The following is a 113,095-nucleotide window of genomic DNA, read 5'->3' as shown; positions in this document are numbered from 1 at the left end:
CCGCGCCTCTGAGGGTGTTTCCGCCACCCCTGGTCTCAGGCCGACGCCAGGTCCGCCTCCGTCAGTGCCTGTGTCCGGTCGTAGCGGTGCAGGACCAGGCGGGCCATCGCCTCGTGGGCGCCCAGGGGCTCCGAGGCGATCCAGAGTGCCTGGCGGGCGCACTGTGTCGCGAAGCGGCCGGGGGCCGTGAAGCAGGAGGCGATCGCCACCCGGTGGCGGCCGCGTGCGGCGAGTGCCCGCACCGCGGTGTCGACCGTCGGGGTGGCCGCCGAGGCGTAGGCCGGGATCACGGGGACGCCGAGACGGTCGGCGAGCAGGCGGGCCGTGCGGCGGGTGTCGGTGGCCGAGTCGGGGTCGCGGGAACCTGCCGCCGCGAGGACGACCGCGCCCGTGCGGCGCGTGGCGGCGTCCTGAGCCGGGGGCCAGCCTGCCTCCAGCAGGCGGGCGTGCAAGGTGTCCACCAGGAGCGGGTGCGGGCCCAGCGGGGCGGCCACGCGCGTGCGTGCGGGCGAGGCGGCGGCCATCTCGGGGATGTCCCGCTTGACGTGGTAGCCCCGGCCGAGGAGCAGCGGTACGAGGATCGCGGGGGACGCTCCGAGTGCGGCCAGGGTGTCCGGGAGCAGGGGCTCGTTCAGCTCGATGTGGCCCAGGTGGACGGGGAGGCCGGGGCGCTGCTCGCGCACCCGGTCCCGCAGGGCCCGTACGGTCCGCAGCGCGCGCGGGTCGCGGCTGCCGTGGGCGACCAGGACAAGGGCCGGCGGGGCAGGGGCAAGGCGGCGGCGTCCGCTCGGCGACACGAGCCCGAGCCGGTCGGCGAGCCGGCTGCTGATGCTGTTCATGAGGTGCGCCGCGCTGTCGAGGTGGAGGGTGGGCTCGTCGCTGGGAGGGTTCGACGCCGTCATGGAACGATCCTGACGTCGGTTCGTTGCGCCGCCGTTGCCGGACGGTCACGGGTATTTTCCGCGACTTCACCTCGTACGGATGCACGATGTGAGGGCGAATCGGAGCGTCGAGGCGAACCGGATCTCCGTGAGCCGCGTCCTCCTGGTCGGAACCGATCACGGGGGGACCGCATGAAGACGCGCCGACCGCGGCTGCCGCGCACCCGCAGGGGGTGGCGGCGGCTGGTGCAGGCCGTGATGTCCGGGTGCGTGCTGGCGCTGCTGCCGGCGACCTGGCTGTACGTGTCGACGGCGGACCGGCTGCGGACCGCGGCGGACGTGCCGCGCACCGAGGTCGCGGTGGTGTTCGGGGCCGGGCTGTGGGACGGGGAGCCGTCGCCGTACCTCGCGCACCGCCTGGACGCGGCGGCCGGGCTCTACCGGCAGGGGCGGATCGAGGCGGTCCTCGTCACCGGGGACAACAGCCGCAAGGACTACGACGAGCCCGACGCCATGCGCGCCTACCTGACCCGGCACGGGGTGCCGGACGCGCGCATCGTCAGCGACTACGCGGGCTTCGACACCTGGGACTCCTGTGTGCGGGCCAGGAAGATCTTCGGGGTGGACCGGGCGGTGCTGATCAGCCAGGGCTTCCACATCCGGCGGGCGGTGGCGCTGTGCGAGGCGGCGGGGGTGGACTCGTACGGCGTCGGGGTCGACGCCAAGCACGACGTGACCTGGTATTACGGCGGCACGCGCGAGGTGTTCGCGGCGGGCAAGGCGGTGCTGGACGCGGTGTTCCAGCCGGATCCGCGGTTCCTCGGGCCGAAGGAGCCCGGCGTCACGCGGGCGCTCGCGTCCGGCCGGTGACCGGGGCCTCACGGCGGGCGGGCGGGCACGGGGAGGTCGGCTTCCCGGCCGTGTAACAAGGAGCCGCCGCGGGCCGTAACACTCCGGAAGCACGCTGGTCGGCATGGAGACCACCTCGACGCCCACCCACTGCCCGTACTGCGCCCTGCAGTGCGGGATGAACATCACGCCCCTGCCCCAGGGCGGCGTCGGGGTGACCGAACGGCCGGACTTCCCGGTGAACCGGGGCGCGCTGTGCGGCAAGGGCCGTACGGCCGCCCAGGTGCTGTCGCCGGCGGCCCGGCTGACCTCGCCGCTGGTGCGGTCCGGGGGACGGCTGGTGGAGGCGGGCTGGGACGAGGCGCTGGACCGGATCGCCGGGGCCCTGTCGTCGGTGCGCGCGCACGGCGGGCCCGACGCGGTGGGAGTGTTCGGCGGGGGCGGGCTGACGAACGAGAAGGCGTACGGGCTCGGCAAGTTCGCGCGGGTGGTGCTCGGCACCTCGCAGATCGACTACAACGGCCGGTTCTGCATGTCCTCGGCGGCGGCCGCCGGCACCAGGGCGTTCGGCCTCGACCGGGGGCTGCCGTTCCCGCTGGAGGACATCCCGCGCACCGGCTGCGTCGTCCTGGTCGGCTCCAACCTCGCCGAGACGATGCCGCCGTCGCTGCGCTTCTTCAGCGAACTGCGCGACAACGGCGGCACGCTGATCGTCGTCGACCCGCGCCGCACCAAGACGGCCGAGCAGGCCGACCTGCACCTGGCGCCCCGGCCGGGCACCGATCTCGCCCTCGCGCTGGGCCTGCTGCACCTGGTGGTGGCCGAGGGCCGCACGGACGAGGAGTACATCCAGGAGCGCACGTCCGGCTGGGAGGAGGCCCGGGCGGCGGCGATGGCGCACTGGCCGGAGTACGTGGAGCGGATCACGGGGGTGTCCGTTCCACAACTGCGGCAGGCGGTACGGATGTTCTGCGAGCCGGAGTCCGCGATGGTGCTCACGGCGCGGGGGCCCGAGCAGCAGTCCAAGGGGACGGACACGGTGGGCGCGTGGATCAACCTGTGCCTGGCGACGGGCCGGGCGGGCCGTCCGCTGTCCGGGTACGGCTGTCTGACCGGGCAGGGCAACGGGCAGGGGGGACGCGAACACGGCCAGAAGGCCGACCAGTTGCCCGGCTACCGCAAGCTGGAGGACCCGGCGGCGCGGCGGCACGTGGCCGAGGTGTGGGGCGTGGACCCGGACAGCCTGCCCGGCCCGGGGCGCAGCGCGTACGAGCTGCTGGACGCGCTGGGCACGGACATCCGGGCGCTGCTGCTGATGGGGTCCAACCCGGTGGTGTCGGCGCCGCGGGCGGCTCATGTGGAGGAGCGGCTGCGCTCGCTGGACTTCCTGGCCGTGTGCGATGTCGTCCTCTCGGAGACGGCCGAACTGGCGGACGTCGTCCTGCCGGTCACGCAGTGGGCCGAGGAGACGGGTACGACGACCAGCCTGGAGGGCAGGGTCCTGCTGCGCCGCCGGGCCGTCGCCCCGCCCCCCGGGGTCCGCAGCGACCTGGAGGTACTGCACGGCCTGGCCACCCGCCTCGGCGTGGAGAAGGGCTTCCCGACCGACCCGGAGGAGGTCTTCGGGGAACTCCGCCGCGCCAGCGCGGGCGGCCCCGCCGACTACTCGGGCATCACCTACCGCCGCCTGGCGGACGAGAACGGCGTCTTCTGGCCATGTCCGGAGGTGTCGGCGCAGGGCGCCGCCGGTACGGCCACCAGGACCCCCGCACCGGACGGACCCGCCTCGCCCCCCGCCCACCCCGGCACCCCCCGCCTCTTCCTCGACCGTTTCGCCACCGACGACGGCCGGGCGCGGTTCGTCGCCGTGGCGCACCGGGCCAGTGCGGAGGAGCCGGACGCGGAGTATCCGCTGCTGCTGACCACCGGCCGGGTGGTGTCCCAGTACCAGTCGGGGGCGCAGACCCGCAGGGTGGCGGAGCTGAACGCGGCCGCGCCCGGCCCGTTCATCGAACTCCACCCGCGCCTCGCGGCCCGCCTCGGCGCGGCCGAGGGCGACCCGCTGGCGGTGATCTCCCGGCGCGGCCGCGCCGTGGCCCCCGCCCGCATCACCACGGCGATCCGCCCCGACACGGTCTTCATGCCCTTCCACTGGCCGGGCGAGGGCCGGGCCAACACCCTCACGAACCCGGCCCTGGACCCGACATCGAAGATGCCCGAATTCAAGACATGCGCGGTACGGGTGGAGCCCCTCGGGCCACAGGCCTAGAACGCCAGAAGGCCTCCGAGTCGAGTCCCCCTCAGCCGCGTTCCAGCCAGTCTCCGCCGGCGATCCGCCGCCCCCCGGCCCGCAGGCGGACGGCGATGGCGGGGGCCGCCAGGTAGACCCAGGCCCGGATTGTCGTGCCGTTGGGGCGTTCGATGGGGCGGGGGACCCGTTCGTAGAGGTTGTGGGGGTTGCCCGGGGTGTATTCCTCCAGGCGGTCGAGTTCGGTCAGGAGTCCGGCGTAGGACCGCGGTGACGCGGTGACGAGTTCGCCGCTGACCGTGCCGCCGGGCTCCTCGACGGCGTAGGGGTAGCCGGGGCCGTCGTACAGCGCCGCGCCCGAAAATCGTCCTGGTTCCGCCCGGTCCGTCCGGCCGCGCAGGAAGAGGTCGTGGTTGCGCTCGCCGGGGCGGAGGGTGCCGTAGACGAAGAACGGCAGGGGGTCCAGGGCGTCCGGAGTGGTCACGGAAACGATTCTCCTCCTGCGCTGCCTTCTCACACATCTCCATGAAGGCGCTATGGACATGACATGTCATGGCCCCTTAAATCTCAGTCAACACAGCGCCCCCGCCCCCACGCCTCGAAGGCGCCTCCCCAAGGAGACAGATGAGTCGGATACGTCAGCACGTCCGGGGTTCCCGTCGTCTCGCCACCGCCGGCGTCGCCGCCACCACGGCGACCCTCCTGGCCGCCGCGCTCTCCCCCGCCGCCCACGCCGACGGCCGCCCGACCCGGGCCACCGCCGTCGAGAACGCGGCCTCGGCCATCGTGGCACAGGCGAAGAGCCTCGGCCTGACCTCCGCCCAGGACACCAGCGTCCGGGACGTGATCGTCGACAACAACGGCACCCAGCACGTCCGGTACGACCGTACGTACCATCAGCTTCCGGTGCTCGGCGGTGACTTCGTCGTCCACCTGGCGCCGAGCGGTGACTACCGCAGCGCCGACCGCGCGACCAGAACCAGGATCTCGGTTCCCTCCACCACCCCGAAGCTGTCCGCGCCCAGGGCCGCCGACCTCGCGGTGAACGCCCTGCGGGCCGCCAACCTCGGCGAGAAGCTGCGGCAGGTGAAGGCCAAGCCCGAGCTGGTCGTCGACGCCCTGCACGGCGCCCCGAAGCTCGCCTGGCGCACCAACGCCGTCGGCCAGGACTCGCTCGGCAACCCGGTCGCCCGGACCGTGCTGACCGACGCCCGCACCGGCGCCCAGATCGACGCCTGGGACAGCATCGAGACGGCGACCGGCGACGGCAAGTCGCTGTACAGCGGGACCGTGCCGATGGAGACCACGCAGTCCGGCTCCTCGTACCAGCTGAAGGACCCGACCCGCGGCAACACCTACACCGGTGACGCCGAGGGCAAGACCGACCTGTGCTTCTTCGGGATCTGCTTCAGCCGGGCCCCGGCGACCCTGTTCACGGACGCCGACAACCACTGGGGCACGGGCAGCACCGCCGACCGCGCCTCGGCCGCCGTCGACGCCCAGTACGGCACCAACGAGACCTGGGACTACTACAAGAACGTCCACGGCCGCAACGGCATCGCGGGCGACGGCAAGGGCTCGTACAACCGCGTCCACTACGGCAGCAACTACAACAACGCCTTCTGGGACGACAGTTGCTTCTGCATGACGTACGGCGACGGTGACGGCAGCACCTTCGGGCCGCTGGTGGCGCTGGACGTGGCCGGGCACGAGATGAGCCACGGCGTGACGTCGAAGACGGCCGCGCTGACCTACTCGGGCGAGTCCGGCGGCCTGAACGAGGCCACCTCGGACATCCTCGGCACGATGGTCGAGTGGTACGCGAACAACTCCTCCGACCAGGGTGACTACCTCATCGGCGAGAAGATCGTGAAGCCGGGCTTCGGCAAGGCGGCCCTGCGCTTCATGGACAAGCCGTCCAGGGACGGCAGCTCCGCCGACTACTGGAGCTCGTCGGTCGGCAACCTCGACGTCCACTACTCCTCGGGCGTCGCCAACCACTTCGCCTACCTGCTGAGCGAGGGCAGCGGCGCGAAGACCATCAACGGCGTCGACTACAACTCGCCGACGTCCAACGGCTCGACGGTCACCGGCATCGGCCGGGACAAGGTCGGCAAGATCTGGTACCGGGCGCTGACGGTCTACATGACGTCCTCCACGAACTACGCGGGCGCCCGCACGGCCACTCTGAACGCCGCCAAGGACCTCTACGGCGCGGGCAGCGCGGAGTACAACGCGGTGGCCGCCGCCTGGAGCGCGGTCAACGTCAACTAGGTCCCGCCGATACGCGCGTTGGGCGGCCGTCCCGGTCCAGTGGGTACCGGGGCGGCCGCCCTCTTCGCGCGCCGTACGGCGCGGCCGGTCCGCTCCCACCCGCCGTGGCGGCCGGTGACGAGGCGGTGCCCGCCGCCACGCGGGTACCGGTCACCCGTTCACCCCCGCCCCGCGCTCCATTCGTGTGCTCTTCCCCGAGCCCCTCTCAAACGGCTCTGACCAGCCACGATTCGCCTTCGCTAGCCCGTGTGGGGGTCTTGCGCGCCACCCGTTCGGCACGTTCCTGAATGAACGTCAGGGAGCGCCGCGGCCCGACTGCGATTCTCCTCGGAAGGGCAGGGGCGTGCCCCTGAACGAGTCGGAGGAACGAGACGGACAAGCCCTGGGGAGCACCATGCGACGCACCGCCCGTCTGCTGACCGGTACCGCGCTCGCCGTGGCCACGGCGGGACTCGCCACGGCACCGGCCCACGGCAGCGCGGCTCCGGCGGCGGCTCGCCTGCGGGGCGCTCCGGCCGCGGCCGGGACCGACAGCCTGCAGGTGAACCCGTCCACCGCGGTGCCGGGCGGCCGGGTCACCGTGAACACCGCGGCGTGCGGCGAGAAGGGCACCGCGATCGCCGACCCGGGCGCGGTCGGCACCGGGACCTTCATGCTGGCGCCCGGCACGCACGAGGGTGAGGCGATCGGCGAGTTCCGGGTGCCACCGGGCGCCCAGCCGGGGACGTACGAGATCGTCGCGAAGTGCGCCGAGGGCGACCGGCAGGTCACGGGCGACCTGGTGGTGGCGCTCAGCACGGCACGGATGGGCGCGGAGCACGAGCAGGTGCGGCCGCGGGGAAGCGTGAAGACGGGGGTCGGCGGCGCACTCGGCACCGACCCCGTGCAGACCGCGGCGGGCGTGACGGCTCTGGCCGTCGCCGCCGCGGGCGGTACCTGGCTCCTGCATCGCCGGGCGAGAGGCGACGGGATCTGACGGACACCCTCCGCTGTCCGTCCGCCGGTACCGCACATCCCGCCCCCTCCGGGTCCGACGCCCCTCGCGGCCCGGAGGGGGAGGGGGTCCGCCCCGTGGTGGGCCGATCCGTTTTCGAAGGGCCCGTTCGGGGTGCGCCCCGGGGAGAGGGGATCTCATGCGCAGAGTCGGGGACACGGCCATAGCCGCCGTCACCGTGGTCGCCCTCGGCTCGGGGGCGTGGCTGCTCAGCGGCCCGGGCGTGACGCACGCGCCGCCGCAGCCGCCCGCCGCCGAGGGCCGGCCCGACCCGGGTGAGGAACGGCTCGGGGCCACCGCGCTGGCGCCCTCCCCGCCGACCCGGATACGCATCCCGTCGATCCGGGTGAACGCCCCGCTGACGGGCCTGGGCCTCACCTCCGCGGGCAGCCTGGACGTGCCGCCCGCCGGGAACAAGAACCTCGCCGGCTGGTACGAGGCCGGCACCACCCCAGGCGAGACGGGCACCGCGATCGTCGCCGGCCATGTGGACAACACCGAGGGCCCGGCCGTCTTCTACGACCTGGGCGCCCTGAAGCGTGGAGCCACCATCGAGATCGACCGGCGCAACGGCGGCGTGGCCGTGTTCACCGTGGACGCGGTGGAGGTGTACCCGGCCAGCGCCTTCCCCGACGACAAGGTGTACGGCGCGGCCGAGCGGCCCGAGCTGCGGGTCATCACCTGCGGCGGCGGCTATTCGAAGGCCACCGGCTACCAGGGCAACGTGGTGGTCTTCGCCCACCTGACCGGCAGCCGCTGACGACCGCCCCGGGGCCGGTGAAGCGGGCCCGCCCCGGCATCAGCGCACCTCACAGCCCTCCCCCGGCGCCCGGCGGGACCCTCACACCCCCGCCCCGGCACCGCTGAGGGCAGCGTTCCCCGTGGGAAACAGGGGTGATGCCGACGGGTAACGTCGAAGCCGCACGCTGCGTTGCATGACCTCGAATACGCGTGTGGTGGTGATCGGCGCCGGCCTCGCGGGCGTACGGCTCGCCCGGCGGCTCGGTGAGCTGGGCACGCCCGCGCTGCTCGTCGGCGAGGAGGAGCACCGGCCCTACAACCGGGTGCTGCTCGCCGAGGTGCTGGCCGGGCGGTACGCCCCGGAGGTGATCGCCCTCCCCGCGCCCGGCGGGCTCCGGCGCGCCCGGGTCACCGGCATCGACCGCGCGGCCCGGCGGCTGCGGTGCGCCGACGGCTCGCTGATCGGATACGACACCCTGGTGCTGGCCACCGGCTCCAACCCGGTGCTGCCGCCGCTGCGCGGGCTGTTCATGGACAACTACCTCGCTTCGGCACACCGGGCAGGGGGTCCGGCCCGCTCCTCAGGCGGTGGGTCCGGAGGTTGCCCCCCGGAAGGGCAGAGCACCGCCGACCGCGGGCTTCCCGAGGGCGTCCACGCGTTCCGCACCATGGACGACTGCCTGGGCCTGTCCAAGGCGGTACGGCCGGGCGCGCGGGCGGTCGTCGTCGGCGGCGGGCTGCTCGGGGTGTCCGCGGCCCGTGCGCTGGCCGTGCGCGGCGCGCAGGTGGTGCTCGCCCAGCAGGCCGAGCGGCTCATGGAGCGCCAGCTCGACCCGAACGCCTCCCGGCTGGTGCTGCGGCATCTGACGGACCTGGGCGTCGAGGTGCACACCGAGTGCCGGGTGCGGGACGTGGCCTGCGTCGGCGGCGCGGTCCGCTCGGTGGAGATGGCCGACGGGTACGCCCTCGACGCCGACCTCGTGGTCCTCGCCTGCGGGGTCCACCCGCGCACCGGTCTGGCGGAGCAGGCCGGCCTCGCCGTCCGCAAGGGCGTCCTCGTCGACGACGAGCTGCGCACCTCCGACCCGCACATCCACGCCATCGGCGACTGCGCCGAGCACGACGGCACGGTCTACGGCCTCGCCACCCCGGCCCTGGAACAGGCCGAGGCGCTGGCCGCCCTGCTCGCCGGCGATGCCGGCGCCCACTACTCGGGGACCCGTTCGCTGACCCGGCTCACCCTGACCGGACCCGACTCCCCCTTCGACCTGGCCGCGTTCGGCGAGACCGAGGCCCGCCCCGGCGACGACGTGGTCCAGCTCGCCGACGCCACCCGGGGCACCTACCGCAAGGTCGTCGTCCGCGACGACCGCCTGGTCGGCGGGGTCCTGGTCGGCGAACTCGGCACCGTCGGCGCGCTCGCCCGCGCCTGGGAGGGAGCGGAGCCGCTCCCCGGTGACGGTCCCCTGCTTCACCTGCTCACCAACGATGGAGGCTCCTGATGACCGCCACCCTGGGGGCCACCCCCACGATCGTGCTCGTCGGCCACGGCATGGTCGGCCAGCGCTTCCTCGAAGCGCTCGCCGAGCGCGGCCTGACCGCCACGCACCGCGTGGTCGTGCTGTGCGAGGAGCCGCGTCCGGCGTACGACCGGGTGCAGCTCACCTCGTACTTCTCGGGCCGCACACCCGAGGAACTGTCCATGACCGACATGGAGTTCATCAAAGACCACGGCATCGAGCTGCATGTCGGCGACCCGGCGGAGACGGTCGACCGCGAGGCGCGGAAGGTGACCGCCCGCTCGGGTCTGGTCATCGGCTACGACGTCCTCGTCCTGGCCACCGGCTCCTACCCGTTCGTGCCGCCGGTGCCGAACAAGGACGCCGCCGGCTGTTTCGTCTACCGGACCATCGAGGACCTCCTCGCGATCGAGGAGTACGCGAGGACGAGGGCGACCACCGGCGCGGTGGTCGGCGGGGGTCTGCTCGGTCTGGAGGCGGCGGGCGCGCTCAAGGGCCTCGGACTCACCTCCCACATCGTGGAGTTCGCGCCGCGCCTGATGCCGGTGCAGGTGGACGAGGGCGGTGGCGCGGCGCTGCTGCGCACCATCGAGGGCATGGGCCTGAGTGTGCACACCGGTGTGGGCACGCAGGAGGTCCTCGTCGGCGAGGACGGCGCGGTCACCGGCATGAAGCTGTCGGACGGCTCCGAACTCGCCACCGACATGGTGGTGTTCTCCGCCGGTGTCCGCCCCCGCGACCAACTCGCCCGGGACTGCGGCCTGGCGGTCGGCGAGCGCGGCGGCATCACCGTCGACGATCAGTGCCGTACCGTCTCGGACCCGCTCGTGTTCGCGATCGGGGAGTGCGCGCAGGCGTCGGACGGCCGGGTGTACGGCCTGGTGGCCCCCGGCTACGAGCAGGCCGAGACCGTGGCGGCGACCATCGCCGAGAACGAGGCGTCCTTCACCGGCGCCGACCTGTCCACCAAGCTGAAGCTGCTCGGCGTGGACGTGGCCTCCTTCGGCGACGCGCACGGCACCGCCGAGGACTGCCTGGACGTCGTCTACTCCGACTCCCGCGCCGGCCTGTACAAGAAGCTGGTCATCGGCCGGGACGGCACGCTGCTCGGCGGCGTCCTGGTCGGCGACGCGGAGGCGTACGGCACCCTGCGGGCGCTGACCGGTTCGATTCCCCCCATCTCCCCCGAGTCGCTCGTCCTGCCCGCCGGAGCGGACTCGGGGGCTCAGCTCGGCCCGTCGGCCCTGCCGGACGAGGCGATCATCTGCTCCTGCCACAACGTCAGCAAGGGCACCATCCGCGGCGCGGTCACCGAGCACCGGTGCACCACCGTGCCCGAGGTGAAGAAGTGCACCAAGGCCGGTACCGGCTGCGGCAGTTGTGTGAAGGTGCTCGGGCAGCTCGTGGCCGCCGAGCTGGAGGCGTCCGGCGTCGAGGTCGACAAGGGCCTGTGCGGCTGCTTCGCCCAGACCCGCGAGGAGCTGTACGAGATCGTCCTCGCCCTGCGCCTCACCTCCTACCAGGAGCTGCTGGACCGGTACGGCCGCGAGGGCGCCCGAGGCGGCGACGGCTGCGAGGTGTGCAAGCCGGCGGTGGCCTCGGTCATCGCCTCGCTCGCCCCGGCGATCGGCGCGAGCGGCTATGTGCTGGACGGCGAACAGGCGGCCCTGCAGGACAGCAACGACCACTTCCTCGCCAACCTGCAGAAGAACGGTTCCTATTCGGTCGTGCCGCGCATCCCCGGCGGTGAGATCGCGCCCGAGAAGCTGATCGTGATCGGCGAGGTCGCCCGGGACTTCGGCCTCTACACGAAGATCACCGGCGGTCAGCGGATCGACATGTTCGGCGCCCGGGTGGAGCAGCTCCCGCTGATCTGGGCCCGTCTGGTGGACGCCGGCTTCGAGTCGGGCCACGCGTACGGCAAGTCGCTGCGCACGGTGAAGTCCTGCGTGGGGCAGACCTGGTGCCGCTACGGCGTGCAGGACTCGGTCCGGATGGCGATCGACCTGGAGCTGCGCTACCGGGGCCTGCGGTCCCCGCACAAGCTCAAGTCGGCCGTCTCGGGCTGTGCCCGGGAGTGCGCGGAGGCCCAGTCGAAGGACTTCGGCGTCATCGCCACGTCCAACGGCTGGAATCTGTACGTCGGCGGCAACGGCGGCGCCACCCCGCGCCACGCCGACCTGCTCGCGCAGGACCTGTCCGACGCCGAACTGGTGCGGCTGATCGACCGGTTCCTGATGTTCTACGTCCGTACCGCCGACCGCCTCGAGCGCACCTCCACCTGGCTGGAGCGGATCCCCGGCGGCCTGGACCACGTACGGGACGTGGTGGTGCACGACTCGCTCGGCATCTGCGACGACCTGGAGGCCCTGATGCGGGCCCATGTCGCGCACTACCGGGACGAGTGGGCCGAGACCATCGACGACCCCGAGAAGCTGGCCCGGTTCGTGTCCTTCGTGAACGCCCCGGACACCCCGGACCCGGTGGTCGCCTTCGTGCCCGAACGCGACCAGATGAAGCCCGACCTGCCGCTGCTGTCCATCGGCCTTCGACCGGCCGACGACGTTCTGGAAGGAAGCGCCCAGCGATGACCCTGGCACCCGAGACGACCGATCTGCTGGTACAGCTCCGGCTGGAGGACGGCTGGTTCACCGTCTGCGACCTGCACCGGCTGGTGCCCGGCCGAGGCATCGCCGCCCTGCTGCCGGACGGCCGCCAGGTCGCGGTGTTCCGGGACCGCGCGGACCGGCTGTACGGCATCGACAACCGCGACCCGTTCGGCGGCGCCGCCGTCCTCTCCCGCGGCCTGACCGGCACCCACCAGGGCCGCCCGTTCGTGGCCTCCCCGCTGCTGAAGCAGCGCTTCGACCTGGAGACCGGGCAGTGCCTGGACGACGAGTCGGTCCGGGTGACGGCGTACCGGGTGCGCAGCGCCTGAGGCGGCGGGCGGGAGGGTGGTGCCCGGGCCCTTCGGTGGCCCGGGCATCGCCGTCCCGTCGTCGGCCGGTCAGGTCCGCAGGGCGTCGTACGGCACACCCGTCAGCCGCACCGAGGCGTCCCAGAGCCGTCGCGCCGCCTCGTCGTTCAGGGTCCAGGGCGCGCGGCGGGAGGGTGCCGGGGAGCCGCGCCACATCGCGAAGGACGGCCCCCAGAACGAGTCGGGCCGTACGCCGGGCGCGGTCGCCGCGTACAGCGTGGGCAGCGCGCCCGCCTCCGCCGGCTGGGCGAAGATCCGGTTGCCCAGCTCCATCATCCGCTCGGCGCCCCGGCGCCCCTCGGCGCGCGGCCCGGCCGTCTGGAGGTTGGTGGCCGCGTACCCCGGGTGCGCGGCGGCCGCGACGGCGCCGGAGCCATGGGCGGCCAGCCGGCGGCACAGCTCGTGCGTGAAGAGCAGGTTGGCGGTCTTGGAGCGGGCGTAGGCGGTCCAGCGCCGGTAGTGCCGCTCGCTGTTGAGGTCGCGCGGGTCGATGTTGGCGAGGACGTGCATGAAGCTGGACACGGTGACGATCCGGGCGCCGGGGGTGGCCAGCAGGGCGGGCAGGAGCAGTCCGGTGAGCGCGAAGTGCCCGAGGTGGTTGGTCCCGAACTGCCTCTCGAACCCGTCGGCGGTCGTGCCGTACGGCACCGCCATCACGCCGGCGTTGTTCACGAGCAGGTCGAGCCGGTCGTACGGCAGCCCGGCCGTGAACTCCCGGACGGACGCCAGGTCCCCGAGGTCCAGCCGGCCGAGCTCCACCCGGGCGCCCGGCACCTCGCCCCGCAGCCGCTCGACGGCGTCCCTGCCCCGCGTCTCGTCGCGGCAGGCGAGCACCACCCGGGCCCCCTTGCGGGCCAGCTCGCGCGCGGTGACGTAACCGAGCCCGCTGTTGGCGCCGGTGACCACGGCGGTGCGTCCGCTCTGGTCGGGGATGTCCTGCGCGGTCCAGCCCATGCGGGCCCCTCCTCACGGCACAGGGTGGACGGGCCGACGGCTCGGCCCGGAACCTGGCGGGTCCAGCGTAGGCGCCGGGGACACGGTTCCCGCGGCGACATGGCGGCCGGAACGCGGCGGAGGGGCGGCACCCCCGCACAGGGTGTAAGAACAGCAACCTGAGCTGGGAACCTTCCAACTGCCGCCTCTCCCAGGGCACCTTCAGCGCGGCTTCCCTCATGCCGGCAGTCAGGCCTTCTTGATCAAAAGTGAGGTGTAGAGGGCTCGGCAGCTTTCCCGTCCTCCAAGCGGGTCGATCTCCCAATGGAAGACCTCCGGGCAGATTCAGCCCTCCGCGCTCTGTTTGCGCGACCCCTGGCATTGTCATATGGTGGCAATAAGTGACCTTTTCACGCCTCGTAAAGCCGCCCCGTACTCCGCGGAGGCGCGGTTGAGAGGATCCGTGATCTCCTATGTGTATGCGTGTCAATTAGGGAAGCTCGCGGCGGAATTTCATCCCTTAACCCGCAGGCACAGTTATCACATTTCGGCAATATCTCCTCCCGGTTCGAATTCCGGGCAGTTCCCGGTTCCTCGATCCCACCGTGATGCGCTATGTGGGCATGACTTCTGATCAAAAGTCTGATCAACAAGTTGGAGGGGCGTCGAAAAATGACCATGAGCCTGACCGAGCTGCGCACCCTCGCCAAACAGGCCGGGTTCACCGACAATGACATCGAAATCGCGGCGGCCGTCGCCATGGCAGAGTCCAAAGGAGACCCAGGCATCATCGGAGACCAGGGTCTGGTCGACCACAAGTGGGGGCCGTCCATTGGTCTCTTCCAGATACGCTCCCTCAAGCATCCAGGGCAGTTCTCCCCACCGGACACGCTCAGGATTGAGGGAAAGCTCAAGGACCCGCTCTACAACGCCAAGACGGCAAAGGCCATCAAGGACGCACACAACTGGAACCAATGGTCCACGTTCGTGAGCGGGGCCTACAAGAAGTACATGGATGGCGGGCCCGTCGGCCCCACCAACTTCGAACCGTTCCCTGGGGCGTCGTTCTTCCACACCGGTCGGAAATCGCCGATCATCGCCGCAATGCACCGTCGGCTCGTCGCCGAAGGCTGCGACCGGTACCAGTCGAGCGCCAACACCGACGTCTGGGGCCCGGGCGATGTGAAGTCCTACGCCGCCTTTCAGCGAAAGCTCGGCCTCGCAGGTGACGATGCCAACGGCATCCCCGGCAAGACCAGCTGGGACAAGCTGCAGGTCCCCAACGTCTAGAGGTCGAGGCCATGGCGTCGCAGAAGCGAGTGGAGGAGCGGCGACGCGAGAATTCCTCCCCGGTCGCTCGTCGAACGTGAACCAGCGACGCGAATCTGTGGAACTCAAAGGACAGCGTCATGCCCGAGAAGAACTTCGACGACGAGGACGTGAAGGCGGCCCTCGAGAAGACCGATACCGGCGATGGACCCGGAACCGACAACCTCGACGGCCTTCCGGAGAGCGACTTCGTCGCTTTCGCCGAGGACGACGTCGAGAACGACGCGGAGGACTCCAAGTGACCGCCACCATCGCTTACGACCGTGCCGTCTCGAACCTCATCGACGAGCTCAGCGCGACGGGCCACGTCACCCACAAGTCCTACAGGAAGACGTCGGTCACGCTGCACCACAACGGCGCCCGGCTTTCTCACCTGGGTGTGCTCAACGTCTGGAAGACGCGTCCGGCTTCGGCCCACTTCGACGTGGACGCCGCCGGTGCCGTCGCTCAGTACGTCAAGGTGAACGAGTACGCCTGGGCCGTCGGCGACACGGCCGGCAACCAGAGCACCATCAGCATCGAAATGGCGAACGATACGCTCGCGCCCGGCTGGACGATCACCGAGGCCACCTGGAAGAACGCCGCACGTCTCGCCGGCTGGCACTTCGCCAAGGTGATCGGCGAACGCCCCAGCAGGAACAACCTCTTCTACCACCATCACTGGTCCTCGACCGCCTGCGCCGGCCCGCACATGGACAAGATCTACGACAAGGTCCTCGCGGCGGCTCAGGAGGCGTACGACCACTTCAAGGATTCACACCCCGCCCCCGGGCCGCACACCGAGCCGTTCCCGGGTGCGTCGTTCTTCCACACCGGACGGAAATCGCCGATCATCGCCGCAATGCACCGTCGGCTCGTCGCCGAAGGCTGCAACCGGTACCAGTCGAGCGCCGACACCGACGTCTGGGGCCCGGGCGATGTGAAGTCCTACGCCGCCTGGCAGCGGAAGCTCGGCCTCGCAGGTGACGATGCCAACGGCATCCCCGGCAAGACCAGCTGGGACAAGCTGCAGGTCCCCAACGTCTGACCGTCCTCGCTGATGGATGCATCGAGCAGCAGTCCGGGAGGCACCGGGTCAGAGTTCATACACGGAGAGGCGGCACCCCCCGCACAGGGTGCCGCCCCTCCTTGGTGCGCCGGAGCCGCCGCCGATCGGTCTTGAGGGTCGGGGACCGACGACGGCTCCGGGGCCGGTGGGGGTCAGCGGTGGTCGCTGCCCGCCGACTGGGTGGCCGCCCGGCCCGCCTCCAGGCGGGCGACCGGGATGCGGAACGGGGAGCAGGAGACGTAGTCCAGGCCGACCTCGTGGAAGAAGTGGACCGACTCCGGGTCGCCGCCGTGCTCGCCGCAGACGCCGAGCTTGAGGTCGGGCCGGGTGGCCCGGCCGGCCTGGGCGGCCGCCTTCACCAGGGAGCCGACGCCGTCCCTGTCGATCGTCTCGAACGGGCTGACGCCGAAGATGCCCTTCTCCAGGTAGGCCGTGAAGAAGCTCGCCTCCACGTCGTCCCGGGAGAAGCCCCACACCGTCTGCGTCAGGTCGTTGGTGCCGAAGGAGAAGAACTCGGCGGCCTCGGCGATCTGGCCGGCGGTCAGCGCGGCGCGCGGCAGCTCGATCATCGTGCCGATGGCCAGCTTCAGGCGAACGTCCGTCCTCGCCTCCACCTCCGCGATGACCTGGTCGGCCTCGTCGCGGACGATCTCCAGCTCCTGGACCGTGCCGACCAGCGGGATCATGATCTCGGCGCGCGGGTCGCCCTTGGCCGCCTTGCGCTCGGCCGCGGCCTCGGCGATGGCGCGGACCTGCATGGTGAACAGGCCGGGGATGACCAGGCCGAGACGGACACCGCGCAGACCGAGCATCGGGTTCTGCTCGTGCAGGCGGTGGACCGCCTGGAGCAGGCGCAGCAGGTTCTCGTGCGGCTCCTGACGGGCCTCGGCGAGGGCGACGCGGACGGAGAGTTCCGTGATGTCGGGCAGGAACTCGTGCAGCGGCGGGTCGAGCAGGCGGATGGTGACCGGCAGGCCGTCCATCGCCTCGAACAGCTCGACGAAGTCCTTCTTCTGCAGTGGCAGCAGCTGCTTCAGGGACTCCTCGCGCTCCTCCTCGGTGTCGGCGAGGATCAGGCGCTCCACCAGTTCCCGGCGGTCGCCGAGGAACATGTGCTCGGTGCGGCACAGGCCGATGCCCTGGGCGCCGAAGCGGCGGGCGCGCAGCGCGTCCTCGGCGTTGTCGGCGTTGGCGCGCACCCGCAGCCGGCGCTTGCGGTCGGCGAAGGCCATCATGCGGTGCACGGCCTCGACCAGCTCGTCGGCGTCGTCGGCGCCCGGGTGCATCCGGCCCTCGAAGTACTCCACGACCGGGGAGGGGACCACCGGGACCTCGCCCAGGTAGACCTTGCCGGAGGAGCCGTCGATGGAGATGACGTCGCCCTCCTCGACGACGTGGCCGCCCGGCACCGTCATCCGGCGGCGCTTGGTGTCGACCTCCAGCTCCTCGGCGCCGCAGACACAGGTCTTGCCCATGCCGCGCGCGACCACGGCCGCGTGGGAGGTCTTGCCGCCGCGCGAGGTCAGGATGCCCTCGGCGGCGATCATGCCGTCCAGGTCGTCGGGGTTGGTCTCCCGGCGGACCAGGATGACCTTCTCGCCCGAGCGGGACCACTTGACGGCGGTGTAGGAGTCGAAGACCGCCTTGCCGACCGCGGCGCCCGGCGAGGCCGCGATGCCCCGGCCGACCTTCTCGACCTTGGCGGACTCGTCGAAGCGCGGGAACATGAGCTGGGCGAGCTGGGCGCCGCTGACGCGCTGCAGCGCCTCGGTCTCGTCGATCAGGCCCTGGTCCACGAGCTGGGTCGCGATCCGGAAGGCGGCACCGGCGGTGCGCTTGCCGACGCGGGTCTGCAGCATCCAGAGCTGGCCGCGCTCGATGGTGAACTCGATGTCGCAGAGATCCTTGTAGTGGTTCTCCAGGGTCTCCATGATCTGCATGAGCTGGTCGTACGACTTCTTGTCGATGTTCTCCAGCTCCGCGAGCGGGACCGTGTTGCGGATGCCCGCCACGACGTCCTCGCCCTGGGCGTTCTGCAGGTAGTCGCCGTAGACGCCCTGGTGGCCGGAGGCGGGGTCGCGGGTGAAGGCGACGCCGGTGCCGGAGTCGGGGCCGAGGTTGCCGAAGACCATGGAGCAGATGTTGACGGCGGTGCCCAGGTCGTGCGGGATGCGCTCCTGACGGCGGTACAGCTTGGCGCGGTCGCCGTTCCAGGAGTCGAAGACCGCCTTGATGGCGAGGTCCATCTGCTCGCGCGGGTCCTGCGGGAAGTCCCGCCCGGCCTCGGTCTTAACGATCTTCTTGAACTTGGTGACGAGCTTCTTGAGGTCGGCCGCCTCGAGGTCGGTGTCGACGGTGACCTTCTTGGCCGCCTTGGCGGCGTCGAGCGCCTCCTCGAACAGCTCGCCGTCGACGCCGAGGACGGTCTTGCCGAACATCTGGATGAGACGGCGGTAGGAGTCCCAGGCGAAGCGGTCGTCGCCGGCCTGCTTGGCCAGGCCCTGCACCGACTTGTCGGAGAGACCGATGTTCAGGACGGTGTCCATCATGCCCGGCATGGAGAACTTGGCGCCGGAGCGGACGGAGACCAGCAGGGGGTCGTCGGCCTGGCCGAGCTTCTTGCCCATCTTCTGCTCGAGGGCGTCGAGGTGCGCACTCACCTCGTCACGCAGTGCCACGGGCTCCGAGCCACTGTCGAGGTAGACCTTGCAGGCCTCGGTGGTGATCGTGAACCCGGGAGGGACCGGGAGGCCCAGGTTCGTCATCTCGGCGAGGTTGGCACCCTTGCCGCCGAGGAGATCCTTGAGGTCCTTGTTGCCCTCGGTGAAGTCGTAAACGAACTTCGTTACGTGGGGTTCTTTGTGTTCCGACACGGGTCTCGACTCCTTGAGGCCGCGGTGGCTGCCCTGACGGCGAGGAACATACCCAGATCGAAGGCCCCTGGGTACGTCCACTTGTGCGTCATGCGCCCGTAACCACGCGTCCGCCAGTGGATTGAAAGTCAAGGCTTGGCAAGTGGAGACGCCTCGATGTTTTCACTTCTTGAACGCATCCATGCCCACAGGGGCGGTTATTCGCTCATGTGAGCAGCTCCTGGCACGTTTGATTTCGATCGATGAACGATCAAAGGGTGGCACCCAGTGCCACCCTTTGGAGAAGTGCAGTCGCTCCCGAACCGCTCATCTGAGCGCAGCCCTTATCAAGGGTGGCGAGAATCACGCTGTCACACAGAGCCGGATTTCACCATGCGGACGCCGAAACGCCCGGTTCACACGCCGAGCGCGATGAGCCGTTCCTCCACCCGCTGCGGCGCGTAGAGGTGCTCCACGACCAGCGCACCCGCGCCGACCAGCGCGGCCCGCTCGCCCAGCCGGGACGTCACGACGTCCAGGTGGGCGGTGGAGCGGGGCAGCGCCCGCTGGTAGAGCAGCTCGCGCACGCCGGTGAGGAAGGGGGTTCCGGCCAGATCCCCGGCGATCATCAGCACGCCGGGATTGAGGAGGGTCACGACCGTCGCCAGCACGTCGCCCACCCGTCGCCCCGCCTCCCGGGCCAGCGCGGCCGCCTCCGGGTGCCCGGCGGCCAGCAGGTCCCGTACGTCCGAGCCGGAGGCGGCCGGCACCCCGGCCTCCGTCAGCCGCCGGGCCACGGCGCCGCCGCTGGCGACGGCGGCGAGACAGCCGTACGAACCGCACCGGCACAGCGCCTCCGCGCCCACCCGGATGTGCCCGATGTCGCCCGCGCCGCCGTCCACGCCCCGGTAGATCGAGCCGTCGACCACGACACCGGCGCCGATGCCGGTGGACACCTTGACCAGCACGAAGGCCGCGCAGCTGGGGTGCCCGGTGCGCTGTTCGCCGTACGCCATGAGGTTGGCGTCGTTGTCCACCAGGACCGGGACCGCGGGGGCGCCGGTGTGCTCGGTGAAGGCGCGGGAGAGGCGGCCTCTTATGTCGTAGCCGTCCCAGCCGGACATGATCGGCGGCTGCACCACCCGGCCGCTGTCGCGGTCCACCGGCCCGGGCACCGCGAGCCCGATGCCGCAGACCTCCTCCGCCCGGTGCCCCGCCTTCACCAGCGACTCGGCGAACCAGCGGCCGAGTTCGCCGAGCACCGCCTCGGGGCCGTCCTCGATCACCAGGGTGCCGGAGTGCTCGGCGAGGATCTCGCCGGTCAGGGTGAGGACGGCGGCCCGGGCGTGCCGGGTGTCGAGATCGGCGGCGAGGACCACGGCGTGGGAGTCGTCGAACTCCAGGGTGATGGAGGGGCGTCCGCCGAGCGGCGAGCCGACCGGACCGCCGGCGCCCTCGCGCAGCCAGCCGGCCCGGAACAGCCGGTCGAGGCGCAGGCCGACGGTGGCGCGGGACAGTCCGGTGGCCTGCTGGAGCGCGCCGCGTGTCACGGCCCGCCCACTGCGCACCAGTTCGAGCAGATCGCCGGCGCTCGCCTGACTTCCGCTCTTCCCGGTCCTGCCCGGCCGTCCGGTCATACGCACCCCCTTGTGTTTCCCAAGCCTGCATTACATATTGAGTTTTGCGTGTTAAATAGACGTAACCCTGCGGTAGCCATAGCCAAACCCGGTCGGCCGGACGTCTTCGGGGAGCCCCGAGTGGATCGCACTGCCCAGCTCACTGCCCGTCTCCCGGAGCGGGAGTTCGCATACGATCCGCCGGCGTCGGCGTCGTCCCTGCACGCCGGGGCCGCCCGGGTGCTGGAAGAGAACTGGACGGGCACGTCGACGGTCCCCTCCCGCAGCCTGTATCCGCACCAGTGGTCGTGGGACTCGGCGTTCATCGCGATCGGGCTGCGCCATCTGTCGCCGTTACGGGCGCAGACGGAGCTGGAGACGCTGCTGGCGGCCCAGTGGGGCGACGGGCGCGTCCCGCACATCGTCTTCAACCCCTCCGTACCCCTCGACGCGTACTTCCCGAGCCCCGACTTCTGGCGCTCCTCGACCGCTGGGCGCGCCGCCGGCGCCCCGCGCACCGTACAGACGTCCGGCATCGTGCAGCCACCGGTGCACGCGCTAGCGGCCTGGCTGGTGCACCGCGCCGATCCGGGCCTGTCTCGGGCGCGCGGCTTCCTGGCCCGGGTGTACCCCCGGCTGGCCGCCTGGCACCGGTATCTGCTGCACCGGCGGGACCTGGGCGGGGGCGGGCTGGTCTCCGTCGTGCATCCCTGGGAACAGGGTATGGACAACAGTCCCTGCTGGGACGCCCCGCTCTCCCGGGTCACCCCGGCCCCGGCCCGCTCCTTCCGCCGCGCCGACCTCGACCACGGCGCCCCGGAGGACCGGCCGACGGATCTGGACTACGGGCGGTACGTGCGGCTGGCGGCGGACTACCGCGACGGTGGGTACGCGGACGGCGGCGGGGAGTTCGCGGTCGAGGACCCGGCGTTCAACGCGCTGCTGATCGCCTCCGAGCAGGCGCTGGCGCGGATCGCCGGGGAACTGGGGGCGGCCGGCACCGCCCGGCACGCACGCGCCGAGCGGTTGACGGCGGCCCTGGTGGAGCGGCTGTGGGATCCGGCGAGCGGCCTGTTCCGCTGCCTGGACCTGCGGGGCGGGGGCCACATCCCCGAGCGGAGCGTCTCCGGTCTCGTCCCGCTGCTGCTGCCGGGTCTGCCCCGGGAGACCGCGGGCGCGCTCGTCCGCACCCTGTGCGGACCGCACTTCGGGCTGGGCACGAGCACCGAGCTGGTCCCGAGCTACGACCTCCTCGGCGAGGCCTTCGACGGGCACCGGTACTGGCGCGGCCCGGCGTGGTTCAACACGAGCTGGCTGCTGGAGCGGGGCCTGCGCGCCCACGGCCACCGGGAGCGGGCCGACGCGCTGCGCGCGGCGGTGCTGCGCCTGGCACAGGCCGGCGGCTTCGCCGAGTACGTAGATCCGCACACCGGCGAGGCCTGCGGCACGACCGATTTCGCCTGGACGGCCGCACTCGCGCTGGACCTGCTGCACCGGGGCCCGGGGGGCGACGGCGCGGCCGGGGCCGGGGACACGGCCGACATGAGGGACGACGGAGGGGACCGGGGATGACGGATCGGCAGCATCTGCTTGTGCACGGGGCGACGTTCGCCGCCGTGGGCGACCGGGGTGACATCAGCGGGGTGCGCGGCGGCAGCGCCCCGGACGGCTTGTTCGTACGCGACGCCCGGCACCTCAGCCGATGGCAGCTCACCGTCGACGGCGCGGTGCCCGAGGTGCTCGCCCCGGTCACGGACGGCGACGCGGCCCGCTGTGTGCTGGTGCCGCGCGGCGGCCGGCAGGAGCCGCCCGCCTGCACCCTGTTCCGGGAGCAGGCGGTCGGCGACAGCTCGTTCGTGGAGTTACTGCGGGTGACCGGCAACCGCCCGGTGCCCACCACGGTCCGCCTCGCCATCACCGTCGACGCCGACTTCACCGACCAGTTCGAGCTCCGTTCCGACCACCGCACCTACGCCAAGGCCGGCGCCGTGCGCTCCCGCGTGGTGCTGGACGACGGGATCGAGTTCACCTACCGGCGTGCCGAGTGGCACTCCGTCACGACCATCACGGCCGACCCCGCCCCGGACGCCGTCGAGGAGACCGGCACCGGCGCCCGCCGCCTGGTGTGGAATCTCGACCTGGAGCCCCACGGCACCGCCGAACTGGTGCTGCGCGTGATGGCCCGCCCGCACGGCGACCGGCGTGCTCTGCGCGTGCCCCGCTCCCCCGCCTCGGTGAACGAGCAACTCGTCGCGGCGGAGGGCCGGTTCGTGGAGGGCGTGGCCTTCCCGACCGGCTGGCCGGAGCTGGCGGCGGCCTGTGCCCGGGGCCTCGCCGACCTGGCCGCGCTGCAGGTCCCGGCGACCGGACCGGACGGCGAGGAACTGCGGGTGCCGGCGGCGGGCGCCCCCTGGTTCCTCACCCTGCTCGGCCGCGACGCCCTGCTCACCTCCCTGTTCACGCTGCCGTACCACCCGCGGCCGGCCGCCGCCACGCTGCTCGCGCTGGCCGCGGCCCAGGCGACCGGCGCCGGCGCGTCCTCGGTCGCCCAGCCCGGCAAGATCGTGCACGAGGTACGGCACGGGGAGCTGGCGCACTTCGGGCAGGTGCCGTTCGGCCGGTACTACGGCTCGGTCGACGCCACCCCGCTGTTCCTCGTCCTGCTCGGGGCGTACACCGAGGGGACCGGCGACACCGCCCTGGCCCGGCGCCTGGAGCCGCACGCCCGCGCGGCGATCGGCTGGATGCTGGACCACGGCGGGCTGACCTCGCGCGGCTATCTCGTCTACCGCGCCGACGAGGGCGGCCTCGCCAACCAGAACTGGAAGGACTCCCCCGGCGCGATCTGCTGGGCCGACGGCACCCGGCCCACCGGGGCGGTGATGGCGGCGGGCGCCCAGGGCTACGCGTACGACGCGCTGCGCCGCACCGCATGGGTGGCGCGCACGGTGTGGGGCGACGAGACGTACGCCGCCCTGCTGGAGCAGGCCGCCGCCGATCTGCGGGACCGCTTCCAGCGGGACTTCTGGATGCGCGAGCCCTCCTTCCCGGCGCTGGCACTGGACGGCACCGGCCGCCAGGTAGACGCGCTGGCCTCGGACGCCGGACATCTGCTGTGGTCGGGGCTGCTGGACAAGGAGTACGGGGAGGCCGTCGGACGGCGTCTGCTGGAAGCGGACTTCTTCTCCGGCTGGGGCGTCCGCACGCTCGCCTCGGGCCAGCCGGCGTACCACCCGCTCTCATATCACCGCGGCTCGGTCTGGCCGCACGACAACGCGCTGATCACCCTGGGCCTCGCCCGCTACGGCCTGCACGACGAGGCCCGTACGGTGGCGCACGCGCTGGTCGACGCGGCGACGGCCACCGGGCACCGGCTTCCGGAGGTGCTGGCGGGCTACGGCCGCGACACCCACCCGGAGCCGGTCCCCTACCCGCACGCGTGCGTCCGCGAATCCCGCTCGGCGGCGGCCCCGCTCGCCCTGCTCACGGCGGTCGGCGGGGCGTAGCACTCCGTGCGGACGGAGATCCGCGCCGTGGCGGTTGCCCTGGTCAGTGCACCGCGGACCGTCGGTGGCTGATCGCGCGGTTCCCCGCGCCCCTGCCGGGCGCGGCAGTTTGCCCGGTGTTTGCCCAGTGCCGTGAACAGGGGCGGGCGAGCGCCCGTACGACATGGACGGCGGGCCAGGCGGGCCGGGGTTGCTTCGGCCCTGCCCATCCTCCCAGCGTGGCCCGCCGCCTCCGTCACGGGTCTCGCACGGAAGGACCTCCGGGTTGCCTCAGCACACGAGTACGCGCCAGTCACCGGATACGGCCGGAGGAAACGAGGCCGTCCTCGACGAACAGGAGCAACGGGAGGAGACCGAGCAGGCCGATCGAGCCGAGCAGGCCGAGCAGGCCGAGCAGGCGGATCGACCCGGGCAAGCCGATCAGGCCGAGCAGGACCAGACCGCCGACGAGCCCCCCGCCCCCGAGGTGCCCAACCCCGTCCGCCGGGTCCGGGCCGCCTGGTCCGCCCGTGCCGGGCGCTGGCGGCAGGCGCATCCGGCGGCCGCTCAGGGGCTGTCCGTGACCGTCACCGTGCTGGCCGCCGCCCTGGTCGTCGCCGCGCTGGTGCTGCCGAACACCGTGGTCGGGCTCGGGCCCGCCAAGTTCACGCGGATACCGGGCGAGGCGGTCATCGGGGCCGCCGTGCTGCTCGCGCTGCCGCGCCGCCCGCGTGTGGTGCTGGCCGCCGTGGCCGGCGTCGCGCTGGCCGCCATGACCGTGCTGAACCTGCTCGACATGGGGTTCAACCAGTACCTGGGCCGTCCCTTCAACCCCGTCCTGGACTGGACCCTGCTCGGCGACGCGCAGTCGTACCTGGAGGACTCGCTCGGCCGCACGGCCACCCTGGCCGCCACCACCGGCGTGCTCGTCCTCGTGCTGCTGCTGGCCGTCCTGCTGGCCCTGGCCACCGTCCGGCTGGGCAACCTGCTCGCCCGGCACAGCGCGGCCGCGACCCGCGGCACCATGGTCGCGGGCGTCGTCTGGATCACCTGCTCCGCCCTCGGCCTGCAGATATCCGGTGTGCCGGTCGCCTCCGACCGCACCACCACCGCGCTGAAGGTCGAGTCCCGCCGGGTCTCGGACACCCTCAAGGACGAGGCGCAGTTCCAGAAGGTCGCCGGCGAGGACCGCTTCGGCAACACCCCGGGCAGCCAGCTCGTGCCCGACCTGCGCGGCAAGGACATGGTCTTCACGTTCATCGAGAGCTACGGCCGCAGCGCCATCGAGGACCCGGTCATCGCCCCGGGCGTCGACACCACCCTGGACGCCCGCACCAAGGCCCTCGCCAAGGCCGGGTTCCACGCCAGGAGCGGCTGGCTGACCTCCGCGACCTACGGCGGCAGCAGCTGGCTCGGCCACTCCACCACCATGTCGGGCCTGTGGGTCAGCAACCAGCAGCGCTACCGCACGGTCATGGCGAGCGACCACCTCAGTCTGACCGAGGCCTTCAAGAAGACCGGCGCCTTCGACACCGTCGGCGTCATGCCGGGCGTGCAGAAGGGCTGGCCCGAGCAGAAGTGGTACGGCCTCGACAAGGTCTACAACGCCTTCCAGCTCGGCTACCGGGGCCCGAAGTTCAGCTGGTCGACGATGCCCGACCAGTACGCGCTCCAGCAGTACGAGGAGCGGGTGCACAGCAAGCGCCCGGCCGACGGGAAGTCGCGGATGTCACTGCTCATCCTGACCTCCAGCCACCAGCCCTGGGCACCGGTGCCGAAGATGGTCGACTGGGACGAGCTGGGCGACGGCGCGGGGTTCAAGGACATGGAGGCCGCGGGCAACAGGCCGGCCGACATCATCGCCGACACCACCAAGTCGCGTGAGCAGTACGGCAAGTCGATCCAGTACTCGGTGACGGCGCTGACCGAGTGGCTGGAGCGCCACGGCACCGACGACACCGTGCTCGTCTTCCTCGGCGACCACCAGCCGATCGCCCGGGTCAGCGGCAACCACGCCAGCCGCGACGTGCCCGTCTCGATCGTGGCCAAGGACCCGAAGGTGCTGGACCGGATCGCCGACTGGCACTGGACGGACGGCCTGCGCCCCGCCCACGACGCCCCGGTGTGGCGGATGAGCTCCTTCCGCGACCGCTTCCTGACGGCGTACGGCTCGGTCCCGCACCCGAAGAAGGGCTGATCAGCCGCCGGAGGTGTCCAGCTCCGCGTCCTCGCCGACACCCGCGCAGTCGTACGGGTCCTTCAGCCAGCCGTCCGGCAGCACCACACGGTTGTTGCCGGACGTACGGCCGCGGGGCCCGTCGGCGCCGGTGGGCCAGGGCTGGTCGAGGTCCAGCTCGTCGAGACCGGCCCGCAGTTCCTGGAGCGAGGAGGTGATCGCGAGCCGCTTGCGCATCTCGGAGCCGACCGCGAAGCCCTTCAGGTACCATGCGACGTGCTTGCGGAAGTCGACGACGCCCTTGGACTCGTCGCCGATCCACTCGCCCAGCAGGGTGGCGTGCCGGACCATGACGTCGGCGACCTCGCGCAGGGAAGGCCGCGCGACGGCGTCGGTACGGCCCTCGAAGGCGGCCACCAGGTCGGCGAACAGCCACGGCCGGCCGAGGCAGCCGCGGCCCACGACCACTCCGTCGCAGCCGGTCTCGCGCACCATGCGCAGCGCGTCCCCGGCCGACCAGATGTCGCCGTTGCCGAGCACCGGGATCTCCGGGACGTGCTCCTTCAGGCGGGCGATGGCCTCCCAGTCGGCGGTGCCGCCGTAGTGCTGGGCGGCCGTGCGGCCGTGCAGCGCGATCGCCGTGACGCCCTCCTCGACGGCGATGCGGCCGGCGTCGAGGTAGGTGATGTGGTCGTCGTCGATGCCCTTGCGCATCTTCATCGTGACGGGGAGGTCGCCGGCGCCGGAGACCGCTTCGCGCAGGATGGCCCGCAGCAGGTTCCGCTTGTAGGGCAGTGCGGATCCGCCGCCCTTCCGGGTCACCTTCGGGACCGGGCAGCCGAAGTTCAGGTCGATGTGGTCGGCCAGGTCCTCCTCCGCGATCATGCGGACGGCCTTGCCGACGGTCGCCGGGTCCACGCCGTACAGCTGGATCGAGCGCGGCTTCTCGGTCGCGTCGAAGTGGATCAGCTGCATGGTCTTCTCGTTGCGCTCGACCAGCGCCCGGGTCGTGATCATCTCGCTCACGAACAGGCCCTTGCCACCGCTGAACTCTCTGCAGAGCGTGCGGAAGGGAGCGTTGGTGATACCGGCCATGGGGGCCAGGACCACCGGCGGCCGGACGGGGTGCGGGCCGATCTGGAGGGGGGACTCGGGCGTGGGCATTCCCCCATTGTCACGTATCCAAGGAGATCATGTAACGGTCATTAGTTAACCGCACTATCGAAGTCCCGTACCATGAGCCTCATGCCCGAGCTCAGCCACCGCCGACGTCTGCTCGTGCTCGCGATCTGCTGCATGAGTCTGCTGATCGTGAGCCTCGACAACACCGCTCTGAACGTCGCGCTGCCGTCGATGCAGCGCGAGCTGCACGCCACCACCTCCGGCCTGCAATGGTCGATCGACGCCTACACGCTGGTACTGGCCTCGCTGCTGATGCTCGCGGGCTCCACGGCCGACCGGATCGGCCGCAAGCGGGTCTTCATGACGGGCCTGGTCCTCTTCTCCATCGGCTCCCTGCTCTGCTCCCTCGCGCCGAACCTGGAACTGCTGGTCGTCTTCCGCATGGTCCAGGCGGTCGGCGGCTCCATGCTCAACCCGGTCGCCATGTCGATCATCACCAACACCTTCACCGACTCCCGCGAGCGAGCCCGTGCGATCGGCGTGTGGGGCGCGGTGGTCGGCATATCCATGGCGGCGGGCCCGCTGGTCGGCGGCCTGCTGGTGGAGTCGGTCGGCTGGCGCTCGATCTTCTGGGTCAACCTCCCGGTCGGCCTCGCGGCCCTGCTGCTCACCCTGCGGTTCGTCCCCGAGTCCCGCGCGCCGCGGGCCCGCCGGCCCGACCCGGTCGGCCAGCTCCTGGTGATCACCCTGTTCGGCTCGCTGACGTACGCGATCATCGAGGCGCCGAACTCGGGCCTCGGCACGGTGGCCCCCTTCGGCGCGGTGGCCCTCGTGGCCCTGCTCGGCCTGCTCGGATATGAGCCCCGGCGCGAGGAACCCCTCATCGACCTGCGCTTCTTCCGCTCGGCTCCGTTCAGCGGGGCGACGGTGATAGCGATCAGCGCGTTCGCCGCGCTGGGCGGCTTCCTGTTCCTGTCCACGCTGTACCTGCAGAACGTGCGCGGCCTCGACGCCCTGCACGCGGGCCTGTGGATGCTGCCGATGGCCGCGCCGACGTTCCTGTGCGCGCCGCTGTCCGGCCGGCTGGTGGGCAGCCGGGGACCGCGACTGTCGCTGCTGGTGGCGGGCGCCGCGATGACCGTGAGCGGCGTGCTGTTCGCGGCCTTCGAGGCGGAGACCGCGAACAGCACGCTGTTCGCCGGGTACGTGCTGTTCGGCATCGGCTTCGGCTTCGTGAACGCGCCGATCACCAACACGGCGGTGTCGGGGATGCCCAGGACCCAGGCCGGCGTCGCCGCCGCAGTCGCCTCCACCAGCAGGCAGCTCGGGCAGACACTGGGCGTCGCCGTGGTCGGCGCGGTACTGGCCGCCGGGGTGGGCTCCTCGCCGTACAAGGACACGTTCGTCGCGGCGGCCCGGCCCGGGTGGTGGATCCTCGCGGGGTGCGGTCTGGCCGTCCTGGTCCTCGGCTGGGTGACCAGCGGCCGCTGGGCCCGGCGCACCGCCGAGCGGACCGCCGACGAGCTGGAGTCGGCGGACCTGAAGGACGCGGTGGGGGTCACGGCCGGCTCCTAGGAGCGCTGGGACTCCCAGGGTCCGCGCGGACCGGTCGCCAGTTCGTACAGCCTCTCCAGGCGCTCCCGTGTCTCCTCGTTCTTCGGTGTGTACGTGACCAGCCGAGGCCCCGCCTGCGGGCCCAGCCACAGGTCCGTGTGCTCCAGGGTCAGATGGCCGACGTACGGGTTGAGGAACTCCTTGGTCTTGGAGCGGTTGCCCACGACCTCGTAGCGCTGCCAGTTCTCGCGGAACTCCGGGGACTCGCACTCCAGGCGCTTGAGCAGCATCTTCCAGGCGGGCTCGCCGAGGTGGCCGGCCATGGACGCGCGGAGCCGGGCGGCCATCAGGCGCATGGTCTCCTCCAGGTGCACGATGGCCGCCTGCCAGTCGCCGTTGGTGTACACGAGGAGCATGCAGTTGCGGTCCTCCGGCGGGACCGCGTCCAGGTCGCCCATGAGGCGGGCGTAGGTGCGGTTGTACGCGAGGATGTCGTACCGGCTGTTCTGGACGCAGGCCGGGAACGGCTCCAGCGCGCGCAGCGTCTCGCGCAGGGCCGGGGTGACGCTGGGGCAGCTCGCGGCCGGTGTCGGATCGGCGGCCGCGGCGAGCTGGAAGAGGTGGGCGCGCTCGCTGGCGTCCAGCAGCAGGGTGCGGGCCAGGGCGTCCAGGACCTGGACGGAGACCTGGATGTCCCGGGCCTGTTCGAGCCAGGTGTACCAGGTGATGCCGACCGCGGAGAGCTGGGCGACCTCCTCCCGGCGCAGACCGGGCGTGCGGCGCCGGGTGCCGCGCGGCAGCCCGACCTGCTCGGGTGCGATCCGCTCGCGCCGGCTGCGCAGGAACGCGGCCAGCTCGTGCCGCCGGATCTCCGCGCCGCGCGGGGGCCGAGGGATGGCGGTCACCTGTGCAGTCGTCGTCATGTCTCCAGGGTGCCGCCCCGCGGATCCTGTTGCCAGGTACTTCTTCTACCAGGATCAGGACACTCTGGTACCAGTCTGAGCGCGGGCGCAGGCTCGGTGCCATGACAGAGACCGTCACCACTCCCGCCGTCCGTGCCCGGGCGGCCGCGCCGCCCGCGCTGAGCGGGCCGGGGCTGTTCACCGTTCTGCTGGCCGCGGCGCTGCCGCTGGTCGACTTCTTCATCGTCAATGTCGCGCTGCCGACCATCGGCGCCGATCTCGCCGCGGGCGAGGCCGTGCTGGAGCTGGTCGTGGCCGGGTACGGGGTCGCCTACGCCGTGCTGCTCGTGCTCGGCGGCCGGCTCGGGGACCTGTTCGGGCGGCGCCGGCTGTTCCTCGGCGGGATGGCCGCCTTCGGGCTGACCTCGTTGGCCTGCGGGCTCGCCCCGGGCGCCTGGAGCCTCGTCGCGGCGCGGGTCGCGCAGGGCGCCTCGGCCGCCGCGATGCTGCCGCAGGTGCTCGCCACCATCCAGGCCGCCACCAGCGGCACCCGCCGGGCGAAGGCCATGAGCCTGTACGGCGCCACGGCCGGGCTGTCCATGGTGGCGGGCCAGATCCTGGGCGGCCTGCTGGTCGCGGCGGACATCGCCGGAAGCGGCTGGCGGGCGATCTTCCTCGTCAACGTCCCGGTCGTCCTGCTGGGGCTGGTGCTGGCCGTGCGGTACATGCCGGAGACCCGCTCGCAGCGCCCGGAGCCCGTCGACGTATCCGGCACCGTCCTGCTCGCCGTGTCCCTGCTGACCCTGCTCGCCCCGCTCACCGAGGGCCGCGCGGCGGGGTGGCCGCTGTGGACCTGGCTGTCGCTGGCCGCGTTCCCGTTCGCGGCGGCCGCGTTCTACGCGGTGGAGCGGCGGGCGGACCGGCAGGGGCGGACCCCGCTGGTGCCGCCGAGCCTGTTCGCGCTGGCGTCGCTGCGGCGGGGGCTGGCGCTGATGCTGCCGTTCTCGATCGGCTTCAGCGGGTTCATGTTCGTCATCGCGCTGGCGCTGCAGCGGGGGGCCGGGCTCGGTCCGGTGCCGGCGGGGCTCGCGCTCGCGCCGATGGCCGTGGCGTTCCTGTTCGTCTCGCTGGCCGGGCCGCGCCTGATCGCCCGGTACGGCACCCGGGTGGTCACCGCAGGCTCCGTCCTGCAGGGCGTGGGCGTGCTGCTGATCGCCCTCGCCGCCTGGCGGGACTGGCCGCACCTGGGCTTCGGGGCGCTGCTGCCGGGCGCGGCGGTCGCCGGTGCCGGACAGGCGCTGCAACTGCCCAACGTGCTGCGGATCGTGATGTCCGAGGTGCCGCCGACCCGGGCCGGGGTGGGCAGCGGTGTGATGGTCACCACCCAGCAGTCGGCGTTCGCGCTCGGCGTGGCCACCCTCGGCACCCTGTTCCTGACCCTGGTCCCGCACCAGGGCATGCGGGACGCGCTGGTCATCACGCTGCTGGTGCAGCTCGCGGGCATCGTCCTGACCGGCCTGCTGAGCCTGCGGCTGCCCCGCCGGGTCGGCTGAGCCGGCCACGGCCGGCGCAACCAACCGCCGGGGAGACCCCGTTGATGTTGGACTTGCTGCACACTCCTTGCGGTCGGACGTGCCGGACACGGGGAGGCGTCATGTCGCGGGACAACAGCACTAGCAAGGTCAGCCGGTGGGACCAGCACGGCCGGGAGCACGTGGTCCGGGTGCGGCGCACCGGCGTGCAGCGCACGATCGGATGCGACACCTGCGGCTGGTCCAGGAGCGCCCAGTTCCTGCCCTGGCTGAAGGCCGAGGAGCATCTCGCCGAGGCCCACCAGGCGACGGTGGACCCGGCGGGAACCCGGCAACCGTCACGCTGACGGCCGGTGATGGGCTCCTGACGGCTGCCCGCCCCTCGAGCACGCCCCGCGCACTTCGTCACGGCTCACGTGCGCCTTCCGCGCCTCGTTTCGTCCGGGAACAGTTGCTCTCCTGCGAAGGGGGGCGCATGAGCGGGGACGACCGGGCAACCGAACTGAGTGAGGCCATCGAGGCGGTCCGCGCGGGTCTGCAGACGGCCGCGGAGGCCGGTGCGGGGGAAGGCCTGCGGTTCCAGGTTGAGCAGGTGGAACTTGAGCTCACCGTCGAACTGAGGCGGTCCGCGCGGGGCGGAACCGGGGTGCAGGCCTGGGTGGTGAGGGCCGACGCGGGCCGTGAGCGGTCCGCCGGCAGCACACACCGGCTGAAGATCGTGCTGCAGGTGGCGGAGGGCAACCTCATCCACTCCGCACGGCCGGGCCGTGGCCTGGCGGTTCCGCCGCCCGCCAACTCCGGTGCGGACGGGGGTGGATCGTGACCGACTGGAGGCGCGTCGCCGCCATCGAATCAGCCGGCGGGACTTCGTCCGGGTACCGGATCACCCCGCATCTGGTGCTCACGACGGGACACGGGATCCCGGACCCGGCATCCGGCGGCGAGGTGAGAGTGGCCTTCATGCTCTCGCCACGACAGCGGTGGAAGGCGACGGTCGTGTGGCACAGCCGCTACGGATGCCGGGAGGGCGACTCGTTGAGGCAGATCGGCCGTTGTAAGCACAAGCCCCCCGCTCACGAAGCGGCCGAATCGCTCGATCTCGCCCTCCTCTGCGTCGACGCGGGGACGGACGGCGCCCGGGAACAGACGCCGGTTCGCTGGGGGCGCTTCGCCACCGGTCAACGGCAGGAAACCGAGGCTGTGTGTTTTCCCAACCGCCAGCGGTATCAGGGGTATCTCGACCCGTACGGCGTGCGGGGGACGATCGAACCAGTGACCGGGTACTGGACCAACTTGTACACACTGCATGAGCGTGGTGACTCCGCAGCACATGGCGTTCAGGACTGGCAGGGAATGTCCGGAGCTGCCACTTTCATCTCCGGCTTCTTCGTCGGATGTGCGCAGACCTTCGACCGCACCGGCTTCAAGGTCATGCCCGCCGCCCGCATAATGCTCCACCCCTGTGTACGCGCCTGGATCAAGAAGGACACCGGAGTGCCTCCCGCCGTGGAGCCGGTGGACCTGCGCCATGTGTTCACCGCACCACCCCCCCGACCCCGTACACCGGCCCAGCTCCTCGACCCCGAGGTGGAGGCGACACCATTCCACGGCTCCCGCGATCTGATCCGTGAACTGGCCGATTGGTGCCGCGACGCCGGGGACACGGGAGTGCGGCTCCTGACCGGGCCCATGGGGGTCGGTAAGACCCGCACCGCTGTGGAGTTGATCCGTGAGCTGACGCTCGGCCCTGAAAAATGGGCTGGGGCAGCGGGATTCCTGAGACAGAAGATGCACAGCGAGCAGGAGTGGGAGCGCATCTTCGAGACGGTGCAGACCAGATTGCTGCTCGTCGTGGACCGCGCGGAGGCTCGCGACAAAGCTGATATCGAGGCACTGCTGGACGCGGCGGACCGGCACAGCGACCGGGTCCGCGTCCTGCTGATCGCGCGATCGGCCGATGCTTATGGCAATCGGTTTGTTCCCGATCCCGTGCCCGTTCTTGAAGTAACGCATGATCTGTACGCGGCGTCCCGAGACGCCTTGGACCACCACTTGGGCGCCGTGAAGCCCTGGCGCGCGTCGGCAACCATCTCCGAGCGACTTTCGGCACTCCCGCAGTCAGGGAGTCCGGCAGAGATTCAACTAGCCGCTCTCACCCAGCTACTGGGGGAGCGCGGCCTGGCTCACCTCGCTGAGGACTCCCGCATGGTGCTCCTCGACATGGAACGGCAGTACGTGCGATCCGCCGTCTGTCAGCGGCTGCCCCGGGTCGACGAGGACCTACTGGATCTCGTCCTGACTTCCGTGGCGCTTTCTGAGGGGCGTAGTGAAAGCGAATCGGCGCGGGACGTCCTTGAGGCCCTGCGGTTCCGGTACCGGCACATCACGGGCGCCGAGGGACTGCAGACCGACTACCGGGTGGTCCTCGAGGTCGACGCGATCCTGGAATCGCTGAGCAGCCTTTACCCCCCGCGCGAGGCGGTGCACCACGGCAGCTTTCCCGGGGCCGTGATCGCGGCTCAGATCGTTCGCGCGTGGGGAAGACAACGGAGCCGGGAATTTGTCTCCCAGCTACTGGAAGATGAGACGCGGTTCAGCGCCGACTGCGCCTTGGAGGAGGTGCACTGCCTGTTCCCGGACACGGCCAACGGGCTTCGCTCACCCGAGGCGGAACGGCCAGAGCCCGAGGCCGACGTCTCACTGGCGGATCTCTTCGGCGATTCCGACGACGATCTCCCGGAGCCGGACGAGTACCGTAACGCCCCAGAGCTCGGCTCGAACAAAACCGATGTCGCCATCAAGTACGAGGGCTTTGACTCACACGACAACTATGGAACTTGGTCCTGGCCGGAGGTCGGGAACCATCACGTGACCGGCCTCGAGGAGGAGCGCGAGTTCGAGGGGCGTGACATCGACGGACTCAACGGCCCCTGATAAAGATGATTCGGCGCACCCACCGCCGCGCACCGCAGGCGCTCAGTCCCGTCCGTCGGCCGCTCGCAGCCCCCGCAGCAGCAGGTTCACCACCGCTTCCAGCTCGGCTTCTATGCCGGGCTCCCGCCACTCCCGGGCGTAACACGGGTCGTGGAAGCGGCCGGTGGCCTGGAAGACGGCGCGGGCCGTGGTGGTGGGGTCCGCGGGGGCGAACGCGCCCGAGGTCGTGCCCGCCTCGATGATGCGGGTGAGCTGACCGGTCAGGTCGGCAAGGTGGTCGCCGACCACCGTGCCGTTCTCGTCGGTGAGCACGGTGTAGGTGGCGAACAGTTCCGGGTCGTCGCCGGCCTTGTGCCGCTTGGCCTCGAACAGGGCCGCCAGCCAGTCCCGCAGCCGGTCCTCGGGGGCGCCGGCCCCGGCGGCGATGCCGGCCAGCCGCTCCGAGGTGCGGTCCAGCCACCGCTTGGTCACCGCCTCACGCAGCGCCGCCTTGGTACGGAAGTGCCGGTAGACGCTGCCGTGGCTGACGCCGAGCGCGCGGGCCACGTCGACCACGGTGGCCTTGGCCGGGCCGTGGCGGCGCAGCACCTCCTCGGTCGCCTCGAGGATGCGCTCGGCGGTCAGGGTCTCGCTGGTCGGTGCCATGCCTTAGACCGTACCGGGGAGCGGGATCAGCGCTCGCTGTCGAGGAGTGCCATCTGCGCGCTCGGGTAGCGGTCGCCCGCCGCCGCGTCCGCCGGGACGGCCTCCTCGATCGCGGTGAGGTCGGCCTCGTCCAGGGTCACGTCCAGCGCGCCCAGGGACTCGGTGAGCCGCTCGCGGGTGCGGGCGCCGACGAGCGGCACGATGTCCTCGCCGCGCGAGAGCACCCAGGCGATGGCGATCTGCGCGACCGTGACGCCCTTCTGTTCGGCGATCTTGCGCAGCGCCTCGACCAGGTTCAGGTTGTGCTGGAGGTTCTCGCCCTGGAAGCGGGGCGAGAAGGCGCGGAAGTCGGTCGCGGCCAGTTGCCGGTCGCTGGAGAAGTGCCCGGAGATCAGGCCGCGGGAGAGCACACCGTAGGCGGTGACGCCGATGCCGAGCTCCCGGGTGGCCGGCAGGATGTCCCGCTCGATGCCCCGTGAGATCAGCGAGTACTCGATCTGGAGGTCGGCGACGGGCGCGGTGGCGGCGGCCCGGCGGATGGTCTCGGCGCCGACCTCGCTCAGGCCGATGTGCCGGACGTACCCCTTCTCGATCAGCTCGGCGATCGCGCCGACGGTCTCCTCGATCGGGACGTCCGGGTCGAGGCGGGCGATCCGGTAGACGTCGATGTGGTCCACGCCGAGGCGCTGCAGGGAGTAGGCGGCGAAGTTCCGCACGGCGGCGGGCCGGCCGTCGAAGCCGCTCCAGTTGCCGTCCGGGTCGCGCAGGGCGCCGAACTTCACGCTGAGCAGCGCCTTGTCCCGGGCCGCCGCCGGGGCGGTGCGCAGGGCCTCGCCGACCAGCATCTCGTTGTGGCCCATGGCGTAGAAGTCGCCGGTGTCCAGCAGGGTCACGCCCGCGTCCAGAGCCGCGTGGACGGTCGCGATGGACTCGGCCCGGTCGGTGTCGCCGTACAGCGCGGACATGCCCATGCAGCCGAGGCCGAGGGCGGAGACCTGGGGGCCGGTGTTTCCGAGGTGTCGGGTTCGCATCGTCATGCCCCCACCCTGCCATGACGGATGACAGATTTCAATATCTGTCACTCCATACTTGTCACTCACTTCGGCGACGGCACCCTCGGGCGAATTGGTCCAGACCTATTGACGGAAGGTCTGGACCAGAGCACTGTCATGCCTACGACACCTCACCGCACCCCCACCGGGAGGCTCCGCATGCTCCGCCGCACGCTGCGACTGCTCACCGCCGCGCTCACCACCGCCGTCCTCGCCCCGCTCGCCGTCGCGACCGCCCCCACCGCCTCCGCCGCCGACACCTGCGCGGTGAAGTCACGGCCGGCCGGCAAGGTGCTCCAGGGCTACTGGGAGAACTGGGACGGCTCCGCCAACGGCGTCCACCCGCCGTTCGGCTGGACCCCGATCACCGACTCCCGCATATCCGCGCACGGCTACAACGTCGTCAACGCGGCCTTCCCGGTCATCCGCTCGGACGGCACGGCGCTGTGGGAGGACGGCATGGACAGCGGCGTGAAGGTGGCCACGCCCGCCGAGATGTGCGCCGCCAAGGCATCCGGGCAGACGATCCTGCTCTCCATCGGGGGCGCGGCCGCCGGCATCGACCTGTCCTCCGGCGCGGTCGCCGACCGGTTCGTCGCGACCATCGTGCCGATCCTGCAGAAGTACAACTTCGACGGCATCGACATCGACATCGAGACCGGCCTGGTGGGCAGCGGGGACATCAGCCGGCTCTCCACGTCCCAGGCCAACCTGATCCGCATCATCGACGGGGTGCTGGCGCGCATGCCGTCCGGCTTCGGCCTGACGATGGCCCCGGAGACCGCGTACGTCACCGGCGGCAGCGTCACCTACGGCTCGATCTGGGGCGCGTACCTGCCGGTCGTCAAGAAGTACGCGGACAACGGCCGGCTGTGGTGGCTGAACACGCAGTACTACAACGGAAGCATGTACGGCTGTGCCGGCGACTCCTACCCGGCGGGCACGGTGGCGGGCTTCACCGCGCAGACCGACTGCCTGAACAAGGGGCTGGTGGTGCAGGGCACGACGATCAGGGTGCCCTACGACAAGCAGGTCCCGGGCCTGCCGGCCCAGCCGGGCGCGGGCGGCGGCTACATGTCCCCGTCCCTCGTCTCCCAGGCCTGGCGGCACTACGGCACCTCGCTCAAGGGCCTGATGACCTGGTCGGTCAACTGGGACGGCTCGAAGAACTGGACCTTCGGCGACAACGTCAGGTCCCTGCAGGGGCGTTGAGCCCCCGGCCGCGGCGGACACGGCGACGCCCACTCCCCGGCCGGGCGAACCGGCCGGGGAGTGGGCGCGAAGTGTGAGCCGCGCGGGCCTCAGCAGCCCAGGAGGCGCTGGGCCAGGTAGCCCTCGATCTGGTCCAGGGACACGCGCTCCTGCTTCATGGTGTCGCGCTCGCGCACGGTCACCGCGTTGTCCTCGAGCGTGTCGAAGTCGACCGTCACGCAGAACGGCGTGCCGATCTCGTCCTGACGGCGGTAGCGGCGGCCGATGGCGCCTGCGTCGTCGAACTCGATGTTCCAGTTCTGGCGCAGCGCCTGGGCGAGGCCCTTGGCCTTCGGCGACAGCTCCGGGTTGCGGGACAGCGGGAGCACGGCGACCTTCACCGGCGCGAGGCGGTGGTCCAGGCGGAGCACCGTGCGCTTCTCCATCTTGCCCTTGGCGTTGGGCGCCTCGTCCTCGACGTACGCGTCGAGCAGGAAGGCCAGCATGGTGCGGCCGACACCGGCCGCGGGCTCGATGACGTACGGCGTCCAGCGCTCCTGGGCCTCCTGGTCGAAGTAGGAGAGGTCCTGGCCGGAGGCCTTGGAGTGCGCGCCGAGGTCGTAGTCGGTGCGGTTGGCGACACCCTCGAGCTCGCCCCACTCGCTGCCGCCGAACTGGAAGCGGTACTCGATGTCGGCGGTGCGCTTGGAGTAGTGGGAGAGCTTCTCCTTCGGGTGCTCGTACCACCGCATGTTCTCAGTGCGCAGGCCGAGACCGGTGTACCAGTTCCAGCGCTGCTCCATCCAGTACTCCTGCCACGTCTCGTCCTCGCCCGGCTTGACGAAGAACTCCATCTCCATCTGCTCGAACTCGCGGGTGCGGAAGATGAAGTTGCCGGGCGTGATCTCGTTGCGGAAGGACTTGCCCATCTGCGCGATGCCGAACGGCGGCTTGCGGCGCGAGGTGGTCTGGACCTGGGCGAAGTTGGTGAAGATACCCTGGGCGGTCTCGGGGCGCAGGTAGGCGACGGAGCCGGAGTCCTGGGTCGGGCCGAGGTGCGTCGACAGCAGACCCGAGAACTGCTTGGGCTCGGTGAACTGGCCCTTGTTGCCGCAGTTCGGGCAGTTGATGTCGGCCAGGCCGTTCGCCGGGGCGTGGCCCTTCTTCTCCTCGTACGACTCCTCGAGGTGGTCGGCGCGGAACCGCTTGTGGCACGAGGTGCACTCGGTCAGCGGGTCCGTGAACGTGGCGACGTGACCGGAGGCGACCCAGACCTCGGGGGCCAGGATGACGGACGAGTCGATACCGACCACGTCCTCGCGCGACGTCACCATGTAGCGCCACCACTGACGCTTGATGTTCTCCTTGAGCTCGACACCCAGCGGTCCGTAGTCCCAGGCGGCACGCTGTCCGCCGTAGATCTCACTGCAGGGGAAAACGAAGCCACGGCGCTTGCTCAGGCTGACGATGGTGTCGATCTTGTCGGCGGCCACGGTGCTCTCTTCATTACGACGACGGGCGTTGAAGCGAGATGCTTCCAGCGAATGATTCAGGTTACCGGCGCAGGCTCCCCCACAACCAAATCGGCCCCCCGTCCACGGTCTCACCCGGGGCGTTGTTGACAACGGTTTCCATTTTTGTTGAAAATGACTGTCATGAACGAACGTCGACGCCGCGCGTCCTCCCGAATAGGCACGGCCGGCCCCGCGGTCGCGGTCGCCACCGCGCTGGGCCTGGCGACCCTCACCGGCTGCTCCACGGACAGCGCCGCCGCGGGCGACCCCGGCAGGTTCGACGTCGTCGCGTCGTTCTACCCGATGGCCTTCCTGGCCGAGCGGATCGGCGGCGGCCACGTCGACGTCACCACGCTCACCTCCCCCGGGCAGGAGCCGCACGACCTGGAGATCAGCCCCAGGCAGATCGGCCGGCTCGAGCAGTCCGACGCCGTGCTGTACCTGAAGGGCCTGCAGCCGAGCGTCGACGACGCGGTGGCCCTGTCCCCGGTCCGGACCAAGATCGACGCGGCCTCGCTGACCACCCTGGAACAGCACGGCAACGAGGTCGGCGGCCACGCGGCCGAGCACGACACGCACGAGGGCGAGGAGTCCGGCGGCAAGGACCCGCACATCTGGCTCGACCCGGTGCGCTACGCCCAGGTCGCCGAGGGCGTCGGCAGGGCTTTCGAGAAGGCCGACCCGGACCACGCGGCCGACTACCGGAAGAACACCGCGGCCCTGGTGAAGAAGCTGGACGCCCTGAACACACGGTTCAGGGACGGCCTGGCGAACACGGACACCAGGGTCTTCGTCACCACCCACGCCGCCTTCGGCTACCTCGCCCAGCGCTACGGGCTCACCGAGGAGGCCATCAACGGCCTCGACCCCGAGTCGGAGCCCAGCGCCGCACGGATCAGGGACCTGCAGCGAATGGCCGGGGCCGACGGCGTCACCACCGTCTTCTACGAGACGCTCGTCAGCGACCGGACCGCGAGGACCGTGGCGAACGACGCCGACCTGCGCACCGACGTCCTGGACCCGCTCGAGGGCATCACGTCCAAATCCCGCGGCACGGACTACTTCTCGGTCCAGGAGGCCAACCTCAAGGCGCTCCAGCGGGCCCTGGGCGCCAAGTGACCGGCAGGAAGGACCAGATCATGGACGAACCCGTCATAGCGATGCGCGGGGTGACCGCCGAACTCGGCGCGCGTCCCGTGCTGCGCGGCATCGATCTCACCGTGCGCCGCGGCGAGGTGGTCGCGCTGCTCGGCGCCAACGGCTCCGGCAAGTCCACGGCGATCCGCACGATCATCGGCCGGGTGCCGGCCGTCGGCGGCACGATCGAGTTGTTCGGCACCGCCCGCCGCTCCTTCCGCGACTGGGCGCGCGTTGGCTACGTACCGCAGCGCACCACGGCGGCCGGCGGGGTGCCGGCCACGGTGAGCGAGATCGTCTCCTCGGGCCGGCTGTCCCGCACCCGCTTCGGCCTCTTCCGCAAGGCCGACCGGGAGGCCGTGCGCCGCGCCCTGGAGCTGGTCGGCATGGCGGACCGCGCCGGGGACTCGGTGAACGCCCTCTCGGGCGGCCAGCACCAGCGGGTGCTGATCGCCCGCGCCCTGGTCGCCGAGCCCGAGCTGCTGATCATGGACGAGCCGATGGCGGGCGTCGACCTGGCCAGCCAGGAGGTGCTGGCCGCGACCCTGCGCGAGCAGGTCGCCCAGGGCGCCACGGTCCTGCTCGTACTGCACGAACTGGGCCCGCTGGAGCCCCTGATCGACCGGGCGGTCGTCCTGCGCGACGGCTGCGTGCTGCACGACGGCCCGCCGCCGAAGGCGCTGGGGCAGCATGCCCTCCCCGGCCACGACCATGTACACCCGCACGCGCCCGCGGGCACCGAACCGATCCGCACGGGACTGCTGAGCTGATGGAATTCCTGAACTACGCCTTCATGCAGCGGGCGCTCGTCGCGGCCGTCCTGGTCGGCGTCACCGCGCCCGCGATCGGCATCTACCTGGTCCAGCGCCGCCAGCCCCTGATGGGCGACGGCATCGGGCACGTGGCGATGACCGGCGTCGGCCTCGGCTTCCTGCTGAACGCATCCCCGGTCTGGATGGCCACGGCCGTCTCGGTGCTCGGCTCGGTCCTGATGGAGCTGATCCGCTGGTACGGCAGGACGCGCGGCGACATCGCGCTCGCCATGCTCTTCTACGGCGGCATGGCGGGCGGCGTGATGTTCGTCAACATCGCGCCCGGCGGCTCCAACGCGAACCTGACCTCGTACCTGTTCGGCTCGCTGTCGACGGTTGCCCCGTCCGACGTGACCGCGATCATGGTGCTGGCCGCTTTCGTGGTCCTGGTCACCCTGGGGCTGCGCCGCCAGTTGTTCGCGGTCAGCCAGGACGAGGAGTTCGCGCGGGTCACCGGTCTTCCGGTGCGCGCGCTGAACCTGCTCACCGCGGTCACCGCGGCCGTCACGGTGACGGTCGCCATGCGGGTGGTCGGGCTGATCCTGGTCTCCGCGCTCATGGTCGTGCCGGTCGCCGCCGCCCAGCAGCTCACCCGCAGCTTCGCCGCGACCTTCGCGATCGCCGTCGCCCTCGGCATCACCGTGACGATCAGCGGCACGATCACGTCGTTCTACCAGGACGTGCCGCCCGGCGCGACGATCGTGCTGCTGACCATCGCCGCGTTCGTCGCGCTCACCGCGGCCGCCGCTCCGCTGGCCCGGCGGCGCGCCCGCGCGGCGGCCGCGGCACGGCCGGCCGGGGATCCCGCGGAGTGCTCGATTCCGGCCGGACGCGCGGCCGCGGACGGCATCGGCGTCTGACCGCGGGCGGCCCGGGCTGGCACAATGGCCCGGGCAGACGCTGGACGAGGAGGCAACCGGTGACGACCGCAGGACCGCCCGTGAAGGGCCGCGCCACCCGGCAGCGTGCCGCTGTGGCGGCGGCCCTGGACGAGGTCGACGAGTTCCGCAGCGCGCAGGACCTGCACGACATGCTCAAGCACAAGGGCGACGCGGTCGGGCTCACCACCGTGTACCGCACCCTGCAGTCCCTCGCCGAGGCGGGCGAGGTCGACGTCCTGCGCACCTCCGAGGGCGAGTCCGTCTACCGCCGCTGCTCCAGCGGCGAACACCACCACCACCTGGTCTGCCGCACCTGCGGCAAGGCGGTCGAGGTCGAGGGCCCGGCGGTGGAGAAGTGGGCGGAGGCCATCGCGGCCGAGCACGGCTATGTGAACGTGGCCCACACGGTGGAGATCTTCGGCACGTGCGCGGACTGCGCCGCGGGCTGAGCGGAAGCGCCGCGGCGCCGTCGGGGCCGCGGACCGGCCGCCGGCCGCGGGTCCGCCACGGCCGGTCGCGCCCCGCGGCCACGCCGCGGATTCACGCCGCCACGCGCCCCTGAGGTGCCGCACTGCCGGTTTTCCCGGCGCGCTCGAGATGGCGGTCCAGGAGCGCGCGCAGCCGGTCGGCGTCGCCCGGGTCCCCCAGGCCGTGCTTGGGCAGCATCGTGAACCCGGTGGCGTACTTGTCGGCGCTGAACAGGACGAACCCGCGCGGGGTCTCGACGTAGCGGGGCTGTGCGGCCCAGGTGACGGACGCCGTGGTGGTGTCGGTCGCCACCGTGACACCCGCCTGGGTGACGGTCGTCCGGAACACACCCTGACGCTCGGTCAGCCGGTGGAACTGGCGGGCCTGCAGCCACGGCGACAGCGCCAGCACGACGGCGCCCAGCGCGATCCCGGCCATGGGGGCGGGCGCGACACCGTCGGCACCGGTCGTGATGACGATCACCTCCCCCACGAGGAGGAAGCCCATCACGTAGGGCAGCCAGAGCTGGAACCGCCCGCGTCTGCTCAGCCGCAACCGCGCGCGCAACGCCGATGTGAAGTCCTCGACGGCCGGCCGGTACACCAGCTCCACGGCGTCCTGCGCCGCTTCCCGCCCCATGCTCATGTCCATGACCATGACCATGAGGCGGGATCGTACCGGGCGGAGATCAGTCCTCCTCGGTGCGGCCTTCCATCGCGGCGAGCTCCTCGTTGGGGATCGCGCCGCCGAAACGGCGGTCGCGGGAGGCGAACTCGATGCAGGCCCGCCACAGGTCGCGGCGGTCGAAGTCGGGCCACAGCACGTCCTGGAAGACCATCTCCGCGTAGGCGCTCTGCCAGAGCAGGTAGTTGGAGGTGCGCTGCTCACCGCTGGGGCGCAGGAAGAGGTCGACGTCCGGCATGTCCGGGTAGTACAGGTACTTCTGGACGGTCTTCTCGTTGACCTTGGACGGGTCGAGCCGGCCCGCCTTCACGTCCTCGGCGAGCCGCTGCGCCGCATCGGCGATCTCGGCCCGGCCGCCGTAGTTCATGCAGAAGTACAGGGTGAGCAGGTTGTTGTCCTTGGTCTGCTCCTGGGCGATCTGGAGCTCCTTGGCCACCGACCTCCACAGTTTGGGCATACGGCCCACCCAGCGCACCCGGATGCCCAGCGCGTCGAGCTGGTCGCGGGTCCGGCGGATGAAGTCGCGGTTGAAGTTCATCAGGAAGCGGACCTCGTCGGGCGAGCGCTTCCAGTTCTCGGTGGAGAAGGCGTACAGGGAGATGTTGCGGACGCCGATCTCGATCGAGCCCTGCAGCACGTCCAGCACCCGCTCGGCGCCGACCTTGTGCCCCTCGGTGCGGGGCAGCCCCCGCTCCTTCGCCCAGCGGCCGTTGCCGTCCATGACGATCGCCACGTGGTTCGGTACCAGCTCGGCCGGGAGCTTCGGCGCGCGGGCACCGGACGGGTGCGGCTCGGGCGCCCTGTACTCGCGGCGCCGGCTTCCCAGGATCCCGCGTACCACCATGTGCTCCTCGACTCCCTCTAGCTCTCTGGCTCTTCTCGCGCTTACTTCTCGACATACCGGAGCGAGCGCAGCCCGCGCTCCAGATGCCAGTGCAGATAGGCGGACACCAGCCCGCTGCCCTCCCGGACGTACCGCGCCTCGCACGCGTCCGCCGTCTGCCAGTCTCCCGTAAGCAGCGCGCCCAGCAGCACCAGGGTCTGCGGGGAGGGCACGACACTGCCCGGTACCCGGCAGTCGACGCAGACCGAGCCGCCGGAGGCGACCGAGAAGAACCGGTTCGGGCCGGGCATCCCGCACTTCGCGCAGTCGCCGAAGCTGGGCGCGTAGCCGTTGACGGCGAGCGAGCGCAGCAGGAAGGCGTCGAGGACGAGGTGCGGGGCGTGCTCGCCGCGGGCGAGGGTGCGCAGCCCGCCGACGAGCAGGAGGTACTGCTGGACGGCCGGCTCGCCCTCGTGGTCGGTGAACCGCTCGGCGGTCTCCAGCATGGCGGTGCCCGCGGTGTAACGGGCGTAGTCGGCCACGATCGCGCCGCCGTACGGGGCGATGGTCTCGCTCTGCGTGCACAGCGGCAGCCCGCGTCCGACCAGCTCACTGCCCCGCGCGAAGAACTGCACGTCGACATGGGAGAACGGCTCCAGCCGGGCCCCGAACTTCGACTTCGTCCGACGCACACCCCTGGCCACGGCCCGTACCCGGCCGTGCCCGCGGGTGAGCAGCGTGATGATGCGATCCGCTTCGCCGAGCTTCTGGGTCCGCAGGACGATGCCGTCGTCGCGGAACAGACTCATGGCTCCATTCTGCCCGCCCGCACGGGCCGCCGGGCCCGCGGGCGGTTCTTCAGGCCACCGGTTCCCCGTGTCCGGCCGTGCGGGCGCTGCCGTAGGCCGTCTCGGCGTGGAGCCGTTCGGCGTGGGTGGCCACCCGTACGGCCCGCGGGTCGCAGTCCCACTCCCGGCCGCCGCCGTAGGGCCGCAGCTGTACGTACGGCCCCTCGTGCCCCATGACGACGCCGAGGCGTCCGGTACGGGTGTCGACGGCACACGAGCCGACGGGGAGATTCATCGCGTCCACCTCCGGTGGCTCCCCTGCCTCTGGCAATTTCACGCTTCGCATGCCCCTGGTGGCCCAGCGTGTCTACACTCGGCCGGAGTCTGCCCGCGGCGCCGCCTGCCGAGCCGCGTCAACTCCGCGCCCAGCGCTGCCGTTTGGCCGCCATTGGCGCGACCTGTGGCGGCTGGGCCAACGGCTGGGCCATTCGTGTGCGATCCCTTGACCGCCCCTGTGGGCCCTCCTATGGTCGCGCTGACGAATCGGACGTAGAACGTCCCATCTCCCCCCTCTCCCCGCCTTGCCCCGACCTCCCGACCCTGCTGGAGGAACCGTGCGCGACGACGTGACCCCCGACGTGCCGGCCCCGCGCCGCCGGTCGTTCCTGACGTACACCGGGGCGCTCGGCGCGGCCGCCGCCCTGCCGCCGGCGCTGGTGGGCTGCTCCGCCGGACCGGAGTCGACGAACGACACCGGAGGCGGGGGCGCCGGCAAGGACCGCACCCTGACCGTGGTGATCGGGTACGGCAACGACGGCAGCTGGGATCCGACACAGACGGCGTCCGCGTTCTGCATGGCCGCGAACAACCACATCTACGAGGGGCTGCTCGACACCGACCCGATCTCCCGGGTGCCGTACCCGGCGCTCGCCACCGCGGTGCCGACCGACCCCGGCGCCACGGCCTGGCGGTTCACCCTGCGCACCGGGGCGACCTTCCACGACGGCAGGCCCGTCACCGCCGACGACGTCGTCTTCGTCTACGACCGGATCCTCGACCCGCACACCCAGAGCCTCGCCAAGGGCTTCTTCGCGAGCTGGCTGAAGGAGGTGCGGAAGGTGGACGCCCGGACCGTCGAGCTGGTCCTGAGGTTCCCCTTCCCGGACGGGCTCGCCCGGCTCACCCTCGCCAAGATCATGCCGAAGCACGTGTTCTCCCGGCCCGGCGCCTGGGACGACGCGATCAAGGGGCTCGCGGTGGGCTCCGGACCGTACCGGCAGACCGCGCACCACCCGAAGTCGAACACCACCTTCGAGGCGTACGACGCCTACAACGGCCCCCGCAGGCCGGCGTTCAGGCGGATGAACTGGCTGACGATCGTCGACGCCGCGCCCCGCGTGGCGAAGATCTCCGGGACCGGCGCGGGCGCGCAGATCGCCGACAACATCCCCTACGCCAACATCCCGCGCCTGGAACAGGGCGGCCTGAAGGTCGCGGGCGGGTCCGGGATGAACAACCTGTTCCTGATGTTCAACACCCGGCACAAGCCCTTCGACGACGCGCGCGTCCGGCAGGCGCTGCACTACGCCATCGACACCGAGAAGATGGTGCGGGTCGCGCTGAAGGGGCACGGCAGGCCGTCGACGTCGTTCCTCGACGAGGGCAACCCCGGCTACCGGCGGGCCGGAACCGTCTACGACCACGACCCCGCGAAGGCCAGAGCGCTGCTGAAGGCCGCCGGGGCCGAGGACCTGGAGATCGAGATCCTCGCGGTCAACGTGAGCTGGATCGTGGACTGCCTGCCGACCATCAAGGCGTCCTGGGACGCCGTCGGCGTGCGGACGACCCTCGCCCCGCAGGAGACCACCGCCGTGTTCACCAAGATGGACCAGAAACGGGACTACCAGGTGGTGGCCGCGGCCTCCAACCCCAATCAGTTCGGGCTCGACGCCGACCTGATCATGCACTACAACTACGGCCCCGAGAACCTGTGGATGCGGTACACCCGGTGGGCCGGCCACCCCGTCGCCAGGCAGTTGTTCCGGGACATGGACCGGGCGACCCGGGAGCCGGACCCGGCACGGAAGAAGACGATGATCCAGGACTACATCGACGTCGTCGCCGAACAGGCCGTGCTCTACCCGGTCGTCCACAACGAGCTGATGACCGCCTGGGACCCGCGCCGCCTCACCGGGATAAGGCCGCAGCCCTACCCCGGTGTCAACCTCCTGCGGGCCCGGTGGGTCTGACGGCATGACGGCCGTCGTCCGGATCCTGCTCCGCCGCGTCGCCCTGCTCGTACCGCTGCTGCTCGGGATCGTGCTGTTCGTGTTCCTGGTGATGCGGTTCTCCGACGCCGACCCGGCCTCGGCGTTCTTCCAGGGCGCGAACCCGACCCCGCGGCAACTGCACGACTTCCGTGAACGCAACGGCCTGCTGGACCCGCTCCCGGTGCGGTACGTCCACTTCGTCGGCGACCTGCTCCACGGCGACCTCGGCACCAGCGCCCTGACCCGCGCCCCGGTCGCCGACCAGGTGACCACCGCGCTGCCGCTCACCCTCCAGCTCGCCTTCCTCGGCCTCGGCATCGCGGTGGTGCTGGCGCTGGCGGCCGGCGTCACGGCGGCCGTGTACCGGGACCGGCTGCCGGACCAGGTCATCCGGGTCGTCTCGCTGGTCGGGGTCGCCGCACCCGGCTTCTGGCTGGCGCTGCTGATGATCCAGTACCTGGCCGTGGACCGGGGCTGGTTCCCGACCGGCGGCTACGTCAACCCGGCCGACTCGCTCACCGGCTGGCTGAGGACCATGGCCCTGCCCGCCTTCGCGCTCTCCCTGCCGGTGGCCGCACAGCTCACCCGGATCGTGCGGACCTCGGTGGTGGAGGAGCTGGACAAGGACTACGTGCGCACCGCGATCGGCAGCGGGCTGCCGCCCCGGGTGGTCGTCGGGAGGAACGTGCTGCGCAACGCCCTCGTCAACCCCCTCACCGTGCTGGGGCTGCGCGTCGGCTATCTGCTCGGCGGCGCGGTCGTCATCGAGACGATCTTCTCGCTGCCCGGCATGGGCAAGCTGATGATCGACGCCGTGCGCAACGGCGACCCGGCCGTCGTCCAGGGGGCCGTACTGACCACGGCCACCGGGTTCGTCGTCGTCAACCTCGTCATCGACATCCTCTATCTGCTCGTCAACCCGCGTCTGAGGGCGGCCTGATGGTCACGCGCGCACACCTCGCCGAGCGGCTCTCCCGGCCCGGCCTCCGGCTCCGGGGATGGCGCCGGCTGCCACCGCCGTCGAAGGCGGCCGTCTGCTTCCTGGTCCTGGTCGTCCTGCTCGCCGCGCTCGCCCCGGTGCTCGCCCCGGACGACCCGCTGGACCAGCTCGACCCGGCCGGCGGCACCGGCCACCCGTCCGCCGCGCACTGGATGGGCCAGGACAGCCTCGGCCGGGACGTCCTCAGCCGGCTGATGTACGGCGCCCGCTGGTCCCTCGCGATCGGGCTGGGCGCGACCGCGCTCGCGCTGGTCGCGGGGGCGGTCACCGGCGCGGTGGCGGCCACCTCCCGCAAGGCCGTGGACGAGACGCTGATGCGCTGCCTCGACGTGGTGATGGCGTTCCCCGGGATCGCGCTCGCCGCCGTGCTGGTCGCCGTGTTCGGCGGCGGGATCGGCGTGCTGATCTGCGCGATCGCGTTCCTCTTCACCCCGCCGGTGGCGCGGGTGGTGCGGGCCAATGTGCTCGACCAGTACGGCGAGGACTATGTCACCGCCGAACGCGTGCTCGGCGCCCGCACCCCGCACATCGTGCTGCGCCACGTGGCCGTCAACTGTGCCGCTCCGGTGCTCGTGTTCTGCACGGTCCAGGTCGCCGAGGCCATCGTCTTCGAGGCGTCGCTGTCCTTCATCGGCGCCGGTGTAAGGCCCCCTGACCCGTCCTGGGGCAGTGTCATCGCCGACGGCAAGAACATGGTGCTGACCGGCGGCTGGTGGGCGACCGTCTTCCCCGGTCTGCTGATCCTGCTGACCGTGCTGTCGCTGAACATCCTCTCCGAGGGCGTGTCCGACGCCTGGGCGGCCCCGGCGGCCAGGGAGGTCACGGCGCCCGAGGACCGCCTGGGGGCACCGGAGGACCGTCTGGAGGCACCCGAGAACCGTCTGGAGGCGGCGGAGGACCGTCTGGAGGCGCCGGAGCCCGGCACCGGCGAGGTGCAGCCGCTGCCCGGCCTGGCCGAGGCCGCGCGGCGGCTGCGTTCCCGGGCCCGGCCCCGGCCCGCGCCCGGGCCGCCGGTGCTCGCGGTGGAGAACCTCGCCGTCGGCTTCCCCGGCCGGCACCGGGGCGTGGACATCGTGGATGGGGTCGGCTTCGAGGTGCACGCCGGCGAAGTGCTGGGTCTGGTGGGCGAGTCGGGCTGCGGCAAGTCGCTGACCGCGCTCACCGTGATGGGGCTCCAGCCCCGGGGGGCCCGGGTGCGCGGGCAGATCCGCTTCCGGCAGCGCGACCTGCTCGCCGAGCCAGCCCGGGTACGGCGCCGGCTGCTCGGCCACGAGATGGCGATGGTCTACCAGGACGCCCTGTCCTCGCTGAACCCGGCGATGACCGTCCGCGCCCAGCTCAGGCAGCTCGTCCGGCGCGGCGGCCGCCGCACCCCGCAGGAGCTGCTGTCGCTGGTCGGCCTCGAACCCGGCCGCACCCTGCGCAGCTATCCGCACGAACTCTCCGGCGGCCAGCGCCAGCGCGTCCTGATCGCCATGGCCCTCTCCCGCGACCCCGCCCTGATCGTCGCCGACGAGCCGACGACCGCCCTGGACGTCACCGTGCAGGCCCAGGTGATGGAGCTGCTGCTGCGGCTGCGCGAGGAGCTGGGCTTCGCGCTGGTCCTGGTCTCGCACGACCTGGCGCTGATCGCCGACGTCACCGACCGGGTGGCGGTGATGTACGGCGGGCGGATCGTGGAGACGGGCGTGACCGCCGACCTGGTGGCGGCACCGGCCCACCACTACACGCGCGGCCTGCTCGGCAGCGTGCTCTCGCTGGAGTCGGCCGCGGAACGGCTGACACAGATCAAGGGCGTCGTACCGGCACCGGCCGGCTTCCCGGCGGGCTGCCGCTTCGCCGACCGCTGCCCGCGGGCCACCGGGGTGTGCCACACCACGGTGCCGGTCCTCACCGGCACGGCCACGCACACGGCCGCCTGCCATCACCCGGCCGTGGCGCTGACGTCGGCGGAGAGCGAGGAGGCCCTGCGGTGAGCGCTGTCGTGGAGGTGCGGGACGCACCACAGGGCGTCGTGCCGGCATGGGCGGGCCGCTGCCCGGCCGGTCCCTGCCCACCGGTGACCGAGATCTGCCGCACGCCCACGGAGGAGACCCCCGCTGTGACCGCTGTCGTGGGAGTGCGGGACGCACCACAGGGCGTCGTACCGGCATCGGCGGGCTGCCGCCTCGCCGACCCCTGCCCACTGGCGACCGAGATCTGCCACACGTCGACGCGGGAGGCGCGGCCGTGACCGCTGTCGTGGAGGTGCGGGACGCCCATGTCGTCCACCGGGCCCGCACCGGAGGCTTGTTCACCCGCGACCGGGTGTACGCCCTGACCGGCGCCGATCTCACCGTCGCGCCCGGTGAGACGGTCGGCGTGGTCGGCGAGTCGGGGTGCGGGAAGTCGACGCTGGCGAAGGTGCTGGTGGGCATCGAGCGGCCGGTCTCCGGGTCGGTGTCGTTCCGGGGCCGCGACCTGTGGTCGATGCCGCCCGCCGAACGCCGGGCCACGGCCGGGGCGGGCACCGGCATGATCTTCCAGGACCCCTCGACGGCCCTGAACCGCCGGCTGACGGTGCGCAGGGTGCTGCGCGATCCGCTGGACGTCCACGCGCGCGGCACCAGGGCGGAACGGGAGGAGCGCGTCGCGGAGCTGATGGCCCTGGTGGGCCTCCCCCGGGCCCTCGCCGACGCCCTGCCCGGGCAGCTGTCCGGCGGACAGCGCCAGCGGGTCGCCATCGCCCGGGCGCTCGCCCTCGACCCCGCCCTCGTCGTCGCCGACGAGCCGACCAGCGCGCTGGACGTCTCGGTCCGCGCGCAGATCCTCAACCTGCTGCTGGACCTGCGGGAACGCCTCGGGCTGGCCCTGGTGTTCGTCTCGCACGACATCCAGACGGTGCGGCGGATGAGCGACCGGGTGATCACCATGTACCTCGGCCGGATCGTGGAGGAGACCCCGGCCGGCCGGGGCACCGGCGCCGTCCGCCACCCCTACACCCGCGCCCTGTTCTCCTCCACGCCCGGCCTGCTGGACCCCGTCGACCCGATCCCGCTGACCGGCCCGGTGCCGTCGGCGACCCGGCCGCCGAGCGGCTGCCCCTTCCGCACCCGCTGCTGGAAGGCCGACGAGCTGTGCGCGCGGGAGATGCCGGAGTTCTCGGCCGCGTCGCGGCCCGGACACCGCTACCGCTGCCACCATCCTGTGCAGGAGGACCAGCCGATCCGCGACCCAGTCCGCCAGGAGCCGTGAATGACCTTCCCCGCCCCGCTCACCGGTGTCGTCCCGCCCGTCTGCACCCCCCTGACACCGGAGCGCGAGGTCGACGTGCCTTCGCTGCTGCGGCTGGTCGACCATCTGGTGGCGGGCGGGGTGCACGGGCTGTTCGTGCTCGGGTCGACATCGGAGGCGGCGTTCCTGACGGACCGGCAGCGCCGGCAGGTCGTGGAGGCCGTCGCCGGCCACGCCGGCGGACAGCTGCCCGTGCTCGCCGGGGCCATCGACATGACCACCCCGCGCGTCCTGGAGCACGTTCGGGCGGTCTGCGCGGCGGGGGCGGAGGCCGTCGTCGTCACCGCCCCCTTCTACGCCCGCACCCACCCCGCCGAGATCGTCCACCACTACCGCCGGATCGCCGCCGCCAGCCCGGTCCCGGTGATCGCCTACGACATCCCCGTCGCCGTGCACACCAAGCTCCCCGCCGAGCTGGTGCTGGGCCTGGCCGCCGACGGGGTGCTGGCCGGGCTGAAGGACTCCAGCGGGGACCTGGCCGCGTTCCGGGAAGTCGTCACCGGTGCCCGCGCCACCGCCGGGTTCAGCGTGCTGACCGGCTCCGAGCTCATCGCGGACTCCGCGCTGGCGCTGGGTGCCGACGGGGCGGTGCCGGGGCTGGCCAACGTCGACCCGCACGGGTACGTCCGGCTGTACCGCCTGTGCCGGGCGGGCGACTGGGAGGGCGCACGAGCCGAACAGGAACGGCTGTGCGCGCTGTTCGGCATCGTCGGGGTGGGTGATCCGGCGCGCATGGGCGGCAGCTCCTCGGCCCTGGGCGCCTTCAAGGCGGCCCTGCACCTACGGGGAGTCATCGCCTGCCCGGCGACGGCCGAGCCCCAGGTGCCGCTGTCGGGGGACGAGGTGGCCCGGGTGGGCAAGTTGCTGGCGGCGGCGAGGCTGCTGTAGGGAGGGGTGGACGTGATGGGCTCCAGGGCGAATTCTCATGGAACGTCAGAAGCCAGGTATACGCGGGTACGCGCCAATCGCATCGACGAAGCCACGAAATGAACGCCCGACCCTGTGCCACCCAAGGAAACTTTGATCGCTTCCCCGGGCACAGTCACGAAATCGACCTCCCGGGCTTCTCGCATACCCCATCCGTTGACCTGGAAGTCCGTCACGCCGGAAAACAACAGATAGAACTCGAATCTGTTGTAGGCCACCTCGCTCCATTCCAATCTGGGGCATGAAGGCAGCCTCATTGTATCGAACCCTACGGTCACGGAATTATCGCGCTCATCAGCGTGAACGTAGAAAAGCTCACAGTCATCGAGAGCGGGCGAGTGGCCCTCGTAAAGCCCACCCAGCACCGATGGATCCCCCACGAGCCGCTGCCACTCAGATGCGGCCATAGTAGGTCCTCTCCCAAGTCTCGGGCAGGGAAACGTGCCGACGAGTATCAATTCGACTCACAAACGAATGCGGACCGACGTCAGACCCGTCCACACCGGCCCTGAAAGCGCTTATATGGCCTACGAGAACCGAATCACTGCAGCGGAATTCGAGTTCCAACCCGTCGCCATGAAAGCCAATATGAAGACGCTTCACTTCTTCTCCGTGGACCGCCGTCACACGACAGACCGCAGGCGGATGCCACTCCCGAATCGAGAGATCCTCGACCGCCAAAAATTGCAAGTGACACTGCACCGTATCCAACCCTGCAGCCTGCCATTCCTGCGGGGGCGCTTCAGGAAACTCCGGCAGGTCGGCGCGAATGATCAAGGTGGGGCCACGCCAGTTGATATTGAATGAGCGGACCCTGATGGCCTCTCCGATTCTTGGCACATGACCATAGATCCCTCGGAGCGCATCAGAATTCAGCAGGAATTCATCAACGGTCATAATAGTAGTGCTCCTCACATCCGGGAACCTGTCCATTCCGAGTATCCTCGAACGGTCGCACGTGAACGTGCGACGGTTGGTAACCAGGCTCGCCTGGCTTCTGATGCCCGAACCAGTGGTCCTGGAACACTATAAGGTCCTCTCCATTGGGGTGCTCGTAAACCTCCTCAGTATAAAAGATGGGCTGATGATCCTCCGTCATGAGTTGCGGAGAACCTTGCCATTCTGGCCCCCGCGCCGAGACAAAGTTGTTCACATCTATGGGCTCGGCACCTTCAGGAATTCCCGCTTCGCGCAATGCCTTAGTTTTTGCTTCATCGAGCGTCCGGCCTGCCTTTGCCGGGTAGTCCGGGGCCAGACCCAGTGGATCTGCCCCGACATTGGGGTTGTGGACGTACGCAGTTGGGTTCGGGGCAGGGGCCAGACCAAGCGGATCAGGAGTGAGGTATCGAGCGGTTTCAGAGTCGTAGTGGCGGAAGTAGTTGTAGTGGAGGCCGGTTTCCGGGTCGTAGTACTGGCCTGGGAAGCGTAGAGGTGTGTAGGCGGTGCTGTTGGCTGCCCATGCTGTTGTGCCCCATAGGGTGCTTCGGGTGCGCCAGGCGATGTTGCCGGTTTCGTCGATGAGTTCGCTGGGGGTGCCGACCAGGTCGGTGACTATGGCGAAGAAGCGGGAGTCGATCTCGTCCTGGGTGGCGTCGGCCGCTGTGATGCGTTCGGTCTGGGCGAGGGGGCGCAGGCCGTGGTGGTCCCAGGTGAGGGTGACCGGGTTGGGGAGGTCCTCGGACGTGGTGGTCTGCTCGCACAGCGTGGTGCCGTCCCAGGTGAAGTCCACCCTTTCCAGCACCGTTTCGCCGTCCTGGGCCAGGCGGAGTTTCGCTGTGCGGCGGCCCAGGGGGTCGTAGGTGTAGCGCCAGCGGGTGCCGTCCGGGGTGGTCACCGCTGTGAGGCGGTCCTCGGGGTCCCATTCGTAGCGCCAGGTGTCCGGTTTGCGGGACAGGCGGGTCTTCTGGCGGAGGGTGATGCGGCCCAGCGCGTCGTGTTCGTAGCGGACGTTGCCCGCCCTGGTGATGCGGGTGCCCACGTACGTGCGCGAGCCCGTCGCCTCGCCGCCCGGGTGGCCGGTCGGCCACTCGGCCTGGGTCTGGTTGCCCGCCTCGTCGTAGGCGTACCGTTCCGTCCAGCCGGCCGCGTGCACCGCCGTCACCCGGCCTGCCGCGTCCAGGTCGAAGCGGCGGGAGCCGGACAGGTGGTCGTCGATGCCGATCAGGTTGCCGTCGGCCCGGTAGGAGTACGTCCGGTGCTGCACCGTTCGGTCCCCGACGCCGGTCACCGACTGGGTCGTCAGGCGGCCCAGGGGGTCGAAGGTGTGGTCAAGGGTGATCGTCCCGCCGATGTGGCGGGACAGTTCGCGGCCTGCCTCGTCGTAGGTGAAGTCGATGGCATGGCCCGAGGCGGCCACCATGCCGGTGCGGCGGCCCGCGGCATCGTACGACCAGGTCGTCGTGGCACCGGTCGGGGTCGTGCGGCCGGCACGGCGACCGAGGGCGTCGTACGTGTACGTCAGGATGCGGTCGTTGACCGTCTCGGAGTGCAGGCGGCCGTAGCGATCGCGCAGCAGCGTGAGTGTCGTGCCGTCCGGGCCTGTCGCCTGGGCGAGTCGGTCGGTGAAGTCGTAGGCGTAGGTCGTGACCTGGCCGGCCGCGTCCTTGCGGAGTACCTGGCCGAGGTCATTGCGTTCGAAGGTCAGCGTCTCGCCGAGAGTGTTTCTGCGTGCGGTGAGGCGGCCGGCGGGGTCGTAGGTGTACGCAAGCGTGCGGTCGTCGAAGTCGGTCTCGGTGAGCAGGCGGCCCGCCGGGTCGTACTCGTACGTCCAGGTCAGGCCCTGCGGGTTCGTGACCTTCGTCAGCCGCAGTTCCATGTCGTGGGCGAACTCGTAACGCACCCCGTCCGGGCCGGTGCGCGCCGTCAGCAGGTCGAAGTGGGTGTACTCGAAACGGGAGACGCCGCCCAACGGATCGGTGTGGCTCGTGCAGTTGCCCTCACCGTCGTACGCCCACGTCTCCGTCGTGCCGTCGGGCGCCGTGCGGCGGGTCAGATGGCCCTCGACCGTCCATTCGAGACGCGTTGTGGCACCTGTGGGGTCCGTGACTGCGGTCGGGCGGCCCATCGCGTCACGTGCGTAGCGGGTCGTGGCACCCAGCGCGTCCGTGACCTCGACCGGAAGGCCCGCGCGATCACACACGATCGTCGTCGTGCTGCCCAGGGGATTGGTCACAGAGGTCAGATGGCCGGCCTCGGTGTACGTGAAGTGGGTCGTCCGGCCCGCCGGGTCCGTCACCGCCGTGCGGTTGCCGCGCTCGTCGTAGGTCTGACGGACCACCGAGCCGTCGGGGTTGACCACCTTCACTGGGAGGCAGAGTTCGTTGTACTCAGCTCGTGACTCACGGCCGTCCGGGCGTGTGACCGCTGTGGGGTTGCCGGACTCGTCGTAGTGGAAAGCGGTCCGATGGCCCAGGGGGTCGGTATGGGCGAGGAGACGGCGATAGCGGTCGTGTTCGAACCGGGTCACCGCGCCGAGTGGGTCGATCTCTGCGACCACCTGGCAGTCGTCGCCGATCAAGTAGCGGCGGGTGTGGCCCTCGGCGGTGGTCGCGGTGGTTACGCGCAGACCGGTCTCGGGGTCGATCTCGTCGTAGGACAGACGCAGGGTCATGTGGCCGTGCGTGCCACCCTCGGCTATGCAGCGATCCTGGTCGTCGTACGTGTAGGTGTAGCCGCGATCGTTCGTGTCCGTCCACGAGACCACACGGCCCGCCTCGTCGTACGTGAAACGCAGTGGCAGGCCGGAGGAGTTGATGACCTCCGTCAGGTTGCCGTCCGTGTAGCCATAGCGCTTCAACTCCTGCCCGGTGCTTGCCAGGTGCAGAGCCGTGACCCGGTCCGCCTCCGTCGATATGCGCACGTCGTGGCCTGCGCTGGACACGATCCCGAGGGGGGTGCCCTCGGAGTCGTACTCGAAGGTGAGCCAGTTGCCGTTGCGGTCGTCGACCTGTTCCACAACGGCGAGATTCTCGCCCCGGTCGGCGAAATGCCAGGTGCGACGGGTTCGCGGGTCTGTGACGGAGTAGCCGCCGTCCACGCGGTCCAGGGGCCAGCGCGGGCCATGGCTCGGCAGCGTGGGCAGACCGGGGGCCGGGTGCGGGTAGGCGAGGAGCATGCCGTCCTCGGTTACGAAGACGACGCCCTCGGAGTCGACTTCCAGGCGCTGATCGATGGTCGACGACCAGGACGGGCCGAACCAGCGGCCGAAGCGGTAACCCGACTCCACACGCCGCTTGAAGACCAGAGGCAGCACGCCGGGCAGCGTCACGTCGGTCTGGGGCAGGTACATCTTGCCGGTTGTAAGATCAACCGGATCCGTCGGGTCCTTTTCGACCTTTTGGCCGGGTTCGGCAGTGTCGTGCTCGCTGGGCCTGTTCCTAGCGGTCTCTGCTGCGGAGTCGCCGCCCTCACCCTCGGCACCCGCCTCCGCCGCCCCCCGTTCCCCGGCTGCCGCCTCCTCCGCACCCTTCACACCGTCCTCGGCCACCCTGGCCCCGTCGACGGCCGCGGACTCGGCTCCCGCCTCCGGAATGAGGAACTGCGGGAGGAGTTCGCCTCCGACGCCACCGGGATCCTCAAGGAAGGAGTTCCAGAGCTGATTGCCGGTCTGGTTGGGGTGGGTGACGAAGTGGACTGCTCCACCGAGGAGCTGCATTTTGGCCTGGAGGGCTTCGTAGGGGTGCGTGATCGCGTACGGATCGAGCGGGTTCGCGTTGCGGGCCAGGTTGTTCAGGTCACCGAGTCCGCGCATGAAGCCGCCGAAGAACCGCATGTCCTCCGTCTTGGCGGCGTCCCAGGCGTCGGCGCCGTCGAGTTTGAGCTGGTTCAGGGCCGACGGCTCATGCGGAGCGTCCCGCAGGGCGGCACGCAAGCGGTCGGCGGCCTCCGCGGCGAGGTGGGTGCGCTGCCGTCGGGCGTCGGACAGGATCTGCTCGGCCGCATGCTTGGCCCCATCCCCCGGGTCCTGCTCCGACGGCTTCGGACCAGGATCCTTCTGCCCCAGCTCGACGGCGAGGTTGTACGTCTGCACCTTCTGCCGGTGCTCGTCCGAGGCGGACGTACCCTCCCGGTACTTCGCCACCGCCTCCCGCGCCTGGGCCTGCGCCCATTCCACCGTGTGCGCGAAGTTCTCCAGGGCCTCGGCGGCCTGCCCGCACGCCTCGCCGGCCTGCCGCCACTTGACCTGGTGCGTGGCGAACTTCTTACGGAACGCGTCGGCCGCCTCCCCCCTGAACTCCGAGGAGTCGAGCTTGCGCATGCCGGTCGCGACAGCGCCGAAGGATTTTCCGAAGTTCCGCAGATGGCCCGCCGTCTCACGGAGCTTGGCCGGGCTGCCGTGGATCAGCTCCTTCGGCTCCTCGGTCTCACCCAGCTGCTGCTCGTCCACGTGCGCGCCCAGCTTGGACGCGGTCTCATCACCCCAGTCGTCGACCTTGTCGGCCACACCGTGCGCACCCACATAGTCGAGCGTGTCCCCCACACCATGGGCGCCCTCGTCGATGACATGACCCGTCGCCCGTTTGGCGTGGTCGTAGCCGGACTTCACCGCCCCGGTGACACTGTTGAACTTGCTGGTGAACGACATCAGCCCTCACCCCCGCCCTGCGGACGCGGCCCCAGCAGCCCCTCCAGGGCGGCGTCACGGCCCCCGTCGTTCCCCCCGGCCCCATCCGCGAGAGACGAGGTGACCGGGTCACCCGGCATCTCGGCCGTCCCGACGTCCCAGAGCATGCTCTTGCCCGTCTCTTTGACGGAGTGCGTCAGGTTCTCGCGGTCCTTGTCGCCATAGCCCGTCGTCAGCGCGGCATGGTTGATCTGGTCCAGACTCTCCTTCTCCACCTGCTCGTTGGAGGCGAAGGGATCACCGGCGACGGAGTTGTAGGCGACCTTCAACGAGCCCTTCACATACTCGTCCGTCTGGTGGAAGGTGCCGGCCGCGAGCCCCATCGCCTCCGCCAGCGCGTTGCCCTCCCGCATCAGATCGCGTACTCCCCACTGCCAGCGCTCGCAGAAGGTGTGCAGCATCGCGCCCAGCTGGTCGTCACCGACCTGCATGCCGTCCATCTCCAGACCGGCGAAACCACGGCCCGCCCCCGCCCAGCCCTTCATCGCCCCCAGCGAATCCAGCTCGGTCAGGGATGCGTTGATACCCTCCGCGATCAACTTCAGCCCCCGCACCTGCAGATCCTGCTGTCCGCCCCCGCTCGGCGTCGTCATGACCGTTCCTCCCCCGTCAATCGTTCGGTCCCGGCATCCGAGTCCGAGTCCGTGTCCGTGTCCGTGTCCGTGTCCGGCAGACCAAGCACGCGAGATCCGGTTACGCCGTCCGGCCGGTCCACCGCCACCGCCTCCGGCACGATCCCGACGACCGGGGGCAACACCAGCCCCCGCTCCCCGTCACCCGCGTCCACCAGCACCCCGCACGGCAGCCCCATCCCGGCCACTGCGGGTACGCCCGCATCCAGCACCGCGGCACCCCACACCGCGCGGTACCGCCACGCACGGTCGCGCTCCCCGCGCGCCAGCGCATACCGCGCGAGCGAGCCCTCGTCAGTGAACGCGAGCAGCCAACGCGCCCCCTGCGTCTCCACCGTCAGAGCGGCATCGTCCTCGCCGTACGGGACGAGCACCCGGCGCCGCCGAAACTCACCCAGGCGAGCGCGGAACCGGCGACGGTGAGCCCCGAGCCGCACGGCCTGTTCCGCGGAGAGCGGCACGTCCTGCCGATCGGCCGGCTGGGCGGCTGCGGATTCCTGGGCGGCCGTCAGTGCGGGCTCGATTCCCCGTACAGACTCAGAGACGACCTGATTTGCGACAGCGAACGCATCGGACTGTGACTGCGGCTGGACTGCAGCGGGAGGCAGCGGCACACGGTCCGCATGCAGGACCGTATGCTCCGCGATATCCGACAGAGCCGACCTGGGTGGATACGCCTCGGCCTCGCCTGTCGCCCCCGTCACACCCGTAGATCCTGTCGACTCAGCGCTGCCCACAGCGCCTTCCCCCTCGCCGGCAATGTCTTGAAACGTTCGGCTGATTTCACTCAGCGAACGATCTCCCATGCTCACATGTTCGAGTTGATGCAAGCAACGTCCGTCGGCTCAACAACGGGCAAAGGATGGCCAACTGCCTCTGCAGTCGCGGCGGTTCCTATCGCGGCCCGCCTCCGTCGTGCTCCTGGCGCAGGCCACGAAGGTCAGCGCGTGGTTCGCGCCGACAGCCGACGGAACTCGATCGTCTCGTACGGCCCCTTCGTCCCCGTCTCGTACAGCAGCCCGACCGTGTCCGCGTCGACCCGGACGAGGTCGGAGTAGGCGGCGGGCCGGTCGGAAACGGTGAGTGCCCTGGCGAAGGTCCGCCCGCCGTCGCTGCTGTGCCACAGCGCCATCGCCCGGCGGGCCGTGGGCACTGAGGGCGCGGAGAACAGCAACGGGGCTTGCGCGCCCGGTAGTTGCAGAACGCTGCCCTGGACCACCGGGACGTCGTTCAGCGTGCTCTGGACGGCGTAGGGGCCGTCCAGGGTCTCGCCCGCGTCGCTCGACCAGGCGTCGAGCCGGTTTCCGGGGCTGCTGCCGTTCTGGTCGCGGGAGGAGAAGTACAGGCGGCCGTCCGGGAGTTGGGCGGCGCTGGTCTCGTTGGCGTTGGTCACGCCGTCGTAGCCGTCGTCCACGAAGCCCAGGTGCCAGGTGCGGCCGCCGTCGTCGCTGTAGAGGGCGTGGGCGCCGTAGTACCGGGGCTCCTGGCCGGTGTCGGGGGAGCCGGGCGGCGGCGCGGCGGAGTGGTCGGCGGGGACGAGGAGGCGTCCGGCGTGCGGGCCACGGGTCAGTGCCAGGGCGTGGCCGGGGCCGGTCGCGTACCAGCGCCAGTCCGGCGGCTTCACCGCGGCCGTGATGTCCCGCGGAGGTGTGAAGCGGCGGCCGTCGTCCTGGCCGCGCTGCACGAACACCCGGCGGCTCTGTGCGGGGGTGACCTCGCCGCGCATGATCTGCGCCTCGGTCACCGCCCCGCTGTTGTACGAGGTGACGAGGACGACCGTGCCGGTGCGCGGGTCGACCACGGGTGCCGGGTTCCCCCGGGTGTCACCCTGCCCGGCGGCCACCACCGTCAGCGGCCCCCAGGTGCAGCCGCCGTCGGCGGAGCGGCGCAGCACGACGTCGATGTCGCCGCTGTCCCCGGCGCCGTCGTGCCGGCCCTCGGCGAAGGCCAGCACCGTGCCACGCCCGGTGACGACGGCCGCGGGGATGCGGTAGGTGTCGTAGCCGCCTTCTCCGGCCGTGTACGGCACCGAGGAGACACAGCCGGGCGCGGACCGGGCGGGGTGGACGGCGGTGAGCGGGGCGAGGAACGCGGTGGCGACGACGAGGGCGCGGCTCAGCGGGGTCACGGCTCCATGCTCCCCGCACTCACCGGTCGTTGCTCACGGGCTTGCCCCAGGAGTGTCAGGACGGCGTCCGGGCGGCGGCCAGCAGCCTGCTGACGTCGTCGGCGCAGATGGTGAGGGCGGCGCCGACGGTGGTGAGGGCGTCGCGTTCGGCGGGGGTGTAGGGGCCGTCGGCCAGGGCGATGCGGGCGGCGTCGAGGAACAGGGACTCGCGGCCGGCCGGGGCGAGGTGCGGGGCGAGCGGATCCAGGGCCTCGTGCAGCTCTATGGCGAGGCTCGCGCCGCACGGTCCGCCGAGGATCCGGCCGGTGTCGGCGGCGAGTGCATCGACCAGGGCGGCCAGCCGGTCCTCGGTGCACTCCTGGAAGCCGGCGGCGCGGACGGTGCCGGTGGCCGTCTCCAGGGCCGTGCGGGCGGAGGTGCCGCCCGCGGCGAGGACGGCGAGGGCGACGGTGTGCACCGCGTCGCGGAGCATCGCGGAGAAGCGGCGGGTGGTGGGGTGGTCGAGGACCTCGGTGCCGTAGTGGTGGCCGCAGGCGGCGCACTCCACGACCGGTCCGGTGGCGCCGCGCGGCAGCAGGGGCACGCCGAGGAGGGTGAGGCGGCGGCGGCCGGAGAGCCGCTGGTAGTTGCGGTCGCCCCCGCAGCCCGGGCAGTAGAACTCGCCGTCCCCGACGGGTGTCCAGGCGGTGCGGGTGCCCAGGATGCGCGCAGCCCTGGCGGCACGGCCGTCTCGTCCCCGTACTGGCAGCACGTCGCACCTCCGTAACCGCGCGGCAACATCGCAGCGCTTGCGTGATGTTAGCCACATCCCGGAGGCTGAGTCAGTACCCCGTACGAGACCTTTCCGTGACCTGCTCGGCGCGATGGCCGATATACGACGGGGCCCCGGCCGCCGTATACAGCGGCCGGGGCCCCGAAAAGCCCGGTCAGAGGGGTCAGCGGGCCGCGCGGTTCACCGCGGAGACGACGGCCTTCAGCGACGCACGCGTCGTGTTCGCGTCGATGCCGATGCCCCACAGAACCTTGTCGTCGATCGCGCACTCGATGTAGGAGGCGGCCTGCGCGGAGGCGCCCTCGCTCATCGTGTGCTCCTGGTAGTCCAGCAGGCGTACGTCGATGCCGATGGACTGCAGGGCGTCGAAGAAGGCGGAGATCGGGCCGTTGCCGGAGCCGGTCAGGACGGTGTCCTCGCCGTCGACGGTCGCCTCCACGGTCAGCGTGTCCACGCCGTCCGTGTCCGTGGTCGACTGGCCCGTGCGGACCTGGATGCGGCCCCACGGGTTCTGCGGGTTCGGCAGGTACTCGTCCTGGAAGGTCGCCCAGATGTCCTTCGGCGTGATCTCGCCGCCGTCGGCGTCCGTCTTGGCCTGGATGAGCCTGGAGAACTCGATCTGCATCCGGCGCGGCAGGTCCAGCTTGTGGTCGTTCTTCAGGACGTAGGAGACACCGCCCTTGCCGGACTGCGAGTTGACCCGGATGACCGCCTCGTAGGAGCGGCCGACGTCCTTGGGGTCGATCGGCAGGTACGGCACCGCCCACTCGATGTCGTCGACGGTGACGCCCTTGGCCTTCGCGTCGGCCTCCATGGCGTCGAAGCCCTTCTTGATGGCGTCCTGGTGGGAGCCGGAGAAGGACGTGTAGACCAGGTCGCCCACGTACGGGTGGCGCGGGTGGACCTCCATCTGGTTGCAGTACTCCCACGTACGACGGATCTCGTCGATGTCGGAGAAGTCGATCTGCGGGTCGACGCCCTGCGAGAACAGGTTCATGCCCAGGGTGACCAGGTCGACGTTGCCGGTGCGCTCGCCCTGGCCGAACAGGCAGCCCTCGACGCGGTCGGCGCCGGCCATCAGCGCCAGCTCGGCGGCGGCGACGGCCGTGCCGCGGTCGTTGTGCGGGTGGACGGACAGGCAGACGTACTCGCGCCGGGACAGGTTGCGGTGCATCCACTCGAACCGGTCGGCGTGCGTGGACGGCGTCGAACGCTCCACCGTGGCGGGCAGGTTGAGGATGATCTCGCGACCCGGGCCCGGCTGGTAGACGTCCATCACCGCCTCGCAGACCTCCAGCGCGAAGTCCAGCTCGGTGTCGGTGAAGATCTCCGGGGAGTACTGGTAGCCGAACTCCGTCTCCGGGCCCAGCAGTTTCTCGGCGTACTCCATCACCAGGCGGGTGCCGTCGACGGCGATCTGCTTGATGTCGTCCTTGGAGCCGCGGAAGACGACCCGGCGGAACACCGGAGCGGTCGCGTTGTACAGGTGGACGGTGGCCCGCCTGGCGCCCTTCAGGGACTCCACGGTCCGCTCGATCAGGTCCTCGCGGGCCTGGGTCAGGACGGAGATCGTCACGTCCTCGGGGATCGCGCCCTCTTCCTCGATGATCGAGCGTACGAAGTCGAAGTCGGTCTGGCCGGAGGCGGGGAAGCCGACCTCGATCTCCTTGTAGCCCAGCGCCACCAGCTGGTCGAACATCCGGCGCTTGCGCTCGGGCGACATCGGGTCGATCAGGGCCTGGTTGCCGTCGCGCAGGTCGGTGGAGAGCCAGCGGGGGGCGACGGTGATCCGCTTCTCCGGCCAGGTGCGGTCCGGGATGCCGACCTGCTCGTACCGGCCGTACTTGTGGATCGGCATGGAACTGGGCTGCTGGCGGTTCGCCATGATGCGTGGGCTCCTCAGGGTGTCCGGATGTCCGAGTGGACGGCCGACGACGCAACGCCAGAGCTCCGCGGGGAGGGGGTCGGCCTTGTCTACAGGCCCTCGCCGCGGCAGCTAAGGAGAAGCAGCCCGAAACGCATGATGCTCCGCAGCCTAGCCGAGCCGCACCGGATGCGCGGGCCTGTCCCAGTATGCGGGACCGCCGGGACCAATCGGACATAAAGTGTGTGATCCCACTCGGCGACCACCATCTCTTACCACTCCGTGACGCAGCGCGACGACGAATGTCCGGGTATTTCACCAATCATGGTTGCGAGTAGTGACAGTGGTGTCACACAGTGCGATGGTGCCGAGTATGACCACCAACGGGGGCTTCGAGCCCGTCTTCTGCACGATCGTCCCGCCGCACGTCCTCGACCGGCTCGCGCAGGCCGAGGACTCCGCGCTCTCCGGCCCCGCCCGCCGGTCCCTGGAGCACGACGCCTACCAGCGCACCAAGCGCCGCCTGACCACGGTGCTCGGCGCGCCCGCCGTCGCCCCGCCCATCGGCGCCGCCGCCGACCGGCCGCACCGCACCGTCTACGACGCCCGGCACCGGCAGGACCTGCCCGGCGCCAAGGTCCGCGAGGAGGGCTCCGAGCCGGGCACGGACGCCTCGGTCAACCGCGCCTACGCGGGTCTCGGCGCCACCTTCGACCTGTATCTGAAGGCCTACGGCCGTAACTCCATCGACGGCGAGGGTCTGCCGCTGGACGCCAGCGTGCACTTCGGCACCGACTACGACAACGCCTTCTGGAACGGCGAGCAGATGGTGTTCGGCGACGGGGACAACGAGATCTTCCTGGACTTCACCATCCCGGTCGACGTCATCGGCCACGAGCTGACCCACGGCGTCACCCAGCACACCGCCAACCTCACCTACTTCGGCCAGCCAGGCGCGCTCAACGAGTCGCTGTCCGACGTCTTCGGCTCGCTGATCAAGCAGTACAGCCTCGGCCAGACCGCCGCCGAGGCCGACTGGCTGATCGGCGCGGGCCTGCTCGCCCCGAGCGTGCACGGCACCGCCCTGCGCTCGATGAAGGCACCGGGCACGGCGTACGACGACCCGAACCTCGGCAAGGACCCGCAGCCGGCGACCATGGAGCACTACGTCCGCACCGGCCGCGACAACGGCGGCGTGCACATCAACTCCGGCATCCCCAACCACGCGTTCTACCTGGTCGCCACCGCCATGGGCGGCCACTCCTGGGAGAAGGCCGGACAGCTCTGGTACGACGTGCTGACCGGCGGCGAGCTGAAGCAGCAGGCCCTGTTCACGGACTTCGCCACGCTGACCGTCAAGGCGGCCCGCGAGCGGTACGGCGCAGGCGACGAGCTCGAGGCCGTGCGCAAGGCCTGGGAGCAGGTCGGGGTGCGGACGCTCTAGTTCCGTACTAGACAGGCACCCATGCGTATTCAGGTACGGCGCACGGGCGGTTTCGCGGGCATCGAGCGCCGGGCCGAGGTGGACACCTCGGCCCGGCCCGACGACCGGGAGTGGCAGTCCCTGGCCGAACGGGTCCTGGCCTCCGGCAGGCCCACGCCACCGGCGGGGGTACCGGACGGCTTCGCCTACGAGATCACGGTCGACGGCCGCACGGTGTACGCGGCCGACCCCCGACTGACCGAGGAACAGAGGGAGTTGATCACGAGGGTGCTGAAGGAGGGGGCCTAGCCGCCGCGCGCGCCAGTTCCCGCCGGGGCGTTGACTTCCGTTACCGGCGGTACGGATGATCCGGGCCATGGCGACTGACGCAGGCAAGGCGATTCCCCGTTTCCCGGCCGGCTTCCTGTGGGGCGTGTCGACCTCGGCCCATCAGATCGAGGGGGCGGCCGACGAGCGGGAGCCGTCCGTGTGGGACGTGTTCACGGCCGGGCCGGGGCGGGTGAAGGACGGTTCGACGGCGGCGGTGGCCTGCGACCACTACCACCGCTACCGGGAGGACGTGGCGCTGCTCGCCGGGCTCGGCGTGGACGCGTACCGCTTCTCCGTGTCCTGGCCCCGGGTGAACTCCCCCGGCGGCCTCGACTTCTACGACCGGCTGGTGGACGAGCTGTGCGCGGCGGGGGTGCGGCCCGTGCCCACCCTCTTCCACTGGGACCTGCCGGCCGGCCTGGACTGGCTGGAGCGGGACACGGCCGCCCGGTTCGCCGAGTACGTGTCCCTGGTCGCCGGACGGCTCGGCGACCGGGTGGGCAAGTGGATCACGCTCAACGAGCCGGCCGAGCACACCCTGCTGGGCCACGCCCTCGGCGTGCACGCCCCCGGCCGGAAGCTGCTGTTCGACGCGCTCCCCGTCGCCCACCACCAGCTCCTCGCCCACGGCCTCGCGGTGGGGGCCCTGCGCGCGGCCGGGGCGGCGGACATCGGCATCGCCAACTCCCACGGCCCGACCTGGCCGGCCTCCGGGGACCCCGCCGACCAGGAGGCGGCGGGCTTCTACGACCTGCTGCTCAACCGCCTGTTCGCCGAACCGGTCCTGCTGGGCGCGTACCCGGAGGGCGTCGGCGAGCTGATGCCGGGGGACGTGGAGTCCGACCTGTTGGTCATCTCCGCGCCGGTCGACTGGTACGGCGTCAACTACTACGCCCCGGCCGGGGTGGGCGCCCCGCAGGGCACCGCGACCGAGTTCGGCGGTATCGACATGCCCGCCGAACTCCCCTTCTCGGTACGGCGGATCGAGGGCCGCCCGGTGACCGACTTCGGCTGGCCGGTGGTCCCCGAGGCACTGACGGAGCTGCTGACCGGCTTCCGCGACCGGTACGGCGACCGGCTCCCGCCGATCGTCATCACCGAGAACGGCTGCTCCTACGAGGGCGTCGACGACCAGGACCGGATCGCCTACCTGGACGCCCACATCCGCGCCCTGCACACGGCACTCGAGGCGGGCGTCGACGTCCGCGGCTACTTCGTCTGGTCGCTGATGGACAACTTCGAGTGGGCGGAGGGGTACGCGCGCCGCTTCGGTCTGGTGCACGTGGACTACGAGACGCTCGAACGCACTCCCAAGGCCTCCTACCACTGGTTCCGGGACGTGCTGCGGGCACAGAGATGACCGCCGCCGCCTCCGCCGCCCTGGCCGAGCCCGTCGAGCCGGTCCGCCCGGGCTGGACGGCGGCGCTGGCGCTGGCCAACGGGGCGATCTGGGTGGGCTGGTTCGGCCCGCTGCAGATCCTGCTGGCCTCCCAGGCGAAGGACTTCGCGCCCGGCGCCGGAATGCCGAAGGAGACGATCCTGGCCTGGGTGACCGGCGCGGGCGCGGTCGTCTCGCTGCTCGCCAACCCGCTCTTCGGCGCCCTGTCCGACCGCACCACCGCCCGCCGGGGCCGCCGTACCCCGTGGATCGTGGCCGGTGCGGCGGGCGGCGCGCTCTCCCTGCTGCTGCTCGCGGGCGCGGACGGGGTGTGGACGATGGCACTGGGCTGGTGCCTGGCGCAGCTCACCCTGAACGCGGCCTTCGCGGCGGTGACGGCGGCCGTTCCGGACCGGGTGCCGCGCGGCCGGCGGGGCGCGGTGGGCGGGTGGCTGGGCGCGGCCCAGATCCTGGGTGTGGTCGGGGGCACGGGTCTGGCCACGGCGGCAGGCGGCATCGCGGCCGGGTACGTGGCGTGCGCGGTGTTCACGGCGGTGGGCGTGCTGCCGTACGTGCTGCGGTACGAGGATCTGCGGCTGGCCGGGGCGGACCGGCCGGCCTGGTCCTGGCGGGCCTTCCTGGCGGGCTTCTGGCTGAGCCCGCGCCGCCACCCCGACCTGGGCTGGGCCTGGCTGACCCGCTTCCTGATCAACCTCAGCAACGCGCTCGTCCTGCTGTACCTGCTGTACTACCTGCGGGACCGCCTCGATTACGACGATCCCGAGGAGGGCGTGCTGATCCTGACGGCCGTGAACGGTCTGACCCTGCTCGCCACGGTCGTCGTGGGCGGCGTGTGGTCGGACCGCACGGGGCGCCGCAAGCCGTTCGTGATCTGGTCGGGCGTGCAGATGGCGGTGGCGACGGCGGCCCTCGCCGCCTGGCAGACCTGGCCCGGCGCGATCGTCGCGGCGGCGGTCCTCGGGGTCGGCTTCGGGGTGTTCACCTCGGTCGACTTCGCGCTGATGACCGACGTCCTGCCGAAGGCGCTGGACCGCGGCAAGGACCTCGGCGTGATCAACGTGGCCAACGCGCTGCCGCAGGTCGCGGCGCCCGCCCTCGCCGCGCCGATCGTGACGTACCTGGGCGGCTACCGGGTGCTGTACGTGGTGGCGGCCGTGATCGGTCTGGCGGGGGCGGTGCTGGTGCGGCGGATCAGGGGCGTGGAGTGAGTGTCACAGGGCGCCGGCGTCCCGGGCGCTCCACAGGGTCGGGAACCGGGGGCGGTAGCCCAGCTCGCGGCGGATGCGGTCGGTGGAGACGAGCCCGTACCAGGGGTCGGGGTCGGGGCCGTCCGCGGGCGGCTCGGCGCCGAGGAGCTGGTGGATCTCCAGGACCGTGGCCGGGGCGTCGTCGGCGATGTTGTAGATCCGGCCGCCCGCACCGGGGGCGTGGAGCAGGCGCGTCAGCCCCTGGGCGACGTCGGCCACGTGCACGAGATGATGCCGTTTGGTGGCCGGCTGGCTCGCGGTCCAGCGGGTGATGCCGGGCAGGTGCGGGTCGCCATCGCCGTAGACGAAGGCGAGCCGGCCCACCCGCACGTCGAGCCCGTCCAGCGCCAGCAGCCCGCGCTCGGCCTCCAGCTTGGACTCCGGGTACGTCATCCACATCGAGCCGCCCGGCACCGTCGGATCGTCCTCGACGAGCGGCCGGCCGCGCCCGGTGCCGTACGACAGGATCGTGCCGGTCTGGACGAAACGCCGTACCCCGGAGGCGACCGCCGCCCGGCCGAGTTCCACCGCGGCGTCCCGGTTGACCGCCCACACCTCCTCGTCCGGCACACCGCGGAACGAGGCGGCGACGTTGACCACGGCGTCGGCCCCGGCGAGAGCCTTGCCGAGTACGTCGGTGTCACGAAGGTCGCCGACGACGACCTCGGCGCCGAGGTCGGCGAGGTCGGCGGCGCGGGTCTCGTCGCGCACGAGCACACGGATCCGCTCGTCCGGCCGGGACTGGGCGAGCAGCCGGGGGACGAATCCGCGTCCCACCTGTCCGGTGGCGCCGGTGATCAAGGTCAGCATGGCTGGGTTCCTCTCGTTCGGTGCCCCCAGCCTCGGTCTCGTTCGGCGGCGCCGGGAGAGACCTCCCGATCGGGGGACCGGCGGTCCCTGGATAACACCGCCGGACTGCCGCAGCCTTAGAGGGTGAACCGAGCCGAACTCGCCGACTTCCTGCGCCGCGGCCGGGCCCGCCTGGAACCGTCCGACGTGGGCCTCGCAGCCGGCGCCCGCCGCCGTACCCCGGGACTGCGCCGGGAGGAGGTGGCTCAACTGGCCGGGATGTCCGTCGACTACTACACCCGGCTGGAACAGCGCCGCGGCCCCCGCCCGTCCCGCCAGATGCTGACGGCGCTGGCGCGCGCCCTGCGTCTGACCGACGACGAACGGGACCATCTCTTCCACCTGGTGGGCGAGGAGCCCCCGCGGCGGGGCGCGGCCTCCGCGCATGTGCGCCAGGGGCTCCTGCTGGTCCTGGACCGGCTGTACGACTCACCGGCCCAGGTGGTGACGGACTGCGGCACGGTGCTGGCGCAGAACGCCCTGGCCAGAGCACTGGTCGGGGACGCGCTCGCCCGTCCGCCGCGCGAGCGGAACCTGACGCGGCGGTTCTTCCTGGACCCGGCGGCCCGCGACCTCTTCCCGCCGGAGGACCTTCCGGCACACGCCTACGACCACGTGGCCAACCTCCGCGCGGTGGCCGCGGCCCGTCCCGACGACCCGGAACCGGCCGCCCTGGCGGCCGAACTGCGTTCGGCCAGCGAGGAGTTCGCCCGGCTGTGGGAGGCGCACGAGGTCTCCCTGCGCCGTCCGTCCACGAAGCGCTTCGTGCACCCGGTGGTGGGCCTGCTGGAACTGGACTGCGAGGTCCTGCTGAGCCACGGACGCCATCAGCACCTCATCATCCACACGGCCCGCCCTGGCACGGAGTCGTACGAGAGGCTGCGGCTGCTGCGGGTGGTGGGGCTGCAGGACATGACCCCGGCGAGCCCGTGAGCCCGTCCGGGGATGCCCTCAGAAGCCCAGCCGGCGCAGCTGCTTGGGGTCCCGCTGCCAGTCCTTCGCCACCTTGACGTGCAGGTCCAGGAAGACCGGCGTACCCAGCAGCGCCTCGATCTGCTTGCGGGACTTGATGCCGACGTCCTTCAGCCGCTTGCCCTTGGGCCCGATGACGATGCCCTTCTGGCTCGGGCGCTCGATGTAGAGGTTGGCGTGGATGTCCAGCAGCGGCCGGTCCGCGGGGCGGTCCTCGCGCGGGAGCATCTCCTCCACGACCACCGCGATGGAGTGCGGCAGCTCGTCGCGGACGCCCTCCAGGGCCGCCTCGCGGATGAGTTCCGCGATCATCACCTGCTCGGGCTCGTCCGTGAGGTCGCCCTCGGGGTAGAGGGCGGGGCCCTCGGGCATCAGCGGGATCAGCAGGTCGGCCAGGAGGTCCACCTGCTTGGCGCCGACGGCCGACACCGGCACGATCTCCGCCCACTCGATGCCCAGGTCCTTGCCGAGCTGGTCGATCGCGATGAGCTGCTCGGCCAGGGTCTTGGAGTCGACCAGGTCGGTCTTGGTGACGATGGCGACCTTCGGGGTCTTGCGGATCCCGGCCAGCTCCTTGGCGATGAAGCGGTCGCCGGGACCGATCTTCTCGTTCGCCGGCAGGCAGAAGCCGATCACGTCGACCTCGGCCCACGTCGTCCGCACGACGTCGTTGAGCCGCTCGCCGAGCAGGGTGCGCGGCTTGTGCAGCCCCGGGGTGTCCACCAGGATCAGCTGGGCGTCGGGGCGGTGCACGATCCCGCGCACCGTGTGCCGCGTGGTCTGCGGCTGGTCGGCGGTGATCGCCACCTTCTGCCCGACCAGAGCGTTCGTGAGGGTGGACTTGCCCGCGTTGGGGCGGCCCACGAAGCAGGCGAAGCCGGCGCGGTGGACGGTCTCGCCCGACGGCTCGGATGACTGGGTACGAACGCTCATGGCGTTCATTGTCCCTGATCCACGGGACCGCGCCGTACCAACGGCCGTCACCGTCTCTTGATGTGAGCTTGACGAAACCCCTACGCAACGAAACGTCACCGAAACACACCCGTACGCAACCGGAAATGCCGACCGGTGACCCTCTGACGAGCCCCCACACCGTTGGAGACGCCCATGACCCTCGCCGCAGCCCACGTCGACACCGGCGACACCGCATGGCTCCTCGCCGCCACCGCCCTCGTCCTGCTGATGACCCCGGGTCTGGCCCTCTTCTACGGCGGCATGGTGCGCACGAAGAGCGTCCTCAACATGCTGATGATGAGCTTCGTGTCGATCGCCCTGGTGACGGTGGTCTGGCTGGCGGCCGGCTACTCGCTCGCCTTCGGGGACGACGTCTTCGGCGGGCTGATCGGCGGCCTGGGGCACTCCGGCATGAGCGGGATCGGCCCGGGCAGCGTGCACGGCACCGTTCCCACCCTGCTCTTCGCCACCTTCCAGCTCACCTTCGCGATCATCACGGCGGCCCTGGTCAGCGGCGCCGTCGCGGACCGCACGAAATTCTCCGCCTGGCTGGTGTTCGTCCCGGTCTGGGCGCTTGTCGTATACGTTCCCGTGACCCACTGGGTGTGGGGCCCCGGCGGCTGGATCGTGGACCGGCTCGGGGCGCTCGACTTCGCCGGCGGCATGCCCGTGGAGATCACCTCCGGTGCGTCCGGACTCGCCCTGTGCCTGGTGCTCGGGCCCCGGCTCGGGTTCAGGAAGGACGCCATGCGGCCGCACAACCTGCCCATGGTGATCCTCGGCGCCGGTCTGCTCTGGTTCGGCTGGTTCGGCTTCAACGCGGGCTCCGCGCTCGGCGCGAACGGCCTCGCCGCGGCGGCCTTCCTCAACACGCTCGCGGCCGGCTGCACCGGCCTGCTCGGCTGGCTCTTCGTCGAGCAGAGGCGCGACGGCCACCCGACCACCCTGGGCGCGGCCTCCGGCGCGGTGGCCGGGCTGGTCGCGATCACCCCGTCCTGCGGCACGGTCTCCCTGCTGGGCGCGCTGGTGGTGGGCCTGGCCGCCGGTGTCGTCTGCTCCTACGCGGTGAGCTGGAAGTTCCGGCTGAACTACGACGACTCGCTGGACGTCGTCGGCGTCCACCTGGTCGGCGGCATCATCGGCACCCTGCTGATCGGCCTGTTCGCCGAGAAGGCGATGACCGGTGGCGCCGAGGGCCTGTTCTACGGCGGCGGGCTGGTCCCGCTGGGCAGGCAGCTGCTGGCCGTGGCGGCCGTCGGGGCGTACGCCTTCGGGGTGACGTACGGCCTCGGCAAGCTGATCGACCGGGCGCTGGGCTTCCGGGCGAGTGAGGAGCAGGAGCACACCGGCCTGGACCTTACGGTGCACGCCGAGACGGCTTACGATCACGGGGTCCTGGGCCACGGCGCCCCGGTCAACCACTCCCTCGTCGCCGCCCAGCAGGCCCCCACCCGGAAGGTCGAGAGCCAGGCATGAAGCTCATCACCGCGATCGTCAAGCCGTACCGTCTGGACGAGGTCAAGACCGCCCTGCAGGAACTGGGCGTGCACGGCCTGACCGTCAGCGAGGCGAGCGGGTACGGCCGGCAGCGCGGCCACACCGAGGTCTACCGGGGCGCCGAGTACCGGGTCGACCTGGTGCCGAAGGTGCGCATCGAGGTCGTGGTGGAGGACGCGGTCGCCGACGACGTGATCGACGCGATCGTCAGGGCCGCGCAGACGGGGAAGATCGGGGACGGCAAGGTCTGGGCGCTGCCCGTGGAGACCGTCGTGCGGGTGCGGACCGGCGAGCGCGGCCCGGACGCCCTCTGACGGGCAGCGCCGGGGTCGGCTACTCGGCGGTGCCCGCCGGGGCCGTCCGCCGCACCTCTCCGTCGGGTCCGGCGAGCAGCACCGGCGTCCCGGCCCCGCCGAGGTCCGCCACGGCGGCCCGGTCCTCCGGCGCGACCTCCTCGGTCTCGCTCACCACGGCCGCCGCCTCCAGCGACCGCGCGCCCGAGGCCACCGCCATCGCGACGGCGGTCCGCAGGGCGCTCAGCCGCAGCGAGGGAAGCTGCACCGACCCGGCGGCGTAGGTGCGTCCGGTCTCGTCCCGTACGGCCGCCCCCTCGGGCACACCGTTGCGGGCGCGCACGGAGCGGGCCAGCGTGACGATCTTGCGGTCCTCGGGGTCAAGCGCGTTGCTGTCGGTCATGCCCAGAGCATACGAAGCCACCGCGGGTTCATCCCGCCACGGGGTGTATGGCGTCCCGCCGCCCCTCGGGAGACGCCAGCCACTCCAGCTTCGCCGCGGTGTTCTCCTCGTCCAGCGGAGTGTGCAGCACGATCATCAGATCGGGCCGGGCCGGCACCTTCATCACCGTCGATTCCACGACCAGCGGCCCGACCAGCGGGTGGGTCAGTTCCTTGCGCACCTGCCCCTGGTCCTCGATGTCCCGCTCGGCCCACAGCGCCACGAACTCCGGGCTGCGCGCCGACGCCTCGGTGAGCACCGCCTGGAACCCCTCGTCGTCCGGCCGGGCCGCGCAGGCGGCCCGGAACTGGGCCACGACCGTCCGCGCGTTCCGCTCCCAGCTATGGCTGCGCGACCGGTACAGCGGATCGACGAAGAAGTCGACGAGGCAGTTCTGGGTGATGTCCGGCCGCATGCCGAGGACCAGCGCCGCCGCGTCGTTGTACATCACGCAGTTGTAGTACGTGTCCATGATGTGCGCCGGATAGGGCATCCAGGTGTCGATGAGCCGCCGCAGCCCCTCGCACATGTCCCGTTTCTCCGGCGCCACTTGGGGCGCCGGCGGGTTCATCCCGGCCAGCAGGTACAGGTGCCGGCGTTCGGCGTCGCTGAGCCGGAGCACCCGGGCGACGGCGTCGAGGACCTGCGGCGAGACGGAGATGTCCCGCCCCTGCTCGAGCCACTGGTACCAGGACGCGCCCACCCCGGCCAGCACGGCGACCTCCTCCCGGCGCAGTCCGGGCGTCCGCCGCCGGCCCCCGCCACCCGGCAGCCCGGCCTCCTCGGGGCTGACCCGGGCCCGCCGGCTCATCAGGAACTCCCGCAGCTCGTCCCGCCGTTGACTGCGCATCGCCTCCGCAGCGGCCACGTACCGCTCCTCCCCCGTCGTGTCTGGTGGTGCCACCACCACCATAAGTTCCGACTCCCCACGCGTGTTCCGTTCGCCCGAAGCTCTGTCCATGGCGTTCGACACCACCACTCAGACCACCACCCAGGATCCCGCCCCCGCGGGCGAACCGCTCGGCATCCCCCGGCTGTCGACGCGGGACAGGCTGATCCTCTTCGTCCTGTGCGCGGCCCAGTTCATGGTCGCGCTGGACTTCTCCGTGCTGAACGTGGCCCTGCCCGAGCTGGGCACCGACCTCGGCATGAGCCGCTCCGCCCTGCAGTGGGCGGTCACCGCGTTCGCGCTCCCCTCCGGGGGCTTCCTGCTGCTGTTCGGCCGCGTCGGCGACCTGTACGGCCGCCGGAAGCTCTTCCTGACCGGCCTCGCCCTGTTCGGCGCGGCCTCCCTGCTGGCGACCCTGGCCTGGGACCCGGTGTCCTTCCTCACCGGGCGCGCGCTGCAGGGCCTCGGCGCGGCGGCGATCGTGCCGACGGGCATGTCCCTGCTCACCACCACCTTCCCGGAGGGCCCGGCCCGCGACCGCGCCCTCGGCATCTCCGGCACGCTGCTGTCGCTGGGCTTCACGATCGGCATGGTGGCGGGCGGCGTCCTGACCGACGCGCTCGGCTGGCGCTCCACCATGGCCCTGCTCACCGTGTTCGCGCTGACCGTGCTGCCGCTCGCGCCGGGTCTGCTGCCGGAGTCCCTCCCCCCTCGCCTCAAGGGCATGGGAGGTGCCCCCGTCCCGGACCGCCCGCGCCTCGACGTGCCCGGCGCGGTCACCGTCACCGCCGGCCTGCTGTCGCTGATCTACGCCCTGTCCACGGCCGCCGACCACGGCTTCGGCCGCACCGACGTCATCGCGGCGCTGATCGCCGGCCTGCTCCTGCTGATCCTGTTCACGGCCGTGGAGTCCCGCTCGGCCTCTCCCCTGGTGTCCCTGCCCATGCTGCGCCGCCGCACGGTGGCGTGGGGCAACCTGGGCGGCCTGGTCACCTTCTCGATGATGTCGACGGTGATCTTCGTCCTGACCCTGTACCTCCAGGAGACCCTGCGTCTGTCGGCCTTCGAGACGGGTCTGGTCTTCGGCTTCCAGGGCGCGCTGTCGGCGGTCGCCGGAACGCTGGCTCCCCGGGTCATCGGCCGCTTCGGCGCCCGCCGGACGCTGGTCGGCTCGCTGACCGGACAGGGCGCGCTGATCGCCACCCTGCTGCCGCTGAACGCCGACAGCTGGTCGGTGTGGCTCGCCGCGGCCGCGGTGTCCCTGGCGAGCATGTGCCACCTGGGCGCGATCATCTCGTACGGCCTCACGGTCACCTCCGGCGTCCCGGACGAGGAACAGGGCCTGGCCACCGGCCTGGTGACCTCCACCCAGCAGGTGGGCATCACGGTCGGCATCCCCCTGCTGGGCGTGCTGGCCACCACCTCCCGCGACCTGCTGTCCGGCGTCCACACGGTGCTCGCGCTGGACGCGGCGATCGTGCTGACCGCCGCCGTCCTCGTCGGACTGGGCCTGCGCCGGGGTCAGTCCAGGGTCTGAACGATCTCGCTCCGCGCGGCCGTGTGCACCACACGGCCGCGCGCGCCGTTCACCAGCGCCAGGTAGGGCGACACGTGCCCGCACTCGATGTCGGCGACGATCGGCACCCCGAGCGGGCCGAGGGCGTCGAGGACCGCCTCGTGCTGGGTGAGGGTGCGGCCGTCGGGGGCCTTGGTGCGGCCCACGAGGACGGCGGCGGCGCGGTCGAAGAACCCGGCGAGCCGCATGCCGTGCAGATTGCGGCAGATGGTGTAGGCGTTGTCCTCGCAGGCCTCGACGTAGACGAGCAGGTCGTCGCCGTCAGCGAAGGACCGCGTGTCCAGCAGGCGTGTGCCCGCGAGGTTGACCAGGGTCTCGACGCAGCCGCCGATCAGCCGGCCCTCGACGTCCACGTCACCCGTGCCGTCGAGCCGGGTCCACGTGCCGGCCGTGTCCAGGGTGAGGTCGCGGACCTCCGGGTGGAGCGCGTAGTCGTCCCAGCCGGTGGCGCGGTGGCGGCCGGGCGGGGTCTGGACGAGCGGCTGTCCTTGCGGGGCGGTCACGACGTCCAGCCAGGACAGCAGGCCCTCGGGCGTCCGGTAGGGCGTGTCCATGAGGTTGTTGCCGTGCACGGTGGCGACACCGGTGCGCAGGGTCAGCGGGGTGATGATCGTCGAGATGTCCGACCAGCCGACGACCCAGGTCGGCTCGGCCCGCCCGATCGCCTCGAAGTCGAGCAGCGGCAGCAGGTCGATGGCGGTCTCCCCGCCCCACGGCGGCACCACGGCCCGGATGGTGGGGTCGGTCAGCATCCCGGTCAGTTCGGCGGCGCGTTCGGCGGCCGGGGCGCTGATGTGGGTCGAGCCGTCCATGCACCGGCCAACGACGACCTCGTAGCCGCGCGCTTGGAGGTCCCGGATCGCGACGTCGAGCCGCCCCCGGTGCTCCTTCGCCACTCCGCTGGACGGAGAGGTCACGCCGATACGGTCACCGGGGCGCAGGGGGCGCGGATATCGAACAGTCATGCGCGATTCTGACATGCCGTCAACGGGCCGTGACAAGGCATTTACGGCCGGTCCAGCCGCAGCCGCTCCGCCCTCGGCAGCCCCGCGACGACGAGGTCGTAGGAGTCCTCGATCAGCTCCCGGACCTGGCGGTCCGGCAGACCGCCGTCGACGGTCACGGTGTTCCAGTGGCGCTTGTTCATGTGCCAGCCGGGGACGATCAGCCCCTCGTGCTCTCCGCGCAGCCGCACCGCGTCCTCCGGGTCGCACTTGAGGTTCACCGTCAGGGGCCGCGCGCCCAGCTCCGTCAGGGCGAACATCTTGCCGAGGACCTTGAACACGGAGGTCTCCGGGTTGAAGGGGAAGTCCTCCACGACCGCGTTGAAGGACAGGCAGAAGGCGCGCAGCTCCTTGGGGGTCACCCGGGCGCCCCTCCCTCGACGGGCTTGCCGGCCGGCTCCACCAGCACCGTCACGATCTTGTTCCGGCGTCCGGCCGCCGCCTCCGCGGTCAGCCGGAGCCTGCGCTCGTCGGGGAGTTCGACCTCGGCGGACGCGCCGGCGATGGGGACGCGGCCGAGCGCCTTGGCGAGCAGCCCGCCGACGGTCTCCACGTCCTCGTCGTCGTACTCCTCCAGGCCGTACAGCTCGCCGAGGTCGGTGATGTCCAGGCGCGCGGTGACCCGGTGGCGGTCGTCGCCGAGGTCCTCCACGGGCGGGAGCTCCCGGTCGTACTCGTCGGTGATCTCGCCGACGATCTCCTCGAGGATGTCCTCGATGGTGACGATCCCGGCGGTGCCGCCGTACTCGTCGATGACGACGGCGACGTGGTTGCGCTCCTTCTGCATCTCGCGCAGCAGGTCGCCGGCGTTCTTGGTGTCGGGGACGAAGACGGCCGGGCGCATGGCGGTGGACACCAGGTCGTTCTCGGCGTCGCGGCTGATGTGCGTCTTGCGGACCAGGTCCTTCAGATACACGATCCCGACGATGTCGTCCTCGCTCTCGCCGGTGACCGGGATGCGGGAGAAACCGGAGCGCAGGGCGAGGGTGAGCGCCTGCCGGATGGTCTTGTAGCGTTCGATGACCACCAGGTCGGTGCGCGGCACCATCACCTCGCGCACCAGGGTGTCGCCGAGTTCGAAGACCGAGTGCACCATGCGGCGCTCCTCGTCCTCGATCAGCGACTCCTTCTCGGCGAGGTCCACCATCGCGCGCAGTTCGGCCTCGGAGGCGAAGGGGCCGCGGCGGAAGCCCTTGCCGGGGGTGAGCGCGTTGCCGATGAGGATCAGCAGCGACGGGACCGGGCCCATGATCCGGGCCAGCGGCAGCAGCACGTACGCGGCCGCCGTCGCCGTGTTGAGCGGGTGCTGGCGGCCGATGGTGCGCGGCGAGACGCCGACGGCGACGTACGACACCAGCACCATGACGCCGATGGCGACCAGCAGGGCCTGCCAGGTGGCGGCGAACTGCTGCAGGCAGGCGTACGTCACCAGGGCCGCGGACGCCATCTCGCAGGCGACGCGGACCAGCAGGGCCACGTTCAGATAGCGGGTGGGGTCGGCGGCGACCTGGGCCAGCCGGGCGCTGCCGCGCCGGCCGGACCTCACGGCCTCCTCGGCCCGGAAGCTGGAGACGCGCGCGATGCCCGCCTCGGCGCAGGCGGCCAGCCAGGCGACGACGACCAGCGCGATCGCGCCGATCACGATCTGCGGATTCATACGTGGACCGACCCGCCTACGAGACGGTCGGCGCCGGGGACGGCCCGGTCAGTCCCCGCTCGGACCGCCATCCGTCGACGATGGCGGCCTGGAGCCCGAACATCTCGGCCTTCTCGTCGGGCTCCTCGTGGTCGTACCCGAGCAGATGCAGCAAGCCGTGGACGGTGAGCAGGTGCAGCTCCTCGTCCATGGAGTGCTGCGTCGGCGCTTCGTCGCCCTGCTTCTTGGCGACCTCCGGGCACAGCACGATGTCGCCGAGCAGTCCCTGCGGCGGCTCCTCGTCGTCCTTCGACGGCGGCCGCAGCTCGTCCATCGGGAACGACATGACATCGGTGGGCCCGGGCAGGTCCATCCACTGGATGTGGAGCTGCTCCATGGCGTCGGCGTCCACGACGATCACCGAGAGCTCGGAGAGCGGGTGGATGCGCATCCGCGCGAGCGAGTAGCGGGCGATGTCGAGGATCGCCTGCTCGTCGACCTCGGTGCCGGACTCGTTGTTGACGTCGATCGACATGGGCGTGCTGGTCTACTTCCCCTTGGAACCCTTGGCGCCGGTCCTGCCACGGCCGCCCTGGTGGGGACCGTTCTCGGTGCCGTGCTTGCTGTCGTACATCTCGTACGCGTCGACGATACGGCCCACCAGCTTGTGCCGTACGACATCCTGGGACGACAGCCGGGAGAAGTGGACGTCCTCGACGCCCTCCAGGATCTCCTGCACCTGCCGCAGACCGCTCTTGGTGCCGTTCGGCAGGTCGACCTGGGTGACGTCACCGGTGATCACGATCTTCGAGTCGAAGCCGAGCCGGGTGAGGAACATCTTCATCTGCTCGGCCGAGGTGTTCTGGGCCTCGTCCAGGATGATGAAGGCGTCGTTGAGCGTACGGCCGCGCATGTACGCGAGCGGCGCGACCTCGATGGTCCCGGCGGCCATCAGGCGCGGGATCGAGTCCGGGTCGAGCATGTCGTGCAGCGCGTCGTACAGCGGGCGCAGGTAGGGGTCGATCTTCTCGTAGAGCGTGCCGGGCAGGAAGCCGAGCCGCTCGCCCGCCTCCACCGCCGGGCGGGTGAGGATGATCCGGTTGACCTGCTTGGACTGCAGGGCCTGGACCGCCTTGGCCATGGCCAGATAGGTCTTGCCGGTACCGGCGGGGCCGATGCCGAAGACGATCGTGTGCTTGTCGATCGCGTCGACGTACCGCTTCTGGTTGAGCGTCTTGGGCCGGATCGTCCGGCCGCGCGAGGACAGGATGTTCTGCGTCAGTACCTCGGCCGGGGTCTCCGGGCCGTCGTTCGTCCCGTTCTCGCTGGCCTTGAGCATGGCGATCGAGCGTTCCACTGCGTCCTCCGTCATCGGCTGCCCGGTGCGGAGCACCAGCATCATCTCGTCGAACACGCGCGAGATCAGGGCGACGTCCGCGGGATCGCCGACCGCGCTGATCTCATTGCCCCGGACATGTATGTCGGCTGCCGGGAAGGCCTTCTCGATCACGCGCAGGAGGGAGTCGCCGGAACCCAGCACGGTCACCATGGGGTGCTGGGCGGGGACGGTGAGCTGTGCTCGCGCCTGCTCCCGCGCGGGGATGTGAGCTTGCGATGTCTGAGTCATGGGCCGGCGCTTAAGGCCTGCGGTTCCTCCTCGTCACGGCCGCGTAGCTGAGGGCGGCCTCGCAAGTCCAGAGTACGACGGGCCGCTGACAACGCCGTAGGGCTTTTCCGTGAGAGGACGGCCCCTCGGCGGGGCCGGCCTTCACAGCGCACGCGGTCGAACCGCGGGCGGGGTGGTGCGGCGGGAGCCCCGTACCGTCACGCCGACCGCCCGAACCCGATCGTCGGCACCGCCCGCCGCAGCGGCCACGGCCGGTCCAGCTCCTCGGGCACGAGCGCGTCGAGGAAGCCGTACCGGCGCAGCGCCTCGGGGTTCTGGCCCGGCACCGACTGGACGCGGCGCCACCACGCCCCGATCTCGGACCACCCCGGCGCCGACAGCGAGCCCCCGAACTCCTGCACGGACAGCGCCGCGGTGAGTCCCGCGAGCGCGAGCCGGTCGGCGAGCGGCCGGCCGGCCAGGGTTCCCGTGACGAACCCGGCCACGAACACGTCCCCGGCCCCGGTGGGATCCAGCGCCTCCACCGCGATGGCCGGGACCTCCGCGGTCTCCCCGGTGCGCCGGTCCACGGCGTACGCCCCCTCCGCGCCGAGGGTGACGACGGCCACCGGGACGTGCTCGGTCAGCGCGTGCGCGGCCGCGCGCGGGCAGTCGGCCCCGGTGTACCGCATCGCCTCCGCCGCGTTGGGCAGGAACGCCTCGCAGTGACCGAGGTCCGGGAGCCCGGCCAGGTCCCAGGTCCCGGACTCGTCCCAGCCGACGTCGGCGAAGATCCGGGTCCCCGTGCGGGCGGCCTCCGCGATCCAGGGGGCGCGCTTGCCGGGGGCCAGCGAGGCCACGGCGGCCCGCGCGCGGGGCGGGAAGTCCGGCGCCGGTTCCTCCGGGGGCGGTTCGTGGCCGTGGGAGACCATCGTCCGCTCCCCCTCGTACGCCATGGAGACGGTGACCGGGGAGTGCCAGCCGGGCACGGTCCGGGAGGGCGCGAGGTCGATGCCCTCGCCCTGGGCGAGGGCGTCCCAGCAGTACTCGCCGTAGTGGTCGTCGCCGAACGCCGCCGCGAGTGAGGTCCGCAGGCCGAGCCGGGCGAGCGCGGTGGCCATGTTGGCGACCCCGCCGGGGCTGGAGCCCATCCCCCGGGCCCAGGACTCGGTGCCGCGCACGGGTGCCGAGTCCAGGCCGGTGAAGACGATGTCGAGGAAGACGGTGCCCGTGAGGTACACGTCCCAGGGCGGGTCGCCGGGTGCCCGGAGGGCGGCGAGCGGGTCGACCTGGGCCTGGCCGCGCGCTGCCTGTGTGAGGTGTTCGGGTTCCTCTCCGGCGATCGTGCGGGACGGGGTCACGGTGCGCTCCCTGAGCTGGTGCGGATCTGGCCAGTGTGCACCACTTCCCGCCAGGGGCACGGCCGCTCGCACCGGCGGCGACGTCACCGTCGGGGCGTCACCAGCGGGGCATCACCGGCGTCCGCCACCGGGGTTCGGCCAGCCGCATCGCCGCCGCGTCGTCGCGGTCCCGCAGCGCGCCGTCGTCCCGCGTCCACCGCCGGTGCAGCCGGGCCAGTTCGTCCCGGTCCAACTCGACGCCGAGGCCTGGCGCGTCGGACACCGCGACCCGGCCGCCGGTGAAGGCGAGCCGCTCGGTGAGGACGTCCTCGGACTGCCAGGGGTAGTGGGAGTCGCAGGCGTGGTGGAGGTTCGGCACGGTCGACGCCACGTGGGTCATGGCGGCGAGGCTGATGCCGAGGTGGGTGTTGGAGTGCATGGACATCCCGACACCGAAGGCGGCGCAGATCGCGGCGAGCTGCCGGGTGTTGCGCAGCCCGCCCCAGTAGTGGTGGTCGGAGAGCACCACCTGCACGGCGTCCTCGGTGAACGCCTCCCGGATCTCGCCGAAGGTGGTCACGCACATGTTGGTGGCAAGGGGGACGGGGGTCCCGGCGGACACCTCGGCCATCGCGGAGGTGCCCAGCGTCGGGTCCTCCAGGTACTCGAGGACGTCACCGAGCTCCTTCGCGACCTTCAGCGAGGTCTCCACCGACCAGGCGCCGTTGGGGTCGAGGCGCAGCGGGTGGCCGGGGAAGGCCTCGGCGAGGGCGCGTACGGCGGCGATCTCCTGCTCGGGCGGGAAGACGCCGCCCTTGAGCTTGAAGGAGGTGAACCCGTACCGCTCCTTGAACAGGCGTGCCTGGGCGACGACTCCGGCCGGGTCGAGGGCGGCGCCCCAGTCGTCCGGCTCGCAGGCCACGCCCTCGGGATGCCCGGCCCACTTGTAGAAGAGGTAGGCGCTGTACTCCACCGTGTCCCGGAGCCTGCCGCCGAGGAGCGCGTGCACGGGCAGTCCGAGCGCCCTGCCCTGGGCGTCGAGGCAGGCCACCTCGAAGGCGGACAGCACGGACAGCCGGAGCTTGTCGGCGCTCTGCACGCCCCGCAGCCCGCCGGCGTCCACGGCGCCCCGGACCCGGCTCTCGTCCACGGCGAGGTCCAGCGCGAAGAGTGCGTTCACACCCATGACCGAGCGTCCGGTGAGCCGTTCGGCCAGGGGGTGGGCCAGCTCCAGGTACTTGGTGTCGCCGTAGGTCTCGCCGAGGCCGGTGATCCCCTCGGCCGTGACGACCTCCACGATCAGCCGGGGGGTGTACGGCTGGTGCACGCCCTGGGTGTTGAGCAGCGGCGGGTCGGCGACCAGGATCGGTGTCAGGCGCACCTCGGCGATGGTCAGGTCACGGGTCACAGGGAGGCTCCTACGAGGTCGAGTCCGGCGGTGAGCAGGGCCCTCAGCTCGGCGAGGTCGGCGGGCGAGGGGTCGGTGAGCGGGGCCCGGACCGGGCCGACGCGCTCCCCGCGCAGCCGGGCCGCCGCCTTCACCAGGGACACCGCGTAACCGGGGACGCGGTCTCGGAGTTCGACGAGGGGGACGTAGAAGTCGCGCAGCAGTCTCCCGGTCGCGGCGTGGTCGCCGTCGCGCAGCGCGGTGAAGAAGGCGCCGGCGATCTCGGGGGCGAAGGCGTGCACCGCGGAGGAGTAGGCGGGGACGCCGACAGTGGCGTAGGCGCGGGCCTGGATCTCGGCGGTGGCGGCGCCGTTGAAGAACAGGAAGCCCTCGGGGGCGGCGAGGGTGAGGCGCTGGAGGCGGTCGAGGTCACTGTGGCCGTCCTTGAGGCCGATGACGTTCGGGATGCGCGCGATGCGCCGCAACGACGCCACGGTATAGGCGACCTGGCCGCGCTGGTAGGCGACGATCGGCAGCCGGGTGCGCTCCGCGAGCCGCTCGAGCTGGGCGGCGAGGCCCTCCTGCGGCGCGGCGACGAGGTAGTGCGGCAGTACGAGCAGGGCGTCGGCGCCGGCCTCCTCGGCGATCCGCGCGAACCGGGCGGCCTGCGCCCAGCCGTACCCGGTGCCGGCGACCACGGGCACCCGGCCCGCCGCCTCCTCGACGGCGATGGTGACGACCTGCCGGTACTCCTCCTCGTCCAGGGAGAAGAACTCCCCTGTACCGCAGGCCGGGAAGACGGCTCCCGGTCCGGCGGCGAGCCGGCCCGCGACATGCGCGCGGGAGCCGTCGGGGTCGAGGGTGCCGTCGTCGTGGAAGGCGGTGAGCGGGAAGGACAGCACGCCGCGCGCCATGCCCTCCCGCAGTCGTCGCGCCACGTCCTGCGGACTTCGGTCGCCACCCACCAGACCATCTCCCGTTGTGAATGCCGTCTATGTATGAGAACTGAGGCTAGATACACGAACAGGGAGCCGTCAATGGCGCCCCGACAGCCGGACGGCGACACGGGAGGCGGGGGTTCGGCGAACGCGCGCGTTTACCCGTGATCATTCGACCCAAACACAATAGTGACTCAGATCACTCCAGCTGATCTTTTTCCAGAACCGCGTGCTTGATACAACTTGCTCGCGCGTTCCCGTCCGTCGACGGCCGTCGCCCTCCCCTCTCCCCGGCTCTAGAGCCGCTCCTTCGCCTGCCCTGGGAACGCCTGTGTCCGCCCCCCGCTCCATGCCCTGGCCCCTCGTCGCCCTCTTCACGGCCGGGTATCTCGCCCCGTATCTGCTGCCGACCACCGTCGGCCGGCTGGACACCGGGCTTCCGCTCACCACCACCCAGGCCGGGGCCATCGGCAGTGCCCTGCTGCTGAGTTCGGCGGCCGCGGGCTTCCTGCTGGCCTCCCGGGTCGAGCGGGCCGGCGCCCGCACCCTGGCCCGCCTCGGCCTCACGCTCGCCTTCCTCGGCTACGGCGGGGCCGCACTCAGCGAGGCCGTACCGGCCGTCGTCGTGGGCGCGCTCCTCGGCGGGTTCGGCTCCGGCACGGTCACGGCCGTCGCCGCCAGTGGCATCGCCGCCCTGGGGGCGCCCCCAGCTCGAGCGGAGTCGAGGGACTGGGGGAGGGACCCGCACCGGGCCACCACCTTCGGCCTGCTCGGCGTCTCCGCTCTCGCCGGTGCCCTCTATCTGACGATCCCCCGCCTCGGCCCCGGCCACGGCCTGCCGCTCGCCGCGATCGCCCTGACCGCGCTCGCGGTGTGGCCGTTCACCGGCCGGCTGTCCGGCGCCACGGCCCCGGCCCGCCGTCCGGCCGGGCCCGGCGCCCGGCTGCCCCACCGGCGGGCCGGACTGCTGCTCGCCGCGGCCATGCCCTGCTGGTCACTGGCGCAGAACGCGCTGTGGGGCGTGAGCGGACGCATCGGCCTCGGCCAGGCCCACCTGACCGAGGTCACCGTCGGCGCGGTGTTCGCCGTCGCACTCGGCGCCGGACTGGTCGGCGTGTTGGGCGCCGGGGCGCTCGGGCCGCGCCTCGGCCGGGCCGTGCCGATCGGCGCGGGTACGGCGCTCATCGCGGGCTGCATCGTGCTCAGCGCCTCGGCGACCGGCCTGCCGGCCTTCGCGGCGGGCGAGATCTCCTGGAACCTGCTCTACCCGGTCGTGCTGTCGTACGTCATCGGCCTGGCCGCGTCCCTGGACCCGCGGGGCCGCTGGGCGGTGCTGGTCGGCTCGGCGGCGTCGCTGGGCACGGCGGCGGGCCCGCTGACCGGGAGCGTGCTGGCGGCGGGCGCGGGCTTCGCGGTCATGGGCCAGGTCCTGGCCGTCGGCCTGCTGGCGATCGCGGTGCCGATGACGGTGGTGGCGCTGCGCGCGGGCCGGCTGCCGCTGCCCGTGGTGGAGATCCAGGTGGAGGCCCCGGTCCCGGCCGCGCAGGAGGCGTACGACACCGCCGCCGCCTACCCGAACTCGTACGCCTCCACCTCGGCGAGGTAGCGGGCCCGGCGCTCCTCGTCGTCCTCCAGGAAGGAGGCGAGGAAGGAGTTGCGGGCCAGCTCCCGGAGCCGTTCGTCGCCGAGGCCCAGCTCCGAGCGCACCGCGTCGAAGTTGTCGCCGGCGTACCCGCCGAAGTAGGCGGGGTCGTCGGAGTTGACCGTGCACCGCAGCCCGGCGTCCAGCATCGCGGGCAGCGGGTGCTCGGCGAGCACGTCCACCGTGCGCAGCCGGACGTTGGACAGCGGGCACAGGGTCAGCGGGACGCGGTCCCGGACCAGCCGCTCGACCAGCGCCGGGTCCTCCATGCACCGCAGGCCGTGGTCGACGCGCTCCACGCCGAGGACGTCCAGGGCCTCGGTGATGTACTCCGGCGGGCCCTCCTCACCGGCGTGCGCCACGCGGCGCAGCCCGAGCGCGGCGGCGGCCTCGAACACCTCCCGGAACTTCACCGGCGGGTGGCCGACCTCGGCGGAGTCGAGGCCGACGCCGGTGATCCGGTCCAGGTAGGGCCTTGCCGCCTCCAAGGTCTCGAGCGCCGACTCGGCGGATTCGTCGCGCAGGAAGCACAGGATCAGCCTGGTGGAGACGCCGTGGTTCGCCTCTCCCCCGCTCTCGGCTTCGCTCGCGCGGGGGGACCCCCACCGCCCGAGCCCCCGCCACAGCCCCTCCACGACGGTGCCCATGCTCACCCCCCGGGCGAGGTGGGCCTGCGGGTCGAAGAAGATCTCCGCGTGCCGGACGCCCTGCGCGGCGGCGCGGGCGAGGTAGGCGTCGGCCAGGTCAGCGAAGTCCTGCTCGGTGCGCAGGACGGCCATCAGCTCGTAGTACAGGTTCAGGAAGGACTGCAGGTCCTCGAACCGGTACGCCTCGCGGAGCTGTTCGGCGTCGGCGTAGGGCAGCTCGACACCGTTGCGGGCGGCCAGCTCGAACGCCAGCTCCGGCTCCAGGGTGCCTTCGATGTGCAGGTGCAGTTCTGCTTTGGGGACGGGCATCAAAGCATCGTACGGGGGTTTTATCTCCGTTTCGGAACCGGCACCCGCAGCAGGTCGTACGCCACGGTCAGCTCGCCCTCGAACCCGGCGGCCCGCGCCTGCCGCTCGAACTCCTCCGGGTCCGGGTAGCGCTGGCTGAAGTGGGTGAGGACGAGGTGCCGCACCCCGGCGTCGCGTGCCACGGCCGCCGCCTGTCCCGCCGTCAGATGGCCGTGGTCCGCCGCCAGCGCGGCGTCCTCGTCGAGGAACGTGGACTCGATGACGAGCAGGTCGCAGCCCTCGGCGAGCGCGTGCACCCCGTCGCACAGCCGGGTGTCCATGACGAACGCGAACCGCTGCCCGCGCCGCACCTCGCTGACGTCCTCCAGCGTCACGTCCCCGAGCCGGCCCTCGCGCTGGAGGCGGCCGACGTCCGGGCCCCCGATGCCGTGCGCGGCGAGCCGGCCGGGCAGCATCCGGCGCCCGTCGGGCTCGGTCAGCCGGTAGCCGTAGGACTCGACGGAGTGGGACAGCTTCCGGGCCTCGAGCGTGTACGACGGGGTCGCGGCAAGGATGCCGTCGGCGGCGACCGGTGCCTCGGTGAGGCGGACCGTCTCCCGGTAGGCGGTCGCGTACCGCAGCCGGTCGAAGAAGCGCTGACCGGAGCGCGGGTAGTGCGCGGTCACCTCGTGCGGCACCTGGTCGAGGTTGATCCGCTGGATCACTCCGGCCAGCCCCAGGGAGTGGTCGCCGTGGAAGTGCGTGACGCAGATCCGGTTCAGGTCGTGGGCGGCGACCCCGGCGCGCAGCATCTGCCGCTGGGTGCCCTCGCCGGGGTCGAACAGGATGCCCTCGCCGTCCCAGCGCAGCAGGTAGCCGTTGTGGTTGCGGTGCCGCGTCGGGACCTGGCTCGCGGTGCCGAGGACGACGAACTCACGGACGGACATGACCGGTTATCCGGGGGGCCATTCCAGGCCACGGCCGCCGAGGACGTGCGCGTGGGCGTGCCAGACGGTCTGGCCGGCGCCGCTGCCGGTGTTGAAGACGACGCGGTAGCTGTCCAGCTTCTCCTCGTCGGCGATGGCCTGCGTCTCGGCGAGCACGTCGGCGGCGAGCCGCGGGGCACCGGCGGCGAGTTCGGCCGCGTTCTTGTAGTGGGCCTTGGGGATCACCAGGACGTGGGTGGGGGCCTGCGGGTTTATGTCCCGGAAGGCGACGGTGGTCTCGGTCTCGCGGACGATCGTCGCCGGGATGACCCCCGCGACGATCTTGCAGAACAGGCAGTCGTCCTGCGGTTCCCCTGCCATGCGTGTGCCTCCTCACGCCGGTGATCAGTACCGGGGCATCGTATCGGGGGTGCCGCGGAATCCGGTCACGGCAATTCGGGCGGCGTCCTGGCGGGAGTCGCCTCCAACGCCTCCAGGGCCAGCCTGATCGCCTCGTCCAGTTGGACGTCCCGGCCCGCCGTGTGGTCCTGCGGGCGCTGCACGACCTCGACGTCGGGGTCGACGCCGTGGTTCTCCACGCCCCACCCGGCGCCCTCCAGCCAGAACGCGTACTTCGGCTGGGTGATCAGGGTGCCGTCGACCAGGCGGTAGCGGCTGTCGATGCCGATGACTCCGCCCCAGGTGCGGGTGCCGACGACGGGGCCGATGCCGAGGGCGCGGATCGCCGCGTTGACGATGTCGCCGTCGGAGCCGGAGAACTCGTTGGCGACGGCGACGACGGGACCGCGCGGGGCGTCCCTCGGGTAGCTCTCGGGCCGCATCCCGCGCGGCAGGTCCCAGCCGACGATCCGCCGGGCCAGCTTCTCCACGACGAGCTGGGAGGTGTGGCCGCCGCGGTTCTCCCGGACGTCGACGACCAGCCCCTCGCGGGCGACCTCGATACGCAGGTCGCGATGGATCTGGGCCCAGCCGGGCGCCTGCATGTCGGGCACGTGCAGATAGCCGAGCCGGCCGCCGGACCGCTCGTGGACGTGGGCGCGGCGGCCGGCGACCCAGGCGTGGTAGCGCAGGGGCTCCTCGTCCGCGAGCGGGACCACGACCACGTGCCGCAGATCGCCGCCGCCGGCCGGCGAGACGGTCAGCTCGACGGGCTTGCCGGCCGTGCCGATCAGCAGCGGGCCGGGTCCGGTGACCGGGTCGACCTGCTGCCCGGCGACCGCGACGATCGCGTCCCCGGGGCGCATGGCGACGCCGGGCGCGGCCAGCGGGGAGCGGGCGTTCGGGTCGGAGGTCTCCGAGGGCAGGATGCGGTCGACGCGCCAGCCGCCGTCCTCGTGGCGGGAGATGTCGGCGCCGAGCAGTCCCTGCCGGGCGCCGTCGCCGAAGCCGCCGCGCGGGGTGACGTAGGCGTGCGAGGTGCCGAGTTCGCCCTGCACCTCCCACAGCAGGTCCACCAGGTCGTCGTGGGTGGCGAGGCGGTCGAGGACGGGCCGGTAGCGGTCGAGGACGCCGTCCCAGTCGACGCCGCCCATGTCGGCCCGCCAGAAGTTGTCCCGCATGATGCGGCCCGTCTCGTCGTACATCTGCCGCCATTCGGCGACCGGGTCGACGGTCTGCCGGATCCGGGTGAGGTCGACGGCGATGTTCGAGTCGCTGTCCTCGTCGTCGGAGGCGTGCCGGTCGGCGGGTACGACCCTGAGCCGGCCGTCGCTCCACAGCAGCACCCGTCTGCCGTCGCCGCTGACCTCGAAGTGGTCGGCGTCGGCGGCGAGATGTTCCAGGCGCTGCTGGGCGAGGTCGTAGCGCTCGAGCCGGGTCTTCGGGTCGGGGGCGTCGGGCGTGGCGCGGCCGGAGCCGAGGACGCCGCGCACCGGGTGGCGCAGCCAGAGCACCCCGTCCTTGGCCGCGCGCAGGTTGGAGTAGCGGGCGGCCTCGACCGGGAAGGGCACGATGCGGTCGGCGAGGCCGTCGAGGTCGATCCGGGTCGCCGGGGTGCCCTCGCTGTCCGGCGTCTCCTCCTTGTCGGGAGTGCCGAAGGGCCGGCCGTGCCGCTGCGGTCCGAACGGGGACGGGGTGGTCGCGGCGAGGGTGATCAGGTGCGGGCGGACGCCCTCCACGAAGGCCAGGTCGAAGACGTGCTCGTCGTAGACCGGGTCGAAGGAGCGGCTGGAGAGGAAGGCGAGGTGCTTGCCGTCCAGGGTGAAGGCGGGCGCGTAGTCCTGGAAGCGCAGCGGGGTCGCCTCGGTGACCGACAGGTCGGTGGTGTTGGCGAGGCGGAGCTGGGAGAGGGGGTGGGGCCCGGGGTGGGCCCAGGCGAGCCAGCCGGAGTCGGGTGAGAAGGCCAGGCCGTGGACGTCGCCGTGCTCGCTGCGGGTCACCTCGCGCACCTCGCCGGTCTCCCGCTCGACCAGCAGCAGCCGCCCGTCGTGCGCGGCGACGGCGGCCCGGCTGCCGTCGGGCGCCATGGCCAGTTCCAGGACGCGGCCGAGCCGTCCGGCGGCGAGCCGGCGCGGGGGCGTGCCGAGGGCCGCGCCGGTGGCGGGCGCGAACTCCAGGGCGTCCTCGCCCTCGGCGTCCGTCACCCACACCACCCACTCCTCGCCCTCGGAGCGGAAGGTGCGCGGCAGCCGGGTCCGTACGCCCGGCTGGGCGGCGAGCGCGCGGGCGGGGCCGGAGCGGTGGGTGACCCAGTGGACGGCGCCGCGCACGGCGACCGCGCTGCCGCGCGCGGTGTGGTCGGGCGCGGCGGTACCGAACCAGTGGGAGGCGTTCACCGGGAACGGCTGGAGGTCCACGCGCGGTCCGCCGAGCCGGATGTCCAGCCGGCGCGGCTCGGCGCCGTCGAGGTCGTCCAGCAGCCAGAGTTCACCTGCGCGGGAGTAGACGACCCGGGTGCCGTCGGTGGCGGCGTGCCGGGCGTAGAAGCCCTCCAGCGGGGTGTGCCGGCGCAGGTCGGAGCCGTCGGCCAGGGAGGAGTACAGCGCGCCGGTGCCTTCGTGGTCGGAGAGGAACGCGATCCGGTCGCCTGCCCACAGCGGGTACTCGATGTTGCCGTCCAGCTCCTCGTGCAGCCGGACGAACTCGCCGTCGCCCTCCCGGTCGATCCACAGCTTGCCCGCCGTGCCGCCCCGGTACCGCTTCCACCAGGCGGCCTCGCGGCCCATCGGGGCGGACAGCAGCACGGTGTGCGGGCCGTGGGCGACATCGCCGACCGGCCCGTACGGCAGGGTGGCGGCCGGTCCCCCGTCGAGCGGGACGGCCCGGGCCCAGCTTCGGCGCAGGCTCGCCTGGCCCTGGGTGCTGAGCGCGAGCACCTCGCCGTCCGGGGTCCAGCCCCGCACCTGCGTCCGCCAACTGCCCCAGTGCGTCAGGCGCCTTGCGGGGCCGCCGGCCACCGGGGCGACGTGCGCCTCGGGGGCGCCGTCGCGGGTGGAGGTCCAGGCGACGGCGGTGCCGTCGGGCGAGACGCGGGGGTGGTTCACGGGGACGTTGTCGGCGCTGACCCGCCAGGCACGCCCGCCGTCCAGCGGGGCCAGCCAGACGTCGTCCTCGGCGACGAAGGTCACCAAGTCGCCGTGCGGGTGCGGGAATCGGAGGTAGCCGGAGGATGCCGTCGAAGCCGCCTGAGTCACCCCGTCACTGTACGCAACGACCGGTGTCCACCGCTCCCGGTTCCGATCACTTGCCCTCCACTGGCCAGCAACTGGGGTCCTTCTTGCACCAGATGGTCCGCGTCACGGTCACGGTGACGGTCGGCTGCCCGCCCCGCCGAGTGGGCGGCCGGTACGTCGGACCGGGTGCGGCGTCGCAGTCGCCGAGCCCGCTGACACGGAAGACCTGCCTGCCGCCGACCCTGGCCGTCAGATCCCCGCGCACACAGGCCCCGTCGACGGCCCGGGTCACCTTCCCCTTGACGGTGATCCTCCGCCCGTCCTTGGTCTGCCCCTGGCAGTCGACCGATACGACGGTGCTCTCCGTCGGCGAGGGTGAACTGCCGGACGCCCGGCCGTCCTTGCCGCCGTAGTTGCCGGTGCACGTGAGCCAGCTCACGTCCACATGCCGCCGTTTCAGCTCGGCGGTCGCGGTGCTGTCGGTGGTGTACGCGGCCGAGGCCGAACTCAGGTCCCCCGGCTGACACGCCACCACCGCGCCCGCGCCCATCACCACGAGCGCCGCCACGGCCACACCGCGCACGGCCCGCGGCCGGCGCCGAATCCGCCTCGATGCCCCCATGAAGGGCAGCGTGCCACCACCACCCCCGGGACGGAAGGCCGCATACGGCCACTCACCCGTTCGGGCAGCGACGGCCGGTGTGCTCCCTCGCCGTCAGGGGCGCAGGAGGAGCCATTCCTGGAGTTCCACCAGATTGCCCTCCGGGTCCTCGAGGTGGGCCACGCGCATGCGGTCGGTCATCGGGGCCGGCCCGTGCAGCAGGGTCGCGCCCCGGGCGGTGATCTCCGCGCAGTACGCGTCGAGGTCGTCCACGCGCAGCACGACCAGGGAGCGGTGGCCGGTGGCGGTCTCGCCCAGCTCCGCCAGGACCCCGGCCATCATGGCGCGGTCCTGCAGCGCGATCCCGGCCGAGCCGGCGTGCGGGCTGAACTTCTCGTACGGTCCCTCGCCGGTGCCGGACTGCGGCCTGAGGCCGAGGACGTCGGCGTAGAAGCGGTAGCAGGCGGCGAAGTCGGTGACGAGGAGCCGGACTTGGGCGAGTTCCATGGCGTTCCCCCGGTGCTCAGGACCAGCGGCCGGTGCGGCCGAGCAGGAGGGCCGCCGCGGCGGTGCCGGCGGTGGATGTGCGCAACACCGTAGGCCCCAGCACACACGGCTTGGCGCCCGCCTCCTCGAAGAGGGCCAACTCGTCGCGGGCCACGCCTCCTTCGGGCCCCACGACCAGCACGATCTCGCCCTGCTCGGGGAGTTCGGCGGTGGCGAGGGGGACGCTGTCGTGCTCGAAATCGGAGTGGAGCACGGCGGCGAAGTCGGCTTCGGCGAGCAGGGCGGCGACCTGTTTGGTCGTCGCGGCGTCCGCGACCTCGGGGAAGCGGAGGCGGCGGGACTGCTTGCCGGCCTCGCGGGCGGTGGCGCGCCACTTGGCGAGGGCCTTCTGCCCTCGGTCGCCCTTCCACTGGGTGATGCAGCGCGCGGCCTGCCACGGCACGATCGCGTCGACACCCGTCTCGGTCATCATCTCCACGGCCAGCTCGCCGCGGTCGCCCTTGGGGAGGGCCTGGACAACGGTGATACGCGGGCTGGGTTCGGGCTCCACCGGGAACCCGAAGGGCTCGACCACCAAGTGGTCCTTTCCCGAGGTGCTGAGGACGACCCCGGACGCTCCCCGGCCCTTGCCGTCGGTGATCACGACTTCCTCGCCGGGCTGCAACCGCCGCACCGAGACCGCGTGCCGCCCCTCGGGTCCCGACACCTCGATGGTCGAGCCGGGGCCCACGCCCTCGAGCGAGTCGACGACGAACACCGGCGCGGTCATCGCGCGTCACCCCCGGCCGACAACGCTGTCCGGGCCGCGGCGAGCTCGGCCGTCAGCACCTCCACCAACTGCCCGGCCGGCAGCTCCCGGGCCAGCCGGTGGCCCTGGCCCGCCCACAGCGCCATGCCCTGCGCGTCACCGGCCTTGGCGGCGGCCCTGCGCAGCGGCGCCGTCACATGGTGGACCTCGGGGTAGGCGGCGGGGGCGTAGGGGCCGTGCTCGCGTAGGAAGCGGTTGACCAGGCCGCGCGCCGGGCGCCCGGAGAAGGCGCGGGTCAGTTCGGTGCGCGCGAACAGGGGGTTGGTCAGCGCCTGCTTGTGCAGGGCGTGGGCGCCGGACTCCGGGGTGGCGAGGAACGCCGTGCCCAGCTGGGCGGCGCTCGCGCCCGCCGCGAGTACGGCGGCGATCTGGCCGCCGCGCATGATGCCGCCGGCGGCGACGACCGGGATGCGCACCGCCTCGCGGATCTGAGCGAGCAGCGACAGCAGTCCTATGCCGGAGCCGTCGTTCTCGGGGACGTCCCGGTGGGCGCCCTGGTGGCCGCCGGCCTCGACGCCCTGCGCGATCACCGCGTCCGCCCCGGCCCGCTCGACCGCGCGCGCCTCCTCCGGGGTGGTGGCGGCGACCAGGGTGAACGTCCCGGCGCGGTGCAGGGAGTCGATGACCTCACGGGTCGGGACACCGAAGTGGAAGGAGACCACCGGCACCGGGTTGTCGAGGAGCACGGCGAGCTTGACGTCGTAGCCGTCGTCCCGGCCGCTGTCCGGGTCGCCCAGCTCGGTGTCGTACCAGGCGGCCTCACCGGCGAGCTGGTGGGTGTAGATCTCTACGGCGCCCGCGTCGAAGGGCGCGGCGCCGGCCGCTCCGGTGGAGCCGGCGCTCGCACCGGGATACTCGGGCTGCGGCATGAAGAGGTTCACGCCGAAGGGCCGGCTCGTGAGTCCCCGCAGCTGCTTGATCTCCTGGTACATGCCGTCGGCGGTCTTGTACCCGGCGGCGAGGAACCCGAGCCCGCCCGCCTCGGACACGGCCGCGGCGAGCCGCGGCACGGAGACGCCGCCCGCCATGGGAGCCTGCACGATCGGCCTGGGGAAGAGATCGGTCAGCGCGGAGGACATGCCCGCATGTTGTCACGTCCTGAGGAGAGCGCCGAATCGGGTCTTCCCCATGGCACATGCCACTTTCCGGCCCGCCGAGCCGGGATTCTCCAGGGCGCGTGCGCCTCTCCGGCCCACCGAGTCGGGTGGGGGGTGGGCAGAGGCCGTGGCCAGGGGGCGGGTGCCCCCTGGCGGGGTACAAGGGGCGGAGCCCCTTGCCCTCAGCGTCCGTTGCCCCGGGCCACCTCAGCGCCCGTTGAACGCGTCCTTCAGCCGTGAGAACAAACCCTGCTGCCCCGGCTGAAACTGCCCCAGCGGCCGCTCCTCGCCCCGCAGCTTCGCCAGCTCGCGCAGCAACCGCTCCTGCTCGGGATCCAGCTTGGTGGGGGTGGTGACCTCGACGTGGACGATCAGGTCGCCCCGGCCGCCGCCGCGCAGATGCGTGACGCCCCGGTTGTGCAGCGGGATCGACTGGCCGGACTGGGTGCCAGGCCGGATGTCGACCTCCTCCAGGCCGTCCAGCGTCTCCAGCGGGACCTTGGTGCCGAGGGACGCCGCGGTCATCGGGATGGTGACCGTGCAGTGCAGGTCGTCGCCGCGCCGCTGGAAGGTCGAGTGCGGCAGCTCGTGGATCTCGACGTAGAGGTCACCGGCCGGACCGCCGCCGGGGCCGACCTCGCCCTCGCCGGCGAGCTGGATCCGGGTGCCGTTGTCGACACCGGCCGGGATCTTCACGGTGAGGGTGCGGCGGGAGCGCACCCGGCCGTCGCCCGCGCACTCCGGGCACGGGGTCGGCACGACCGTGCCGAAGCCCTGGCACTGGGGGCAGGGGCGGGAGGTCATGACCTGGCCCAGGAAGGACCGGGTGACCTGCGACACCTCGCCGCGGCCGCGGCACATGTCACATGTCTGGGCGGTCGTGCCCGGAGCCGCGCCCTCGCCGTTGCAGGTGTTGCAGACGACCGCGGTGTCGACCTGGATGTCCTTGGTCGTGCCGAAGGCCGCCTCGTCCAGCTCGATGTCGATCCGGATCATCGCGTCCTGGCCGCGCCGGGTGCGCGAGCGCGGCCCGCGCTGCGACGCCGTACCGAAGAACGCGTCCATGATGTCGGAGAAGTTGCCGAAGCCACCGGCCCCGAAGCCGCCCGCGCCCGCGCCGCCCGACTGGGAGAGCGGGTCGCCGCCGAGGTCGTAGACCTGCTTCTTCTGCGGGTCCGACAGCACCTCGTAAGCGGCGTTGATCTCCTTGAACCGCTCCTGGGTCTTCGGATCGGGGTTGACGTCCGGGTGCAGCTCGCGCGCGAGCCGACGGAACGCCTTCTTGATCTCATCCTGCGACGCGTCGCGGCGCACGCCGAGAACGGCGTAGTAGTCCGTGGCCACTTACGACTCCGCCAGGATCTGTCCGACGTACCGTGCCACTGCGCGTACCGCTCCCATCGTTCCCGGGTAGTCCATGCGGGTCGGTCCGACCACGCCGAGCTTGGCAACCGCCTCGCCGCCCGAACCGTAGCCGACCGACACGACGGACGTGGAGTTGAGTCCCTCGTGTGCGTTCTCGTGCCCGATGCGCACCATCACGCCCGGATCCTTCGCCTCGCCGAGGAGCTTGAGGAGCACGACCTGCTCCTCGAGGGCCTCCAGGACGGGCCGGATCACGAGGGGAAAGTCATGTCCGAAGCGGGTGAGATTGGCGGTGCCGCCGATCATCAGCCGCTCCTCGTTCTCCTCGACCAGTGTCTCCAGCAGAGTGGAGAGCACTGTGGAGACCGTACCGCGATCCTCGTGCTCGAACGCCTCCGGCAGGTCCTCGACCAGGCGCGGCACGTCGGAGAACCGGCGGCCCGCGACCCGGCTGTTGAGCCTCGCCCTGAGGTCGGCGAGGGCCGTCTCCCCGAACGGCGCCGGGCAGTCCACCATCCGCTGCTCGACCCGGCCGGTGTCCGTGATCAGCACGAGCATCACGCGCGCGGGGGCGAGCGCGAGCAGCTCCACGTGCCGCACGGTGGACCGGGTCAGGGACGGGTACTGCACGACGGCGACCTGCCGGGTCAGCTGCGCGAGCAGCCGCACCGTGCGCGCGACGACGTCGTCGAGGTCGACGGCGCCCTCGAGGAAGTTCTGGATCGCCCGCCGTTCGGGCCCGGTCATCGGCTTGACGCCCGCGAGCTTGTCCACGAACAGCCGGTAGCCCTTGTCGGTGGGGATGCGCCCGGCGCTGGTGTGCGGCTGGGCGATGTATCCCTCGTCCTCCAGGGCGGCCATGTCGTTGCGCACGGTCGCCGGGGACACGCCGAGGCTGTGCCGCTCGGTGAGTGCCTTGGAGCCGACCGGCTCCTCGGTGCCCACATAGTCCTGGACGATGGCGCGCAGCACCTGAAGTCTGCGTTCACTCAGCATCCGCGCGCACCTCCAGCATGTCTTCCGCTCGGCCGTTCGGGTCGTCCGCCTGGCACTCTGCGTGTCCGAGTGCCAGCGTTCCCCGGCCAGTGTACGGCCGTGGGGTACTCACTGGGCAAGGTCGGTCCCGCCATAACCCGTCCTACCGTTAGCGTCGCGTTATGACCGTGACTTGGGAAGAGCTGGGGTGGGAGCGGTTGGCCGACGGGGTCGGGCGGTGCCGGCTGCCCGGCTGGGACTGCACGGCGGGCCTGGTGCTCGGGGCGGGTACGGCGCTGATGGTGGACGCCGGGTCGAGCCTCGCCGAGGGCGCGCGGCTGCGGGAGCGGGCGCAGCGGCTCGCGGGACGCCGTGTGACCCATCTCGCGCTCACCCATCCCCACTTCGACCACGTCTTCGGGGCGTCCGCCCTCGCCGGGGCCGAGGTGTACGCGGCGGTCGGCATGGACGCGGTGCTGGCGCACGAGCGCGAGGAGCTGCGCCTGGACGCGGTCAGGAACGGCCTGCCGGTCCCGGACGCCGACGAGGCGGTGGACGCGCTGGTGCCGCCCCGGCACCTGGTCTCCGGGGAGTGGACGCTGGACCTCGGCGACGGGCGGCAGGCGCTGCTGGCCAACGTGGGTCCCGGCCACACGCCCTACGATCTGGCGGTGCTGGTGCCGGGCGACCCGGAGGTCGTCTTCTGCGGCGACCTGGTGGAGGAGTCGGGCGAACCGCAGGCGGGCCCGGACGCGGTCCCGTCCCGCTGGCCGGACGCGCTCGACCGCCTTCTGTCCCTCGGCGGCGAGGACGCGCTGTACGTGCCCGGTCACGGAGCGGTGGTGGACGCGGTGTTCGTACGGCGTCAACGGGACGAGCTGGCGACGCGTTTCGGCGTGTCATGAGCACAGACCCGCCGGTTCTCCTATCGTCATCCGAATGCGCCAGTACACCTCCGATCTGACCCCTCCGTGGAAGAAGTCCCAGCCCGTGCCGGAGGTCGCGGCGGAGCCGGGGCTGGTGGTGGAGGAGCCCGGTACCGGGTTCTGCGGGGCGGTGATCCGCTGCGAGGCGGGCACGGTGACGCTGGAGGACCGCTTCGGCAAGCACCGGGTGTTCCCGCTGGAGCCGCGCGGTTTCCTGCTGGAGGGCAGGGTGGTGACCCTGGTGCGGCCGTCGTCGGGTCCGGCGCGGCCCACCCGTACGGCGTCCGGTTCGGTGGCCGTTCCCGGCGCACGCGCGCGCGTGGCCCGCGCCGGCCGCATCTACGTCGAGGGCCGGCACGACGCCGAGCTGGTCGAGAAGGTGTGGGGCGACGACCTGCGCATCGAGGGCGTGGTCGTGGAGTACCTGGAGGGCGTGGACGATCTGCCGTCGATCGTGGCGGAGTTCGCGCCGGGCCCGGACGCCCGGCTGGGCGTCCTGGTGGACCACCTGGTGCCGGGCACGAAGGAGTGGCGCATCGCCGAGTCGGTGACGAGCGAACACGCGCTGGTCGTCGGCCACCCGTACATCGACATCTGGGAGGCGGTGAAGCCGGCCGGTCTGGGCATCCGGTCCTGGCCCCGCGTCCCGCACGGCCAGGACTGGAAGACCGGCGTGTGCCGGGCGCTCGGCTGGCCGGAGAACACGGGGGCGGTGTGGCAGGCAATCCTGGCGCGGGTGGGGTCCTACAAGGACCTGGAGCCGGAGTTGCTGGGGCGGGTGGAGGAGCTGATCGACTTCGTCACGGGTAGCGGTGGGGTTTGACGCCCTTGTAGGTGCCGAACTCTGTCGTGTCCAGCACAACATCCAGCAGTTCCAACGGCAGCGGTGCCCCGAACCGAGTGGTGCGCTGCACCTGGTAATCAGCCCCTTCGCCTCGTCCGACCGGCTCGGAGTACAGGACACACTGGGCCATGATGGGGTCGACGATCAGGTAGGCGGGCACCTCACCGGCGGCGTAGATCAGTCGTTTGACGCCATAGTCCCGGTCGACGCTGGTTTTCGACACGACCTCGACGACCAGCGTGATCGTCCGGGACGGAAGGAGACGCCCGGAGTCCGGTCCGGCGCCCGCTTCCAGGACCACCAGGTCGGGCACAGGTTCACTGGCTTCGTCGACGATGTCGACGTCCTGCGTCTGTAGCCGCTCCCAGCGCTGCCGCGGAATCTGGTCCATGAGATTGGTGACGATCCGGTTGTGCACCAGATCAGGGCTGGCCATCATCACGATTTCCCCCCGAAGCAGCTCTACCTTGAGCCCCTCGGGTGGCTCGAACCCCGCGAAGAACTCCGCGACTCCACGTTCGTCCACAGCTGTCATCTCCGTGGCCCTCCACATCCGCCGCGTCCTGTCGGCGGCAGCCTACGAATCAGGTTAGGGACCGAACCGGAGTTCCGGGGTGATTCACTCGCCGGAGTGATCAGTCCACCAGGTCGCGCACCACCGCGTCCGCCAGCAGGCGCCCACGCAGCGTCAGCACGGCCCGCCCCTCCTCGTACGGCTCCTTCTGGAGCAGTCCGTCCGCCAGCGCCCGGCGCGAAGCCGCCAGCCCCTCCCGCTTCAGCAGGGACAGGGGGGCACCCTCCCGCAGCCGCAGCTCCAGCAGGATCCGCTCCACTCGCCGGTCCTCGTCCGAGAGCAGTTCCCGGCCCGCGCCCGGGGACCGGCCCGAGGCCAGCGCCGCCGCGTAGGCGCCCGGGTGCTTGACGTTCCACCAGCGCACCCCGCCCACGTGCGAGTGGGCCCCGGGTCCCGCGCCCCACCAGTCCGCGCCCCGCCAGTACAGCTCGTTGTGCAGGCAGCGCCCGGACTCGGAGGTGGCCCAGTTGGAGACCTCGTACCAGTCGAAGCCCGCGGCGGACAGCGTCTCGTCGGCGATCAGGTAGCGGTCCGCGTGGACGTCGTCGTCCGTCATCGGGACCTCGCCGCGGCGGATGCGGCGGGCGAGCTGGGTGCCCTCCTCGACGATCAGGGCGTAGGCGCTGACGTGGTCGGGGCCCGCGCCGATCGCCGCGTCCAGCGAGGCCCGCCAGTCGTCGTCGCTCTCCCCCGGGGTGCCGTAGATCAGGTCCAGGTTGACGTGCTCGAAACCCGCCGCCCGCGCCTCCGCGACGCAGGCCTCGGGGCGGCCGGGGGTGTGCGTGCGGTCCAGGATCCGCAGCACGTGCTGTCGCGCGCTCTGCATGCCGAAGGAGATCCGGTTGAAGCCGCCCTCCCGGAGGGTGGTGAGGTACGCCGGGTCGACCGACTCCGGGTTCGCCTCGGTCGTGATCTCCGCGTCCGGCGCCAGACCGAACTCGTCACGGATCGCCGCCAGCATCCGTACGAGGTCGTCGGCGGCCAGCAGGGTGGGCGTGCCGCCGCCCACGAAGACCGTGCGGACCTGGCGGGGGTCGTCGCCCAGGACCTTCCGCGCCAGCCGGATCTCGTCCGTCAGGGTGTCCGCGTAGTTGTCCCGGGAGGCGAGCACACCGCCGCTGCCGCGCAGCTCGGTGGCGGTGTACGTGTTGAAGTCGCAGTAGCCGCAGCGGGTAGCGCAGTACGGGACGTGCAGGTAGAACCCGAGGGGGCGGCCGGCGGCCCCGGCGAGCGCGGAGGCGGGCAGCGCGCCGTCGTCGGGGACGGGCTCGCCGTCGGGGAGTGCGGAAGGCATGTCCCCCATTGTCCCGTACGGCGGGACTCACCCCGCCTGGAGCACCAGCAGGGCCAGATCGTCCTCGGGCAGGCCGCCGCCGAAGTCGTGCACGAGGCTCCGGATCCGCTCGGCGACCTCCTCGGCGCTCAGGCCCGCGCAGCCGGACAGGGCCCGCGCGAGCCCGTCGCCGTCGTCGAACTGGCGGGAGCCGGAGCGCCGCTCGGTGACGCCGTCGGTGACGCACAGCAGGGTGTCGCCGGGCCGCAGCTCGACGGTCTCGCTGGTGTAGGTCTCGTCCTCGACGACGCCGAGCAGGGTCTGCGGACGGGCGGCGGTGCGCACCTCGCCGTCGGGGCGCAGCAGCAGCGGCAGGGGGTGCCCGGCGGAGGCGAGGGTGCAGCGGACGCCGCCGTCCGCGTGGGGCGTCAGCTCGCCGTAGAGCAGGGACAGGAAGCGGGTCTGCGGTCCGTCCCCGGCGGCCACGGGCCGGCCGCCGGCCGCGACCAGCGCGCGGGCGGCGGCGTCGGCGGCCTCGGTGGCGTCGTCCAGGAGGAGCTGATTGAGCCGGTCCAGGACGTCGGCCACCCGATAGCCCTCGCGGGCGAGCAGGCGCAGCCACGGCCGGGCGAGCCCGATGACGACGGCCGCCTCCGGGCCCTTGCCCTGGACGTCGCCCACCGCGAAGCACCAACGGCCGTCGCCCGCCGGGAACAGGTCGTAGAAGTCGCCGCTCGGGCCGCCCTTGTCGCAGGGCTCGTAGACGAGGGCGCTGCTCATCCCGGGGATCTCGGCGACCGCTCCGGGCAGCAGCCCGCGCTGCAGGACGGCGCTGATGGTGGCCTGCCGGGCGTACTGGCGGGCCGCGCCGATGGCGAGGGCCACCCGGCGGCTCAGGTCCTCCACCAGGCCGGTGACCTCGTCGGGGAACCGGGGCTGCCCGCACCGCCCGAGGACCAGGGTGCCCAGCGGGCGACCGCCGGCGATGAGGCGGAAGGCGAGGGCCGTGCCGTGGGTGCCGAGCGCCTCACCGGGCCAGGGGTAGGGCTCCGGGTCGGGCCTCAGTCCCTCCGGCGGCCGGGGAGGGTCCTTCTCCAGGGCGCGGTGCAGTTCCTCGGCGCGGTCCTCGTCGGCCACCCAGACCCGGGCCGGTGCGCCGCCGTCGCCGCCGCGTACGGTCGCCTCGTCCTCCAGCCACACCGCGCACCAGTCGGCGAGCCGGGGCACGATCAGCCGGCCGGTGAGGGCGGCGACCAGGTTCTCGTCGAGCTGTCCGGCGAGCAGGTCGGAGGCCTCGGCGAGGAAGGACAGCGCGCCCCGGCCGAGCCAGTCCCGGTCGCGTCCGGCGCCCTGTGGCCGCGGGGCGAGGACCTCGGCGATGTCCAGGGCGTGGTCGGGGGCGGGTCCGTCCAGGGGTTCGCCGCCGGGCCGCAGCCGTGCCCACACGGTCTTCTCGCCCCGGCGGTAGGTGACGCCCCAGGACTCGGCGAGGGTGGCGACCAGGCGCAGCCCGCGCCCGTACTCGGACGTCTCGTACGACGCCTCGCCGGTACCGGGGTCGCGCGGGGCGCGGGTCGGATGGCGGTCGCCGACCTCGACAACGAAGGCGCCGGTCGTCTCCAGGCGCCAGTCCACGTCGATGCCGGTACCCGCGTGGACGACGGCGTTGGTGACGAGTTCGCTGACGACGGCCATGGCGTCGTCCACGAGCCGCCGGGGCACCCCGGGGACGTCGGCGAGCGCGGCGCGCACCAGGGCGCGGGCGGAGCCCGGGGCGAGGGGGCTGCCGGGCAGGCCGGCGTGCCCGCGCACCGTCAAGGCGTGGGTGTCGTTCTCCCGCTGCGTCGGTATGGCCGCCATGTCCATGCGGCCAGGGTGACAGACAGGACACGAGCCTAAGCGGTGAGTCACCGAAGCGGGCGGCAACGCGTGGGAACTGTGCTACTGAGGCGTAGGAAGACGGTCAGTTCCGGGCGTGATGCGAAGCGAGTCGTAAGGGGGCGGGGGCCGCACCGGGGTGCGGCCCCCGCCGTCCTCACGCGATGGCGTCAGGATTCCCGGGCCCCCGAGTACATCTCGTCGATGAGGTGCTTGTACTCCCGCTCCACGACGGGCCGCTTCAGCTTCAGGCTCGGCGTGATCTCGCCGTGCTCCACATCGAGGTCCCGGGGCAGCAGCCGGTACTTCTTGATGGTCTGCCAGCGCTGCAGGCCCGCGTTGAGCTCCTTGACGTAGCCGTCGACCATCTCGACGGTCTGCGGCGCGGCCACCACCTCGGCGTACGACTTGCCGTCGAGGCCGTTCTCCTTGGCCCACTGCAGGATCGCGATCTCGTCGAGGGCGATGAGGGCGGTGCAGTAGTTCCGGTCGGCGCCGTGCACCAGGATGTTGGAGACGTACGGGCACACCGCCTTGAACTGGCCCTCGACCTCGGCCGGGGCGACGTACTTGCCGCCGGAGGTCTTGATGAGGTCCTTCTTGCGGTCGGTGATGCGCAGGTAACCGTCGGGGGACAGCTCGCCGATGTCGCCGGTGTGGAACCAGCCGTCGGACTCCAGCACCTCGGCGGTCTTCTCGGGCTGCTGGTGGTAGCCGTCCATGATGCCGGGGCCGCGCAGCAGGATCTCGCCGTCGTCGGCGATGCGGACCTCGGTGCCGGGCAGCGGCTTGCCGACGGTGCCGGTGCGGTAGGCCTCGCCGGGGTTGACGAAGGAGGCCGCGGAGGACTCGGTGAGGCCGTAGCCCTCCAGGATGTGGATGCCGGCGCCGGCGAAGAAGAAGCCGATCTCGGGGGCGAGCGCGGAGGCGCCGGAGACGCAGGCGCGCAGCCGGCCGCCGAAGGCCTCACGGAGCTTGCCGTAGACGAGGGTGTCGGCGACCTTGTGCTTGGAGGCCAGGCCGAACGGCACCGAGTGGGAACCGGTGCGGCGGAAGTTGTCCTGCGAGACCTTGGCGTACTCGCGGGCGACCTCGGCGGCCCACTGGAAGATCTTGTACTTGGCCGCGCCGCCCGCGCGGGCCTTGGCCACGACGCCGTTGTAGACCTTCTCGAAGATGCGCGGCACGGCCGCCATGTACGTCGGCTGCACCACCGGAAGGTTCTCGATGATCTTGTCGACCCGGCCGTCGACGGCGGTGACGTGCCCGACCTCGATCTGCCCGGAGGTGAGCACCTTGCCGAAGACGTGCGCCAGCGGCAGCCACAGGTACTGCACGTCGTCGCCGCTGACCAGGCCGGTCGCGGCGATCGCCTTGGCCATGTACGCCCAGTTGTCGTGCGGCAGGCGCACGCCCTTGGGGCGGCCGGTGGTGCCGGAGGTGTAGATCAGGGTGGCGAGCTGCTCCCTGGTGATCGCGCCGACCCGCTCCTTGATCAGCTCGGGGTGCTTCTCGAGATAGGCGGCGCCGCGCTGCTCCAGCTCGGTGAGGGTGGTCACCCAGTCGCTGGTCTCGACGCCGGCCGGGTCGATGACGACGACCTTGGTCAGCGCGGGCAGCTCGGCGCGCTTCTCCACGGCCTTGGCGAGCTGGGCCGCGTCCTCGGCGATCAGGACCCGGCTGTCGGAGTCGGAGAGGATGAACGCCGACTCGTCGGCGTTGGTCTGCGGGTAGATCGTGGTGGTGGCGCCGCCCGCGCACATGATGCCGAGGTCGGCGAGGATCCACTCGACCCGGGTGGAGGCGGCGAGCGCGACCCGCTGCTCCGGCTGGAGGCCCAGTTCGATGAGGCCGGCGGCGAGGGCATAGACCCGCTCGGCCGCCTCGCCCCAGCTGAGCGACTTCCAGTCGTCGGGGCCCTCCCCGGAGGCCGGGGGTACGGGATGGCGGTAGGCCTCGGCGTCCGGTGTGGCCGCCACGCGCTCCAGGAAGAGGGCAGCCACGGACGGCGGACGGTTCTCGATCAGGGTCTGTGTGTCGCTCACGACATCCTCCGGGGCCCGCGACAATGCGGCTGGCTCAGGTGCGGCTGGGTTGACTCACGGTGGGGTTGGGACTCGTTGTTTAACTCGCGAGTAACTATCGAGCAGGGATCAGGGTAAGGGGCGACCGGCCGCTGCGTAAGGGGCATCGGCTTGTCACTTTCCACGCAGAGCGACGCTACGCACGCGTAGGGGCCCGTCGCACTTTCGCACGACGAGCCCCTCCGTGTCCGTTTTGCGGATGTGACCGCCTGTAACCCCGATTACTTCTTGCCCTTGGCCGACCCCGTGCTGTCATCGCTGGACAGGACGGCGATGAAGGCTTCCTGCGGAACCTCCACGGAACCCACCATCTTCATCCGCTTCTTGCCTTCCTTCTGCTTCTCCAGCAGCTTCCGCTTACGGGAGATGTCACCGCCGTAGCACTTGGCGAGGACGTCCTTGCGGATGGCGCGGATGGTCTCACGGGCGATGACCCGGGAGCCGATGGCGGCCTGGATGGGCACCTCGAAGGCCTGCCGCGGGATGAGTTCGCGCAGCTTGGCGACGAGCCGCACGCCGTACGCGTAGGCCGCGTCCTTGTGGGTGATCGCCGAGAAGGCGTCCACCTTGTCGCCGTGCAGCAGGATGTCGACCTTGACCAGGCTCGACGTCTGCTCGCCGGTGGGCTCGTAGTCCAGCGAGGCGTAGCCGCGGGTCTTGGACTTCAGCTGGTCGAAGAAGTCGAAGACGATCTCGGCGAGCGGCAGCGTGTAGCGGATCTCGACCCGGTCCTCCGAGAGGTAGTCCATGCCGAGCAGGGTGCCGCGCCGGGTCTGGCACAGCTCCATGATCGAGCCGATGAACTCGGTGGGCGCGAGGACGGTGGCGCGCACGACCGGCTCGTAGACCTCGGTGATCTTGCCTTCGGGGAACTCGCTCGGGTTGGTGACCGTGTACTCGGTGCCGTCCTCCATGAGCACGCGGTAGACCACGTTGGGGGCGGTGGCGATCAGGTCGAGCCCGAACTCGCGCTCCAGCCGCTCCCGGATCACGTCCAGGTGCAGCAGGCCGAGGAAGCCGACGCGGAAACCGAAGCCGAGGGCTGCGGACGTCTCCGGCTCGTAGACCAGCGCGGCGTCGTTGAGCTGCAGCTTGTCCAGGGCCTCGCGCAGCTCGGGGTAGTCGGAGCCGTCCAGCGGATACAGGCCCGAGAAGACCATGGGCTTGGGGTCCTTGTAGCCGCCGAGCGCCTCCGTGGCGCCCTTGGCCTGGCTGGTGACGGTGTCACCGACCTTGGACTGGCGGACGTCCTTCACACCGGTGATCAGATAACCCACCTCGCCCACGCCGAGGCCGTCGGCGGGGAGCATCTCGGGCGAGTTGGTCCCGATCTCCAGCAGCTCGTGCGTGGCGCCCGTCGACATCATCCGGATGCGCTCGCGCTTGTTGAGCTGGCCGTCGATGACACGGACGTACGTCACGACACCGCGGTAGGAGTCGTAGACCGAGTCGAAGATCATGGCGCGGGCGGGGGCGTCGGCGACCCCGACCGGCGCCGGGATCTCCTTGACGGCCTTGTTCAGCAGGGCGTCGACGCCCAGGCCGGTCTTGGCGGAGACCTTGAGGACGTCGTCCGGGTCACAGCCGACCAGGTTCGCCAGTTCCTCGGCGAACTTCTCCGGCTGCGCGGCCGGCAGGTCGATCTTGTTCAGCACGGGGATGATCGTGAGGTCGTTCTCCATCGCCAGGTACAGGTTGGCGAGGGTCTGCGCCTCGATGCCCTGGGCGGCGTCGACGAGGAGGACGGTCCCCTCGCAGGCGGCCAGCGACCGCGACACCTCGTAGGTGAAGTCGACGTGACCCGGGGTGTCGATCATGTTGAGGATGTGGGTCGTGCCCTGGTCGGGGCCCTCGGTCGGGGCCCAGGGCAGACGCACCGCCTGGGACTTGATCGTGATGCCGCGCTCGCGCTCGATGTCCATCCGGTCGAGGTACTGAGCACGCATCTGCCGCTGCTCGACCACACCGGTCAGCTGGAGCATGCGGTCGGCGAGCGTGGACTTGCCGTGGTCGATGTGCGCGATGATGCAGAAGTTGCGGATCAGAGCCGGGTCGGTACGGCTCGGCTCGGGCACATGGTTAGGGGTCGCGGGCACGCAGGGTCCTGTCTCTTGAGGCGCCTTATGCCTCGGGTCGGATCGATACGTAGTCTCCATGGTCCCACGCGGAGGGACCGAGGACCGTTTTGGGCCGCTCGCAGGGCCCCTGGTACTGTAGATGGCTGTGCCTCATGCCCTCTCAGCGCGAGGCACGACCAGGAAATTTTGGATAACCGGTACGGGACCCGAGCGGCCCCGCACCTGAACCTGAAAAGGCTCCTTCGTGGCGAACATCAAGTCCCAGATCAAGCGGATCAAGACCAACGAGAAGGCTCGGCTGCGCAACAAGGCCGTCAAGTCCTCCCTGAAGACCGCGATCCGCAAGGCCCGTGAGGCCGCTGCCGCGGGTGACACCGAGAAGGCCACCGAGTTGCAGCGCGCTGCCGCGCGTGCGCTCGACAAGGCCGTTTCGAAGGGCGTCATCCACAAGAACCAGGCCGCCAACAAGAAGTCGGCGCTTGCTTCCAAGGTCTCGTCCCTCCAGGGCTGAACCTCTTTCTGATCTGACCGCCGGAAGGACCCAGAGCGGGCCCTCTCTCATCCGCTCCCGTCCGGCACCCCCGGATTCGCACGCGGCCTGCGTTCGCCACGCGGGTGCGAATCCTCAGTCTTGATCCGCGGGCCCCGGCGCTCTCCCTTCCCCAGGGCGGACGGCGGGGCCTTCGGCATGCCCGGCCTCAGCCCCAGAACTCGTTCTCCTTGTCGACGTCGTCGACGCACTCGTCGATGTCGGTGATCCTGTCGCCGACGATGCGGAGGACAAGGCATCCGTCCACGCGGTGGCGTCTGCCCTCACGCTCGGCGGTGATGTGGTGCAGGGCCACGGCATGGCCCCGCCCGTCGACGAACACATGGCGCAGCTCGGCGCGGAAACTGCCGCCGGTCTCCTGGAAGAGCCTGCGGTACATGCCGATCACCGCGGCCTGGCCCTTGAAGTCGCCCGAGAGCGCGTGGCTGCCGGGCACGTGGTGGGTGACGTCCGCCGTCATCAGCCCGCGCAGGGCGTCCAGGTCGACGCGGAGGAAGGCGTCGTAGGCCTCGCGGACGAGGGTCGCGTGCGGGTGCTCAGCCATGGCGATCGCCACCTTTCAGCGCGTCGGCGATGTACGGCTGATACGTCCGATTCTCCTCGCCGGCCGCCACGGTGCGACTGGATCAGGCCGACCCTCCGGACCCGGGGGGCGGCTGTCATCGGTACCGGCCTCTGGAACGGAGGGGCGCCGCTGCCGACCCCCGGCCCCGGGCCCCTGGAATGGGGGACATCTGCCTTCGGTCCCGGCCCTTGGAATGGGGGTATCTGCCTTCGGTCCCGGCCCTGGGACGGAGGGCACCCGACCTACGGTCCCGGCGGCCCTGGAACAGAGGCCACCTGCCTTGGGTACCGGCCCCTGGAACGGTAGGCCCCCTTGTCAGCCCCTGCCCCTGCCCCTGGCACGCGAGGCGCCTGCTGTCAGCCCCGGCCTCTGGAACGCGCGGCCCGGGCGATGATCACGACCACCTTCTCCAGCGCGTACTCGGGGTCGTCGCCGCCGCCCTTCACGCCCGCGTCGGCCTCGGCGACCGCACGCAGCGCCACGGCCACTCCGTCCGGTGTCCAGCCCCGCATCTGCTGACGCACGCGGTCGATCTTCCACGGCGGCATGCCCAGCTCCCGCGCGAGGTCCGCCGGCCGGCCGCCACGCGCCGAGGAGAGCTTGCCGATCGCGCGCACTCCCTGGGCGAGCGCGCTGGTGATGAGCACCGGGGCGACGCCGGTGGCCAGTGACCACCGGAGCGCTTCCAGCGCCTCCGCCGTCCGTCCCTCCACGGCCCGGTCGGCGACCGTGAAGCTGGAGGCCTCGGCCCGCCCGGTGTAGTACCGGCCGACGACCGCCTCGTCGATCGTCCCCTCGACGTCGGCGACGAGCTGCGACACCGCTGAGGCCAGCTCCCGCAGCTCGCTGCCGATGGCGTCGCAGAGCGCCTGGCAGGCCTCCGGCGTCGCCGACCGGCCGAACGAGCGGAACTCCCCCCGCACGAAGGCCAGCCGGTCCGCCGGCTTGGTCATCTTCGGGCAGGCCACCTCACGCGCGCCCACCTTGCGCGCGGCGTCCAGCAGGCCCTTGCCCTTCGCGCCGCCCGCGTGCAGCAGCACGAGGGTGATCTCCTCGGCGGGCGACCCGAGGTACGCCTTGACGTCCTTGACCGTGTCGGCCGAGAGATCCTGCGCGTTGCGTACGACCACGACCTTGCGCTCGGCGAAGAGCGAGGGACTCGTCAGCTCGGCGAGCGTCCCGGGCTGCAACTGGTCCGGCGTCAGGTCCCGTACGTCGGTGTCGGCGTCGGCGGCCCGGGCGGCGGCCACCACCTCCTGCACGGCACGGTCGAGCAGCAGGTCCTCCTGGCCCACGGCGAGGGTCACCGGGGCGAGAGGGTCGTCATTCGCAGTCTTTCTGGCCATCGCCTACAGCATCCCACGCGGCACTGACAGCGGACCGGCCCGCGCACCCGGACCGGACCCCGGCCTCTCCCCGATCCGAACCCCGACCCGCCCCCGAGTGGAGCCAGGAGTCACGGCTCCTCGCGCCAGCCGTCCCACCGGCCCGCGAACGCGTCCAGCTCGGCGGGGTCGAGCCGGCCGGCCTCGTCGCGCAGCGCCAGCAGCCACTGGGCGTCCTCGGCGTCGTCCTCACCGGCCAGGGCGTCCCGGACCGGCCGAGGATCCTCGTCGATGCCGAAGTGCTCCGCGAGCGCCTCGGCCACCTCCTCGGCGGTGTCGCGGTCGGGCAGCACCAGCACATGTCTCACATCGCTCACGGACACATTCTCCGCCACCGGGCACGGGCCGGTTCAGCCCGCCTGGTTCCCTTGCCGCACCGTCGGCACGGCGGCCAACTCGATCCCGAACCCCTCCCGGTACAACGCCAGCACCTCCTCGTCCGTCGCCGGCTCCCGTGTCTCCTTGCTCCCGTCGGGTGACGTGGTGGTCAGCACGCGTCCGCTGAGGGTGATCCGCCCGCCGTCCTCGGTCACCCGTGAGCACACCAGGGACCGGGTGAAATTCGAACGCGGCGAGGTGCTGTGCCACCAGGCCCCGCCCGTGAAGTCCCCGAGCGCCCGCGGCCGCGTCTCCAGCCGGTACTGCGGTCCGCCGTCCCGCAGCACGTCCAGGTCCGCGCCCCCGGCCGCCGAACCCACCCCGGCACCGGTCACGTCGGCCGGGTCAGGAGCCGCACCGGTCACTCCGGCCGGGTCCGGACCGGCCTCCGTCACCCGGAACGTCCCGCCGGGGTCCGTCTGCTCACCGCGTTCGGCGAGCGCCAGCGGAAGGTGGCTGTGCGCCCCGAACCCGACATCGGCGAGCCAGTCGGTGCCGTCCGCCGTGCGCACCCGTAGCGCGAGATGGTCGTACGGGATGCCGAGGTGCCCCTCGTTCCCGTACACACGTCCCGCCAGCAACGCGACCTCGTAGCCGAGGGCGGCGAGCAACGCCCCGAAGGCGCCGTTCAGTTCGTAGCAGAAGCCGCCCCGCCGCCGTCCGACCACCTTGTCCAGCAGACGCTCCTCCTCCAGGACGATCTCCTCGCCCAGGTGGATGGAGAGGTTCTCGAAGGGGACGGTCCGCAGATGGCGCAGGTGCAGCTCGTTCAGCGCCTCGGCGGTGGGGTGCTGCGGCCGCGCGGCCCCGATGCGGCGGAGATAGGCGTCTGCCTGGGCTGAGTTCATGCGCCCAGTCTGGGCGAAGACCCGCCGCTCAGTCTCTCGTCACCCGCACCTCCCCCGCTGTCCCACCGTTGCCGCCGTCGCCGCCGTCGCCGCCGTCGCCGCCGACCGCGAGCGCCCCGTCCCGGTCGGTGCGCAGCACCATCGCCCCGCCGGCCCGTAGCGCGGCCACGGTCACCGGTGCCGGGTGGCCGTAGGGGTTGTCGGCGCCGGTGGAGATGAGCGCCACCCGAGGGGCGGCCAGCCGTATCAGGTCCGGGTCCTGGTACGCCGATCCGTGATGGGCCACCTTCAGCACGTCCACTCTCGCGAGTCCGGCCGCGGCCGGGGACCGCAACAGGGCCTGCTGGGCCGGGGGTTCCAGGTCGCCGAGCAGCAGCAGCCGCAGCCCGCCGGACCGCACGAGCAGGACGACACTGGCATCGTTCGGGCCGTCGGGCTCCAGTGCCGGTGCCCGGCCCGGGGCGGGGGCCGCGGGTGGCCACAGCACCCGCCAGCTCAGCGCCCCGCTGCGCCGCTCCTCGCCCGCCACTGCCGTGGTGAGCGGGATGTGCCGGAGCGCCGCCTCCCTTCTGACGAACTCGGCCTGGTCGGCCGGTTCCTCGTAGTCCGTGGTCTCGATCGCGGCCACCGAGCGGCCCCGCAGTACACCGGGCAGGCCCGTGACGTGGTCGGCGTGGAAATGGGTCAGGACGAGCAGCGGGACCCGCGTGACGCCGAGTGCACGCAGGCAGTGGTCCACCAGCTCCGGATCCGGTCCGGCGTCCACCACCACCCCGGTGCCGTCACCGGCCGCCAGCACGGTGGCGTCGCCCTGCCCGACGTCGCACATCGCGTACCGCCAGCCCGGGGGCGGCCAGCCCGTGATCACCCGGGTCAGCGGTGCCGGCCGGACCACCGCCAGCAGGAGCAGCACGGCCAGCGCGGCACACCACCAGGGGTGCCGCAGGAGCCGCCGCCCGGCCGACACGACGGCCACGGTGACCGCCGCGAGCAGCAACGCCCCGGACCAGCTCGCCGGCCAGTCCACTCCCGCGCCGGGCAGCGCCGCGCCGGTCCGGGCGATCTTCGCGATCCATCCGGCGGGCCAGCCAGCGCACCACGCAAGCGCCTTGGCCGCGGGCATCGCCACCGGTGCGACGGCCAGCGCCGCGAACCCCAGCACCGTGGCCGGGGCGACCGCCACCTCGGCGAGCAGATTGCAGGGCACCGCCACCAGGCTCACCCGGGCCGACAGCACCGCCACGACCGGCGCGCACAGGGCCTGTGCGGCGGCGGCCGCGGCCAGCGCCTCGGCGAGCCGGGCCGGCACCCGGCGCCGCCGCAGCGCCTCGCTCCAGCCGGGCGCCGGCCCCAGCAGCGCACCGGTGGCCAGCACGGAGAGCAGGAACCCGTAACTACGTGCCAGCCACGGGTCGTACAGCACCAGCAGCAGCACGGCCGTGGCCAGGGCGGGGATCATGGATCTGCGGCGTCCGGTCGCCAGGGCGAGGAGGGCGACCGAGCCGCAGGCTGCGGCCCGCAGCACGCTGGGGTCGGGCCGGCACACGATCACGAAGCCGAGCGTGAGCGCCGCCGCCAGCAGCGCGGTCGCCCGCAGCGGAAGTCCCAGGCGCGGGGCCAGGCCGCGGCGCTCGGCGCGCTGGGCCAGGCCGGGTGGCCCGAGGAGCAGGGCGAGCAGGATCGTGAGGTTGCTGCCGGAGACGGCGAGCGTGTGCGCGAGGTCCGTCTCCTTGAAGGCCTCGTCGAGTTCCGGCGTGATCCGTGAGGTGTCGCCGACGACCAGCCCGGGCAGCAGCGCCCGGGCGTCCGCGGGCAGTCCCTCGGTCGCCTCCCGCAGCCCGGCCCTGAGCCGGCCCGCCAGCCGCTGCGGACCGTTCGGCCCCGCCACGATCTCCGGCTCCGGATCGCCGCGTACGCGCAGCACGGCCGCGGTGCGGTCCCCTCCGGTCAGGGCGGGCGCCAGCCGGGCGGTCACTCGCAGCCGGGTGGACGGCAGCAGTCCGAGCCAGGCCGGGCGCGCCTCGCGCGGGCCCCGCGCGGCGGGCACGGCACCGGCAGGAGGCGCCCTCGGCGCCGGGACGTCCCGGTCCACGACCATCAGAACGGGGCTCCTCGTCCGCACGGTCCTGCCGTCGGCCTGCTCGACGCGTCGCACCTCCGCCCGGGCCAGCACCGCCACCGGTGCCGCGTGGTCGCCCCGCACCCGTGGTCTGCTGAGCCAGGGGTCGCCGCTCAGCTCGATCTCGGCGGTCACGGTGGCGAACCGCCGCGCCGACTCCGGCACCGGGCCCCGCCGTACGTCCGCTCCGTGCAGCCCGGCGGAGGCGGCCGCCGCGGCCACGCACAGGAGCATGGCGGCGACCGGGGCGCGGGACCGGGCGAACCGGCCGGGACCGGCCCAGCGCCGCGCCGACAGCAGAGCGGCCCCCGCGATGCCGCAGCCGACCGCGAGGCCGGCACTCCAGGCCGGCGAGGCGCCGAGCACCACGGCAGCCGTCCCCCAGGCCGCGAGGGCGGGCGGCACCAGACGCAGGTCGGCCGGGGCCTCGGACTCGCCCGGTTGGCCGCTCTCGCGCTGATCCCCGGGAGCTTCCCCTGCGGGCGGCGGTCGTCCCGTTCCGGCCCCTCCCCCGCTCATGGCCGCACCATCGCGCGCAGGTCGGCGAAACGGCGGTCGCCGATGCCGTTGACCTGGCGCAGCTCGTCCACCGAGCGGAAACCGCCGTGTCGGGTGCGGTAGTCGACGATGTGCTGGGCCAGCACCGGACCGACCCCGGGGAGGGTGTCGAGCTGGTCCACGGTCGCCGTGCTGAGGGAGACCGGGGCCGCGGGTCCCGCGCCCGGCGCCGCTCCGCCCGCGCCGGGGCCGGGCGGGGCGGCCGCCGTGCCCGCGGGCGCGCCGACCAGCACCTGTTCGCCGTCCACCAGGAAGCGGGCCCGGTTGAGTCCCTCGGTGCTCACCCCCGGCCGGACCCCGCCCGCCGCGCGCAGCGCGTCGGCCACCCGGGAACCGGCCGGAAGCCGCCGGATTCCGGGCCTGCGGACCTTGCCGCCGACGTCCACGACGATCTCCGGGGCGGGCGCCGTCGAGGCGCCCGTGGAGGAGGCGTTCGCGGCGGAGGCGTCCGTGGAGCGGCCGGACTTCACGACCTCGTCCTTGCCCGCGTACGACGCCTCGGCACGCACCACCTGAGGAGCGCTCACCGTCTCGGTGCGTCCCGCCCAGAAGTGCTGGACGGCGAACACGGCGGCCGCCACGAGCACCACGGCCAGCGCGATCACGCCCCGCCGCTCCACCCCGCACCGCGTCTGCAGCCAGACCGGCAACCGCTCCCGCAGAGCGAGCCCGGTCCGCTCCCGCAGACCGGGTACGAGCCGTCCCGCCGGCTCGAAGCGGCCCGTGACATCCGCCGGTTGTGTGTCGTGGGCGCCGACCGGATCCGCTCCGTGGGCCGCGACGGCCGGCTCGGCCTGTTGAGCAGCCCCGCGCGTCCCGCCAGGAGCAGGGGGTGCCGTGCTCGGCGACCGCAGTCCGGGGGCCGGCCCAGTCACGCTCGCCGTGTTCGCGGGATGGCGGCCGTCCGGCGGGGAGTTGCCCGACTCCGGCCAGTGCACGGCGCGTTCACCGAAGAGGAGTTCCGCGCGGCGGCGCAGTTCCCCGGCGGGTGCGGGCGTGCGGTGACGGGCGCGGGGGCGGTCGGCGGGGCGGCGGTGGATGCGGCCGTCGGAGGAGGGGGCACGGCCCGGTCCACTGGTCGGGGTGGCGGTGCGCGAACGTGATCGAAGTGCCATGCGACGAGGATCGGGCACCTCACCGATCTGCGATGATCTTGGTCAATTCCCGTGGACCGCCGCCCCGTTGTGGAAAACACCACCACCCGCACGAGTGATCACACTCCGCACGAGCACACCGCCGAGCGGCGGCTCAGCGCGGCGAGACGACCGCGCCCAGCAGCCCGGGCCCGGTGTGCGCCCCGATCACCGCGCCGACCTCGCTGACGTGCAGGTCGGCCAGCCCGGGCACACGGTCCCGCAGCCGGTCGGCGAGGGCGGAGGCCCGGTCGGGAGCGGCGAGATGGTGGACGGCGATGTCCACCTCGGCGCCGCCCGCCCGGTCGGCGACGATCTCCTCGAGGCGGGCGATCGCCCGGGACGCCGTGCGGACCTTCTCCAGGGGCTCGATGCGGCCGCCCTCCAGCTGGAGCAGCGGCTTGACGGCCAGCGCGGAACCGAGCAGGGCCTGTGCGGCGCCGATGCGCCCGCCGCGGCGCAGGTAGTCGAGCGTGTCGACGTAGAAGTAGGCGGAGGTGCCGGCCGCCCGCTTCTCGGCGGCGGTGACCGCCTCGTCCACCGTGCCGCCCGCCTCCGCCGTCTCGGCAGCGGCCAGGGCGCAGAAGCCAAGGGCCATCGCGATCATCCCGGTGTCCACCACCCGCACTGGAACCGGTACCTCGCGCGCCGCGAGGACGGCCGCGTCGTAGGTGCCGGACAACTCGGCGGACAGGTGCAGGGAGACGATGGCGCTCGCGCCGGATTCGGCGACCCTGCGGTAGGTCTCCGCGAACATCTGCGGGCTGGGCCGGGAAGTGGTGACCGGGCGCCGTTTCTGCAGTGCCTGGGCGAGGGAGCGGGTCGAGATCTCGGTGCCCTCTTCCAGCGCCCGGTCGCCGAGGACCACGGTCAGGGGCACCGCGGTGATGCCGTGGCGCTCCATCGTCCGTGGCGGCAGGTAGGCCGTTGAATCGGTGACGATCGCGACATGGCGGGACATGAGCTGGAGATTACCTGCCGTGGTGCCGGTACGGCAGACCGGCCCCTGTCCGCCGGTCCCGGTGCGGTCCGGTCAAGTGGTGCTCTCGGGGCGCGGTTTCTTCTGCCAGGGGTAGGCCGCGCGCGGCGAGGGTGGGGTGAGCGCGGCCGGGGCCGGCGCCTCGTCGGCGCGGGGTGCTCGCGGGTCGGGCCCGGACTGCCGGCCGGCGGTGCCGTCGGCC

At 71.9% G+C, this 113,095-nt stretch carries 99 protein-coding genes (1 of these 99 running past the window's edge); 42 read left to right on the top strand and 57 right to left on the bottom strand.

The annotated features are described in order from the left end of the window. Positions 1–35 precede the first annotated feature (35 nt). Positions 36–902 carry a sirohydrochlorin chelatase gene (locus tag ACFVVO_RS28270; protein WP_390058564.1) on the bottom strand — a complete coding sequence of 289 codons (867 nt, stop codon included), beginning with the start codon at positions 900–902 and terminating at the stop codon, positions 36–38. 171 nt (positions 903–1,073) lie between these two features. On the opposite strand from ACFVVO_RS28270, the gene ACFVVO_RS28265 reads away from it, so the two are divergent. Continuing rightward, complete coding sequence (locus ACFVVO_RS28265; protein ID WP_390058562.1) at positions 1,074–1,751, top strand: vancomycin high temperature exclusion protein; 678 nt, start codon at positions 1,074–1,076, stop codon at positions 1,749–1,751. A gap of 103 nt (positions 1,752–1,854) precedes the next feature. Beyond that, positions 1,855–3,999, top strand: coding sequence for a molybdopterin oxidoreductase family protein (locus tag ACFVVO_RS28260; RefSeq protein WP_390058560.1), 2,145 nt, complete (start codon positions 1,855–1,857; stop codon positions 3,997–3,999). Between the two features lie 31 nt (positions 4,000–4,030). Here ACFVVO_RS28260 and ACFVVO_RS28255 read toward each other — a convergent pair whose 3' ends face one another. Further along, complete coding sequence (locus tag ACFVVO_RS28255; RefSeq protein WP_390058558.1) at positions 4,031–4,462, bottom strand: gamma-glutamylcyclotransferase family protein; 432 nt, start codon at positions 4,460–4,462, stop codon at positions 4,031–4,033. A 140-nt stretch (positions 4,463–4,602) separates the two neighbouring features. Between ACFVVO_RS28255 and ACFVVO_RS28250 the strand changes: the two genes are divergently transcribed. From ACFVVO_RS28250 to nirD, 6 genes are all read left to right on the top strand, one after another. Next, the gene (locus ACFVVO_RS28250) at positions 4,603–6,252 is read left to right on the top strand and encodes a M4 family metallopeptidase (protein WP_390058556.1); all 1,650 of its coding nucleotides are present in this window, start codon (positions 4,603–4,605) and stop codon (positions 6,250–6,252) included. Positions 6,253–6,646: 394 nt separating this feature from the next. Then, entirely contained in the window at positions 6,647–7,228 is a 582-nt protein-coding gene (locus tag ACFVVO_RS28245) for a hypothetical protein (RefSeq protein WP_390058554.1), read from the top strand. A 157-nt stretch (positions 7,229–7,385) separates the two neighbouring features. Next, positions 7,386–8,006: a class F sortase gene (locus ACFVVO_RS28240; RefSeq protein WP_390058552.1), complete on the top strand. Its 621-nt coding sequence runs from the start codon at positions 7,386–7,388 to the stop codon at positions 8,004–8,006. A 175-nt stretch (positions 8,007–8,181) separates the two neighbouring features. Further along, on the top strand, positions 8,182–9,489 hold the full coding sequence (locus ACFVVO_RS28235; RefSeq protein WP_390058550.1) for an NAD(P)/FAD-dependent oxidoreductase: 1,308 nt from the start codon (positions 8,182–8,184) through the stop codon (positions 9,487–9,489). Continuing rightward, positions 9,489–12,098 carry a nitrite reductase large subunit NirB gene (nirB, locus tag ACFVVO_RS28230; RefSeq protein ID WP_390058548.1) on the top strand — a complete coding sequence of 870 codons (2,610 nt, stop codon included), beginning with the start codon at positions 9,489–9,491 and terminating at the stop codon, positions 12,096–12,098. Before ACFVVO_RS28235 ends, nirB begins: the two co-directional genes overlap by 1 nt. Continuing rightward, on the top strand, positions 12,095–12,445 hold the full coding sequence (gene nirD / locus ACFVVO_RS28225; protein WP_390058546.1) for a nitrite reductase small subunit NirD: 351 nt from the start codon (positions 12,095–12,097) through the stop codon (positions 12,443–12,445). The genes nirB and nirD overlap by 4 nt, the downstream gene beginning before the upstream one ends. Before the next feature lie 69 nt (positions 12,446–12,514). Here nirD and ACFVVO_RS28220 read toward each other — a convergent pair whose 3' ends face one another. Beyond that, positions 12,515–13,438 carry an oxidoreductase gene (locus ACFVVO_RS28220; protein ID WP_390058544.1) on the bottom strand — a complete coding sequence of 308 codons (924 nt, stop codon included), beginning with the start codon at positions 13,436–13,438 and terminating at the stop codon, positions 12,515–12,517. 651 nt (positions 13,439–14,089) lie between these two features. Here ACFVVO_RS28220 and ACFVVO_RS28215 point away from each other — a divergent pair. From ACFVVO_RS28215 to ACFVVO_RS28205, 3 genes are all read left to right on the top strand, one after another. Beyond that, positions 14,090–14,707: a peptidoglycan-binding protein gene (locus ACFVVO_RS28215; protein ID WP_390058542.1), complete on the top strand. Its 618-nt coding sequence runs from the start codon at positions 14,090–14,092 to the stop codon at positions 14,705–14,707. Positions 14,708–14,826: 119 nt separating this feature from the next. Next, entirely contained in the window at positions 14,827–14,988 is a 162-nt protein-coding gene (locus tag ACFVVO_RS28210) for a hypothetical protein (protein WP_390058540.1), read from the top strand. Continuing rightward, positions 14,985–15,773 carry a peptidoglycan-binding protein gene (locus ACFVVO_RS28205; RefSeq protein WP_390058538.1) on the top strand — a complete coding sequence of 263 codons (789 nt, stop codon included), beginning with the start codon at positions 14,985–14,987 and terminating at the stop codon, positions 15,771–15,773. The genes ACFVVO_RS28210 and ACFVVO_RS28205 overlap by 4 nt, the downstream gene beginning before the upstream one ends. 173 nt (positions 15,774–15,946) lie before the next feature. On the opposite strand, the gene ppdK is transcribed toward ACFVVO_RS28205, so the two are convergent. After that, positions 15,947–18,667, bottom strand: a complete 2,721-nt coding sequence (ppdK, locus tag ACFVVO_RS28200) for a pyruvate, phosphate dikinase (RefSeq protein ID WP_390058536.1) — start codon at positions 18,665–18,667, stop codon at positions 15,947–15,949. A gap of 395 nt (positions 18,668–19,062) precedes the next feature. Continuing rightward, on the bottom strand, positions 19,063–20,283 hold the full coding sequence (locus ACFVVO_RS28195; RefSeq protein ID WP_390058534.1) for an ROK family protein: 1,221 nt from the start codon (positions 20,281–20,283) through the stop codon (positions 19,063–19,065). A gap of 120 nt (positions 20,284–20,403) precedes the next feature. Here ACFVVO_RS28195 and ACFVVO_RS28190 point away from each other — a divergent pair, with 120 nt between their 5' ends. The 3 genes from ACFVVO_RS28190 to ACFVVO_RS28180 all read left to right on the top strand — a co-directional run bounded on the left by ACFVVO_RS28190 (position 20,404) and on the right by ACFVVO_RS28180 (position 25,944). Next, entirely contained in the window at positions 20,404–21,834 is a 1,431-nt protein-coding gene (locus tag ACFVVO_RS28190; protein ID WP_390058532.1) for a hypothetical protein, read from the top strand. Continuing rightward, positions 21,831–23,768 (top strand): glycogen debranching N-terminal domain-containing protein, encoded by a 1,938-nt coding sequence (locus tag ACFVVO_RS28185; protein WP_390058530.1) that lies wholly within the window; start codon positions 21,831–21,833, stop codon positions 23,766–23,768. The genes ACFVVO_RS28190 and ACFVVO_RS28185 overlap by 4 nt, the downstream gene beginning before the upstream one ends. Before the next feature lie 559 nt (positions 23,769–24,327). Then, on the top strand, positions 24,328–25,944 hold the full coding sequence (locus ACFVVO_RS28180; protein ID WP_390058731.1) for a sulfatase-like hydrolase/transferase: 1,617 nt from the start codon (positions 24,328–24,330) through the stop codon (positions 25,942–25,944). Here ACFVVO_RS28180 and dusB read toward each other — a convergent pair whose 3' ends face one another. Then, positions 25,945–27,087, bottom strand: a complete 1,143-nt coding sequence (dusB, locus tag ACFVVO_RS28175; protein WP_390058529.1) for a tRNA dihydrouridine synthase DusB — start codon at positions 27,085–27,087, stop codon at positions 25,945–25,947. 81 nt (positions 27,088–27,168) lie between these two features. On the opposite strand from dusB, the gene ACFVVO_RS28170 reads away from it, so the two are divergent. Beyond that, a complete protein-coding gene (locus ACFVVO_RS28170) occupies positions 27,169–28,620 on the top strand; it encodes an MFS transporter (RefSeq protein ID WP_390058527.1) in 1,452 nt (483 codons plus the stop codon). On the opposite strand, the gene ACFVVO_RS28165 is transcribed toward ACFVVO_RS28170, so the two are convergent. Next, a complete protein-coding gene (locus ACFVVO_RS28165) occupies positions 28,617–29,522 on the bottom strand; it encodes a helix-turn-helix transcriptional regulator (RefSeq protein WP_390058525.1) in 906 nt (301 codons plus the stop codon). The two genes, ACFVVO_RS28170 and ACFVVO_RS28165, sit on opposite strands and share 4 nt — an antisense overlap. 101 nt (positions 29,523–29,623) lie before the next feature. Between ACFVVO_RS28165 and ACFVVO_RS28160 the strand changes: the two genes are divergently transcribed. From ACFVVO_RS28160 to ACFVVO_RS28145, 4 genes are all read left to right on the top strand, one after another. Continuing rightward, positions 29,624–31,054, top strand: coding sequence for an MFS transporter (locus tag ACFVVO_RS28160; RefSeq protein WP_390058523.1), 1,431 nt, complete (start codon positions 29,624–29,626; stop codon positions 31,052–31,054). 101 nt (positions 31,055–31,155) lie between these two features. Beyond that, on the top strand, positions 31,156–31,380 hold the full coding sequence (locus tag ACFVVO_RS28155) for a hypothetical protein (RefSeq protein ID WP_390058521.1): 225 nt from the start codon (positions 31,156–31,158) through the stop codon (positions 31,378–31,380). Between the two features lie 128 nt (positions 31,381–31,508). Then, positions 31,509–31,856, top strand: coding sequence for a trypco2 family protein (locus ACFVVO_RS28150; RefSeq protein WP_390058519.1), 348 nt, complete (start codon positions 31,509–31,511; stop codon positions 31,854–31,856). After that, on the top strand, positions 31,853–33,967 hold the full coding sequence (locus tag ACFVVO_RS28145; protein ID WP_390058517.1) for a hypothetical protein: 2,115 nt from the start codon (positions 31,853–31,855) through the stop codon (positions 33,965–33,967). Before ACFVVO_RS28150 ends, ACFVVO_RS28145 begins: the two co-directional genes overlap by 4 nt. Positions 33,968–34,009: 42 nt before the next feature. Here the strand turns inward: ACFVVO_RS28145 and ACFVVO_RS28140 are convergent, their stop codons facing one another. Next, positions 34,010–34,612, bottom strand: coding sequence for a TetR family transcriptional regulator (locus ACFVVO_RS28140; protein WP_390058515.1), 603 nt, complete (start codon positions 34,610–34,612; stop codon positions 34,010–34,012). A gap of 26 nt (positions 34,613–34,638) precedes the next feature. Next, a complete protein-coding gene (locus ACFVVO_RS28135; protein WP_390058513.1) occupies positions 34,639–35,649 on the bottom strand; it encodes an aldo/keto reductase in 1,011 nt (336 codons plus the stop codon). Positions 35,650–35,823: 174 nt separating this feature from the next. Here ACFVVO_RS28135 and ACFVVO_RS28130 point away from each other — a divergent pair, with 174 nt between their 5' ends. Beyond that, complete coding sequence (locus ACFVVO_RS28130; protein WP_390058511.1) at positions 35,824–36,876, top strand: chitinase; 1,053 nt, start codon at positions 35,824–35,826, stop codon at positions 36,874–36,876. Between the two features lie 89 nt (positions 36,877–36,965). Here ACFVVO_RS28130 and ACFVVO_RS28125 read toward each other — a convergent pair whose 3' ends face one another. Then, positions 36,966–38,348, bottom strand: coding sequence for a glycine--tRNA ligase (locus tag ACFVVO_RS28125; protein WP_390058509.1), 1,383 nt, complete (start codon positions 38,346–38,348; stop codon positions 36,966–36,968). 162 nt (positions 38,349–38,510) lie between these two features. On the opposite strand from ACFVVO_RS28125, the gene ACFVVO_RS28120 reads away from it, so the two are divergent. Genes ACFVVO_RS28120 through ACFVVO_RS28105 form a run of 4 tightly spaced genes read left to right on the top strand, consistent with a single transcriptional unit; the run spans position 38,511 to position 41,648 of the window. Continuing rightward, positions 38,511–39,488 (top strand): metal ABC transporter substrate-binding protein, encoded by a 978-nt coding sequence (locus ACFVVO_RS28120; protein WP_390058507.1) that lies wholly within the window; start codon positions 38,511–38,513, stop codon positions 39,486–39,488. A gap of 20 nt (positions 39,489–39,508) precedes the next feature. Then, the gene (locus ACFVVO_RS28115; protein ID WP_390058505.1) at positions 39,509–40,276 is read left to right on the top strand and encodes a metal ABC transporter ATP-binding protein; all 768 of its coding nucleotides are present in this window, start codon (positions 39,509–39,511) and stop codon (positions 40,274–40,276) included. After that, positions 40,276–41,178, top strand: a complete 903-nt coding sequence (locus tag ACFVVO_RS28110; protein WP_390058503.1) for a metal ABC transporter permease — start codon at positions 40,276–40,278, stop codon at positions 41,176–41,178. Before ACFVVO_RS28115 ends, ACFVVO_RS28110 begins: the two co-directional genes overlap by 1 nt. 59 nt (positions 41,179–41,237) lie before the next feature. Then, the gene (locus ACFVVO_RS28105; protein ID WP_390058501.1) at positions 41,238–41,648 is read left to right on the top strand and encodes a Fur family transcriptional regulator; all 411 of its coding nucleotides are present in this window, start codon (positions 41,238–41,240) and stop codon (positions 41,646–41,648) included. A gap of 91 nt (positions 41,649–41,739) precedes the next feature. Here the strand turns inward: ACFVVO_RS28105 and ACFVVO_RS28100 are convergent, their stop codons facing one another. Genes ACFVVO_RS28100 through ACFVVO_RS28085 form a run of 4 tightly spaced genes read right to left on the bottom strand, consistent with a single transcriptional unit; the run spans position 41,740 to position 44,257 of the window. Beyond that, positions 41,740–42,330 carry a YcxB family protein gene (locus ACFVVO_RS28100; RefSeq protein ID WP_390058499.1) on the bottom strand — a complete coding sequence of 197 codons (591 nt, stop codon included), beginning with the start codon at positions 42,328–42,330 and terminating at the stop codon, positions 41,740–41,742. 25 nt (positions 42,331–42,355) lie between these two features. Further along, positions 42,356–43,195 (bottom strand): isoprenyl transferase, encoded by an 840-nt coding sequence (locus ACFVVO_RS28095; protein ID WP_390058497.1) that lies wholly within the window; start codon positions 43,193–43,195, stop codon positions 42,356–42,358. A gap of 41 nt (positions 43,196–43,236) precedes the next feature. Then, a complete protein-coding gene (gene recO / locus ACFVVO_RS28090) occupies positions 43,237–43,983 on the bottom strand; it encodes a DNA repair protein RecO (protein ID WP_390058495.1) in 747 nt (248 codons plus the stop codon). A 49-nt stretch (positions 43,984–44,032) separates the two neighbouring features. Next, the gene (locus ACFVVO_RS28085; RefSeq protein ID WP_390058493.1) at positions 44,033–44,257 is read right to left on the bottom strand and encodes a hypothetical protein; all 225 of its coding nucleotides are present in this window, start codon (positions 44,255–44,257) and stop codon (positions 44,033–44,035) included. A gap of 319 nt (positions 44,258–44,576) precedes the next feature. Here ACFVVO_RS28085 and ACFVVO_RS28080 point away from each other — a divergent pair, with 319 nt between their 5' ends. The 6 genes from ACFVVO_RS28080 to ACFVVO_RS28055 are packed head-to-tail and all read left to right on the top strand — an operon-like array spanning position 44,577 to position 51,393. Next, entirely contained in the window at positions 44,577–46,211 is a 1,635-nt protein-coding gene (locus tag ACFVVO_RS28080) for an ABC transporter substrate-binding protein (RefSeq protein ID WP_390058492.1), read from the top strand. A gap of 4 nt (positions 46,212–46,215) precedes the next feature. Beyond that, positions 46,216–47,172, top strand: coding sequence for an ABC transporter permease (locus tag ACFVVO_RS28075; RefSeq protein WP_390058490.1), 957 nt, complete (start codon positions 46,216–46,218; stop codon positions 47,170–47,172). Further along, complete coding sequence (locus tag ACFVVO_RS28070) at positions 47,172–49,208, top strand: dipeptide/oligopeptide/nickel ABC transporter permease/ATP-binding protein (protein WP_390058488.1); 2,037 nt, start codon at positions 47,172–47,174, stop codon at positions 49,206–49,208. The genes ACFVVO_RS28075 and ACFVVO_RS28070 overlap by 1 nt, the downstream gene beginning before the upstream one ends. Further along, positions 49,205–49,465 (top strand): hypothetical protein, encoded by a 261-nt coding sequence (locus tag ACFVVO_RS28065; protein ID WP_390058486.1) that lies wholly within the window; start codon positions 49,205–49,207, stop codon positions 49,463–49,465. Before ACFVVO_RS28070 ends, ACFVVO_RS28065 begins: the two co-directional genes overlap by 4 nt. Next, on the top strand, positions 49,462–50,466 hold the full coding sequence (locus ACFVVO_RS28060; RefSeq protein WP_390058484.1) for an oligopeptide/dipeptide ABC transporter ATP-binding protein: 1,005 nt from the start codon (positions 49,462–49,464) through the stop codon (positions 50,464–50,466). The genes ACFVVO_RS28065 and ACFVVO_RS28060 overlap by 4 nt, the downstream gene beginning before the upstream one ends. Further along, complete coding sequence (locus ACFVVO_RS28055; protein ID WP_390058482.1) at positions 50,467–51,393, top strand: dihydrodipicolinate synthase family protein; 927 nt, start codon at positions 50,467–50,469, stop codon at positions 51,391–51,393. It begins immediately after the preceding gene. A 35-nt stretch (positions 51,394–51,428) separates the two neighbouring features. Here ACFVVO_RS28055 and ACFVVO_RS28050 read toward each other — a convergent pair whose 3' ends face one another. The 8 genes from ACFVVO_RS28050 to leuA form a co-directional block, all read right to left on the bottom strand. Then, a complete protein-coding gene (locus tag ACFVVO_RS28050) occupies positions 51,429–51,839 on the bottom strand; it encodes an Imm50 family immunity protein (RefSeq protein ID WP_390058480.1) in 411 nt (136 codons plus the stop codon). Then, positions 51,826–52,329, bottom strand: coding sequence for an Imm50 family immunity protein (locus tag ACFVVO_RS28045; RefSeq protein ID WP_390058478.1), 504 nt, complete (start codon positions 52,327–52,329; stop codon positions 51,826–51,828). Before ACFVVO_RS28045 ends, ACFVVO_RS28050 begins: the two co-directional genes overlap by 14 nt. Continuing rightward, entirely contained in the window at positions 52,319–57,016 is a 4,698-nt protein-coding gene (locus ACFVVO_RS28040) for a putative T7SS-secreted protein (RefSeq protein ID WP_390058476.1), read from the bottom strand. Before ACFVVO_RS28040 ends, ACFVVO_RS28045 begins: the two co-directional genes overlap by 11 nt. Continuing rightward, the gene (locus ACFVVO_RS28035) at positions 57,016–57,648 is read right to left on the bottom strand and encodes a hypothetical protein (protein WP_390058474.1); all 633 of its coding nucleotides are present in this window, start codon (positions 57,646–57,648) and stop codon (positions 57,016–57,018) included. Before ACFVVO_RS28035 ends, ACFVVO_RS28040 begins: the two co-directional genes overlap by 1 nt. Further along, positions 57,645–58,493: a hypothetical protein gene (locus ACFVVO_RS28030; protein ID WP_390058472.1), complete on the bottom strand. Its 849-nt coding sequence runs from the start codon at positions 58,491–58,493 to the stop codon at positions 57,645–57,647. The genes ACFVVO_RS28035 and ACFVVO_RS28030 overlap by 4 nt, the downstream gene beginning before the upstream one ends. 134 nt (positions 58,494–58,627) lie before the next feature. Next, positions 58,628–59,815 carry an exo-alpha-sialidase gene (locus tag ACFVVO_RS28025; protein ID WP_390058470.1) on the bottom strand — a complete coding sequence of 396 codons (1,188 nt, stop codon included), beginning with the start codon at positions 59,813–59,815 and terminating at the stop codon, positions 58,628–58,630. 55 nt (positions 59,816–59,870) lie between these two features. Continuing rightward, the gene (locus ACFVVO_RS28020; RefSeq protein WP_390058468.1) at positions 59,871–60,566 is read right to left on the bottom strand and encodes a TerB family tellurite resistance protein; all 696 of its coding nucleotides are present in this window, start codon (positions 60,564–60,566) and stop codon (positions 59,871–59,873) included. A gap of 184 nt (positions 60,567–60,750) precedes the next feature. Further along, positions 60,751–62,472: a 2-isopropylmalate synthase gene (leuA, locus tag ACFVVO_RS28015; RefSeq protein ID WP_390058466.1), complete on the bottom strand. Its 1,722-nt coding sequence runs from the start codon at positions 62,470–62,472 to the stop codon at positions 60,751–60,753. 352 nt (positions 62,473–62,824) lie between these two features. Between leuA and ACFVVO_RS28010 the strand changes: the two genes are divergently transcribed. The 4 genes from ACFVVO_RS28010 to ACFVVO_RS27995 all read left to right on the top strand — a co-directional run bounded on the left by ACFVVO_RS28010 (position 62,825) and on the right by ACFVVO_RS27995 (position 66,811). After that, positions 62,825–63,895 carry a M4 family metallopeptidase gene (locus ACFVVO_RS28010; protein WP_390058464.1) on the top strand — a complete coding sequence of 357 codons (1,071 nt, stop codon included), beginning with the start codon at positions 62,825–62,827 and terminating at the stop codon, positions 63,893–63,895. Positions 63,896–63,916: 21 nt separating this feature from the next. Further along, the gene (locus ACFVVO_RS28005) at positions 63,917–64,183 is read left to right on the top strand and encodes a protealysin inhibitor emfourin (RefSeq protein WP_351659553.1); all 267 of its coding nucleotides are present in this window, start codon (positions 63,917–63,919) and stop codon (positions 64,181–64,183) included. A 67-nt stretch (positions 64,184–64,250) separates the two neighbouring features. Then, complete coding sequence (locus ACFVVO_RS28000) at positions 64,251–65,564, top strand: GH1 family beta-glucosidase (protein WP_390058462.1); 1,314 nt, start codon at positions 64,251–64,253, stop codon at positions 65,562–65,564. After that, entirely contained in the window at positions 65,561–66,811 is a 1,251-nt protein-coding gene (locus ACFVVO_RS27995) for an MFS transporter (protein WP_390058460.1), read from the top strand. The genes ACFVVO_RS28000 and ACFVVO_RS27995 overlap by 4 nt, the downstream gene beginning before the upstream one ends. A gap of 3 nt (positions 66,812–66,814) precedes the next feature. Here the strand turns inward: ACFVVO_RS27995 and ACFVVO_RS27990 are convergent, their stop codons facing one another. Then, positions 66,815–67,660, bottom strand: a complete 846-nt coding sequence (locus ACFVVO_RS27990) for an NAD-dependent epimerase/dehydratase family protein (RefSeq protein WP_390058458.1) — start codon at positions 67,658–67,660, stop codon at positions 66,815–66,817. 123 nt (positions 67,661–67,783) lie between these two features. Between ACFVVO_RS27990 and ACFVVO_RS27985 the strand changes: the two genes are divergently transcribed. Further along, positions 67,784–68,632, top strand: a complete 849-nt coding sequence (locus ACFVVO_RS27985; RefSeq protein ID WP_390058456.1) for a helix-turn-helix transcriptional regulator — start codon at positions 67,784–67,786, stop codon at positions 68,630–68,632. An 18-nt stretch (positions 68,633–68,650) separates the two neighbouring features. Here the strand turns inward: ACFVVO_RS27985 and era are convergent, their stop codons facing one another. Beyond that, positions 68,651–69,604 carry a GTPase Era gene (gene era, locus ACFVVO_RS27980; RefSeq protein WP_390058454.1) on the bottom strand — a complete coding sequence of 318 codons (954 nt, stop codon included), beginning with the start codon at positions 69,602–69,604 and terminating at the stop codon, positions 68,651–68,653. Between the two features lie 174 nt (positions 69,605–69,778). On the opposite strand from era, the gene ACFVVO_RS27975 reads away from it, so the two are divergent. Both ACFVVO_RS27975 and ACFVVO_RS27970 read left to right on the top strand, forming a co-directional pair. Continuing rightward, positions 69,779–71,101 carry an ammonium transporter gene (locus ACFVVO_RS27975; RefSeq protein WP_390058452.1) on the top strand — a complete coding sequence of 441 codons (1,323 nt, stop codon included), beginning with the start codon at positions 69,779–69,781 and terminating at the stop codon, positions 71,099–71,101. Further along, positions 71,098–71,436 (top strand): P-II family nitrogen regulator, encoded by a 339-nt coding sequence (locus ACFVVO_RS27970; RefSeq protein WP_390058450.1) that lies wholly within the window; start codon positions 71,098–71,100, stop codon positions 71,434–71,436. Before ACFVVO_RS27975 ends, ACFVVO_RS27970 begins: the two co-directional genes overlap by 4 nt. 19 nt (positions 71,437–71,455) lie before the next feature. On the opposite strand, the gene ACFVVO_RS27965 is transcribed toward ACFVVO_RS27970, so the two are convergent. Both ACFVVO_RS27965 and ACFVVO_RS27960 read right to left on the bottom strand, forming a co-directional pair. Beyond that, positions 71,456–71,818: a cytidine deaminase gene (locus tag ACFVVO_RS27965; RefSeq protein ID WP_390058448.1), complete on the bottom strand. Its 363-nt coding sequence runs from the start codon at positions 71,816–71,818 to the stop codon at positions 71,456–71,458. Between the two features lie 28 nt (positions 71,819–71,846). Continuing rightward, the gene (locus ACFVVO_RS27960; RefSeq protein ID WP_390058730.1) at positions 71,847–72,707 is read right to left on the bottom strand and encodes a helix-turn-helix transcriptional regulator; all 861 of its coding nucleotides are present in this window, start codon (positions 72,705–72,707) and stop codon (positions 71,847–71,849) included. Between the two features lie 109 nt (positions 72,708–72,816). Between ACFVVO_RS27960 and ACFVVO_RS27955 the strand changes: the two genes are divergently transcribed. Next, a complete protein-coding gene (locus ACFVVO_RS27955; RefSeq protein ID WP_390058446.1) occupies positions 72,817–74,283 on the top strand; it encodes an MFS transporter in 1,467 nt (488 codons plus the stop codon). Here the strand turns inward: ACFVVO_RS27955 and ACFVVO_RS27950 are convergent. From ACFVVO_RS27950 to ACFVVO_RS27915, 8 genes are all read right to left on the bottom strand, one after another. Further along, positions 74,268–75,287, bottom strand: a complete 1,020-nt coding sequence (locus ACFVVO_RS27950; protein WP_390058444.1) for a S66 peptidase family protein — start codon at positions 75,285–75,287, stop codon at positions 74,268–74,270. The two genes, ACFVVO_RS27955 and ACFVVO_RS27950, sit on opposite strands and share 16 nt — an antisense overlap. Positions 75,288–75,328: 41 nt before the next feature. Further along, positions 75,329–75,688 (bottom strand): MmcQ/YjbR family DNA-binding protein, encoded by a 360-nt coding sequence (locus ACFVVO_RS27945; RefSeq protein ID WP_390058442.1) that lies wholly within the window; start codon positions 75,686–75,688, stop codon positions 75,329–75,331. Next, a complete protein-coding gene (locus ACFVVO_RS27940; RefSeq protein ID WP_390058440.1) occupies positions 75,685–76,983 on the bottom strand; it encodes a hemolysin family protein in 1,299 nt (432 codons plus the stop codon). The genes ACFVVO_RS27945 and ACFVVO_RS27940 overlap by 4 nt, the downstream gene beginning before the upstream one ends. 16 nt (positions 76,984–76,999) lie before the next feature. Beyond that, positions 77,000–77,497, bottom strand: coding sequence for an rRNA maturation RNase YbeY (gene ybeY, locus ACFVVO_RS27935; protein WP_390058438.1), 498 nt, complete (start codon positions 77,495–77,497; stop codon positions 77,000–77,002). A gap of 12 nt (positions 77,498–77,509) precedes the next feature. After that, on the bottom strand, positions 77,510–78,589 hold the full coding sequence (locus ACFVVO_RS27930; protein WP_390058436.1) for a PhoH family protein: 1,080 nt from the start codon (positions 78,587–78,589) through the stop codon (positions 77,510–77,512). A 197-nt stretch (positions 78,590–78,786) separates the two neighbouring features. Then, positions 78,787–79,911: a carbohydrate kinase family protein gene (locus ACFVVO_RS27925; protein ID WP_390058728.1), complete on the bottom strand. Its 1,125-nt coding sequence runs from the start codon at positions 79,909–79,911 to the stop codon at positions 78,787–78,789. Between the two features lie 115 nt (positions 79,912–80,026). Beyond that, positions 80,027–81,316, bottom strand: a complete 1,290-nt coding sequence (locus tag ACFVVO_RS27920; protein ID WP_390058434.1) for a glucarate dehydratase family protein — start codon at positions 81,314–81,316, stop codon at positions 80,027–80,029. Beyond that, positions 81,313–82,209, bottom strand: coding sequence for a 5-dehydro-4-deoxyglucarate dehydratase (locus ACFVVO_RS27915; protein ID WP_390058727.1), 897 nt, complete (start codon positions 82,207–82,209; stop codon positions 81,313–81,315). The genes ACFVVO_RS27920 and ACFVVO_RS27915 overlap by 4 nt, the downstream gene beginning before the upstream one ends. Positions 82,210–82,564: 355 nt before the next feature. Here ACFVVO_RS27915 and ACFVVO_RS27910 point away from each other — a divergent pair, with 355 nt between their 5' ends. Next, a complete protein-coding gene (locus tag ACFVVO_RS27910) occupies positions 82,565–83,839 on the top strand; it encodes an MFS transporter (protein ID WP_390058432.1) in 1,275 nt (424 codons plus the stop codon). On the opposite strand, the gene ACFVVO_RS27905 is transcribed toward ACFVVO_RS27910, so the two are convergent. From ACFVVO_RS27905 to hrcA, 10 genes are all read right to left on the bottom strand, one after another. Then, positions 83,803–84,831 (bottom strand): adenosine deaminase, encoded by a 1,029-nt coding sequence (locus ACFVVO_RS27905; RefSeq protein ID WP_390058430.1) that lies wholly within the window; start codon positions 84,829–84,831, stop codon positions 83,803–83,805. The genes ACFVVO_RS27910 and ACFVVO_RS27905 overlap by 37 nt on opposite strands. 20 nt (positions 84,832–84,851) lie before the next feature. After that, a complete protein-coding gene (locus tag ACFVVO_RS27900; protein ID WP_390058428.1) occupies positions 84,852–85,757 on the bottom strand; it encodes a ribonuclease Z in 906 nt (301 codons plus the stop codon). Between the two features lie 6 nt (positions 85,758–85,763). Next, on the bottom strand, positions 85,764–86,117 hold the full coding sequence (locus tag ACFVVO_RS27895) for a histidine triad nucleotide-binding protein (RefSeq protein WP_390058426.1): 354 nt from the start codon (positions 86,115–86,117) through the stop codon (positions 85,764–85,766). 65 nt (positions 86,118–86,182) lie between these two features. Then, a complete protein-coding gene (locus ACFVVO_RS27890) occupies positions 86,183–89,389 on the bottom strand; it encodes a S41 family peptidase (protein WP_390058424.1) in 3,207 nt (1,068 codons plus the stop codon). Positions 89,390–89,435: 46 nt separating this feature from the next. Beyond that, positions 89,436–89,990 (bottom strand): hypothetical protein, encoded by a 555-nt coding sequence (locus ACFVVO_RS27885; protein WP_390058423.1) that lies wholly within the window; start codon positions 89,988–89,990, stop codon positions 89,436–89,438. 93 nt (positions 89,991–90,083) lie between these two features. Next, complete coding sequence (locus ACFVVO_RS27880) at positions 90,084–90,476, bottom strand: VOC family protein (protein ID WP_390058421.1); 393 nt, start codon at positions 90,474–90,476, stop codon at positions 90,084–90,086. 16 nt (positions 90,477–90,492) lie between these two features. Continuing rightward, complete coding sequence (locus ACFVVO_RS27875; RefSeq protein WP_390058420.1) at positions 90,493–91,245, bottom strand: 16S rRNA (uracil(1498)-N(3))-methyltransferase; 753 nt, start codon at positions 91,243–91,245, stop codon at positions 90,493–90,495. Next, a complete protein-coding gene (locus tag ACFVVO_RS27870; RefSeq protein ID WP_390058418.1) occupies positions 91,242–92,363 on the bottom strand; it encodes a nitronate monooxygenase in 1,122 nt (373 codons plus the stop codon). The genes ACFVVO_RS27875 and ACFVVO_RS27870 overlap by 4 nt, the downstream gene beginning before the upstream one ends. 225 nt (positions 92,364–92,588) lie before the next feature. Continuing rightward, positions 92,589–93,725, bottom strand: coding sequence for a molecular chaperone DnaJ (gene dnaJ, locus ACFVVO_RS27865; protein WP_390058416.1), 1,137 nt, complete (start codon positions 93,723–93,725; stop codon positions 92,589–92,591). Beyond that, positions 93,726–94,742: a heat-inducible transcriptional repressor HrcA gene (gene hrcA, locus ACFVVO_RS27860; protein WP_390058414.1), complete on the bottom strand. Its 1,017-nt coding sequence runs from the start codon at positions 94,740–94,742 to the stop codon at positions 93,726–93,728. Between the two features lie 161 nt (positions 94,743–94,903). On the opposite strand from hrcA, the gene ACFVVO_RS27855 reads away from it, so the two are divergent. After that, complete coding sequence (locus ACFVVO_RS27855) at positions 94,904–95,626, top strand: MBL fold metallo-hydrolase (RefSeq protein WP_390058412.1); 723 nt, start codon at positions 94,904–94,906, stop codon at positions 95,624–95,626. A gap of 34 nt (positions 95,627–95,660) precedes the next feature. After that, complete coding sequence (locus ACFVVO_RS27850) at positions 95,661–96,470, top strand: DUF3097 domain-containing protein (protein WP_390058410.1); 810 nt, start codon at positions 95,661–95,663, stop codon at positions 96,468–96,470. Here ACFVVO_RS27850 and ACFVVO_RS27845 read toward each other — a convergent pair. The 5 genes from ACFVVO_RS27845 to lepA all read right to left on the bottom strand — a co-directional run bounded on the left by ACFVVO_RS27845 (position 96,448) and on the right by lepA (position 104,396). Beyond that, positions 96,448–97,026, bottom strand: a complete 579-nt coding sequence (locus ACFVVO_RS27845) for a Uma2 family endonuclease (protein WP_390058408.1) — start codon at positions 97,024–97,026, stop codon at positions 96,448–96,450. The two genes, ACFVVO_RS27850 and ACFVVO_RS27845, sit on opposite strands and share 23 nt — an antisense overlap. Positions 97,027–97,126: 100 nt before the next feature. Beyond that, positions 97,127–98,359, bottom strand: coding sequence for a radical SAM family heme chaperone HemW (gene hemW, locus ACFVVO_RS27840; protein WP_390058406.1), 1,233 nt, complete (start codon positions 98,357–98,359; stop codon positions 97,127–97,129). Positions 98,360–98,386: 27 nt separating this feature from the next. Then, positions 98,387–100,198 carry a SpoIIE family protein phosphatase gene (locus tag ACFVVO_RS27835; protein WP_390058726.1) on the bottom strand — a complete coding sequence of 604 codons (1,812 nt, stop codon included), beginning with the start codon at positions 100,196–100,198 and terminating at the stop codon, positions 98,387–98,389. A 188-nt stretch (positions 100,199–100,386) separates the two neighbouring features. Beyond that, on the bottom strand, positions 100,387–102,261 hold the full coding sequence (locus ACFVVO_RS27830; RefSeq protein ID WP_390058404.1) for an AMP-dependent synthetase/ligase: 1,875 nt from the start codon (positions 102,259–102,261) through the stop codon (positions 100,387–100,389). Positions 102,262–102,521: 260 nt separating this feature from the next. Then, positions 102,522–104,396 (bottom strand): translation elongation factor 4, encoded by a 1,875-nt coding sequence (gene lepA / locus ACFVVO_RS27825; RefSeq protein WP_390058402.1) that lies wholly within the window; start codon positions 104,394–104,396, stop codon positions 102,522–102,524. Between the two features lie 226 nt (positions 104,397–104,622). Between lepA and rpsT the strand changes: the two genes are divergently transcribed. Then, positions 104,623–104,889, top strand: coding sequence for a 30S ribosomal protein S20 (rpsT, locus tag ACFVVO_RS27820; protein WP_358927340.1), 267 nt, complete (start codon positions 104,623–104,625; stop codon positions 104,887–104,889). A gap of 187 nt (positions 104,890–105,076) precedes the next feature. On the opposite strand, the gene ACFVVO_RS27815 is transcribed toward rpsT, so the two are convergent. The 8 genes from ACFVVO_RS27815 to ACFVVO_RS27780 all read right to left on the bottom strand — a co-directional run. Then, entirely contained in the window at positions 105,077–105,472 is a 396-nt protein-coding gene (locus ACFVVO_RS27815) for a nuclear transport factor 2 family protein (RefSeq protein ID WP_390058399.1), read from the bottom strand. Between the two features lie 377 nt (positions 105,473–105,849). After that, entirely contained in the window at positions 105,850–106,839 is a 990-nt protein-coding gene (gene holA, locus ACFVVO_RS27810; protein WP_390058397.1) for a DNA polymerase III subunit delta, read from the bottom strand. A gap of 110 nt (positions 106,840–106,949) precedes the next feature. Further along, positions 106,950–107,195, bottom strand: a complete 246-nt coding sequence (locus ACFVVO_RS27805; protein ID WP_351659459.1) for a hypothetical protein — start codon at positions 107,193–107,195, stop codon at positions 106,950–106,952. 33 nt (positions 107,196–107,228) lie between these two features. After that, complete coding sequence (locus tag ACFVVO_RS27800; protein WP_390058395.1) at positions 107,229–108,104, bottom strand: arylamine N-acetyltransferase; 876 nt, start codon at positions 108,102–108,104, stop codon at positions 107,229–107,231. Positions 108,105–108,132: 28 nt separating this feature from the next. Continuing rightward, on the bottom strand, positions 108,133–110,742 hold the full coding sequence (locus ACFVVO_RS27795; protein ID WP_390058393.1) for a ComEC/Rec2 family competence protein: 2,610 nt from the start codon (positions 110,740–110,742) through the stop codon (positions 108,133–108,135). After that, positions 110,739–111,896: a helix-hairpin-helix domain-containing protein gene (locus ACFVVO_RS27790; protein WP_390058391.1), complete on the bottom strand. Its 1,158-nt coding sequence runs from the start codon at positions 111,894–111,896 to the stop codon at positions 110,739–110,741. Before ACFVVO_RS27790 ends, ACFVVO_RS27795 begins: the two co-directional genes overlap by 4 nt. Before the next feature lie 133 nt (positions 111,897–112,029). Beyond that, positions 112,030–112,875: a DegV family protein gene (locus ACFVVO_RS27785; RefSeq protein WP_390058389.1), complete on the bottom strand. Its 846-nt coding sequence runs from the start codon at positions 112,873–112,875 to the stop codon at positions 112,030–112,032. A gap of 72 nt (positions 112,876–112,947) precedes the next feature. After that, positions 112,948–113,095, bottom strand: partial view of a hypothetical protein gene (locus ACFVVO_RS27780; RefSeq protein WP_390058387.1) — the end only. It continues 587 nt past the right edge of the window; the window shows 148 of its 735 coding nt (coding positions 588–735); its start codon lies off the right edge, out of view; its stop codon occupies positions 112,948–112,950.

Source organism: Streptomyces sp. NPDC058145, from assembly GCF_042884245.1.
Taxonomy (GTDB): domain Bacteria; phylum Actinomycetota; class Actinomycetes; order Streptomycetales; family Streptomycetaceae; genus Streptomyces.
The sequence above is the reverse complement of the archived record's forward strand: the minus strand, read 5'-3'. Positions and strand labels throughout refer to the sequence as shown.

What these genes read in the sequence shown, in the direction of transcription:
- ACFVVO_RS27970 (WP_390058450.1), top strand. Translation starts at nt 71,098, where the DNA reads ATGAAGCTCATCACCGCGATCGTCAAGCCGTACCGTCTGGACGAGGTC.
- ACFVVO_RS28150 (WP_390058519.1), top strand. Translation starts at nt 31,509, where the DNA reads ATGAGCGGGGACGACCGGGCAACCGAACTGAGTGAGGCCATCGAGGCG.
- ACFVVO_RS28100 (WP_390058499.1), bottom strand. Translation starts at nt 42,330, where the DNA reads ATGGTCATGGTCATGGACATGAGCATGGGGCGGGAAGCGGCGCAGGAC.
- ACFVVO_RS27885 (WP_390058423.1), bottom strand. Translation starts at nt 89,990, where the DNA reads ATGGGGGCATCGAGGCGGATTCGGCGCCGGCCGCGGGCCGTGCGCGGT.
- ACFVVO_RS28215 (WP_390058542.1), top strand. Translation starts at nt 14,090, where the DNA reads ATGACCATGAGCCTGACCGAGCTGCGCACCCTCGCCAAACAGGCCGGG.
- era (WP_390058454.1), bottom strand. Translation starts at nt 69,604, where the DNA reads ATGAGCGTTCGTACCCAGTCATCCGAGCCGTCGGGCGAGACCGTCCAC.
- ACFVVO_RS27990 (WP_390058458.1), bottom strand. Translation starts at nt 67,660, where the DNA reads ATGCTGACCTTGATCACCGGCGCCACCGGACAGGTGGGACGCGGATTC.
- nirB (WP_390058548.1), top strand. Translation starts at nt 9,489, where the DNA reads ATGACCGCCACCCTGGGGGCCACCCCCACGATCGTGCTCGTCGGCCAC.
- ACFVVO_RS28010 (WP_390058464.1), top strand. Translation starts at nt 62,825, where the DNA reads ATGACCACCAACGGGGGCTTCGAGCCCGTCTTCTGCACGATCGTCCCG.
- ACFVVO_RS28195 (WP_390058534.1), bottom strand. Translation starts at nt 20,283, where the DNA reads ATGACCGGACGGCCGGGCAGGACCGGGAAGAGCGGAAGTCAGGCGAGC.
- ACFVVO_RS27965 (WP_390058448.1), bottom strand. Translation starts at nt 71,818, where the DNA reads ATGACCGACAGCAACGCGCTTGACCCCGAGGACCGCAAGATCGTCACG.
- ACFVVO_RS27835 (WP_390058726.1), bottom strand. Translation starts at nt 100,198, where the DNA reads ATGGCGGCCATACCGACGCAGCGGGAGAACGACACCCACGCCTTGACG.
- ACFVVO_RS28110 (WP_390058503.1), top strand. Translation starts at nt 40,276, where the DNA reads ATGGAATTCCTGAACTACGCCTTCATGCAGCGGGCGCTCGTCGCGGCC.
- ACFVVO_RS28135 (WP_390058513.1), bottom strand. Translation starts at nt 35,649, where the DNA reads ATGACGATGCGAACCCGACACCTCGGAAACACCGGCCCCCAGGTCTCC.
- ACFVVO_RS27955 (WP_390058446.1), top strand. Translation starts at nt 72,817, where the DNA reads ATGGCGTTCGACACCACCACTCAGACCACCACCCAGGATCCCGCCCCC.
- ACFVVO_RS28045 (WP_390058478.1), bottom strand. Translation starts at nt 52,329, where the DNA reads ATGACCGTTGATGAATTCCTGCTGAATTCTGATGCGCTCCGAGGGATC.
- ACFVVO_RS28220 (WP_390058544.1), bottom strand. Translation starts at nt 13,438, where the DNA reads ATGGGCTGGACCGCGCAGGACATCCCCGACCAGAGCGGACGCACCGCC.
- ACFVVO_RS27960 (WP_390058730.1), bottom strand. Translation starts at nt 72,707, where the DNA reads ATGCGCAGTCAACGGCGGGACGAGCTGCGGGAGTTCCTGATGAGCCGG.
- ACFVVO_RS27790 (WP_390058391.1), bottom strand. Translation starts at nt 111,896, where the DNA reads ATGGCACTTCGATCACGTTCGCGCACCGCCACCCCGACCAGTGGACCG.
- ACFVVO_RS27930 (WP_390058436.1), bottom strand. Translation starts at nt 78,589, where the DNA reads ATGACTCAGACATCGCAAGCTCACATCCCCGCGCGGGAGCAGGCGCGA.
- ACFVVO_RS28235 (WP_390058550.1), top strand. Translation starts at nt 8,182, where the DNA reads ATGACCTCGAATACGCGTGTGGTGGTGATCGGCGCCGGCCTCGCGGGC.
- ACFVVO_RS28130 (WP_390058511.1), top strand. Translation starts at nt 35,824, where the DNA reads ATGCTCCGCCGCACGCTGCGACTGCTCACCGCCGCGCTCACCACCGCC.
- ACFVVO_RS28115 (WP_390058505.1), top strand. Translation starts at nt 39,509, where the DNA reads ATGGACGAACCCGTCATAGCGATGCGCGGGGTGACCGCCGAACTCGGC.
- ACFVVO_RS27995 (WP_390058460.1), top strand. Translation starts at nt 65,561, where the DNA reads ATGACCGCCGCCGCCTCCGCCGCCCTGGCCGAGCCCGTCGAGCCGGTC.
- ACFVVO_RS28140 (WP_390058515.1), bottom strand. Translation starts at nt 34,612, where the DNA reads ATGGCACCGACCAGCGAGACCCTGACCGCCGAGCGCATCCTCGAGGCG.
- ACFVVO_RS27940 (WP_390058440.1), bottom strand. Translation starts at nt 76,983, where the DNA reads ATGAATCCGCAGATCGTGATCGGCGCGATCGCGCTGGTCGTCGTCGCC.
- ACFVVO_RS28040 (WP_390058476.1), bottom strand. Translation starts at nt 57,016, where the DNA reads ATGTCGTTCACCAGCAAGTTCAACAGTGTCACCGGGGCGGTGAAGTCC.
- dusB (WP_390058529.1), bottom strand. Translation starts at nt 27,087, where the DNA reads ATGCCCACGCCCGAGTCCCCCCTCCAGATCGGCCCGCACCCCGTCCGG.
- ACFVVO_RS28250 (WP_390058556.1), top strand. Translation starts at nt 4,603, where the DNA reads ATGAGTCGGATACGTCAGCACGTCCGGGGTTCCCGTCGTCTCGCCACC.
- ACFVVO_RS28155 (WP_390058521.1), top strand. Translation starts at nt 31,156, where the DNA reads ATGTCGCGGGACAACAGCACTAGCAAGGTCAGCCGGTGGGACCAGCAC.
- holA (WP_390058397.1), bottom strand. Translation starts at nt 106,839, where the DNA reads ATGGCCAGAAAGACTGCGAATGACGACCCTCTCGCCCCGGTGACCCTC.
- ACFVVO_RS28270 (WP_390058564.1), bottom strand. Translation starts at nt 902, where the DNA reads ATGACGGCGTCGAACCCTCCCAGCGACGAGCCCACCCTCCACCTCGAC.
- ACFVVO_RS28050 (WP_390058480.1), bottom strand. Translation starts at nt 51,839, where the DNA reads ATGGCCGCATCTGAGTGGCAGCGGCTCGTGGGGGATCCATCGGTGCTG.
- ACFVVO_RS27905 (WP_390058430.1), bottom strand. Translation starts at nt 84,831, where the DNA reads ATGCCCGTCCCCAAAGCAGAACTGCACCTGCACATCGAAGGCACCCTG.
- ACFVVO_RS27915 (WP_390058727.1), bottom strand. Translation starts at nt 82,209, where the DNA reads ATGGCGCGCGGCGTGCTGTCCTTCCCGCTCACCGCCTTCCACGACGAC.
- ACFVVO_RS27815 (WP_390058399.1), bottom strand. Translation starts at nt 105,472, where the DNA reads ATGGCTGAGCACCCGCACGCGACCCTCGTCCGCGAGGCCTACGACGCC.
- nirD (WP_390058546.1), top strand. Translation starts at nt 12,095, where the DNA reads ATGACCCTGGCACCCGAGACGACCGATCTGCTGGTACAGCTCCGGCTG.
- ACFVVO_RS28085 (WP_390058493.1), bottom strand. Translation starts at nt 44,257, where the DNA reads ATGAATCTCCCCGTCGGCTCGTGTGCCGTCGACACCCGTACCGGACGC.
- ACFVVO_RS27845 (WP_390058408.1), bottom strand. Translation starts at nt 97,026, where the DNA reads ATGACAGCTGTGGACGAACGTGGAGTCGCGGAGTTCTTCGCGGGGTTC.
- ACFVVO_RS27855 (WP_390058412.1), top strand. Translation starts at nt 94,904, where the DNA reads ATGACCGTGACTTGGGAAGAGCTGGGGTGGGAGCGGTTGGCCGACGGG.
- ACFVVO_RS28005 (WP_351659553.1), top strand. Translation starts at nt 63,917, where the DNA reads ATGCGTATTCAGGTACGGCGCACGGGCGGTTTCGCGGGCATCGAGCGC.
- ACFVVO_RS28210 (WP_390058540.1), top strand. Translation starts at nt 14,827, where the DNA reads ATGCCCGAGAAGAACTTCGACGACGAGGACGTGAAGGCGGCCCTCGAG.
- ACFVVO_RS28245 (WP_390058554.1), top strand. Translation starts at nt 6,647, where the DNA reads ATGCGACGCACCGCCCGTCTGCTGACCGGTACCGCGCTCGCCGTGGCC.
- ACFVVO_RS28055 (WP_390058482.1), top strand. Translation starts at nt 50,467, where the DNA reads ATGACCTTCCCCGCCCCGCTCACCGGTGTCGTCCCGCCCGTCTGCACC.
- ACFVVO_RS28240 (WP_390058552.1), top strand. Translation starts at nt 7,386, where the DNA reads ATGCGCAGAGTCGGGGACACGGCCATAGCCGCCGTCACCGTGGTCGCC.
- ACFVVO_RS27870 (WP_390058418.1), bottom strand. Translation starts at nt 92,363, where the DNA reads ATGTCCTCCGCGCTGACCGATCTCTTCCCCAGGCCGATCGTGCAGGCT.
- ACFVVO_RS27975 (WP_390058452.1), top strand. Translation starts at nt 69,779, where the DNA reads ATGACCCTCGCCGCAGCCCACGTCGACACCGGCGACACCGCATGGCTC.
- ACFVVO_RS27850 (WP_390058410.1), top strand. Translation starts at nt 95,661, where the DNA reads ATGCGCCAGTACACCTCCGATCTGACCCCTCCGTGGAAGAAGTCCCAG.
- leuA (WP_390058466.1), bottom strand. Translation starts at nt 62,472, where the DNA reads ATGGCGAACCGCCAGCAGCCCAGTTCCATGCCGATCCACAAGTACGGC.
- recO (WP_390058495.1), bottom strand. Translation starts at nt 43,983, where the DNA reads ATGAGTCTGTTCCGCGACGACGGCATCGTCCTGCGGACCCAGAAGCTC.
- ACFVVO_RS28260 (WP_390058560.1), top strand. Translation starts at nt 1,855, where the DNA reads ATGGAGACCACCTCGACGCCCACCCACTGCCCGTACTGCGCCCTGCAG.
- ACFVVO_RS27880 (WP_390058421.1), bottom strand. Translation starts at nt 90,476, where the DNA reads ATGGAACTCGCCCAAGTCCGGCTCCTCGTCACCGACTTCGCCGCCTGC.
- ACFVVO_RS28035 (WP_390058474.1), bottom strand. Translation starts at nt 57,648, where the DNA reads ATGACGACGCCGAGCGGGGGCGGACAGCAGGATCTGCAGGTGCGGGGG.
- ACFVVO_RS27785 (WP_390058389.1), bottom strand. Translation starts at nt 112,875, where the DNA reads ATGTCCCGCCATGTCGCGATCGTCACCGATTCAACGGCCTACCTGCCG.
- ACFVVO_RS27900 (WP_390058428.1), bottom strand. Translation starts at nt 85,757, where the DNA reads ATGTCCGTCCGTGAGTTCGTCGTCCTCGGCACCGCGAGCCAGGTCCCG.
- ACFVVO_RS28265 (WP_390058562.1), top strand. Translation starts at nt 1,074, where the DNA reads ATGAAGACGCGCCGACCGCGGCTGCCGCGCACCCGCAGGGGGTGGCGG.
- hemW (WP_390058406.1), bottom strand. Translation starts at nt 98,359, where the DNA reads ATGCCTTCCGCACTCCCCGACGGCGAGCCCGTCCCCGACGACGGCGCG.
- ACFVVO_RS28000 (WP_390058462.1), top strand. Translation starts at nt 64,251, where the DNA reads ATGGCGACTGACGCAGGCAAGGCGATTCCCCGTTTCCCGGCCGGCTTC.
- ACFVVO_RS28165 (WP_390058525.1), bottom strand. Translation starts at nt 29,522, where the DNA reads ATGACGACGACTGCACAGGTGACCGCCATCCCTCGGCCCCCGCGCGGC.
- ybeY (WP_390058438.1), bottom strand. Translation starts at nt 77,497, where the DNA reads ATGTCGATCGACGTCAACAACGAGTCCGGCACCGAGGTCGACGAGCAG.
- ACFVVO_RS27795 (WP_390058393.1), bottom strand. Translation starts at nt 110,742, where the DNA reads ATGAGCGGGGGAGGGGCCGGAACGGGACGACCGCCGCCCGCAGGGGAA.
- ACFVVO_RS28120 (WP_390058507.1), top strand. Translation starts at nt 38,511, where the DNA reads ATGAACGAACGTCGACGCCGCGCGTCCTCCCGAATAGGCACGGCCGGC.
- ACFVVO_RS28170 (WP_390058527.1), top strand. Translation starts at nt 27,169, where the DNA reads ATGCCCGAGCTCAGCCACCGCCGACGTCTGCTCGTGCTCGCGATCTGC.
- ACFVVO_RS28185 (WP_390058530.1), top strand. Translation starts at nt 21,831, where the DNA reads ATGACGGATCGGCAGCATCTGCTTGTGCACGGGGCGACGTTCGCCGCC.
- ACFVVO_RS27875 (WP_390058420.1), bottom strand. Translation starts at nt 91,245, where the DNA reads ATGACCGCGCCGGTGTTCGTCGTCGACTCGCTCGAGGGCGTGGGCCCC.
- ACFVVO_RS28095 (WP_390058497.1), bottom strand. Translation starts at nt 43,195, where the DNA reads ATGGTGGTACGCGGGATCCTGGGAAGCCGGCGCCGCGAGTACAGGGCG.
- ACFVVO_RS28075 (WP_390058490.1), top strand. Translation starts at nt 46,216, where the DNA reads ATGACGGCCGTCGTCCGGATCCTGCTCCGCCGCGTCGCCCTGCTCGTA.
- ACFVVO_RS28030 (WP_390058472.1), bottom strand. Translation starts at nt 58,493, where the DNA reads ATGGGAGATCGTTCGCTGAGTGAAATCAGCCGAACGTTTCAAGACATT.
- ACFVVO_RS27895 (WP_390058426.1), bottom strand. Translation starts at nt 86,117, where the DNA reads ATGGCAGGGGAACCGCAGGACGACTGCCTGTTCTGCAAGATCGTCGCG.
- ACFVVO_RS27950 (WP_390058444.1), bottom strand. Translation starts at nt 75,287, where the DNA reads ATGACTGTTCGATATCCGCGCCCCCTGCGCCCCGGTGACCGTATCGGC.
- hrcA (WP_390058414.1), bottom strand. Translation starts at nt 94,742, where the DNA reads ATGCTGAGTGAACGCAGACTTCAGGTGCTGCGCGCCATCGTCCAGGAC.
- ACFVVO_RS28070 (WP_390058488.1), top strand. Translation starts at nt 47,172, where the DNA reads ATGGTCACGCGCGCACACCTCGCCGAGCGGCTCTCCCGGCCCGGCCTC.
- ACFVVO_RS28160 (WP_390058523.1), top strand. Translation starts at nt 29,624, where the DNA reads ATGACAGAGACCGTCACCACTCCCGCCGTCCGTGCCCGGGCGGCCGCG.
- ACFVVO_RS27800 (WP_390058395.1), bottom strand. Translation starts at nt 108,104, where the DNA reads ATGAACTCAGCCCAGGCAGACGCCTATCTCCGCCGCATCGGGGCCGCG.